Genomic DNA, 114,597 nt, shown 5'->3' on the forward strand with positions numbered 1-114,597 from the left:
CGTGTTGCCTTGTTGGTCATCCGACGCACTCGTGACAGCTTGTCCCGACTTGCCTTGCTGATCCGGCCCGCATAGCCGTCGAGACCACCGGCGACGTCGATGAAGGGTGCTTCCAAATACCCGTCGACCCACGGCGCGAATTCACCGCGTGGTTCTGAGAAATGGTCGAAGGTCAGCGCGTGCAAGCCTGTGGTGCGTACCAATTCGGGAAGATCCACCGGAACGTCCGGCGCTGCCACCGGCCCTTGAAAGTCGGCTCCTGGCCAGCCGACCGGCCGTGCGCGCCGCTTGTGCACCTGCATCGGGAACCAGATATGACCGTCGTGCACCGCCACCAGCACGTCGCCGAACATCTCGTGCACCGCGCCTGCGAACGCCGGATGAAAGTACGGGCTATCGAGCGCCGGATTACTATCGCGGACGTCAGACCACGCCTTTCGCTGATTCGCGTCAAGCGCAGCGAAATCCGTCAGTGTCCACCCCACAGAGGTCAACCTACATGGGAGGGCAGCGACCGTACTGCGCTTCGCCCCATCTGTGCGGTCGTCGGATGATTTACGTTCGTGCGCAATCTACTTCACCGACTCGGCATCGGTGGATTGACAGGATCTGACGATGCGCGCCATCGCTGGATCTCCACACGAGTATCGGTACTGGCGTTGCCGTAGAACTGCTCGACCGTCACGTACGGAGCAGCCACATCCTTGATCTGAGGATGCGCGAACGGACCGTAGACGGCGCCGGTCGGTCCCAATACCCACGCGTGGCCCGCTGTCTTGTCGACATAGACGGCAACGTGCTGAGTCTCGGTGGTGAAGCGGCGCCCGTATGGCACATTTGCGATGACCGTCAGAACATGGTTCTGCCACACGCCGTACTCGAAGTGATCATCGAGAAACACGACATGCGCTGGACTGTCAGGTGTGAGTGTGTCGCCCAGGTAGCCAGACGGGATGGCGGTTGCGTACAAGCCCAGAGCCAGCGCGCCACTGGCGGTTCCACCCGAGCCGAAATTCCAGTCAGCGTCGATATAGGAGGCGGTGGCGCCCAACCGTGCGGTGGCATACCCGGCTCCGCGGCCTGGGCCGTTGTAGTCGATGATCGACCTTCCCCCATGAATGGTGGGGCGGGCCGAGTCGTTGGGCGTGTAGGTGAGAATCGCGGTCTGCCCGGAGTCGAACACCGCAGGATGGTCACCGTCCGCCGCCGTGCTGTAGTCCTGGTAGAGGTCAGAGTGCGCGGTCGGGGATGCGCACGTGCACAACAGGAAACACAGAAGCGTTCCGCACGCGATACGAACCGTCACCGCGGTGAGCGTGTCCCGGTGATTCACCGACGAGGCGAGTGGTGTCGTCATCAACGCCCTTCTGTCGGGTGCCAACATGACCGTCACTGGATGGTCGCAGACACCTGGGTGGTACCGCGAGACTTTCCGCCAGCACGGCGTGAGAATGGCGGTCCGGCAGAAGGCGCTGAAGTCGTCGGCACCGTTCGTCTGTTTCAGCAATGAAGACAGTGAAGCAGCTGAGTGTTCTCGTTCGACAATCAATCTGCCAGATCCACGCTGGTGCAAGCGTCGAGATTCATGCTTCTCGGCTAGGAACTAGTTCCTTCCTAGGCGCCGACGTACCTGAGCCGTATAGCGATCTAGATCTACGAGTAGATCTCTTAGGCACGAAGATTCGTGATAGACCGACATGCTCGAACCTGCCTGCGGAGCGACGCCAACCCCGACCACCCGCCTGGTCTCCGTAATTGAATTGTTGGACGGGGTGTCGTCTGTCTGACTTCTTATCCGGTCTGACCCGACGCGTTATTGACACCCTGTCTGGCAAAGTTTTACGCTAGCTGCACAGCGATCCTGTCTGCGGGATGCCCTGAGCTACCACATCACTGTTCCACTATCCGATAAGACTCCGGACACTCCGCTAATGCGGTTTGGCCTACCGACCCAACATCGAGGAGGGTGGCCTGTGAGCGAGACGCCGCATGTTCGCAAATCGGCTCCGTGGGTGGCTATTCGAAAGATCGTCGACCATCCGGAACTCGTCGGCGATCACATGTCCGCAGGAGCTCGACGTGGCTTCCTGCTGTTCCTCGTCTCGGGCATCGCGATCCAGACGTGGGCCCTCATCCCGTCGACGGTGCCGTCCGGGATCTACGTCCCACTTCCTGACATGGCGAGAGTTGCAGCAGCTGAGGAAGATTCACCGAAGCGAGGTGTCGAGACCGCCGGACCGATCGATGTCCGCAGTGCGGTGAGCGCCGAGTCGGTGGAGTTCAAGACGTTCGCGGGCGCGAGGGTGGGGATGGCGCCGGGTCCGCAAATAGCAGCCAACCCACAACTTTTCGGCGCTCTTGGTGAAGCGCCGGTCAAAGCCAAGCTGCAGGCGTTGCTCATCCTCTTGACGTCTAGGTTCGGCGACAGAGACGTCTCGGCACTGGTGGACAAACTTCGCGCGTTACTGGCGCTGCCCGATTCCGCACTGGCTGCTGTGCTCGGTCTTCCGGAAATGAGGGTCTTGGGTCGGCTGCTCGACGCCGCTTCCCTGGGAACCGTTGACCTCCCCAGAATCACAACGGAGATGGGCAAGATCGCACTGACGTCTGCTCCCGCGACGCCCTACCAGGTGCAGATCGCGGTCAACGGTAGGCCGACCGTCAGCGTGGACATGCGCTACGTCCGCAGCGACTCCTCCGTGCCAATGGCTGCGGCCGCGCCTGCGACGGTACCTGCGGCAACGCCTGTCGGATTCGTCAACGTCGAGCCCGGAGTCTCGATAGTCGCTGATGCCATCACAGCCAGCGTCATGCGTGCGATTGATCCTGTAGCTGCTACGCCGATGCTGACGACCGTTGCGGCGCCTCAGGTGATCGAAGCGACATTGGAGGCGGTTCCGACAACAGAGCCGGCTCCGACAACATCGCCGGCGCCGGTGACGATTGCGCCTGAGACGTTCGCGCCGACGACTGCGGTGACCGCTCCTGAAACGTTCTCCGCGCCCACGATGTCGGCTGGGCCAGAAACTGTTGCACCATCGGAGATATCGACGCCTGAGCCGACTGACTCGACTCAAGACGCCGTCGTAGACGACGTGTCGGGGACGATGCCGGACCCCGGTGAGGTGAACGCGGGCGACAACATCGAGTCCCACGGCAACGAACCGCAGGGTGGACAAGACAGTTCACCGTCGAACAGTGCCTCCGAATCGACGGGAACTGGTGAAGGCACTGCAGGGGGTGGTGGCGACGGCCCAACCGGAGGACGAGAAGCGGACGGCAGCAATGATTCTGCGAGTCGCAGCGATGGGGCCGACGGGGGTTCGCGCAGCTCATAACTCGAGGTTGACGCCGCATGAGTTCGTGCGCGACAGCCTGATGCAATCGAGGTCCAGCACGCACTAGCCTGGGCAGCATGAGTCCTCACGAGCCGGATCCCGATGACGAGGACACCGGGCCGCTGCCCGCGCGCAGCCCGCGGTCGTCATCGGAGGCTCTGGCGGATCGTCGATTCGATGCGCCGCTGTCGGTGAATCCCCGGCCGGTCCGCCGTGACAACCGGCCGATTCTTCTGATCGCGGTCGCTACCGTCGCGGTGCTCGCCCTTGGCGTTCTCGCATGGCTGTTCTGGCCTTCGTCGTCCGACGGGGCCTCCTCGGGCGGCGACTCCGCACCCACCTCGACGACGGAGAGCCCGGAGCAGGCTCAGGCGCGGTTGTTGGGCATGCTGCCACCGGGCTATGCCCCTGACTCCTGCGAGACCGTGGTTCCCGCACAAGGCGCGCTGGCGCAGGTCAGCTGCGGGCAGAACGCCGATCCGGGCGGCCCGCTGAGCGCCACGTACACGCTTGCCGCCGACAAGGCAGCCGCGAAAGACCTGTTCGACAACATCGTCAGCACGTCGTCGGTCGTCGATTGCCCGGGCAACATCCAGTCGCCCGGGGCGTGGCGTCGCAACGCCACGCCGCAGCAAACCGCGGGAACACTGGTGTGCGGGTTCCAGCAGAGCAAACCGACGGTCGGCTGGAGTACCGACGCCGACCTGTTGGTCAGCCAGGTTCAGTCCGGACCGACAGGCCCGAACATGGTGCAGCTGTACACCTGGTGGGCATCCCACTCCTAACGGAACGACCCACCAGGCATTACAACCGTTACGCCGGGGGCGGCACCACGACGGTGGTCGTGGCCGGGCTCTGCACTGCGGCGGGAGTGCCACTGCTACCCGCCGGAAGCGGGGTGCCGGAACTGCCTTGCGGAGCCGGGCTGACCGCGGCCGGCGCCGGGGCCGGGGCCGGGCTGACCGCCGCGGGCACCGGGGCGGGGCTCGCCGGCGCCGCATCGGCCGGAACCGGAGTGCCTGCGCTGCCGGCCGGCAGCGGCGTTCCCGAGCTCCCCTGCGGCAGCGGCGTGCCCGCGCTGCCCGCCGGAACCGGAGTCGGGGTTTCGGTGGCCGAGGCAGGTGCGGCGCCCGGGGTCGGAGTCGTCGACGTCGGGGCGGTCTCCGGGGCCTCGTTCTCGGCGGCGCCCGAGGACGCGGAGCCAGACGATGAGGAGCCAGACGATGCGGGGCCGCGGTAGCCGCCCGTCGAGGGCGCAGGCGGCGGCGGTGGTTCCACCCACAGCAACAGCTGGTCAGGGCCGCCATCGGAATAGAAGACGCTGTCGGGCTTCTCGCCCGTCACGTCGAAGTAGATTTTCCCGCTGGTCTTCTCGCCTTGCGCCAACGTCGACGGATTCACGCCCTGCGGAGTGGCCACGGTGAACAGCACCCGGTAGGTCTCGCCGTTGCGGGCGCGCGCATTGAGATTGGACACGACCGGTGTCACCGACCCGGCGATCGCCTCATCGGTGGCGGTGGCCTCCCACAGCGTGCCTGCGGGCTGATACGGGATCGCGTCGCTGCTGGGCTTGAGACCGGTGATCGTCCAGTGCTGCACGACGCTGCCGTTGACGAGTTCACCGGGCTGCCCGAGGTACTGGACCTCGGCGTCGGCGGACGCGATCGGTGCACCGAACACGCCGAGCGCAGTCGCTGCGGCGGCAGCGATCACTGCGGGCTTGATTTTCACTGGAATGTCCTCCCGACGTTCATTGGCGAGCAGCAAGTTTTACCCCTGAGCAACCTAACAGTTCCCCGTACCACCCCAGTGCACCAATTTGTTCGACGAGATGGCTTCGGCCTTTGCGGACAGCGGAACTGGGCTGCTGTCAGCCTGCGTGTCCGACATGCCGACACGACCACCGGCAGCAAATTGCGGGTTTCCGTCTCACTGACAGCCAGAAGGACTAGTGTCCCCGGCTGACGGGGATATCGATCACGAACAAGGGGACCTTCTTTCATGGGCAAGCATTCCAAGAGCGGCGCACGCTCGATGTCTGTGCGCACCTATCTGGCGGCCGGGGTCACGGCAGGCGTCACCAGTGCCGCGATGGCCGGCATCGGCACGCTGATGCTGGACTACGACGCCGCGCCGGCGCCGGTGACGCATCAGGTGCAGCTGGTCAACGACGAGGACGTGCTGTGGTGGCAGCAGCTCGGCGGGAACAACCACAAGAAGGTCGACGCTGCCGACGTCCCCGCCGCTGCGAAGCCCGCGCTGCGTCCGATGATCGGTGCCGGCGGTTGGCTCTACGGCGACGGCGCAGACGCTGCCGCGGACTGCACCGGCGATGCCTGCAACGGCGGCAACGCGGGCCTGCTCGGCGGTAACGGCGGTGACGGGGCCAACGGCGGCTCCGGAGGTGATGCGGGCAGGCTGTTCGGCAACGGCGGTAACGGTGGTAACGGCAAGGCCGGCGTGAACGGCGGCGCCGGGGGTGCCGGCGGTACCGGCGGCCGGTTCATGGGCAACGGCGGCAACGGCGGAAACGGCGTCAGCGTCGTGAACAATTCGGCCAACGTCGACGACAACCCGGCCACCACCACTGTGGACGAGTCGGCCGTCAACAACGCAGTCGGCGGCAACGGCGGAGCCGGTGGCGCCGGCGGCCGCTTCGGCGGCAAGGGCGGAAACGGTGGAAACGGCGGCGACGGCACGTCGTTGAACGGCTCCGCGCAGGGCGGTAGGGGCGGTGCAGGCGGCGCAAGCGGTGCGGTCGGCAATGCGACCGCGGGCAACGGCGGCAACGGCGGCAACGCCACGAGCTCCGGCAAGGACACCACTGCCGGTAACGGCGAGATCGCCGTCGGCGGCGCCGGCGGTTCGGGCGGTCGCTCCGAGCTGGGCACGGGCGGCACCGGCGGAAAGGGCGGCGACGCGACGGGCACCACCGGCAGCGACGCCGACAGCTTCGGCGGCACCGGCGGTGCCGGCGGCGACACCAAGAGCGGTCAGGCCGGCGGTGGCGGCGCCGGTGGCAACGCCACGTCCGACAAGGGCGACGCGACCGGCGGCAAGGGCGGGTCCGGCGGCGACGCCACGACCAGCGACAGCGACTCCGCTGTCCGTAGCGCCCTGGGCGACGGCGGCGACGGCGGCAAGGGCGGCAACGGCACGTCCGCCAGCGGGAAGGGCACCGGCGGCAACGGCGGCACGGGCGGCCAGGGCGGCTACTTCGGAAAGTCGGGTGACGACGGCGCCAAGGGCACCGGCAGCACTCCGCCTGCACCCAGCAACGGCTAGTACCAGCACGCAGACACGGGCGTCGACGCACAGTCGGCGCCCGTGTCGCAGTGTGCGGATCTTGAAAGTGTCTGCGAATCAAGACGATTCGCATGGGCTATCATCGCTGCCATGTCTGACACCAAACCGACGTGGCTGGCTCCGGCCGCGCTCGTCGTCGCCGTGATCGCCCTAGCTCTCGCCGCGTGGGGCCTGTTGCGTCCGTCGCCGACAGACAGTGCGAACGCCGCAGGCGCCTCGTCGAGCGGTGACTCGAAGACCGAGATCTGCCAGGCGTTCACCACGGTGCGCAACGCGGTGTCGCTCCAGACGAACGCGGATCTGGGCACCGACAAAGTGGCCAGGCAGGCAGTGGCCGCGAATGCTCGGCTCGCCACGCTCGGCGGCGGCGAGTTCCTCTTGTCTCGACTCAATCCTGCGGTGCCCGGCGACTTGGCAGACGCGGTGCGGTCGTTCGCCAACGACCTGACCTACATCGGCATGGGTCAACTCGCCGGCGCCCCAGGTGACGACCCCACCCAGACTCAGCGTCAACAGAGCGCGCAGGACAGTGCAACCAAGATCGACGAGTTGTGCCGCTAGCGATCAGGCGGGCACGAACTCCACGCCGGCAAGCGTCACGGCGCCATCGCGCTCTGGTGCGGTGACGGTGGCGCGGTAGATTCCGGCGTCCTTCCACACGTTGACTTTCAACGTCTCGCCGGGAAACACGACACCCGCCATCCGCGCACCGTAGGACTTCAGCGCGGCGACGTCGCCGTCGAGGAGGTTGTCGACCAGCGCCTTGCACGTCATGCCGTAGGTACACAGTCCGTGCAGAATGGGCCGCGGAAAGCCTGCTGCTGCAGCGAATTCCGGGTCCGAATGCAGTGGATTGCGGTCGCCGCACATCCGGTAGAGCAGCGCCTGCTGCGGCGATGTGGGCAGTGTCAATTCGACATCGGGTGCGCCATCGGGTGCCTCCGACGATCCCGACGGGCCACGATCGCCGCCGAAGCCACCTTCGCCGCGGGCGAAGATCGACCGCTTCTGCGTCCACAGCAGCGTTCCGTCGCCGTCTTTGACCTCGGTCTCCGACCAGATCACCGCGGCCTTGCCCTTGTCCCAGATATCGGTGAAGCGGGTGACGGCGGTGGCCGTTCCCGACGCAGGGATGGGTCCGGGCACGGTCACTGCCTCGCTGGCGTGCAGCACCCTCGACAGTTCGATGTCGATGCCGGGGAACTTCACCGCGGGCGGTTCGGTCATGTGGAAGCTCTGCGCGACGTTGCCGAAAGTCGGCAGGACCTGTGGCGTGCCGTCGGTCAGGTAGCGCAGCTCGCGGGAATCCATGGGGTCGGCACCCGCGCCGAGACCGAGGTGGTACAGCTGCACATCGCTACTGGTCCAGGAGAATTCGACCCGGGGGAGTTCGGCGCCGATCGCCTCGTCGAGATTGATGGGCATGATGGGCTACTCCTTGCCGGCCAGGTGGCGCGCCGCGAGGTATCCGAACGTCATCGCGGGGCCGATCGTGCCGCCGGGGCCGGGGTAGGTGTGGCCCATCACCGGGGCGCTGACGTTGCCCGCCGCGTAGAGACCGTCGATGATCGAGCCGTCATCGCGCAGGGCTCGCCCATAGATGTCGGTGACGATGCCGCCCTTGGTGCCCAGATCGCCGGGGACCATCTTGGCGGCGTAGAACGGGGCGTGGCTGATCTCGCCGAGGTTGGGATTCGGCTTGTTGGTGGGATCGCCGTAGTAGCGGTCGTACGCGCTTTCGCCGCGCTTGAAATCCTCGTCCACGCCCGTGCGGGCGAATCCGTTGAAACGCTGGACGGTCGCGGTCAGGGCATCGACCGGAAGGCCGGTCTTGGCGGCCAACTCGTCGAGCGTGTCCGCCTTCACGATCACCCCGGACTCCATCCACTTCTTCGGAATCCGTTGTCCCGGTTGTAGACCGGCGAAGATGTAACGGTCGCGGTACTGCTGGTCGAAGACGAGCCAGGCCGGGATGTTCTCGCCGGGGCCCTGGCCCTGACCGTACTGCCCGCCGTACATGTGGTGGCACGCTTCGACGTACGGCATCGACTCGTTCATGAACCGCTTGCCGTTCATGTTGACGATGATCGAGCCGGGGGAGTTGCGCTCGGACAGCGCGAACCACGGGGCGCCCTGCAGTGGAACAGTGGGACCCCACCAGGCGTCTTCCATGACATCCAGTGCAGCGCCCAGTTTTTCGGCGGCGAGAATGCCGTCGCCGGTGTTGGCCACCGCGCCCACGGTCCATTCGGTGGTGATGGGTGCCCGCTGGTACTTCACCCGCATCTGCTCGTTGTGCTCGAATCCGCCGCTGCCCAGGATCACCCCGCGTCGGGCCCGGATCAGCGTCGGCTCGGCACTCTCGGGTGCGGCGGTGTCACGGACATAGATTCCGCGAACCACGCCGCCTTCGACGTGCAGGTCGGTCATCGCGGTGTTGAGCTGCACCGGCACCCCGGCCTTCTGCAGACCGATGCGCAGCGGCGCGATCAATGCGCGGCCCATCCCGACCAGGTTCTTGCCGGTGGCCTGCGCCCACATGGTGCGCGCGCCGATCTTCACGCTGCGCAGCACCCCGCGGGGATGGCGCTTGAGCTGGTTGAGTCGGACGTAGTCCTGCTGCATCACCACCACGTTCAGCGGCACCTTGCCGTACGGCGGTTCCAGGCCCGACATGTCTGGACCCAGCTTCTTCGCGTCGAACGGTTTGGGCTCGACCGAGCGGCCGGTCGACTTTCCGCCCGGCGCCTCGGGGTTAGTAGTCGGAGTAGTTCGGCACCCAGCACAGCTTCAGCGGCGAGTGCTGGATCACGAAGGACAGCATCTCGGGACCGCGGTCGAGGTAGGTGTCGATCTTCTCCGCCGGCACCACGTCACCGATGATCGAGTGCAGGTAGGTGCGTGCCGCGTCGCGGGTGTCGCTGACCCCGTCGCGCTCGAGGACTTCGTTGTTCGGAATCCACACTCCACCGCCCGAGCGTGCGGTCGAACCGCCATAGTGCGGGGCCTTCTCGACGACTATCGTCGAGAGGCCCTGATGAGCGGCCGTGAGGGCGGCGACCATACCCGCGGCGCCGCTGCCCACCACGACGACGTCATACTCGTGCTCGGTCATGTAGAACACGTTATAGAATTGCCCGGCCGACTAACAACTGTGCCGGTGGACGAAACGAGGGGAATTCACATGTTGCCCGCGCAGGTGCGCGAAAAGCTCGCCGCCGACCTGGCCGAAGCCGAGCGCACGCGTCAGCCCATCTCGCCGCTCACCGACGCCCATGCCGACATCGACGTCGTCGACGCCTACGAGATCCAGCTGATCAACATCCGGTCGAAGGTCGCCGACGGCGCGCGAGTGATCGGGCACAAGGTGGGGCTCTCTTCGGAGGCCATGCAGAAGATGATGAACGTCGACGAGCCGGACTACGGGCATCTGCTCGACGGCATGGAGGTCTTCGAGGACCGGCCCGTCGAGTCGGCCCGCTTCCTGTACCCGCGCGTCGAGGTCGAGGTGGGCTTCATCCTCTCCGACGACCTGCCCGGCGCCGGCTGCACCGAGGACGACGTGCTGGCCGCGACCGCCGCATTCGCGCCCGCGATCGAGTTGATCGACACGCGGATCACCAACTGGCAGATCAAGTTGTGCGACACGATCGCCGACAACGCGTCGTCGGCGGGGTGGGTGCTGGGCGAGGCCCGGGTCTCGCCCAAGGATGTGGACATCAGGGCCATCGACGCGGTGCTGACCAACAACGGCGAGGTGGTCGCCGAAGGGCGTAGCGATGCGGTGCTGGGCAACCCCGTCACCGCAGTCGCATGGCTGGCTCGCAAGGTGGAGAGCTTCGGCGTCCGCCTGAAGGCCGGCGACATCGTGCTGCCCGGTTCGTGCACCCGCGCGATCGACGCGCCCCCGGGCAGCCACTTCGTCGCAGATTTTTCCGGATTGGGTTCGGTACGACTGGATTTCGAATAGGAGCCCTGATGGCTGGCAACAAGGCAACCGTGGCGATCGTCGGGTCGGGCAACATCAGCACCGATCTGTTGTACAAGCTTCTGCGGTCGGAGTGGCTCGAGCCGCGGTGGATGATCGGCATCGACCCGGACAGCGAGGGTCTGGCGCGGGCCCGCAAGCTCGGGTTGGAAACCTCCCACGAGGGGGTGGACTGGTTGCTCGCGCGAGATGAGATGCCCGACATGGTGTTCGAGGCGACCAGCGCCTATGTGCATCGGGATGCGGCGCCGCGGTATGCCGAAGCGGGTATCCGTGCGATCGATCTGACTCCGGCGGCGGTCGGGCCGGGGGTGATCCCGCCGGCGAACCTGCGCGAGCACCTCGACGCTCCGAACGTGAACATGGTGACCTGCGGCGGCCAGGCGACCATCCCGATCGTCTACGCCGTGAGCCGGGTGGTCGGCGTTCCGTACGCGGAGATCGTCGCGTCGGTGTCCTCGGCGTCGGCGGGACCCGGCACCCGGGCCAACATCGACGAGTTCACCAAGACCACCAGCGCCGGCGTGGCGAACATCGGCGGTGCGCAGCGCGGTAAGGCGATCATCATCCTCAATCCCGCCGATCCGCCGATGATCATGCGCGACACCATCTTCTGTGCCATTCCCGACGACGCCGACCACGCCGCGATCACGCAGTCGATCAAGGACGTGGTGGCCGAAGTGCAGACCTATGTGCCCGGCTACCGGCTGCTCAACGAGCCGCAGTTCGACGAGCCGTCGGTGGTCAACGGCGGCACCCACGTCGTCACCACGTTCATCGAGGTCGAGGGTGCGGGGGACTACCTCCCCCCGTATGCGGGAAATCTGGACATCATGACCGCCGCGGCGACGAAAGTCGGCGAAGAGATCGCCAAAGAGGTTCTGGCCGCGACGACAGGAGGTCACGCATGAGCGGCATCTACTTCGACCCGATGTGGGACGTGCGGATGACCGACACGTCGCTGCGGGACGGGTCGCATCACAAGCGGCATCAGTTCACGAAAGACGAAGTGGGTGCGATCGTCGCGGCACTGGACACGGCCGGGGTGCCGGTCATCGAGGTCACCCATGGTGACGGGCTGGGCGGGTCGAGCTTCAACTACGGGTTCTCGAAAACGCCTGAGCAGGAGTTGATCAAGCTGGCCGCAGAGACGGCCAAGGAATCCAAGATCGCGTTCCTGATGCTGCCCGGCGTCGGCACCAAGGAAGACATCAAAGAGGCGCAGAACAACGGTGGGTCGATCTGCCGGATCGCCACGCACTGCACCGAGGCTGATGTGTCGATCCAGCATTTCGGGCTCGCGCGTGAGCTCGGTCTGGAGACGGTCGGGTTCCTGATGATGAGCCACACCATCTCTCCGGACAAGCTGGCCAAGCAGGCCCGCATCATGGCTGATGCGGGCTGCCAGTGCGTCTACGTCGTAGACTCGGCCGGCGCTCTGGTGCTCGAAGGCGTGGCAGAGCGGGTGGCGGCGTTGGTCGCCGAACTCGGCGATGACGCGCAGGTGGGTTTCCACGGACACGAGAACCTCGGCCTGGGCGTGGCGAATTCGATCGAGGCGGTCCGTGCCGGGGCCAAGCAGATCGACGGTTCGTGCCGACGCTTCGGCGCCGGGGCCGGCAACGCGCCGGTGGAGGCGTTGATCGGGGTGTTCGACAAGATCGGCGTCAAGACCGGTATCGATTTCTTCGACATCGCCGACGCGGCTGAAGAGGTCGTCGCCCCGGCGATGCCGGCCGAGTGTTTGCTGGACCGCAATGCGTTGATCATGGGCTACTCGGGCGTCTATTCGAGCTTCCTCAAGCACGCGATCCGCCAGTCCGAGCGCTACGGCGTGCCGGCGCACAAGCTGTTGCACCGGGCCGGGCAGCGCAAGCTGATCGGCGGCCAGGAGGACCAGCTGATCGACATCGCGCTGGAGATCAAACGCGAGATGGACGCGGCGGCACAGTAGCCGCGCCGAATGCACGGTTTCTGACGCAGAACGCGAGTCCGACCGTCAGAAAGCGTGCACTCGAGGATTTTTTTTGGCGTGCCGCGACGCGGGTCTGACCTGTGCCGACGGCGCTCTGTGTGAGCTGGACCACGATGCGGCGTGTTTGGCATCGCGAGGGACCGGCTAGCAATTGGGGTGCGACCGTTTGATCGCAGAGCTTGACCAATTGCAAGGAGTGATTACCAGTGACTACCGCTAACACCGTTCGCCGTGGACTGTTCGGCATGTTCGCCGGCGGCCTGCTCGCCTTCGGCTCGGCGGCGATCATCGCCCCAGTGGCCAACGCGCAGCCTGCGCCCGGGCCGGGACAAGACTGCACGGCGAGCACCGTGGCTGGCACGGTCAGCACCGCGGCCGCATCCGAGGGTGCGTACCTGACGGCTAACCCCCAGGCCAACGAGGCCCTGACGAAGATAGCGGCGGAGCCGCAGCCGCAGGCCACCCAGGCCTACATGGCGTACTTCGCCGAGAATCCCCAGGTCGAGGACCAGCTCAAGGCGATCCACGAGCCCGTGAGCGCGCTGTCTGATCGCTGCGGTGTGAAGCTGGCGCCGACGCCGGTGGCTCAGGCGGTGTGGAGCGCATCTGAGCAGGCTCCCGAGGTTCCGGTGACCCCGGCGCCCGAGGGTGAGGCACCGATGCCTGCAACCCCGGAGATGCCGACCACCTGATCGGCCCACTGATCCCGACACTCACCGTGCCTGCATCCGCAGGCACGGTGAGTGCTTTTCGGGGTTGTCGCACACGTTCGGCACGATGGGGACCATGGCGACCCGAGAACAGGCCCAGGCGATCCTCGAGCAGTTGGCCGGGCGGGGCGCTGCGCTGCGTGATGACCAGTGGACCGCAATCGAAGCGCTGGTCGTAGACCGCCGCCGGGCGTTGGTGGTGCAACGCACGGGCTGGGGCAAGTCGGCCGTCTATTTCATCGCGGCCACCCTGCTGCGGCGCAGCGGTCTCGGCGCCACGGTGATCGTCTCGCCGCTGCTGGCGCTGATGCGCAACCAGGTCGGGTCCGCCGAGAAGGCGGGAGTGCGCGCCGCGACCATCAACTCCAGCAACATGACCGACTGGGACGGCATTCATGCCAGGGTTCGCGAGGGCGACCTCGACGTCCTGCTCGTCAGTCCAGAGCGGCTGAACAACCCCGACTTCCGCGATGCGGTTCTGCCGGAGCTCGCGCGCGACGCAGGCCTCGTCGTCGTCGACGAGGCGCACTGCGTCTCCGACTGGGGCCACGACTTCCGGCCCGACTACCGGCGTATCCGGACACTTCTCGCCGACCTCGGCAGCGATGTCCCCGTGCTCGCGACGACAGCCACCGCCAACGACCGGGTGGTGGCCGACGTCGCCGCTCAGCTGGGTGTCGGGGGCCGCGACACGCTCGTCCTGCGCGGCGGACTGGACCGGGAGTCGCTACGCCTGTCTGTCGTCGCTGCCGGCAACCCCGCGCAGCGTGCGGCGTGGCTCACCGCCCACCTCGGTGAGCTCCCCGGCTCCGGCATCGTCTACACGCTGACCGTGGCCCAGGCGCACGACGTCGCCGCACTGTTGCGAGAGCGCGGGTATCAGGTCGCGGCGTACACGGGCTCTACCGAGGCGGCCGAGCGGGAGCAGCTCGAGGCGGATCTGCTGGCCAACCGGGTGAAGGCGCTGATCGCCACGTCGGCGCTGGGCATGGGATTCGACAAGCCCGATCTGGGGTTCGTGGTGCACCTCGGTGCGCCATCGTCGCCGATCGCGTACTACCAGCAGGTCGGCCGCGCCGGCCGCGCCACCGAGCGTGCCGAGGTGATCCTGCTGCCCGGCCACGAGGACGCCGACATCTGGCGGTACTTCGGGTCCCTGGCCTTCCCGCCGGAGCAGTTGGTGCGCAAGGTGATTCGTGAGCTGGACGGGGAACGACCACTGTCGACGGCGGCGCTGGAGCCGCTCGTCGACTTGAACCGCTCCCGGCTGGAGATGGTGCTCAAGGTGCTCGACGTCGACGGTGCGGTTCGCAGGGTCAAAGGCGGCTGGATCGGAACCGGGGAGCCCTGGGAGTACGACGAACAGCGCTACCGGACGCTCGACGAGGCGCGCCGCCGAGAACAGCAGGCCATGCTCGACTACCAGGTGACCGAGCGCTGCCGAATGGCGTTTCTGCGCGGCCAACTCGACGATCCGACGCTGAACCCCGACGAACGCTGCGGACGCTGCGACAACTGCACCGGTGAGCGCGTCAGCGGCGACGTCGCAGCCTCAGACGCCGAGCAGACCCGCGCCGCGCTGATGCGTCCCGGGGTCGAGCTGGCGCCGCGCAAGCAGTGGCCGACGGGCCTCGCCAAGCTGGGTATCGACCTCTCGGGTCGGATCACCGACGGACCGTCGCCCGGCCGCGTGGTCGGACGGCTCACCGATCTGGGCTGGGGCGCACGGCTTCGTGCGCTAATCGACGGACCCGACGCCGAGGTGCCCGACGACGTGGTGGGCGCAGCGGTCAAGGTGCTCGCGTCGTGGGACTGGGCGGCGCGGCCGACCGCGGTGATGGCGCTCGACTCGACCACCCACCCGCTGCTCATCTCCTCGCTGCGCGCCCGGCTGGCCGAACTGGGGCGGCTCGCCGATCTCGGCACCCTGCGCTACGCCCCCGATCATCGAGCCGTCAGCGCTGCCAACTCCGCGTACCGCGTCGCCGCACTGACCGGCGCATGGACGCCACCCGACGCACTCCCCGAGGGGCCGGTGCTGCTCGTCGACGACCGCACCGACACCGGGTGGACGATGACGATGGCGGCTCGCGTCGTGCGGGCCGCGGGGGCGTCCGACGTGCTGCCGTTCGCGCTTGCCGCAACGTCCTAGGGGCGGAGGCGGACGCCGCCGAGCTGGCCGGTCACCGCATCCGCGGCGGCGACCACCGCCCGCGCCCGTTCGCCGATCTCCCGCTCGCTCAGCGCCGTGCCGATGTGCATCGATGCCACCATCGCCTGACGCTGATGCTGATCGAACACGGGCGCGGAGATCACGCTGATGTCGTGACGGGTGCCCGTTCGCCTGTCCTCGCGCAGTGACACCCGCTCGCCGATGTCGGAGACCAATTCGCCGAGCAGGGCCCGCAATTCGCCGGGCAGCGTGGCCGACATGCCGGCCATCAGCGCGTAGAGGCGCCGACCGGCGGGGGTCTGCCGCTCGACCAGGTAGCCGTCCGCGCGGCACGCGGTGATCACCCGATGCAACCGCTGGGTGTCGGTGCGCAGCGGGATCGTCGGCTCCTTGGCGAGCCAGGCCTGCGCGGCGAGGTCGTCCCACAGCACGAACATCAGTCCGACCGGCGGCGCGAACGGATAGCTCTGTCCCACCTCGACACCCGGGTGCGCGCCGGGCGGACTGACCAGGTCGAGCACCGTGATGCGATCATCGACCACCGCCGAGAGCGCGGCCGTGACGCCGAACCGCGTCGACATGCGGCGCAGTTCGTCGCGTGCGGCCGGGCTGACCCGCATCGCCTCCTGCGCGCGGTGACCGAGCGTGATCAACGCCGGTCCCAACCGGTAGGTCTTGTCGGTGTCGTCGCGTACCAGGTAGCCGGCCTCGGTGAGCGAGGTGGCGATGCCCAGGCAGGTGGGCTTGCTCAGGCCGAGGCGACGCGCCAGTTCCGAGACACCGAAGCGTTCAGTCGGTCGTGACCCCAGGAATTCGAGGATCGCGACGACCCGATCGGTCGGCGGAGATACGCGGCGGGCGGTCGGCGGCACCCCCAGCACGGTACATATATGGAACGCTGCGGTCGATATATTGACTCTAGGTAGAACGCGTTCTAGTTTCGGGGACGTGCACGCGCAGCCGTTGATCGACGCCATCGCCGAGGCCGAGGCGCTCGTCGTCGCCGCCCCGTTCATCGAATCCGAAGCCGACCTCCTCGAAGGTCTGCAGTACTTCGCCGGGTGTGTGGCGGCATGTACTCACGTGGCTTTCGACTACGACCGGGACCACCCGTTCCTGCACAGTGGGACCGGCCCGTTCACCAAGATGGGACTCGACAACCCGGACACGCTGTACTTCGGCACCCGCGTCGTGCCGGGGCAGGAGTACGTCGTCACCGGACGCCGCGGCACGACGACCGACCTCAGCTTCCAGATGCTCGGCGGCGAGTACACCGACGACAACGTGCCCGACAGCGAGACCGCGTTCGACGACCGTGAGCTCGACATCTCGCCTGATGGCACCTTCGAGTGGCGTGTGGTCCCGAAGTCGCCCGCGCAGTTGGTGATTCGCGAGGTCTACAACGACTGGTCCGCGCAGCGCGGCACAGTGGCGATCGCGCGCACCGACACCGCGGGCACGGCACCGCCGGCGCTGACCCCCGAGCTGATCGAGAAGCGGTTCGCAGTCGCGGGCAAGCAGCTCGTGCAGCGGGTCAAGACCTGGCTGCAGTTCCCGCAGTGGTTCTACGACACGCTGCCGGTGAACACGATGGTCCCGCCGCGGCTCACCCCCGGCGGGCTGGCCACCCAGTACTCGTCGGTGGGGCACTTCGATCTGGCCCCCGATCAAGCCATGGTGATCACCGTGCCGGCCTCGGATGCGCCCTACATGGGCTTCCAGCTGGGCAGCCTCTGGTACATCTCACTGGACTACATCAACCACCAGACCTCGCTGAACGGCACACAGGCGCAGCAAGATCCGGACGGCTTCATCCGCATCGTGGTGTCCGATGCGAACCCCGGGGTGACGAACTGGGTCGAAACGCTCGGCCACCGCAAGGGTTACCTGCAGTTCCGGTGGCAGCGGGTGTCGCGGCAGATGACCGAGGCCGACGGTCCGACGGTGGCCGTGATGGGCGTCGAGGACGTCGCCGACGCACTGCCGTACCACAGGGACAACGTGATTTCTTCCGATGACTGGCGGGCGCGAATCGCGCTGCGTCAGAAGCTGATCGGCTACAGGATGGTGGGATAGCGATGGGCATGCTCGAGAACAAGGTCGTTCTCATCAGCGGCGTCGGGCCGGCGTTGGGGACGACGCTGGCGCGCCGATGTGCGCAGCAGGGCGCTGACCTGGTGCTGGCCGCGCGGACCGTCGAGCGGCTCGAGGGTGTCGCAAGTGAGGTCGAGGGCCTCGGTCGGCGGGCGGTGTCGGTGGGCACCGACATCACCGACGAGGCGCAGGTGACCAACCTCGTCGAAAAATCACTGGACGCGTACGGACGGGTGGACGTGTTGATCAACAACGCGTTCAAGGTGCCGTCGATGAAGCCGTTGGGCAAGACCAGTTTCGACCACATCCGGGAGACGTTCGAGCTCACGGTCCTCGGCGCGCTGCGGCTGATCCAGGGACTGACACCGGCCCTGACAGAGGCCAACGGGTCGGTGGTGAACGTGAACTCGATGGTGGTGCGGCACTCCGATCCCAAGCAGGGCGCGTACAAGATGGCCAAGTCGGCGCTGCTGGCCATGTCGCAGTCGCTGGCGAGTGAACTGGGTGAGCAAGGAATTCGGGTGAACTCCGTGCTGCCCGGCTATATCTGGGGCGGCACGTTGCAGGGCTACTTCGAGCACCAGGCCGGCAAGTACGGCACGACCGTCGACGAGATCTACAAGGCCGCCGCGGTCAATTCGGATCTCAAGCGGCTGCCCACCGAAGACGAGGTGGCCTCGGCCATCCTGTTCATGGCGAGCGATCTGTCCAGTGGCATCACCGGGCAGGCGTTGGATGTCAATTGCGGGGAGTACAAGGCGTGATGTCCTCCTCTCGGACGAATGTCGGCACCGTCGACGACCTGCATGCATCGGCCGTGAAGGCCTGCGGCCTCGACGATTTCGGCAGCGACGACGACAACTACCGCGAGGCACTTGCCGTTCTGTTGGAGTCCTATCAACGGGACGCCGACCTGACCGAGTTCGGCAGCAAGATGCAGCGGTTCTTCGTGCGCAACGCGCTGGTGGCTCGGCTGGTGTCGGAGGCGGCTTTCACGCAGTACCCCCAGCACGCCGACGTGCCGATCGCGCGGCCGATCTTCGTCACGGGATTGCCGCGCACCGGCACGACGGTCGTGCACCGACTGCTGGCCGCCGATCCTCGACACCAGGGTCTGGAGCTGTGGCTCGCCGAGTTCCCGCAGCCCCGGCCGCCGCGCGAGACCTGGTCGCAGAACCCGGTTTTCCAACAGCTGGATGCTCAGTTCACCAAGGCGCACGCGGAGAACCCGGACTACACCGGCCTGCACTACATGACCGCCGACGAGGTGGAGGAGTGCTGGCAGCTGCTGCGCCAGTCCCTGCATTCGGTGAGTTACGAGACGCTGGCCCATCTGCCCACCTACTCGCAGTGGCTGGCGCGACAGGATTGGACGAAGTCGTACCAGCGGCATCGCAAGAACCTGCAGCTGATCGGGCTCAACGACGCCGGTAAGCGATGGGTGCTCAAGAATCCCAGCCATCTGTTCGCGTTGGACGCATTGTTTGCGACCTATCCCGACGCGCTGGTGATCCAGTGCCACAGGCCGGCCGAGACGATCATGGCCTCGATGTGCTCGCTGGCCCAGCACACCACCGAGGGCTGGTCGAACAGCTTCCACGGCAAAGTCATTGGCGACGACTCACTGGAGACGTGGTCCCGCGGCCTGCGCCTGTTCAGTGCCGAGCGGGCCAAGCACGATCCCGCGCAGTTCTACGATCTGGATTACTTCGCCCTGATCAAGGACCCGGTCGCCGTCGTGGAGGACATCTACCGGGCGTTCGGAATCGAGTTCACCGATGATGCACGCCACGCTGTCGCGCAGACCCATGAGAAGAGCCAGCAGGGGCCGCGCGCCCCGAAGCACACCTACTCGCTGGCTGACTACGGGCTGACCGAAGAGCAGGTCAAAGAACACTTCGCCGGTCTCTGACTACGCCCAAACGTCGGTTTGGGCGAGAAGGGAACCGGGTCAGCCGTCGCCGGGGGAGGGGGCGCTCGAGTACTCCTCGAGGCACCCCTCGGCCACGGCGTGGCGGATGCTGTCGGCCAGTCGCGGGCACGACCGCTCGCGCGCGGGATCGCCACCACACGAACGGATCTCAGCGAAATGGGCGCACCGCTGCGTCGCCTCGGCCGTCCACTGCACCGATGTGTGCGCGGGCCCGAGCTTCTTCACGCGCACCGCGACATGGCAGAAACGGCAGTCGACCGAAGCCAATCCTGCGGTCAGGTAACGCTCGCGATCGGCCTGACTGCTGGCCCGCACCGCAGCTGCGCGGTCTGGATCTGACGCGAAATCCGGTGCCTTTCCCCAGCTCTTCGCGCCGGAACCTGGAGTGTGGCCGTGCTCGTGTTCCTCGTCGTCGTGCCCGTGCAGCAGCAGCATCGACTTGGCGAGACGGTCCACATCCGGCGTTTCGCTCATGCGCGATCCCGCTCCGCTTCTCGCTTGCCGGTCATGTCGACTGCTTCTCGGCGTCCCTTGCCTTCAGGTTCTCCTCGACCTCGACATTCCACTTCTGCACTGCAGCGGTGGTGTCGACTTCCATCTCGAAACGGTCGGTCATCTCCGGCGCCACATCAGCGACGTCGACGTAGAACTGCTGATACCACCGGCGCATCTGGTACACCGCGCCGTCTTCCTCGACCAGCAGCGGGTTGTCGATGCGGGTCTTGTGCTTCCAGATCTCCACGTCCTGCAGGAAGCCCTTGCTGACCCCGTCGGTGAACGCGTCGGCCAGCTTCTCGGTTGTCTTGTCGTCCAGACCTTTCGGCTTCTCGACGATGACGCCCCACTGCAGCATGAACGAGTCCTGGGTCACCGGGTAGTGGCAGTTGATCAGGATCGACTCGGCCTTGAAGTCGCCGTAGGTGTTGTGCAGCCAGTTGATCATGAACGACGGACCGAAATAGCTTGCCTCGGAATCGAGTTTGGCCTCGCCGTATGCCGTGCCCATGTCGTTGATGTCGGGCCGGCCCACGTTGTGCAGATACTGCGATGCGATGTGGCCCTCGAAAACGTTCTTGAAGTAGGTCGGCAGGCCGAAGTGGATGTAGAAGAAGTGCGCCATGTCGGTGACGTTGTCGATGATCTCGCGGCAGTTGCTGCCCTCGATGAGCATCGAATTCCACTTCCAGTCGGTCCACTCGCCGCTGGCCCACTCGGGGATCTCGGGGATCCGCACCTCTTCCTGAGGTGGGTTGCCCTCGTGGTCGTGCCACACGAACAGCAGGCCGCCGCGGACGTCGGTGTGCCAGGCGCGGGTGCGCGCCAGGCGCGGGGTGCGCTTGGCGTAGGGCACGAGCTTGCACTTGCCGTCGCCGCCCCAGCGCCAGTCGTGGAACGGGCAGGCCACGGTGTCACCCTTGACCGTTCCCTGTGACAGATTCCCGCCCATGTGGCGGCAGTAGCCGTCGAGGATCTTCACCTCGCCCGCCGAGTCGGCGAAGACCACCAGCATGGTGCCGAAGATCTCGATGCCGTGCGGCTTCCCGTCGAGGTAGTCCTTGACCGGTCCCAGGCAGTGCCAGCCGCGCGCGAAGCGGTCGGGCAGCGTGCCGGTGTCGATCTCGCGAATGCTCGCGGTTCCCGCCGTGTCGGTGCTCACCTGGGGCCTCCCCAATCTTGCTCGAATTAGAACACGTTACAGTTTTTCGCCGCTGCCGCGCAATCGGCCGACCCTCACCAGCGCAAAACGTTGCGCATCTCACCCCGAACCGCGCGTCACCCCGGGGTACCCGGCTGGCCGGAACCACACCGCCGCGCATATAGTGCACATCGTGTCCACTATTTCGAAGGTCCCGCCCGTCGCTGTCGGTACCCGGCGCTGGCTGGCCGTCGCCGCCGCGACCTTCGCGATCGCGTGGGGCGGCAACGAGTTCACCCCGCTGCTGGTCATGTACCGCTCGGGGGAGGGCTTTTCCGGCCTGACCGTCGACCTTCTGCTCTTCGCCTACGTGCTCGGCATCGTCCCCGCCCTGCTGATCGGCGGGCCGCTGTCCGACCGCTTCGGCCGCCGGCCGCTGATGATCCCCGCGCCCTTACTCGCCGCGGCGGGCTCGCTGATCCTGGCTGCCGGCGCCGACTCCGCTGCCGTGCTGGCGCTCGGCCGCGTGTTCAGCGGGCTCGCGCTCGGGCTGGCGATGGCCGTCGGCGGCAGCTGGCTCAAGGAACTGTCCGCGCCGCCGTACGGCGACGGCACCGCGGGGGCGCGACGCGCGGCGATGAGCTTGACGGCGGGCTTCGGGCTGGGCGCGGCAGCGGCGGGCGTGCTCGCCCAGTGGGGGCCCGCGCCGACGGTGCTCTCCTACGCCTGTAACGCAGCCCTGGCTCTGGCTGCGGCCGCTGTGCTGACCGTCGCGCCCGAGACCCGCCGACGACGCGACGCGGCGGGCCCATGGTGGGCAGACCTGGCGATCCCGGTCGAGGCTCGACGGCGCTTCCTCTGTGTCGTGGTACCGGTCGCGCCCTGGGTCTTCGGAGCGGCGGGTTCGGCCTACGCGGTGCTACCTGCACTGCTGACCGACCGCGTCGCTCACGCGCCGATCGCGTTCTCCGCACTGCTGTGCGTGGTCGCGCTCGGCGTCGGCTTCGGCGTGCAGCAGGCCAGCCGGGCACTGGGGTCTGACGGTCCGCGTGGTGTGGTGACCGCGCTGCTGCTGTTGGTGGGGGGGATGGTGTGCGCGGCCTGGGCCGCCGCGGTGCTGACGGTGACGGCGGCGCTGATCGCGGCCGCGGTGCTGGGGGCGGGATACGGCATGGCGCTGCTGGCCGGGCTGCAGCAGATCCAACGGCTCGCCGGGCCCGATGATCTCGCGGGCCTGACGGCGGTGTTCTACAGCCTGAGCTATCTGGGCTTCGGCGTGCCCGCGGTGCTGTCACTGCTCAACGGGGTCGGCGTGTCATACCCCGCGATGTTCGGCGCGGGTGCGGTGCTAGCCGCCGGCTGCCTCGTACCGGTGCTGAAGGGTATCCGGCGGCCCTAGGGTTGACCCATGGCCAACCGCCGCGGGCGTCCACGCAGTGAGGCGGCGCGCGGCGCCATCCTCACCGCGGCAGCCGAACTGGCGGCCGAGGGTGGCCCGGGCGCGGCGACCATCGATGCCATTGCCCGTCGTGCGGAGGTCAGTCGCACCACGATCTACAAGTGGTGGCCGTCCGCCTCGGCGGTCGTTCTCGAGGGCCTGCTGGAATCCGTGCGGGAGTCGATCGTGCGGCCACCCGGCAGCAGCACCGTCGAGGCCCTCGTCCACCACGTCAGCGCGCTCAACGACATCCTGGCCGACCCCGGCGTGGGCGCTCTACTGCGCAATGTGATCGCGGCGGCGGCCGCCGATCCGGCGATCCAAGCGGCCCTGCTGGACCAGTGGATCGAACCGCGGCGCGGGGGCCGTGGTGAGTGCGTTGACCGATGCCGTGGCGGCCGCGGAGATTCCTGCAGACACCGATATCGAGGTGGTGGTCGACGCGCTGGTGTCGCCGCCCTACTACCGGTTGGTGTTCGGGATGCCGCCGCTGTCCGAGCGGAGGGTGCGCGCGCTGGTCGACGCGGTGTGGGCCGGTTGCTCCTAGCTGTCCTGCCATCCGGAGTGGATGTAGGTGTCGGCGAAGCGCTTCAGCGAGTCCTTCTTCTGGTCGATGGGCGCATCGAAACTCAATCCGTCGAACACCCAGGGGATCACGATGTTGTCGGTGACGCCGGCCTCGGCGAGTTCCCGGTGCCCGTCGACACCGAACTTGTCGATGCAGACGGCCTGGTACTCGAAAGGTCCTTCCGCGCGGCCGTATTCGGCCCGCAGCGCCTCGATCTTGCCGATGGTCTCGGCCAACTGCTCGCCGGTCATCATCGCGCTGGTCCAGCCGTCCCCGACGCGTGCCGCGCGTTTGAGTGCGACGTCGGTGTGGCCACCGACGTAGAACGGAACCGGCTCGCTCGGTGCGGGACTCATCTGCAGCCGGTCGAAGTCGTAGAAGTCGCCGTGGAATTCGACCATGCCGCCGCCCAGAACCAGCTTGATCACGTCGATCATCTCGTCGACACGCTTGCCGCGCTTGGCGTAGGGCACTCCGCACCATTCGAATTCCTCCGGCGCCCAGCCGATTCCGACGCCGAAGCCGAATCGGTTGCCGGTGAGGTTCGCCACCGAGCCGACCTGACGGGCCAGCAGCAGCGGGTTGCGTGAGCCCAACTTCATCACGTTGGTGTAGAAGCGCAGCGTGGAGGTAACAGCTCCCATCGCGCCCGCGGCGATCAGCGGGTCCACCCACGGGGTGTTCTCATCCCACATCCGTGAACCGTCGGGTGTGTACGGATAGTCCGCGGCCTGCTTCTCCATGTAGAACAGCGAATCGGGCAGCGCGATCGCGTCGAAGCCGACCTCTTCGGCGGTGCGGGCGATCTCGATCAGCTGGTCGATGGGCCCCATCGCCACACTGCAGGTGTACTTCATCATGCGCCCGGCTTGTCGGATGCGACCACCCACATCGAGTAATACTGCGCTCCACCGCCATACGCGTGCCCGAGGGCCTTGCGGGCACCGGGAACCTGGTGGTCTTCACCCTTGCCCATCACCTGGATGGCGGATTCGGCGAACCGGATCATGCCGGAGGCGCCGATCGGGTTGGACGAGAGCACCCCGCCCGACGGATTGAACGGGATGCGCCCGCCGATGGCGGTCTCGCCTGCCTCGGTCAGCTTCCAGCCCTCGCCCTCGGCGGCGAAGCCGAGGCTCTCCAGCCACATCGGCTCGTACCAGGAGAACGGCACGTACACCTCGGCCACGTCGATCTCGTCGATCGGGCTGGTGATCCCGGCAGCCTTCCACAGCGCCGCCGCTGCGTCGCGGCTCGCCTGCGGGTTGACCTGATCGCGACCGGCGTAGGCCAGCGGTTCGGTACGCAACGCGGTGGCGTGTATCCATGCCACCGGATGGCCTTCGGAGACACGCGCATCCGCGCTCGCCTCGTCACCGATCACCATCGCGGCCGCCCCGTCCGACGATGGGCATGTCTCGTCGTAGCGGATCGGATCCCACAGCATCGGCGAGGACATCACCTTTTCCAGCGTGATGTCGGGCTGGTGCAGGTGGGCCAAGGGATTCTTGACCGCGTTCAGTCGGTCCTTGACCGCGACCATCGCGCCGATGTGCGTCGGCGCACCCGAGCGGCGGATGTAGGCGCGCACGTGCGGGGCGAAGTATCCGCCCGCCCCAGCGCCGACGGGCTTGGTGAACGGCACCGGAATGCTCAACGCCCACATGGCATTGGACTCCGACTGCTTCTCCCACGCCATCGTCAGCACCCGCCGGTACTTGCCCGACTGGACCAGGCTCGCGGCCACGATCGCGGTGGAACCGCCGACCGAACCCGCCGTGTGCACGCGGATCAGCGGCTTGTTCGTCGCACCCGTGGCGTCGACCATGAACAGCTCGGGCATCATGACGCCCTCGAAGAAATCGGGCGCCTTACCCACCACGACAGCGTCGATGTCGGCGAATGTCACGCCCGCATCGGCCAGTGCGCGGTCGATGGCCTCGCGCACCAGGCCGTTCATCGACACATCGGTGCGCTTGGCGACGTACTTGGTCTGGCCTGTACCCAAGACCGCGGCGATATGCTTCTTTTCGGCAGCCATGGCTACTTCCCCTCCAGGACGGCGACCAGATTCTGTTGCAGCGCAGGCCCGCTCGTCGCGTGTGCCAGCACCCGGGAGGCGTCACCGGCGAAGACGTGGCGGGCGGCCTCGCCGATCCGTTCCAGCCCGGCGGAGAACATCGGGTTGGCGGCCAGCGTGCCGCCGGTCGGATTGATCCGCGTCGAATCTCCCAGGCCGATGGCCTCTTTGAGGATCAGATGCTGGTGGCTGAACGGGGCGTAGATCTCGGCGATCTCGATCGATGAGGTGTCCCCACCAGTGGCCGCCTGCGCCGACGCCGCGGTGGACGGCGAGGTGGTCAGAGCGCGGGCGCCCAGCACCGGGGTCTCGATGCGATGCTCGATGCCGGTGATCCAGGCCGGCCGCTCACGCAGCTCACGAGCCCGGTCGCCGGCGGCGAGCACGATCGCCGATGCGCCGTCGGTGATCGGGGCGATGTCGTGGCGGCGCAACGGTTCTGCGAAGTACGGCTGGGACAGCAGCTCCTCGACGCTGCTACCGGACTGCAGCCGGTCCACCCGACCCGCCGCTTGGGCGACGAGTGCGACCTCGGCCATCTGCTCGGCGGTCCACGCGCCCGATTCCAGTCCGAGGCGGGCCTGCAGGCCGGCGATGCTGACCGAGTCCGGCCAGAGCGGAGCGACCGTGTACGGGTCGGTCTGCAGGGCGAGGACCCGGCGCAGCGTGCCTGCGCTCGATTTGCCGAAGCCGTACACCAACGCTGTCTCCACCTGTCCGGTGAGGATCTTGATGTAGGCCTCGTACAGTGCCCAGGCCGCGTCCATCTCGACGTGCGACTCGTTGATGGGCGGTACCGCGCCGATCGAATCGATCGCAGAGATGAAAGAGAAGGCGCGACCGGCAAGGTAATCCGACGATCCGGAGCACCAGAAGCCGATGTCGGACTTCGTGATGCCGAGCTCGTCGTAGATCTCGGCGAAGCACGGCATCAACATCTCGACGCCGTTGGTGGTTCCGTCGGTGCGGCGCACGTGCGGTGCGTGCGCGAACCCGACCACTGCTACCCCATTGTCTGAAGTCATGTGTGCCTCCTCAGAGGTGATGCTTGTAGGAGTCGTAATCGGCGTCGGGTTCGCCGGTCGGCCGGAAGTATTCGATGTTGTCGATACCCAGGCCCCACTGATCGCGCGGCTTCCACACCGCTTCGACGCGCATGCCCATCCGCACCTTGTCGGCCTCGATGTCCGACACCAGGTGCAGCACCGGGATGTCGGCGCCGTCGAGGAGCACGTAGGCGGCCACGTACGGGGGTTTGATGCGCTGCCCCGCGAACGGGATGTTGATGATCGCGAACGTCGTGACGGTGCCCTTGTCGGACACCTCGATGAACTGGTCGAGCGGCCGGCCGGTCGACGGATTGGCCTCCTTGGGTGGGAAGTAGACCTTGCCGTCGTCGCCTGACCGCGCTCCCAGCAGCGTTCCTTGCTCGAGTGCGCGCAGGAACGTGCTCTCGGGAAGTGATGCGGTGTGCTGGATCTCGATCGACGACGGCGATATCACCATCGTCACCGGGTCGAGCCCGTCGGCCGGGGCGGGGGTCTCTTCGGCCTCCTCGCCGAGCTCGAAGTACGCGATATCGGTGATCGCGCCGGCGGTTTCGTCGGCCCAGTGCACGTGTACGCGGGCGCCGGTGGTGACAGCGTCGGGACCGTCAGCGGCGACGGCGTGCAGCAGAGCGGTGTCGGCGCCGTCGAGACGAATCAGCGCCCAGGCGAACGGCCGGTCCAGCGGCTGGCCCTCCAAGGGGTGGCTCTGCCACGTCCACGACAGGACCGTGCCGACGCTCGACACCGGGACGACCTCGGTCAGGGCCTCGGAGGTGACGGGGTCATACTCAGCGGGCGGAACGTGGACTCGACCGTCGGAGCCACGCACCCCGACAACGCGTCGCTCGCGCAGAGCGGTGAAGAACTCGCCGAGGAGTGGTCCCACTGAACGGGTGTAGTCGAATGAGAGCCTCAGCGGCGCCGAGAGCGGCGGCTCATGGGGATCGATCTGCACCGGACTGCTTTGGCTGGTGGTCACGGCATCGAGTAGAACAGGTTCTAAGAATGGTTTCAAGAAGGGGTGTGGAGGCGACCGCATGAAGTTGGGATTGCAGCTCGGATACTGGGGCGCGCAGCCCCCGGAGAACCATGCCGAACTCGTGGCGACCGCCGAGGAGGCCGGCTTCGACACGGTGTTCACCGCCGAGGCGTGGGGCTCCGACGCGTACACGCCACTGGCGTGGTGGGGCCGCGAGACCAGCCGGATGCGGCTGGGCACGTCGGTCATTCAGCTCTCGGCCCGCACGCCGACCGCGTGTGCGATGGCAGCGCTGACGCTCGACCACCTCTCGGGCGGTAGGCACATCCTGGGGCTGGGAGTGTCCGGCCCGCAGGTCGTCGAGGGCTGGTACGGCGCGAAGTTCCCCAAGCCGCTGGCCCGCACCCGCGAGTACGTCGACATCCTGCGGCAGGTGTGGGCGCGCGAGGCCCCGGTGCACAGCGACGGCCCGCACTATCCGCTGCCGCTCACCGGCGAGGGAACCACCGGCCTGGGGAAGAACCTCAAGCCCATCACCCATCCGCTGCGCGCCGACATTCCCGTCATGCTGGGCGCCGAGGGGCCCAAGAACGTCGCGCTGGCCGCCGAGATCTGCGACGGGTGGCTGCCGATCTTCTATTCGCCGCGCATCGCCTCGATGTACAACGAATGGCTCGACGAGGGATTCGCACGGCCCGGTGCGCGCCGCACCCGGGAGACCTTCGAGATCTGCGCGACCGCGCAGGTCGTCGTCACCGACGACCGGCCCGCGATCATGGAGTTGATGAAGCCGCACCTGGCGCTCTACATGGGCGGCATGGGTGCCGAGGACACCAACTTTCACGCCGACGTGTACCGCCGAATGGGCTATGCCGAAGTCGTCGACGACGTCACGAAGCTGTTCCGCAACGGACAAAAGGACGGCAAAGAGCAAGCGGCGAAGATCATCCCGGACGAGCTGGTCGACGACTCCGCGATCGTCGGCGATCTCGCCTACGTGCAGGAGCAGATCAAGGCCTGGGAGGCGGCCGGGGTGACGATGATGGTCGTCGGCGCCCGGTCGACCGAGCAGATCCGTGATCTCGCCGCGCTGGTGTAGACAGATCTTGCTGACTGTCTAGAACACGTTCTAGATTGGCGGTGTGAGCCAACACACCATTGCCGGGACCGTGCTGACGATGCCGGTGCGAGTGCGCACCGCCCATCAGCACACCGCCATGTTCGTCGTCGACGCCGACGCTGCGCAGCGGATGATCGACTACAGCGGGCTGCGGGTGTGCCGCTTCCTCGGCAACCGCGCGATGGTCGTGCTGATGCTGATGCGCTACGAGGACACCGATCTCGGGCAGTACTGGGAGTACGGAACCAACGTGATGGTGAATCCGCCGGGGTCCAACGCCGTGGGTCTGTCTGCGCTGCAGTCGGCGGGCGCGTTCGTGCACCACCTTCCCGTCGACCAGCCGTTCACGCTGGAGGCGGGTCGCACGATCTGGGGTTACCCGAAGGTGATGGCCGACTTCACCATTCGTGACGGCCGGCGCTACGGGTTCGACGTCACCATCGACGGGGCCGAGGTCATCTCGATGGACTTCGCGCCCGGCCTGCCGGTGCCGGATCGGTTCACCTCCCGCCCGCAGGTGCATTCGACGTACTCCTACGCCGACGGCGTGATCCGGGAGACGCCGGGGGAGATGACGATGACCGGGGTTCGGTACCGACCAGGCGGCGTCACCGTCCGCTTGGGCACGCACCCGTATGCCGCCGAACTCGCGGCACTGGGATTGCCGAAACGAGCACTGGTGTCCAGTTCGGCTGCGAACGTGGACATGACCTTCGCCGACGCCAAGGAGATCGTGTGACCGCCATGCCGACGAACATCGCCCCCGCCAAACCCGACGTCGACCTCGCCGACGGCAACTTCTACGCTGACGGACGTGCCGCGCGCGAGGCGTACGCGTGGATGCGGGCCAACCAGCCGGTGTTCCGCGATCGCAACGGGCTTGCCGCGGCGACGACATACCAGGCGGTGCTCGACGCCGAGCGCAACCCCGAATTGTTCTCCAGCACAGGCGGAATCCGGCCCGACCAGCCGGGCATGCCGTACATGATCGACATGGACGACCCGGCGCACATCCTGCGGCGCAAACTCGTCAACTCCGGCTTCACCCGTAAGCGCGTGATGGACAAAGTGCCCTCGATCGAGCGGCTCTGCGACGCCCTGATCGACGCGGTGTGCGAGCGCGGGGAGGCCGACTTCGTCCGCGACATCGCCGCACCGCTGCCGATGGCCGTCATCGGCGACATGCTCGGAGTGCTGCCGCAAGAGCGCGACAAGCTGCTCGAGTGGTCCGACGATCTGGTGTGCGGGCTCTCCTCGACGGTCGACGAGCAGACGATCCAGAAGCTGATGGACACCTTCGCTGCCTACACCGCGTTCACGATGGAGACGATCGCCGACCGCCGCGCGAACCCGACCGACGATCTGTTCTCGGTGTTGGTCAACGCCGAGGTCGAGGGTCAGAAGATGAGTGACGACGAGATCGTCTTCGAGACGCTGCTGATCCTCATCGGCGGTGACGAGACCACGCGGCACACGTTGTCCGGTGGGACCGAACAGCTGCTGCGGCACCAGGATCAGTGGCAGCGGCTCACATCGGACCTGGAACTGCTGCCGGGCGCGATCGAGGAGACGCTGCGCTGGACGTCGCCGGTGAAGAACATGTGCCGGACGCTCACGGCTGACACCGAGTTCCATGGCACGGCGCTCGGCGCCGGCGAGAAGATCATGCTGATGTTCGAATCGGCCAACTTCGACGAAACCGTGTTCGAGGATGCGCACGACTTCCGCATCGACCGAAACCCGAACAGCCACCTGGCTTTCGGCTTCGGCACGCATTTCTGCCTGGGTAATCAGCTGGCGCGCCTGGAGCTGAAGATCATGATGACCAAGGTGCTCACCCGGCTGCCGGATCTGCGGCTGGCCGACGAGCGCATGCTGCCGCTGCGCCCGGCGAACTTCGTCAGTGGGCTGGAGTCGATGCCCGTCGTGTTCACGCCGACGGCGAAGGTGCTGGGCTAGGGGCCTGCGCTCGCCGAGTGTGCATCCTCATCCGCCCACCGCGGCGTGTTGCGGATGACACGGCACACTCGCGACGGGCTACTTCATCTGGAAGTTCGGCGCCCGCTTCTCCTTGAACGCCCGCGGGCCTTCCTTGGCGTCCTCGGAGAGGAACACGGGGATGCCGTTGGCGGTGTCGGGCTTGAAGGCCTCTTCCTCGTGCATGCCCTCGGTCTCGCGAATGGTCTTGAGGATCGCCTGCACTGCGAGCGGACCGTTGTTGTTGATCACCTCGGCGATCTCGAGCGCCTTGTCCAGCGCCCCGCCGTCAGGCACGACGTAGCCGATCAAGCCGTACGAGAGGGCCTCGGCCGCGGTGATGTGGCGGCCGGTCAGCAGCAGATCGCACGCGATCGTGTAGGGGATCTGGCGCACGAGGCGCACCGCGGAACCACCCATCGGGTAGAGGCTCCACTTCGCCTCGGAAACGCCGAACTTCGCGCTCTCGCCGGCGATACGGATGTCGGTGCCCTGCAGGATCTCGGTGCCGCCGGCGATCGCGGGACCCTCGACTGCAGCGATCAGCGGCTTCGTCAGCCGCCGGCCCTTGAGCAGGCCGTCGATGCGCGACGGGTCGTAGCTGCCGTCCTTGAACGAGTCACCCGGCGGCTTCTTCGACGCCGCCTTGAGGTCCATGCCCGCGCAGAAGTAACCGCCGGCGCCGGTCAGGATGCACGTGCGGATCTCCGGATCGGAGTCCACCCGATCCCAGGCCTCGACCATGATCGCGAGCATCTCGCCGGAGAGCGCGTTGCGCGCCTGCGGCCGGTTCATGGTGACGATCAGCGTGTGTCCGCGCTGCTCAACCAGGCAGTCGGGCTGCTCTTGCGAATTCTGCGCGTCACTCACGGATCAGGCCGCCTTCCAGCGTCGTTGCCACAGACTTGTCTGAAAATGTAACACGTTCTAGTTTAGAACCGTGGCCCTGAACATCGCCGATCTCGCCGAGCACGCCATCGACGCCGTGCCTGACCGCGTCGCCCTGATCTCGGGTGACCAGACGCTGACCTACGCCGAGCTCGAAGAGAAAGCGAACCGGCTCGCGCACTACCTGCTCGACCAGGGCGTCACGAAGGACGACAAGGTCGGCCTGTACTGCCGCAACCGCATCGAGATCGTGATCGCGATGCTCGGCATCGTCAAGGCCGGCGCGATTCTGGTCAACGTGAACTTCCGCTACGTCGAAGGCGAGCTCAAGTACCTGTTCGACAACTCGGACATGGTCGCGCTGGTGCACGAGCGCCGCTACGCCGACCGGGTGGCCAACGTGCTGCCGGAGACGCCGAACGTGAAGACCATTCTCGTCGTCGAAGACGGCACCGACGATGACTTCCAGAGGTACGGCGGGGTCGAGTTCTACTCCGCGCTGGAGCAGGGCTCGCCGGAGCGGGACTTCGGTCCCCGCAGCGAGGACGACATCTACCTGCTCTACACCGGCGGCACCACGGGTTTCCCGAAGGGTGTGATGTGGCGCCACGAGGACATCTACCGGGTTCTGTTCGGCGGCACGGACTTCGCCACCGGTGAGCCGATCGCCGACGAATACGGCCTGGCCCAGCAGGCGGCGGCGAACCCTCCGATGATCCGGCTGCCCATTCCGCCGATGATCCACGGCGCGACCCAGTCGGCGACGTGGATGTCATTGTTCTCCGGTCAAACCGTGGTGCTGGCACCAGAGTTCGACGCCGACGCGGTCTGGCGGATGATCCACGAGCACAAGGTCAACCTGCTGTTCTTCACCGGTGATGCGATGGCCCGCCCGCTGTTGGACGCGCTGCTCGCCCATCAGGACGCCGGGAACGAGTACGACCTGTCGAGCCTGTTCCTGCTCGCCAGCACCGCTGCGCTGTTCTCGACCAGCCTGAAGGAGAAGTTCCTCGAGCTGCTGCCCAACCGCATCATCACCGACTCGATCGGCTCGTCGGAGACGGGCTTCGGCGGTACGAGCGTGGTGGCCAAGGGGCAGTCGCACACCGGCGGCCCGCGCGTGACGATCGACAAGAACACGAAGGTGCTCGACGAGGACGGCAACGAGATCGAACCGGGGTCGGGCAAGCGCGGCATCATCGCCAAATGCGGTCACATCCCGGTCGGCTACTTCAAGGACGAGAAGAAGACGGCCGAGACGTTCCGCACGTATCACGGCGTGCGGTATGCGATTCCGGGTGACTACGCCGAGGTCGAGGCCGACGGCACGGTCACAATGCTGGGCCGCGGTTCGGTGTCGATCAACAGTGGCGGTGAGAAGATCTACCCCGAAGAGGTGGAAGCCGCGCTCAAGGGCCATCCCGACGTGTTCGACGCGCTCGTCGTCGGTGTGCCGGACCCCCGGTTCGGGCAGCACGTCGCGGCCGTTGTACATCCCCGCGATGGAACCAGGCCGACGCTCGCCGATCTCGATGCATTCGTGCGCAGCGGGATCGCCGGATACAAGGTGCCGCGCAGCCTGTGGCTCGTCGACGAGGTGAAGCGTTCTCCGGCAGGCAAACCCGACTACCGATGGGCCAAGGACGTGACCGAGGCGCGGCCGGCCGACGAGGTCCACGAAAAGCATGCGGTGGTGAAATAGACATGAGAACTGAACTCTGCGATCGCTTCGGCATCGAGTACCCGATCTTCGTCTTCACCCCGTCGGAGAAGGTCGCCGCCGCGGTCACCAAGGCCGGCGGGCTCGGTGTGTTGGGCTGCGTGCGGTTCAACGACGCCGACGACCTGGAGAACGTCCTGCAGTGGATGGACGCCAACACCGACGGCAAGCCCTATGGCGTCGACATCGTCATGCCCGCCAAGGTTCCCACCGAGGGAACGTCGGTCGACATCAACAAGCTCATCCCCGCCCAGCATCGCGAGTTCGTCGACAAGACGCTCGCCGATCTCGGCGTGCCGTCGCTGCCCGCCGACGAGGAACGCTCCGAAGGTGTTCTGGGATGGCTGCATTCGGTGGCCCGCAGCCATGTCGAGGTCGCCCTCAAGCATCCGATCAAGCTGATCGCCAACGCGCTGGGGTCCCCGCCCAAGGACGTGATCGACCAGGTACACGAGGCCGGCGTGCCAATCGCGGCGCTCGCAGGGTCTGCCAAACACGCTCTGCGGCACGCGGAGAACGGCGTCGACATCGTCGTCGCCCAGGGGCATGAGGCCGGTGGGCACACCGGTGAGATCGGCTCGATGGTGCTGTGGCCGGAGATCGTCGATGCCCTCGACGGCAAGACTCCGGTGCTGGCGGCCGGTGGCATCGGGACGGGCCGGCAGGTCGCCGCCGCGTTGGCCCTCGGCGCGCAGGGAGTCTGGATGGGCTCGGCGTTCCTCACCTCCGCCGAGTACGACCTCGGGGTGCGCCTGGACTCGGGCCGTTCGGTCATCCAGGAAGCGATGTTGAGCGCGACATCGGCCGACACCGTGCGCCGGCGCATCTACACCGGCAAGCCGGCGCGGCTGCTCAAGAGCCGCTGGACCGATGCGTGGGATGCCGACGGCGCGCCTGAGCCGCTGCCGATGCCACTGCAGAACATCCTCGTCAGCGAAGCGCATCAGCGGATGAGCGAATCATCTGATCCCTCCGCGGTGGCGATGCCCGTCGGCCAGATCGTCGGCCGCATGAACGAGATCCGGCCGGTCGCCGACATCATCGCCGAACTGGTCAGCGGCTTCGACGACGCGACGAAGCGACTGGACGGCATCCGCGGAGCCTGAGCGCGTATAAAGCAGGGGTGAACGGCGCGCACTCTCTGCTCACCACGCTCGTCGACGCCGGCGTGGACGTCTGCTTCGCCAACCCGGGTACATCGGAGATGCACTTCGTCGCCGCGCTCGACACGGTCGACGGTATGCGGGCGGTACTGACGCTGTTCGAGGGTGTCGCAACCGGGGCCGCCGACGGTTACGCGCGGATCAGCGGAACGCCCGCCGCGGTGCTCCTGCATCTCGGGCCGGGGCTGGGTAACGGACTGGCCAACCTGCACAATGCGCGCCGGGCGCACACTCCGATGGTCGTGGTGGTCGGCGACCACGCCACTTACCACAAGAAGTACGACGCCCCTTTGGAATCCGACATCGACGCGGTCGCCGGGAGTGTCTCGGGCTGGGTGCACCGGACGATGCGTTCCGACGACGTCGCCGCCGACACCGCAGCCGCTCTCGACGCTGCCCGGCAGGGCGCGGTGTCGACGCTGATCCTGCCCGCCGACGTGTCCTGGAGCGACGGGGTTTCCGGCGCGAGGACCGCGACGACATCCGCCGAACCGGCCGTCGACGACGCGGCTGTGGGCGCGGCAGCGGCGGCGCTGCGGTCCGGGGAACGCACCGTGCTCCTCATCGGCGGCGACGCCACCCACGGGCCGGGACTCACGGCCGCCGTGCGCATCGGTGAGGCCACCGGCGCGACCGTGCTGTGCGAGACGTTCCCCGCCCGGCTCCGGCGGGGTGCAGGCGTGCCGGCCGTCGAGCGGCTCGCCTACTTCGCCGAGGCCGCCGCCGAACAGCTGGCCGGCGCGCGGCACATAATCTTGGCCGGGGCGCCGTCGCCGGTGTCATTCTTCGCATACCCGGACAAGGCAAGCGACCTGGTGCCCGACGGCTGCGCGGTGCACGTGCTGGCGTCGCACCACGGCGCCGCACAGGCCCTCGAGCGTCTCGCCGACACGGTGGCGCCGGGCACCACGGCGTCACTCGCACCCGCAGCGCGCCCCGAGATGCCCAGCGGGGAGCTGACCGCGTTCTCGGCTGCGGCCGTGGTCGGCGCTCTGCTGCCCGACGACGCCATCGTGGTCGACGAGTCGAACACCGCGGGCGTGGGCATCGCCGCGGCGACAGCCGGCGCGCCGGCCCACGACGTCCTGACGCTGACCGGGGGCGCCATCGGCTACGGCCTGCCCGCCGCCATCGGCGCGGCGATCGCCGCACCGCACCGCCCGGTACTGGCGCTGCAGGCCGACGGTTCGGCGATGTACACGATCTCGGCGCTGTGGACGCACGCGCGCGAGAACCTCGACGTGACGACGGTGATCTTCGACAACGGTGCCTACGACATCCTGCGCATCGAGCTGCAGAGGGTCGGGGCGACAAGCGGCACCGAGCCCGGGCCGAAAGCCCGCGAGCTGCTCGACTTGGGTTCGCCCGCCATCGATTTCGTCCAGATCGCCGAGGGTCTCGGGGTGCCGGGCCGGCGGGTGCGTACCGCGGAGGAACTCGCCGCTGCGCTGGCCGACGCCTTTGCTGAGCCGGGCCCCCACCTGATCGACGCGCTGGTGCCGTCCCTGCTCGGTTAGCCCGCTGCGCCAGCCCGCAGGTTCTGCTGGACCTCCTGCTGCCACAGATCGTTGGCGTGGGTGGTGTCGACCTCCTGCTCGAAGCGGTCGGTCATGTCGGGCGTGACGTCGGCGGCGTCGACGTAGAACTGCTCGTACCAACGCCGGTGCTGATACACCGGCCCGTCTTCCTCGGTCAGCAGCGGATTGTCGATGCGGGACTTGTTCTTCCAGATCTCCACGTCTTCGAGAAAGCCCTCCCCGAAACTGCGGTTCATCGCCCCGGCCAGCTTCGCGGCCTTGTCTGCGGGCAGGCCGGGCATAGCCGCCACCGCCACGCCCCACTGCAGCATGAAGGAGTCGTGGGTCACCGGATAGTGGCAGTTGATCAGCGCCACCTCGACGGTGAAGCCGGGTGCGAGATCGTTGTGCAGCCAGTTGATCATGTACGCGGGCCCGAAGTAGGTGGCCTCCGATCGCAGATAGGTTCCCTCCCACAGCTTCTCCGGGTCGGCGACGTAGTCGGGCCGGGGCTTGGACTCCATGTACTGGCTGGCGGTGTGGCCCTCGATGACGTTCTTGAAGTACGTCGGGTAGGCGTGGTGGATGTAGAAGAAATGCGCCATGTCGACGTTGTTGTCGACGATCTCGCGGCAGTGCGATCCTTCGATCAGCACCGAACTCCACTGCCACGGCGACCAGCGTCCCTCGTCGTACCCCTCGATCGTCGGCGGGGTCAGGGCTGGATCGGGGGTGGAGCCCTCCGGGTCGTGCCACACCAGCAGCTGGCCGTTGACCTCGGTGGTGAGCCAGGCGCGGGTGCGCGCCATCCGGGGCGTCCGTTTGGCGTAGGGCACCAGCGAGCATCGACCGTCTCCGCGCCAGCGCCAGTCGTGAAACGGGCACGCGATGTCGTCGCCCTTGACGGTGCCTTGCGCGAGATTGCCGCCCATGTGCCTGCAGTAGCCGTCGAGGACTTTCAGCTCGCCGGCGGAATCGGCGAACACCACGAGCAGCGAGCCGAACACGTTGATGCCGTGCGGCTTTCCGTCCCGGAAGTCCTCGGCGAGGCCGAGGCAGTGCCAGCCCCGGGCGAAGCGCTTCGGCGCCGTGCCGGTGTCGATTTCGCGGATGGGCTGGTTCATGTCCTGTCTCCTGTCATGTCCAGCACGGCCAGGTGGCTGAACACCATGGACGTGCCGATGGGGTTGCCGCCACCGGGATACGCGGTTCCGCTGGGGGCGGCCATCGTGTTGCCCGCCGCGTACAGGCCGGGGATCACCGCGCCCGCGGTGTCGAGCACCCGGGCCGACGCGTCGGTCCGCAGGCCGCCTTTGGTGCCCAGGTCGGAGACGCCGAATGCGGCGGCATGAAACGGTGGCGTTTCGATGGCGTGCAGCGGGGACGCGCCGCCGGAGAACGCCCGGTCGTAGGGTTCGTCACCCCGCCCGAAATCCTCGTCCACACCGCGGGCGAACTCGTTGAACCGCCGCACCGTGTCGACGAGGGTGTCGGAGGGGACACCGATGGCATCCGCCAGTTCCTCGAGAGTGTCGGCGCTGCGCCACAATCCGGCATCGACGTAGCGGTCCGTCTCCACCATCGACACATTGGGCGCCTTGACCGGCGGCACGGTTCCCTCGCGATCGTCGTAGACCATCCAGTAGGGCAGCGTGACCGACCCGTCGGCCATCGCGGCGAGCACGGCGCGGCCGAGCCTGTCGTAGGCGGCGGACTCGTTGACGAACCGCCTGCCCTGATCGTCGACGAAGATGCCGCCGGTGAACCACAGCGCGAATGCCGCTGTGCCGTCGGGATGCATCAGGCCCGGCGACCACCATGCCTGGTCCATCAGGTCGGTGTCGGCGCCGGCGGCGATCCCGGCGAGGTGGGCGAGGCCGCGGTTCGACGGCGGTCCCATCGTGTCGCGGGATCGGCCCGGCACACCGTAGCGCTGCCGCATCTGGTCGTTGTGTTCGAATCCGCCCGCAGCCAGGAGCACTCCCCGTCGCGCGCGGATCGTGCGGCTGCCGTCGGCGTCGGTCACGACCGCGCCGACCACGGCGCCGTCCTCGACCACGAGATCGGTGAGCGCGGTGCCCAGCCGGGTCTGCGCGTGCGGGTAGCGGCGCAGCGCGATCAGGAACCGGGCGACCAACGCTCGTCCACCCACGAAGTAGTCGTCGGGCTGCGGGTGTCCGAGCCGGTCTGTGTCCAGAGGTCCTCGGATGCGTTCGCGAAGATCAGGTGCCGCAGCCACTTTCAGTGGTTTGGCGGCGATGTGCCGCATGCCGTCGGCGCGTGCTTTCGGTGCGCGACCGAAGTAGTCCGGCCAGGGCAGCAGCGAGAACTTCAGCTGATCGTCGGCTTCCAGGTAGGCGATCAGCGGGGCGCCGCTGCGGACGTAGGTCTCGCGCAGGGCGGCCGGGGTGCGCTCACCGACGACGGCGTTGTAGTACTCGAGCGCATCGTCGATCGTGTCAACCGGTGCGTCACCGTAGCCGGCGCGCTGCAGAACGGGGTTGCACGGGAACCACATTCCGCCGCCGCCCGAGTACGCCGTGGTGCCGCCGAACCTGTCGGACGCCTCCACGAGCAGCACGTCGAGACCTTCGCGGGCCGCAGTGTAGGCACCTGTGACGCCGCCGGCGCCCGACCCGGCGACGACGACGTCGGTCTCCGCATCCCAGTGCCTGTCGGTCTTCGCGCGAGCGCTCATCCGATCAGACATGGCGTTCCCTTCCGTGCGCGCCGAATTCGGCGTCGAGCGCGTCCCGATCGACGACGGTCATCACCCGATAGGCCGGCACACCCCGTCCGACCCAGCGGTAAACCAGTTCATCGGTGTGCCAGCGCTGCGCCTGCAGGTCCCGCTTGAGCACCTTGTTCGATCCTGTCGCCGGGAGGTCGGCCGACACCCGCAGCAATCGAGGCGCACCTTTGTCCCCCAAATCCTCTTGCGCACAGAGGAATCGCGCGAACTCATCGACGTCGAACTTCCGCGGCTCGGCCACCTCCACCGCGGCCATCACCTGATCTCCGGAGCGTGGATCGGGCACGCCGTACACCGCCGCGGCGATGACGTCGCGGTGCCGGCGGAGCACCCGTTCGATGGTCAGTGCCGAGATGTTCTCGCCGTCGACGCGAATCCAGTCGCCGCGCCGACCCGCGAAGTACAGGAACCCGCCGGTGTCGACATAGCCGAGGTCGCCCGACCAGTACCAGCCGTTGCGGGTGCGTTCGGCCTCGGCGGCATCGTTGCGGTAGTAGCCCTCGAAGTCTCGGGCGCCGCGGCGGTCGACGATTTCACCAATCGCGTCGTCAGCATTGCGAACACGGCCTGCGTCGTCGAGTGTCGCTGCCGGACAGGGCCGTAGCGTGTCGGGATCGACGACGACCACGTCCGGGTGCGCGGGTCGCCCCAGTGCACCGGGCGGCGCATCCGGATCAGGTGTGGCCACCGCGCCGCCCTCACTGGATCCGTAGCCTTCGAACAGGTCCGCGCCGAAACGGCGACGGAAATCTTTCTGATCCTCCGGCGAGGCCTCGGTGCCGAAGCCGCGCTGCAGCGTGGTGTCGGAGTCGTCGGGGAGCTCGGGTGTGGCCAGCAGATAGGCGAGCGCCTTGCCGACGTAGGTGAAGAACGTGACGCCGAAGAAGCGCACGTCGGGCAGGAAGCCCGACGCCGAGAACGATGGCGTGAGGCAGACCGTGGCACCGTTGGCCAGGGCCGGTGCCCACAGCGCCATCAATGCGTTGCCGTGGAACAACGGCATACAGCAGTAGTCGACGTCGCCACGGTGGTGGCCGAACTTCTCGGTGGCCGCGTACGCGATGCGGGCCAGCCGACCCTGCGTGCACCGAACCGCCTTCGACGTGCCGGTCGTGCCGGAGGTGAACAGCAACAGCAGCAACGTGGCGGCATCGACACCGGGTGCGACGACCGCAGCAGCGCCGCGGTGATCGCCGACGAGGCGCTGGTACTGCTCGTCGTCGATGCGCCAGATCCGTGCGGCGTCGACGCCGTGATCGAGGGTGCGCAGCCGGTCGGCGCCCGCGGAGTCGGTGACGATCATCGCGCAGTCGGCGTGCCGGATGTCGGCCGCCAGATCCTGCGCGCCGCGGGTGGGATTGAGGCCGACGACGGTGGCGCCGGCCAGGGCCGCGCCACCGAGCCAGAACACGAACTCAGGCACGTTGGCCAGCAGCACCCCGATGTGAAACGGTGTGCCGACAGGCATTCGAGACCGCTCCGCACTCGCCATCGCCGCGCGCGCTGCCGAACACGACACCACGTCGTCCCATGTCCAGAGCTGCTCGCGCGTGCGTAACCCGGGATGTGGATCACCGGAGCGCGCCAGCAGCATCGACGCGATATCGGCGTGCCCGGTCACGGTCGGACGATCTCGAACACGGCATCGGCGCAGTCGGTGCCTTCGGCCGACAGCTGCCTCTTGATCACCTTGAACGTCTCGGTGCGCGGCAGTGCGGTGGCCACGCGGACGTACGCCGGCCACTGCTTGGACCCCAGATCATCCTGTGCACAGAGGAATTCGATGAAGTCCTGCGGCCGGAACGCCGCAGGATCGGGCAGCACCAGTGCTGCCATCACCCGGTCGCCGACGGAGTCGTCGGGAATGGCGTACACGGCGGCCTCGGTCACACCCGGACAGCGCATCAGGATGCGTTCGATCGGGGCAGTGCCGAGGTTCTCGCCGTCGACACGCAACCAATCACCCAGTCGGCCTGCGAAATACGCGAACCCTCGGTCGTCCCGGTAGGCGAGGTCGCCGCTGTGGTAGACGCCACCACGCAACCTGTCGGAGTCGGCCTCGGGATCGTTGTAATAGCCGCGGAACTGGCCGGGTCCCGCGGTGTTGACCAGCTCGCCGATCACCCCGGGCGGGCATTCGTCTCCGGTCTCGACATCGACGATGCTCACCCCGCCAACGAGCGGCCCCAGCGCGCCCTGCGGGGTGTCGGGAGTGCGCGCGATCGAGACGCCGCCCTCGCTCGACCCGAATCCGTCGACGACCTCGACGTCGAAGCGCTGCGCGAACCGGCTCAGATCCCTGGGCGCGCCTTCGTTGCCGTAGGCCACCCGCAATGGGTTGTCGGCGTCATCGCTGCGCTCAGGTGTGGCAAGGATGTAGGACAGAGGCTTACCGACGTAATTGGCGTAGGTGGCGTTGACCCTGCGGACGTCGGGAAAGAACTGCGACGCGGAGAATTTGCGCCGCAACGCAATCGAGGCCCGGCCGGCGACCGCCGGAGCCCAGCCGGCCATGATCGCGTTGGAGTGGAACAGCGGCATCGACAGGTAGCAGGTGTCGGACGGGCCGAGACCGAACCGCTGGGCGAGCATCAGACCGGGGACGGCGACCTTCTCGTGCGTGCAGCGGACCGCCTTCGGATCGCCACTGGTACCCGAGGTGAAGATCAACATGAACAGGTCGTCGGGGGCGGCGTCGTGGAATTCCACGTCGGCCCCGGCGTGGCTGTTCAGTTCGGCTGTGAACGAACAGGATTCGACGTCGATCGCCGCGATTCCCGGCACGGCACTGTCGCGGTCGGCCAGTACCAGCTGGCAGTCGGCGTGGTCGACGTCGCGCTGCAGCGCCGCTCCGCGGCGTGTCGGGTTGAGCCCGACCGGGACGATGCCCGACATCGCCGCGGCGGCAAGCATCCGCGAGAAGAACGGTGTGTTCCCCGCGAGCACGCCGACGTGCGGTGGTCGATCCGGGTCCAAGCGTGCGCGCAGCGCAGCGGCCAGCGCCGCAGCATCGATGAGGTGATCGCGCCAGGAGACGAACGAGACCTGCCCGGAACCGTCGATGCCGTGCACGCCGCCGTCCTGGACATCGGCCAACGGCGCGAGCAGGGCGGCGACGGTGGATGCGACGGGGGCGCCCACCGCGTCTCAGGCCGGCGTGTCGGCCAGTTCGCGGCCGATACGCAGTAACTGTCCGGTGGCGCCGCCGAGCGCGAACTCGGTCTGCTTGGCGGCCAGGAAGTAGCGGTGGATCGGGTGGTCGGTGTCGATCCCCACGCCGCCGTGCACGTGAACGGCGGTGTGGGCCACTCGATGTCCCGCTTCGGCAGCCCAGAACGCGGCACTGGCCACGTCGATGTCGGCGGCCAGGTCTTCCGACACCCGCCATGCTGCCTGGGTCACGGAGAGCCGCAGCCCCTTGATGTCGATGTAGCCGTCGGCCAGCCGGGCCGAGACCGCCTGGAAGCTGCCGATGGGTCTGTCGAACTGTTCACGTTCCCGGGCGTAGAGGGCGGTCATCTCCAGGGCACGCTCCACGACACCGAGCTGATAGCTGCTGCGGCCGAGCCCGCCCCGGGTGATGAGCCAGTCCACAACCTCCGGCCCGCCGACGCGACGATCCGCGGGCACCGTGACCTCGTGCAGATCGAGCGCTCCGACGCTGCCGAGTCCCGTGGTGTCCAGTGCGGCGACGGTCAGCCCGGGCTCGCTCGCGGCGACCAGGAAAACACCGACGCCGGAATCGGTTTCGGCCGGCACCAGGAAGGCGTCGGCCTTCGGGGCGAAGGGTACGAGCGTCCTGGAGCCGGACAACGTCACGGTGGATCCATCGGTGCGCGCCCGGACCGGGCCCTCGCCCATCTCACCGTCGAGTGCGACCGTGAGGATCTTCTCTCCCCGCACGGCCGGTGCGGCCCACTCCTGCGCGAGGGCATCGGAGCCGAATCTGGTCAGGGCGCCCGCGCCCAGCACCACGGACTCCAGGTACGGCACGGCCGCGAGCTGGCGTCCGAGCGCCACGAGCACCGCCACCTCCTCCAGCACGCCGAAACCGCCGCCGCCCACCGCTTCCGGTGCGGTGGTCGACAGGATGTCGGCGTCGATCAGCTTGCGCCACAGGGCATCATCGAACCGACCGCCCTGCTGCGGCCCCAGCCCGTCGAGTTCCCGCTGATGCTCTGGCGTGCACACCGACTCGGTGATGGTGCGAACCAGGCCGCCGAGATCATCACTGGCCTCTGTCGTCGAGAAATCCATGTCGAAGCTCCCTTTACCGGTTCACTCGGGGCAGCCCGAGCGCCACCATGCCGATGATGTCTCGCTGAATCTCGTTGGTGCCGCCGCCGAACGTGAGGATCAGGCAGGACCGGTGCATCCGCTCGATCCGGCCGCGCAGCAGCGCGCCCGGGGAGTCGGCACGCAGCGTCGCCGCGGTCCCCATCACCTCCATCAGCAGCCGGTAGGCCTCGGTCGCGAGCTCGGTGCCGTACACCTTGGCTGCCGACGCGTCGGCGGGGGAGGGCGCCGCGTCCTCAGTGGACGCGAGCTCCCAGTTGATCAGTTTGAGCACCTCGGCCTTGGCATGCACCCGCGCAAGGTTGAGCTGCACCCACTGCGCGTCGACGAGCCGGTTGCCGTGCACGTCCTTCGTGTTCTGCGCCCATTCGCGCACCGCGCCGAGGGCGACGAAGATCGGCTGCGCCGACACCAGGGCGACCCGTTCGTGGTTGAGCTGGTTGGTCACCAACTTCCAGCCGGCGTTCTCCTCGCCGACGAGGCTGCTCACCGGGACGCGGACGTCCTGGTAGTACGTCGCGCTGGTGTCCACGCCCGCGACGGTGTGCACCGGTGTCCAGGAGAAACCCTCGGCCGTCGTCGGCACGATCAGCATCGAGATGCCGCGGTGCTTCTTGGCGTCGGGGTTGGTGCGCGCGGCCAGCCACACGTAGTCGGCGTACGCGATCAGCGACGTCCACATCTTCTGCCCGTTGATCACGTACTCGTCGCCGTCACGCACCGCGGTGGTGCGCAGGGAGGCCAGGTCGGTGCCCGCGCCGGGTTCGGAGTAACCGATCGAGAAGTGCAGCTCGCCGGCGGCGATCTTGGGCAGGAAGAAGTTCTTCTGCTCGTCGCTGCCGAAATGCATGATCGTCGGCGCCACGCTGTTGATCGTCAGGAACGGCACCGGCACGTTGGCGATGGCGGCCTCGTCGTTGAAGATCAGGCCGTCCATCGGCGGTCGCGCCTGGCCGCCGTACTCCTTCGGCCACGACAGCGTCAGCCAACCGTCCTTGCCCATCTGGGCGACGGTCTCGCGGTAGACGTTCCCGCGTCCCATCTCGCCGTCGTTGCTCGCCAGCGCCTCGGCACGCTCGGGGGTCATCAGCTTCGAGAAATACGCGCGCAGCTCGCGCCGCAGCTCCTCTTGCTCGGGGGTGTAGCCGATCCGCATCGCGATCCTCACTAGTCTGCGAGCCTGTACCCGGTGCCGTCCCGGACGCCCGCGTGGATACCTCAGGTCTTCCCCGGTTGTAACACGTTCTAGTCTTGGGGTCCAGGCTGGTGCCACACTGGGTGCTCTGCGAACCGGCCCACAGCCGTAAACCGTCAGGAGGAAGTCATGCGAGTGGAAGTGGATCGCGACCGTTGCGAGGGCAACGCCGTGTGCGTCGGAATAGCGCCCGACCTGTTCGACCTCGATGACGAGGACTACGCGGTGGTCAAGGCCGACCCCGTGCCCGACGGGGAGGAGGCGGTGGCCGACCAGGCCATCGTCGAGTGCCCCCGAGCCGCCCTGATCCGGCACGACTAGAGGTATTCGTAAGTGACATCTTCTGCAGCCGATATCGATCTGTCCGGACGCGTCGCGGTGGTCACCGGGGCGGCCGCGGGGCTCGGCCGGGCGGAGGCCGTCGGGCTCGCCCGGGCGGGAGCCACCGTGGTGGTCAACGACATCGCCCCCGCACTGGACCGTTCGGACGTTCTCGACGAGATCGCCCAGGTCGGTGCCAAGGGAGTCGCCGTGGCCGGCGACATCAGCGAGCGCTCCACCGCCGACGAACTCGTCGAGACCGCCGATGGTCTGGGCGGTCTGGGCATCGTGGTCAACAACGCCGGCATCACCCGCGACCGCATCCTGTTCAACATGACCGACGAGGAGTGGGACGCGGTCATCAACGTGCATCTGCGGGGGCACTTCCTGTTGACGCGCAATGCCGCGACCTACTGGCGGTCTAAGGCCAAGGCCGGAGACGGAACCGTGTATGGCCGGATCATCAACACCTCGTCGGAGGCAGGTCTCTCCGGCCCTGTCGGTCAGCCCAACTACGGCGCGGCGAAGGCGGGCATCACTGCGCTGACGCTGTCGGCGGCTCGCGCTCTCGGGCGCTTCGGCGTCCGGGCGAATGCGATCGCTCCGCGGGCCAGGACGGCGATGACGGCCGGCGTGTTCGGCGACGCACCGGAGTTGCCGGACGGCTCGGTGGACCCGCTGTCACCCGAGCACGTCGTGAACCTCGTGCGGTTCCTCGCATCTCCTGCCGCCGAAGCCGTCAACGGGCAGCTGTTCATCGTCTATGGTCCGACGGTGACGCTCCTCGCGGCGCCGACGGCCGAGAAACAGTTCAGTGCCGACGGAGACGAGTGGGACCCGTCCGCGTTGTCAGCGTCCTTGCAGGAATACTTTGCTGATCGTGATCCGGAGAAGAGCTTCTCCGCGGCCATGGGGCTCGGCGACCGAGACTGACAGTCTCTGTTGTCACAGCTACTGCGCAGGTAGAACGTGTTCTAGAATGACCTACGTCACACCTGCCTTGAACAGCGCGAATATATCAATATGCAGCCGATTTGCGATCTTTGACAGTGCGAACGTGTTCTAGTTAGTATGATCCGGCTCACGGGAGGCAGCGCTGAGCGCAGGGGTGGGAACCCCACGCAGGCAGCTTCTCGGTAAGAGTTCGCCAGGCGTACGTTTCGACACCTTCGGACCGAGATCGGAGCACAGGTTGATCGAACAGCTTGCGGCGCCCGCGCGGGCCGTGGGCGGGTTCGTCGAGATGTCCTTGGACACTTTCGTCAAGTCCTTCCGCCGACCGTTCCAGTTCCGCGAATTCCTCGATCAGACGTGGATGATCGCCCGCGTGTCTCTGGTCCCCACCCTGCTGGTGGCGATCCCGTTCACCGTTCTGGTGGCGTTCACCCTGAACATCTTGCTGCGCGAAATCGGTGCGGCGGATCTCTCGGGCGCCGGCACCGCGTTCGGCACGATCACGCAGCTGGGGCCGGTGGTGACGGTGCTCGTCGTCGCCGGAGCCGGCGCGACCGCCATCTGTGCCGACCTGGGGGCCCGCACGATCCGCGAAGAGATCGACGCCATGCGCGTGCTGGGTATCGACCCCATCCAGCGGCTGGTGGTGCCCCGCGTGCTGGCCTCGACGTTCGTGGCGCTGCTCCTCAACGGCCTGGTCTGCCTGATCGGTCTGGCCGGCGGCTACGTGTTCTCGGTCTTCCTGCAGGGCGTCAACCCCGGCGCGTTCATCAACGGGCTGACGGTGCTGACCGGGCTCGGGGAGCTGGTGCTGGCCGAGATCAAAGCGCTGCTGTTCGGTGTCGTCGCCGGGCTGGTGGGTTGCTACCGCGGTCTGACCGTCAAGGGCGGCCCCAAAGGCGTCGGCAACGCGGTCAACGAGACCGTGGTCTACGCGTTCATCTGCCTGTTCGTGATCAACGTGATCATGACGGCGGTCGGGGTGAGAGTGCTGGCCCGCTGATGAGCGCTTGCGCGAAGAGCAGAAGGCTCCGATGAGCTACGACCTCACCCTCCGCTTCCGGCGCGCGTTCCGCGGTGTGCCGCGCGCCGTCGACACCGTGGGCGAGCAGGCGCTGTTCTATGGCGAGTCGGTCAAGTACATCCCCAACGCGGTCACGAGATATCGCAAGGAAACGATCCGGCTGATCGCCGAGATGACCATGGGCACCGGCGCTCTGGTGATGATCGGCGGAACGGTCGGCGTCGCGGCGTTCATGACCCTGGCCTCCGGCGGCGTGATCGCGGTGCAGGGCTACTCGTCGCTGGGCAACATCGGCATCGAGGCGCTCACCGGATTCCTGTCGGCCTTCCTCAATGTGCGCATCGTGGCGCCGGTGATCGCGGGCATCGCACTTGCGGCGACCATCGGCGCTGGTGCCACGGCCCAGCTCGGCGCGATGCGCGTCGCCGAGGAAATCGATGCCGTGGAATCGATGGCCGTGCACGCGGTGTCGTATCTGGTGTCGACCCGATTGATCGCCGGGCTGATCGCCATCGTTCCGCTCTACGCGCTGTCGGTGCTCGCGGCGTTCTTCGCCGCCCGCTTCACCACCGTCTACATCAACGGCCAGTCCGCGGGCCTCTACGACCACTACTTCAACACCTTCCTGGTGCCCAGCGATCTGCTGTGGTCGTTCCTGCAGGCCATCGTCATGTCGGTGGCGGTGATGCTGGTGCACACCTACTACGGTTTCAACGCCTCCGGCGGCCCGGTCGGCGTGGGCATCGCGGTGGGCCAAGCCGTGCGGACCTCGCTGATCGTCGTGGTGACGATCGTTCTGTTCATCTCCCTGGCGGTCTACGGCGCCTCGGGCAACTTCAACCTCTCCGGATAGGACGACAGCTTCATGGCCAACGGTGACGCCAAGCGCAGCCACGTGAGGATCGCTGCGGCGATTCTCGCCGTGGTGGTGCTCGCCGCCGTGGTGTTCACCTACCTGTCGTACACCGCGGCCTTCACCTCCACCGACAAGGTGACGGTGCTCTCGCCGCGTGCCGGCCTGGTGATGGAGACCAAGGCGAAGGTGAAGTACCGCGGCATTCAGGTCGGCGAGGTCGAATCGATCGACTACGCAGGTCAGGACGCCAAGTTGACGCTGGCGATCCGCAGCGACGACATGCGCTACATCCCGAGCAATGCGCCGGTCCGCATCGCCGGCAACACGATCTTCGGTGCCAAGTCGGTGGAGTTCCTGACCCCCGAGAATCCGGATTCGACGTCGCTGCGGCCAGGCACCCAGGTGCAGACCAAAGACGTTCAGCTCGAGGTCAACACGCTGTTCCAGACGCTGACCGACGTGCTCGGCAAGATCGATCCGGTCAATCTGAACGCGACTCTGTCGGCGCTGGCCGAGGGTCTGCGCGGGCACGGAGACGACCTCGGTGCCGGGTTGTCGGGACTCAATTACTATCTGCAGCAGCTCAATCCGAAGCTGCCGACCCTGCAGGACGACTTCCGCAAGGCGGCGATCGTCACCAACATCTACGGTGATGCCGCACCGGATCTGGCGACGATCCTCGACAACGCGCCGACGGTCAGCAAGACGGTGGTCGACGAGCAGGACAACTTGAACGCGACGCTGCTGGCGGCCACCGGGCTGGGCAACAACGCCGCCGACACCCTCGAACCGGCGGCAGACAATTTCATCGCCGCCATCCAGCGGTTGCGTGCGCCGCTGAAGGTTCTCGGTGACTACTCGCCGGAGTTCGGCTGCCTGCTCAAGGGCATCTCGATCGGTATCGACCGGTTCGCGCCGATCATCGGTGGTATCCGGCCCGGCCTGTTCGTGGCGTCGAACTTCATCCCGGGCTCGCCGGCCTACACCTATCCGGAGAGCCTGCCCCTTGTGAACGCCTCGGGCGGTCCGAACTGCCGCGGCTTGCCCGATGCTCCGAGCAAGCAGTTCGGCGGATCGTGGTACCACAGTCCGTTCCTCGTGACCGACAACGCCTACGTGCCCTACCAGCCGAACACCGAGCTGCAGTTCGACGCACCCTCGACGCTGCAGTTCCTGTTCAACGGGGCCTTCGCCGAACGGGATGACTTCTAGTGGCGCGCAGACTCGGTGCGCAGGACCGCACCATGATCAACGTCGGTGTCTTCACCGTCGTGATGCTGCTCGTCGCCGGCATGCTGGTCGTGGTGTTCGGCGAGTTCCGCTTCGGTTCGGACAAGGACTATCACGCGACCTTCACCGATGCCTCGCGGCTCAAGGCCGGTCAGGACGTGCGCATCGCCGGTGTGCCCGTCGGGGCGGTCAAGGACATCAAGCTCAACGACGACAACACCGTCGACGTCGCCTTCAGCCTCAACGAGCGCTATCAGCTCTACACCTCGAGCAAGGCGCTGGTCCGCTACGAAAACCTGGTGGGCGACCGGTACCTCGAGATCGCCTCGGGCCCAGGTGATCTGGTGAAACTCCCACCTGGTGGCACCATCACCAACACCGCCCCGGCTCTCGATCTGGATGCGTTGCTCGGCGGACTGAAGCCGGTCTTCAAGGGCCTGGACGGCCGGAAGATCAACGAGGTCAGCAGCGCGATCATCGAGTTGCTGCAGGGTCAGGGCGGCGCGCTGTCTCAGATGCTGTCCTCCACCAGCGCGTTCACCCAGGATCTGGCTGCGCGTGATCAGCTGATCGGAGACCTGATCACCCATCTGAACACGGTGCTCGGCACAGTCGACGAGAAGGGCGCCGAGTTCGACGCCACCGTCGACAAACTGCAGAAGGTGCTGACCGGGCTGGCGCAGGGCCGTGATCCGATCGCCGGCGCCATCGGCCCGCTGGCCTCGGCCACCAACGATCTGACCGAGACGCTGGAGAAGAGCCGCCGACCGCTGCAGGGTGTGCTGGAGAACGTGCGGCCTCTGGCGCAGCGGATGGACGAGCGCAAGGGCGACATCAACAAGGTCATCGAGCCGCTCGCGGAGAACTACCTGCGGCTCAACGCACTCGGCGCCTACGGCTCGTTCTTCAACATCTACTACTGCTCGATCCGCATGAAGATCAACGGGCCCGCCGGCAGCGACATCCTGATCCCGTTCGGTGGCCCACCGGACCCGTCGAAGGGGAGGTGCTCTGAGAATGGCTAGACCTGACGGTGGAAACCCCTTGCGCACCGGCATCTTCGGCATCGTGCTGGTGACCTGCCTGGTCCTGGTGTCTTTCGGCTACAGCAACCTCCCGTTCATGCCGCAGGGCAAGCCGTACGAGGCGTTCTTCACCGACGCCGGTGGCATCTCCCCGGGTAACGACGTCAACGTCTCCGGGATCAACGTCGGCAAGGTCAAGAGTGTGGCGCTGGCCGGCGACACCGCGAAGGTGACGTTCACCGTCGACCGCAAGATCCGGGTCGGGGACCAGTCGTTGGTGGCGATCAAGACCGACACCGTGCTCGGCGAGAAGTCGTTGGCTGTGACGCCCAAGGGCGGCGGTTCGGTGACGTCGATCCCGGTGGGCCGCACCACGACTCCGTACACGCTCAACACGGCGCTGCAGGATCTTGGGCAGAACGCCAGCGAGCTGGACAAGCCGCGGTTCGAACAGGCGCTGCAGACGCTGACCGACTCGCTGCGCGATGCCAAGCCGCAGCTGCGTGGTGCCCTCGACGGCGTCACGAACCTGTCGCGAAGCCTGAACAAGCGCGACGAGGCCCTCGAGCAGCTGCTCACCCACGCCAAGCGGGTCACCGACACGCTGGCGCAGCGGTCCGGCCAGGTCAACCAGCTCATCATCGACGGGAACATGCTGTTCGCTGCTCTCGACGAGCGCCGCCAGGCGCTCAGCAATCTCATCGGCGGGATCGACGATGTCTCCCAACAGCTCTCGGGTTTCGTCGCCGACAACAAGCGGGAGTTCGGCCCGGTATTGAAGCAGCTGAATCTGGTGATGGACAACCTGTTGGAACGGCGCGAGCACATCGGTGAGGCGCTCAAGCGGCTGCCGCCGTATGCGACCGCGCTCGGCGAAGTGGTCGGCTCGGGCCCCGGATTCCAGATCAACCTCTACGGTCTGCCGCCCGCCACGCTGTCCGAAGTCCTGCTCGACACCTACTTCCAGCCGGGCAAACTGCCTGACAGCCTTGCCGACTACCTGCGCGGATTCATCTCCGAGCGGCTGATCATCAGGCCGAAGTCGCCATGACGCAATCAGATTCGTCCTCCTCGAAGGGTCGCGTGCTGCGTATCGCACTGGCGGCCGTGCTCGTCGTCGCCTTGGTGTCGGCGGTGTACCTGGTGTGGCCGTCGCGGGGCGGCAACAAGGTGGTCGCTTACTTCCCGTCGGCGGTCGGCCTGTACTCCGGCGACGAGGTGCGTGTGATCGGTGTCCCGGTGGGGCGCATCGACTCGATCGAACCGCGTGCCAAGGACGTCAAGATCACGATGTCCATCGACGACGGGGTCAAGATCCCGGGCAACGCGCAGGCGCTGATCATCTCGCCGAACCTGGTCGCGGCCCGGTTCGTGCAGTTGGCGCCGGCCTACACCGGAGGCCCGGTGATGGCCGACGGTGCCGAGATCGGTCTCGACCGCACCGCCGTCCCGGTGGAGTGGGACGAGGTCAAAGAGCAACTCACGCAACTGAGCAGTCAGCTCGGCCCGCAACAGAACTCGGTGCAGGGACCGCTGAAGGCGTTCGTCGACCAGGCGGCCGACACCCTCGACGGCAACGGGGATTCGTTCCGGTCGGCGATCCGCGAGTTGTCCCAGACCGCCGGGCGCCTCGGCGACTCCCGAACCGACCTGTTCGGCACCATCCGCAACCTGCAGGTGCTCGTCAACGCGCTGTCCAACAGCAACCAGCAGATCGTGCAGTTCACCGACCACGTCGCGTCGGTGTCGCAGGTACTCGCCGACAGTTCCGCCGATCTGGACAACACGCTGGGCACGTTGAACCAGGCGCTCTCCGACGTCAAAGGCCTTCTGGGAGAGAACAACAAGGCGCTGATCGACCAGGTGTCCAAGCTGACGGACTTCACCAACCTGCTCACCGAACACAGCGACGACATCGAGCAGATCCTGCACATCACGCCCAACGGCCTGGCCAACTTCTACAACATCTACAACCCCGCGCAGGGCACCGTCGGCGGTCTGCTGACGCTGCCGAACTTCGCCAATCCGGTGCAGTTCATCTGCGGTGGCACCTTCGACATCGGCGCCAACCCGGACAACTACAAGCGCGCGGAGATCTGCCGCCAGCGGATGGGGCCGGTGTTCAAGCGCATCGCGATGAACTTCCCGCCGCTGCTGTTCCACCCGATCAACAGCATCACCGCCTACAAGGGGCAGATCCAGTACGACACCCCGGAGACGGAAGCCAAGGCCCAGACGCCGGTGCCGTATCTGCAGTGGCAGAACGCCCCGGGGACGACGCCGCCGCAGATCGCCCCCGGTGGAGCGGATCTGGCTGCGCTGTTCGCGCCGACCGCACCGACTCAGGGTTCAGGCCCGGCACCCGGTCCCGCGCCTGCGCAGGGTGCCGGCCCCGCTCCGGGTCCCGCGCCAGGACCCGCACCCGCTCCGACGGGGGGCAACTGATGATCCGCAAGGTCATTCGTCCCGCGCTCGCGCTGGGCACCCTGACGGTGTTGGTGTCCGGCTGCGAGTTCGGTGGGCTGAACTCCCTCGACATGCCGGGCACCTCAGGTCACGGCGCGGGTTCCTACACCGTCACCGTCGAGTTGCCGGATGTGGCTACGCTGCCCCAGAACTCGCCGGTGATGGTCAACGACGTGACCGTGGGGAGTGTGTCGGGCATCGACGCCGTCCAGCGCCCCGACGGGACGTTCTACGCGGCGGTGAAGCTGTCGCTGGACAAGGACGTCAACCTGCCCGCCAACGCGATCGCGAAGGTCGCGCAGACCTCGCTGCTGGGCTCCCAGCACGTCGAGTTGGCAGATCCCCCCGAGAAGCCCATCGGCCGGTTGGAGAACGGCTCGAACATCCCGCTGGACCGCACCGGTCGCTATCCGACCACCGAAGAGGTGCTGTCGTCGCTCGGTGTCGTGGTCAACAAGGGCAATCTCGGTGCGCTGCAGGACATCACCGAGGAGTTCTACAACGCAGTCGTCGGTCGGCAGGGCACCTTCACCGATCTGATCCCGCGGCTGGCGGAGCTGACGTCCTCGCTGGACCGGCAGACCGACGACATCATCTCTGCCGCCGAGGGACTCGACCGCTTCGCCGGCATCCTCTCGCGCAGCAAGGACAGTCTGGGCCGCACCCTGGACACCCTGCCCGCGGCCCTCGATGTGCTGGACCGCAATCGGGCCAACATCGTCGACACCTTCACCGCGCTGCGCCGACTGGCCGTGGTGGGGTCGAAGGTCCTCGCCGAGACCAAGGTCGACCTGGCCGCCGATCTGAAAGATCTGTTCCCGGTGGTCAAGTCACTCAACGACAACGCCGACGACCTCATCAAGAGCCTGGAGCTCCTTCCCACGTTCCCGTTCCACTACCAGTACCTGCGCAAGGCTGTCCGCGGCGACTACCTCAACGTCTTCGTCACGTTCGACCTGACCCTGCGTCGTCTGGGCGAGACGGTGTTCACCACCTCGCTCGGACTCGACCCGAACATGAAGCGGCTCAACGAGGTCATCAACCCCCCGGACTTCCTGACCGGCGAGCTGGCGAACCTCTCGGGTCAGGCGGCGGACCCCTTCAAGATCGCGCCGGGAACGGCCACCCAGCACGAGGGGACACCGTAGATGCTGGACAGGCTCTCCAAGATCCAACTGTCGATCTTCGCGGTCGTGACCGTGTTGACCGTCGGCGCCATCTCGATCTTCTATCTACGGGTGCCCGAGGCGATCGGGTTGAACTCCTATCAGGTGACGGCCAACTTCACCGCGGGCGGCGGGCTCTACCAGAACGCCAACGTCACCTACCGCGGTGTCACGGTGGGTCAGGTGGAGTCGGTCGGCCTGTCCGACAACGGCGTCGTCGCGCACATGAGGCTCGACAGCGGAACGCCGGTGCCGGCCAACGTGACCGCGACCGTCAAGAGCGTCTCGGCCGTCGGCGAACAGTACGTCGATCTGGTGCCACCCGATGATCCCGCCGGTGACGAGCTGCGCAACGGCGCGGACATCCCGGTGAGCCGCACCGCGATCGGGCAGGACATCGCCGGATTGCTGCAGCAGGCGGACTCCCTGGTCAACAGCGTCGGCAACAGCCGGATCAAGGACCTGCTGCGGGAAACGTTCAAGGCATTCAACGGGTCCGGGCCGGAGCTCGCCCGACTGATCCAGTCCGCGCGCCTTCTCGTCGACGAGGCCAACGCCAACTACGGGCAGACCACCCAATTGATCGACCAGGCCGGCCCGTTCCTGGACGCGCAGATCGCCAGCGGTGACAACATCCGGTCTCTGGCCGACGGGCTGGCCCGGTTCACCGGCGAGGTCGCCAACGCTGACCCACAGCTGCGTACGCTGCTGCAGACCGCCCCCGGCGCCGCAGGCGTCGCGAACGAGACCTTCGAGGGCATCCGCCCCAATTTCCCCATGCTCGCGGCGAATCTGGCCAACCTGGGCCGGATCGGGGCGATCTACCACAAGTCGATCGAGCAGGCCCTCGTGATCTTCCCGGCCCTGATGGCCGGCCTGAACACCGTGGCCGGCGGCGTGCCCGCCGACGAGGGCGGCAAGCTCGATTTCAAGATCCATCTCAACGATCCGCCCACCTGCTCGGTCGGGTTCCTGCCGCCGACGACCATCCGCTCGCCGGCGGACACGACGCTGCGCGAGTTGCCGACCGATCTGTACTGCAAGACACCGCAGAACGATCCCTCGGTGGTGCGCGGTGCGCGCAACTACCCGTGCCAGGAGTTCCCGGGCAAGCGCGCCCCGACGATCCAGCTGTGTCGCGACCCCAAGGGCTACGTGCCGATCGGCACGAACCCGTGGCGCGGGCCGCCGGTCCCGCTGGGCACGCCGATCGAGGATGGACGGAACATCCTGCCGCCCAACAAGTTCCCCTTCATCCCGCCGCAGGTGGACCCGGATCCCGGCCCGCCGGTGGTGCAGCTGCCCCCGGGCGCGGTGCCCGGGCCCGGCCCTGCCCCGCACGCACCGTTCCCGCTTCCGGTGCCGCCGAACGAGCCGGGGACACCTCCTCCGCCGTGGCCGTACTTCGCGCCGCCGGATCAGGTGGTGCCGCCGTACGGCCGTACCCCACCCGCGCCGCCGGCTGCTCCCGCACCGGCAGCACCGCCCGCAGAGGCACCCGCTCCCGGGGCTCCCGCGGCTCCCTCGGGCCCGCTGCTGCCCGCCGAGGCGGTGCCGCAGCCGGGTGCACCGGTGCCGCAGGCCGCGGGACCCGCGATGGCGACCTACGACCAGAACGGCAAGTTCGTCGACCCTGCCGGCGGAACTGGCACGTTCGCTGGTGGAACTGACAAACTGGCGCCTGCAGAGAACTGGGTCGATCTGATGTTGGCCCCGAAGCAGCTATAGGCAGGACGAGTTGGTAGAAGCTAGCCCGCGTGAAGCGAGCCGGCCCCCGCGGCGTCGCGCCTCCCGCGCCGCCGGGCCGGCGTCCGGTACCGAACCGGAATCCCTCGCCGTGGTCCTCGACACCCCAGGGACCACCACGGCCCGCCGTTCCGTCTCGGCGTCGGCGGCGCCACCGCCGCGCCGGCGGGCCAACCGTGGCCTCGTCGCGTTGGTGTCGCTGCTGACCCTGCTCGTGCTGCTCGGCGCGCTGGGTGGCGGGGTGGCGTGGATGCTGCACCAGCAGCGGGCCCAGGAGGCTGAGCTGGCGCGCGACCAACGGTTCGTCGACACGGCCTCGCAGTTGGTGGTCAACATGTTCAGCTACACGCAGAACGACATCGACGACAGCGTGAACCGCTTCGTCAACGGCACGACCGGACCGCTGCGCGACATGCTCAGCCAGGGCAACAACGTCGACAATCTCAAGGCGATCTTCCGCGACACCAACGCCAGCTCCGAAGCGGTGATCAACGGCGCCGCACTCGAGAAGGTGGACCAGGTCAGCGGCAACGCCGCGGTGCTGGTGTCCGCGCGCGTGACGGTGACCGACGTCGACGGCACCAACAAGCCGTCGCAGCCCTACCGCATGCGGGTGATCGTGCACGAGGACGACAACGGGCACATGACGGGCTACGACCTCAAATACCCCGACGGCGGCAACTGATGGGAAAGTGGGCCGCGCGGCTGCTGGCCGCCGTCGCCGTGCTGCTGTCGCTGGGCGTGGTGGCGCTCGGTGGCATCGGCGGCTGGCTCTACTGGGACAGGGTGCAGCTGCAGGGTGAACAGGCGGCTCGCGATGAGCTGGCTCCGCTTGCCCAACAACAGATTCCCCAGGTCTTCGGCTACGACTACCAGACGGTCGAGGGCAGCCTGGGCAAGGTGTACCCGCTGCTGACGCCGAGCTACCGCCGCGAGTTCGAAGACCGTGCCACCAAGGACATCATCCCGCAGGCGCGCGACCGTCAACTGGTCAGCCAAGCGAACGTGGTGGGCGTGGGAGTGCTGGAGGCGCAACGCGATTCGGCGTCGGTGATGGTCTACATGAACCGCACCGTGACCGACAAATCCCGCCAGCCCATCTACGACGGCAGCCGCCTGCGTATCGATTATCAGAAGATCGACGGCAAGTGGCTGATCAACTACATCACGCCGATCTAGAGTCGGCCAGCGCGTCGAGGAAGGCGCGCGCCCAGCGGTCCACGTCGTGGGCCAGCACCTGCCGACGCAATGCCCGCATCCTGCGCCGACCCTCCTCCGGGGTCTGCGTCAGCGCCGCCTCGATCGTGTCCTTGACGCCCTCGAGGTGGTGCGGGTTGGTCAGGTAGGCCTGCCGCAACTCGGCTGCCGCACCGGTGAATTCGCTCAGCACCAGGGCTCCGCCAAGATCACTGCGGCACGCCACGTACTCCTTGGCCACCAGGTTCATGCCGTCGCGCAGCGGGGTCACCAGCATGACGTCGGCGGCGACGTAGAACGCGATCAGATCTTCCCGGGGCACTGGGCGGTGCAGATAGTGCAGCACCGGGTGCCCGACCTGTCCGTACTCGCCGTTGACGTGGCCGACTTGGCGCTCGATGTCCTCCCGCATCGCGATGTAGCTCTCCACCCGCTCGCGGCTCGGCGTCGCCAGCTGCACCAGGACGGTGTCCTCCGGGTCGATACGGCCCTCGTCGAGCAGTTCCGAGAACGCCCGAAGCCTCACGTCGATGCCCTTGGTGTAGTCCAGGCGGTCGACACCCAGCAACACCTTGCGCGGGTTCCCGAGGTCAGCGCGAATCTCCCTGGCGCGCTGCCGGATTCGGCGGGTGCGTGCCTGCTGGTCGAGGTCGCCGGAGTCGATCGAGATCGGGAACGCGCCGACCTTGACGGTGCGGAAGCCGACGAACACCTCGCCGAAGCGGGATCGGACACCGACATTGCCGCGAGAGGTGTTGGCACCCACCAGTCTGCGGGACAGGATGAGGAAGTTCTGCGCGCCGCCGGGCAGGTGGAATCCGACCAGGTCGGCACCGAGAAGGCCTTCGACGATCTCGGTGCGCCAGGGCATCTGCATGAACAGTTCGACCGGCGGGAAGGGGATGTGCAGGAAGAAGCCGATGGTCAGGTCCGGCCGCAGCATTCGCAGCATCTTCGGGACCAGCTGCAGCTGGTAGTCCTGCACCCACACCGTTGCGCCCTCGGCGGCGATCCGTGCCGTCGCTTCGGCGAAGCGGCGGTTGACCTCGACATAGCGGTCCCACCACTGCCGGTGATAGATCGGTTTGACGATCACGTCGTGATACAGCGGCCACAGGGTCGCGTTCGAGAAACCCTCGTAGTACTCGGCGACGTCGTCGGCGGACAGCCGCACCGGCACCAACGTCATGCCGTCCTGCTCGATGGGTTCGTCGAAGCTGTTTGGGTCGTCGGCCTCTTCGGGAACGCCGGGCCACCCGATCCAGGCGCCGCTGCGCTTGCGCAGGAGCGGTTCGAGGGCGGTCACCAGTCCACCCGGGCTGCGCTTGTACTCCGTGGAACCGTCGGGCCGGCGGACGATGTCGATGGGGAGGCGATTCGCGACGACGACGAAGTCGGCCGACGCGGTTGGGCCCGAGCGGTCGTCTGGGCCGCTCGGATCAGGCATTATGCGTCGAGCTTCGCCGGTCCGATGCCGAGCATCGACAAGAAGACCCGGCATTCGTCGGGGTCGGTGGAGTAGGCGGCGACCACGCGTCGCGCCTGGCGCTCGGTGCTGTCGGCGATGGGCTCGACGTCGCCGATCTCGGCGGGGTCAGGTTTGGCAGGCATGGGGACAACTCTAGCCAATGTGGGCCCGGGAGCCGAAGCCCGTTCGCGGCGGCAGCCGGTGCCGTATAACTAGAACACGTTCTCGTTTTGATGTGGTGGAAGGTGGGTGGATGCAGCTCTCTGATGCGATGCTGTCCGGGCGAACGGTGCTGGTCACCGGCGGCGGGAGTGGAATCGGCAAAGGGGTCGCCGCCGCGGCCGTCGCGGCAGGTGGGAACGCGATGCTGATGGGCCGCAACGCGGACAAGCTGGCTGCGGCCGTCGAGGAAATCGGTGGCTCGGTGCGCTACGAGCCCGGCGATGTCACCAACGAGGACGAGGTGGCCCGCACGGTCGACGCGGCGACGGCGTGGACGGGTCGGCTGGACGGCGTCGTCCACTGCGCCGGCGGCAGCGACACGATCGGCCCGATCACCCAATTGGACTCCGAGGCTTGGCGGCGGCTGGTCGACCTCAATGTCAACGGCACGTTCTACGTGCTCAAGCACTCGGCACGGGCGATGGTGCGCGGCGGCGGGGGATCGTTCGTCGGCATCTCCTCGATCGCGGCGAGCAACACCCACCGCTGGTTCGGTGCCTACGGTGTGTCGAAGGCTGGCGTGGACCACCTGATGCAGCTGGCCGCCGACGAACTCGGCCCCTCGCTGGTGCGCGTGAACTGCATCCGCCCCGGCCTGATCCGCACGGATCTGGTGGCGGCGATCTTCATGTCGCCCGAGGTGAGCGGTGACTACGCGGCGGCCACCCCGCTGCCCCGTCCCGGTGAAGCCGAGGACGTCGCCAACGCCGCGATGTTCCTGCTCAGCGATGCGTCCAGTTACATCACCGGGCAGCTGATCAACGTCGACGGCGGCATGATGCTGCGCCGCGGACCCGACTTCTCGGCGCTGCTTGAACCGGTCTTCGGGGCCGACGGTCTGCGCGGCGTCGTCGCGGACTAGTCGCTCTGGTCGTGGTGGATGCGGCCGCGCGTCGCTCTCAACGGCCTGCCCTCACCGCCCCACCGGTGGGCGATGATCTCCGCGGCGATCGACACCGCTGTCTCCTCGGGGGTGCGGGCACCGAGATCGAGCCCGATCGGGCTGGACAGCCGGCTCATGTCGTCGTCGGTCAGGCCGGTGTCCCGCAGGCGGCGCATCCGATCCTCGTGGGTGCGCCGCGATCCCATCACGCCGACGTAACCGATCTCGGGCAACCGCAACGCCACCTCGAGCACCGGCACGTCGAACTTCGCCTCGTGGGTGAGCACACAGATCGCGGTCCGCGCGTCGAGGGCGCCGCGCTGGGCCTCCCCGGCCAGGTAGCGGTGCGGCCAGTCGACCACCACGTCGTCGGCCGCGGGAAACCTCGCCGCGGTGGCGAATACAGGCCGGGCGTCGCAGACCGTGACCCGGTAGCCCAGCAGGGCTGCCTGGGCGGCCAGCGCAGTGGCGAAGTCGATGGCCCCGATGATGATCATCCGTGGCCGCGGGGCATGACTGGCGACGAACACCTCCATCCCGGCCTCCTGCCGTTGTCCGTCCGGGCCGTAGCTCAGAACGCAGGAGCGACCCGCCGCCAGCAGGCCCCTGGCGTCGTCGACGATCGCGTCGTCCGCGCGCTCGGATCCCACTGAGCCGTCGGCGAAGTCGGGCCCGACGACGATCCGACGACCGTGTCGCAGCGGGTCGGGATGGTCGATGACGGTGGCCACCGCCACCGCGCGATGCGCGGCGATGTCGTCGGCGACGGCCTGCAACTGTGGAAACGTCTGGCGCGACACCGGTTCGGTGAAGACATCGATGATGCCGCCGCAGGTCAACCCCACGGCGAACGCCTCGTCGTCGCTGACGCCGTACCGCTGCAACTGCGGGCGACCGCTCGCCACGACGTCGCCCGCCACCTCGTAGACCGCGGATTCGACGCAGCCGCCCGAGACGGAGCCGGCAACGGCACCGTCGGGGGTCACCACCATGGCCGCGCCGGGCGGGCGTGGTGCGGAGCGCATCGTGCGGACCACAGTCGACAGGCCCGCGGTGCCGCCGGCCCGCCAGACGGTCAGCAGCTCGTCGAGCACGTCGCGCACGTGCGCAGTCTAAGCCCGGTGAAGACCCATTACACCTTGGTCAGATCGGTGTGCATCAGCATCACGTTGTAGCTCGACCACAGCGAGAGGTTGAAGTACAGATCCGACCCGGTGCCCAGTGTGGACGGAGACCACGGGTGCAGCATCGGTGCGTAGATGCCGCCGGACTGCTGAGTCATCAGGACGGTGGCATCCGACCAGGCGCCCTCGGGGGTGTCGGCGGTCCGCATCACGATGCTGTTGTTCTGATCGCCGTACAGGATGATGTATTTGCCCAGGTATTCGTTGTACTGCACCGACATTTCGCTGACCGTGTAGCCGGGTTTGGTGAAACCCAGGAAACCGCCGGACTTTCCGATGATCGCCGTCGCCGCCGACGGATTCCCCTTCACCCAGCTGGCGGGCGTGGTGCCCAGCCAGCTCTTCGAAGCAGCCTTGTAGTACTCGTATTTCGAGGGATCGAGGATGTTCTCGGGCGTCACGCGCGATAGGTAGGCCGCACCTTGGCGACCGTTCGGTGTGCCGTACGCGTAGATGTAGCCGTCATCGCCCTTGACGAAGGCCGACTGCTGGAAGTTCTTGTTGCCGCTGAGGAATGAGTTGTAGCGAATGCTCTTCGGGTCGATGGTGAAGTTCTCGCCGTTGTCCGTCGAGTAGCCCATAGCCGAGTAGTTGGTGGTCCACTTACCCGCCGAACCCCACTTGCTGACCGACATGTAGCTGACGTACTGGATGGTGCCGTACGGCGTGTCCTTGGTGACCGGCACGTTGACCGAGACACCCGCGGTCGGAATCATCGTCACCGAACTCGGCAACCACTTCTCGGGGTTGATGATCGGGCGCGCGTTCACCGGACCGTCCAGCGGTGCACCGCCGAAGTAGTTACCGGTGAACCACTCTCCGTTGGGGATCGTGATGCCGTCGCTCAGGTTGGTGTCAGAGCTGCGGAACAGCGTGTTGAAGATGTGCCGGCCCGTCATGTTGGGCCCGCTGAACGTGTCGCCGACGGCGATCAGCACCTGGTGTTCGTTGTAGGGGGTGGTCGGGTCGTCGACCATGCCGTTGTCCCACATGGTGCCGACGTCGGTGCCCCACACGCTGAACCGGTCGACCGTGTTGGCCTTCAACGGGTCGCCGTAGGAGTAGCCGCCGGTCACCCAGCTGACGAAGTTGGTCGATGGGCTGACCTGAGGGTTCAGCCACGGCGAGTACGGCGTGACCGCGGCGGCAGCCAGCGCAGCGGCCTGCGGAGTGTCGGTGGTCAGGCTCGCGGTGGCGACGCGCGTGGTGCGCGCGGCCGACAGCGTCTCGAGCTCGCGCCGTGCCACCGACAGCAGCGCGAACAGGAACGGCGGCGGTGCCGTCTGGCCCTGCCCCGCGTCGGCTTTCTGGTGCGCCCAGTCGACCATGCTGCGGGCGACCTCGACGACGGCCTTGACGACCGGTCTGTCGATGGGTCTGTCGATCTGACGTTCGGGCGCGGCGGTCTCCGGTGCGGCGCGCAGCAGCGTCGAGCGCAACGAGACGCGGGGCGGCTCGGCCGGGTCGGGGGAGACCACCTGAGTGCGTCGCGCCGACCGCGACGGCGCCGGCGTCGAGTCGGGGGCCGCGTCGGTGGCTTCCGACGTCGTGTTCGCGCTGTCGGGCCTGGTGTCAGGTCGGGTGTCAGGCTTCTTCCATGACGGCCGCTTCGAGGGCTTTTCGGCCGGCTTCGCGGAGGTATCGGCTGTATCGGCGGTGTCAGGTGTGTCCGTCTTGTCGGCCTTGCCGAACCGCCGTGGCTTCTCGGCGCGGTCGGATCTCGGCGTGGTGCGTGCCTTCGGGCCCGCGGCGCTCGAGGGCTTCTCTGCCGACGACGTCGACGACGTGGCCGACGACGAGGCCGACGACGATGATGCCGAGGGCGAGGCGGTGTCATCGGCCCATGCCTGACCCGCGAACACCGCCGACCCGATGCCCAGGGCGACGGCCAGGGCGCCGACGCGCCCGATGTGCGCTGCGGAACTCAACAGAAAACCCCTTTTGAAACCGGTTTCGTCCCCCGACGTACACGTCATTCAATCGCATCTCACAGGAGTCGGCCAGCAAAAGGGCGTAAAGGCCCCGATTTCGTTTCGGGACTGTGATCGTTGGTATTTCCCTTCGTCGCGGCGGGGCCTGCAAACCTGCTTGCCGCGACTGCGGGCGTCAGACCGCCCGTCGTGGAGCCCCCTGTCAGGATTGAACTGACGACCTACGCTTTACAAGAGCGTTGCTCTACCGCTGAGCTAAGGAGGCGTGAAAGGTCAGCTTAACGGCTGGGCAGTCACTCTTCGACATCGATCACCCGCTGCGGTGTCGACGGTCGCGCGATGAATCGGGCGCGCGGACGCCGCCCCGGCAGCGGGATGCGGTCGGCGATGTTGCTCAGCGGGTTCACCACCTGACTCAGCACGATCACGGCCTCACGTAACGCCTCGATCGTCGGCTCGAGTGCCTCCAGACCCGGGGTCAACCGGTTCAAGGTGTCCGCGACCGTCGCGAGCTGTTCCAGGGGGCCGTTGCGGGCGGTGAGAGTGTCCACCACGCCGCCTTCGGCGAACAGACGGTCGGCCACCCCGTCCTCGGCGAGCAACCTGTCCACCAGCCCGTCCTCGGCGAGCAGCTGATCGACCAGGCCGCCGGGCTCGATGGCACGCATCAGCCCGCTGTTGTCTTCGGTCAGCCGCTCGAGCGCTCCGCCGGGGGCCGTCAGCCTGTCGACCACACCGCCGGGCCGCAGCAGGCGGTCCAGGGCGCCGTCGGGCGCCAGCGCACGGCCCAGCGGCTGGTCCTCGTCCATCAGGCGAGCCAGCCGGTTGGCCCGCTCCACGGCATCCTGGACGCCGATCATCGCGGCGAAGGAGGTGGGTGGCTGGCGGACTCCGCTCCCGGGTTCACCGAGCGCCTTGCGCGCGATGCCCAGCCCTCCGCCGGCCATCCCGAGCCCGGCATCGGCCACGGCCAGACCCACCCGTACCGGCGTCAATGCGAGATCGCTGAGGGATCTGGCGAGGTTCATGCGCTCAGTCTAGGAACAGCGCAAGAATGAACTCACAGGAACCACACAGCGAGCGTGCAGCAGTTTTCCAATTCAGGGGTTGAAACTGAGGACCATGGCCATGCCAGTGCAGGAAAGCATCCCCGAAGCTCGGATCCTCGTGGTCGACGATGAGACCAACATCGTCGAGCTGCTGTCCGTGAGCTTGAAGTTCCAGGGTTTCGAGGTGCACACGGCATCCAACGGTCCGGCCGCACTCGACCTCGCGCGCGAGATGCGCCCCGACGCCATCATCCTCGACGTGATGATGCCCGGCATGGACGGCTTCGGGCTGCTGCGCAGGCTGCGTGCCGACGGGATCGAAGCCCCGGCGCTGTTCCTGACCGCACGCGACTCCCTGCAGGACAAGATAGCCGGGCTGACCCTCGGCGGCGACGACTACGTGACCAAGCCGTTCAGCCTCGAAGAGGTGGTGGCCAGGCTGCGGGTGATCCTGCGCCGAGCGGGCGGCGGGGTGCAGGAGCCGCGCACCTCGCGGCTCAAGTTCGCCGATATCGAGCTCGACGAGGACACCCACGAGGTGTGGAAGGCCGGCGATCCCGTGTCGCTCTCGCCCACGGAATTCACCCTGCTGCGGTACTTCATCATCAACGCAGGCACCGTGTTGTCGAAGCCGAAGATCCTCGACCACGTCTGGCGCTACGACTTCGGCGGCGACGTCAACGTCGTCGAGTCCTACGTGTCCTATCTCCGCCGCAAGATCGACACCGGGGACAAGCGTCTGCTGCACACCCTGAGGGGTGTGGGGTATGTACTTCGCGAACCCCGGTGACAATGGGGATGTGCCCCACATCAGACGCGGGATCCCGCTTCGAGTAGGACTGGTCGCAGCGACGTTGCTGCTGGTCGGCTGCGGGCTGCTGGCCTCGGGCATCGCAGTCACGACGATCATGCATCACACGCTGATCAACCGCGTCGACGACACCTTGCGTGACGCGTCGCGGGGCTGGGCCCAGGTGCCCAGGCAGTCACCCGCCGACCCGGAGGACCAGGGCCCGAACACGGGCAGGCCGCCCTCGGACTACTACGTGCGGGTCATCGAACCCGGCGGCAGCGCATGGGTCGCGGTCAACGACAGTGATGCCGAACCCGCGTTGCCCGCCGACAACGACGTCGGCCCTGACCCGGTCACGGTCGGAAGCAAGGGCGACTCCCCGGTGGAATGGCGAGCGATGACGGTGCCGGGAGCCGACGGGGAGCTCACGACGGTCGCGATCGATCTCTCTGATGTGAAGTCGACGACCCGGGCGCTGGTCGCCGCGCAGATGGGCATCGGCGTCGCGGTGCTGCTCGTGCTCGGCATCGTCGGATACGCGGTCGTGCATCGCAGCCTGCGCCCGCTCGCCGAGGTCGAACAGACCGCCGCCGCCATCGCCGCGGGACAGCTGGATCGACGCGTTCCCGAACGGGATCCCCGCACCGAGGTCGGACGGCTCTCCCTGGCGCTGAACGGCATGCTCGCCCAGATCCAGCGTGCTCTGGCGTCCTCCGAGTCGTCGGCTGACCAGGCGCGCGAATCCGAGGACCGGATGCGCCGGTTCATCACCGACGCCAGCCACGAGCTGCGGACCCCACTGACCACGATCCGAGGCTTCGCCGAGCTGTACCGCCAGGGTGCGGCCCGCGACGTCGAGATGCTGATGGGCCGCATCGAAAGCGAATCCCGGCGGATGGGTCTGCTGGTCGAAGACCTGCTGCTGCTGGCCCGGCTCGACGCGCAGCGGCCGCTGGAGCAGCGCCGCGTGGATCTTCTCGCCCTGGCCAGCGACGCCGTACACGACGCGCAGTCGATCGCACCGCGCCGGCCGATCCGTATGGAGGTGTTCGACGGCCCGGGGACCCCCGAGGTCCTCGGCGACGAGGCGCGACTGCGTCAGGTGCTGTCCAACCTCGTCGCCAACGCCCTGCAGCACACTCCCGAGACGGCGGCGGTCACCGTGCGGGTCGGCACCGAGGGAGACTCCGCGGTCCTCGAGGTGCGCGACCAGGGGCCGGGGATGAGTGTCGAGGACGCCCAGCGGGTGTTCGAGCGCTTCTATCGCGCCGACTCGTCGCGGGCCCGCGCCAGCGGCGGCACGGGTCTGGGGTTGTCCATTGTCGACTCGCTGGTCTACGCCCACGGCGGCACGGTGGGGGTGACCACCGCGCCGGGACAGGGGTGCGCGTTCCGGGTGAGCCTGCCGCGCATCGCCGAGGCTGCTGAGGCCACCGAGGGCCGAGCGCCCGCCTCGGTCGACGTCCCGGTCAGCTGAGCTCGGCCAGCGCCGCCTTGATGCGGCGCTGCGCCTCGTCGAGCGATTCCGGCGACGGGTCGTTGTCCACGTTCGCGAAGCCGAAGTCGGCCAGGTCGCGTGCGGGGAAGACGTGCACGTGCAGGTGCGGCACCTCGAGACCGGCGATGATGACGCCGGACCGCTCGGTGTCGAAAGCCTTGCACACCGCCTTGCCGACCAGCTGGCAGACCTCCATGACGCGGGCGAAGTCGGGGGCGTCGATGTCCTGCCAATTGTCGATCTCCGCGCGTGGCACCACCAGCGTGTGACCCTGCGTCATCGGCTGAATCGTCAGGAACGCCACCACCTCGTCGTCTTCGTAGACGAATCGGCCCGGCAGCTCGCCGTTGATGATCTTGGTGAAGACGGTCGCCATGGCACCGAGCATTCCATAGCCTGGCGCCATGCTGGGTTTGATGCAGGACCGACCATTACTGATCTCGTCGCTGATCGACTACGCCGCCGCGTTCCACGGGGACGCGGAGATCGTGTCGCATGTGACCGAGGGCCCCAGGGGCACGGTGCGCCGCTCCTCGTGGCGCGAGGTCGGCGACGTGTCCAAACAGGTGGCCAACGCGCTGACCGAATGGGGTGTGGAAGCCGGGGACCGCGTCGCCACGCTCGCCTGGAACAGCGACCGCCATCTCGCGCTGTACTTCGGCGTCTCGGGCTCGGGCGCGGTGATGCACACTGTGAACCCGCGGTTGTTCCGCGAGCAGATCGTCTACATCATCAACCATGCCGAGGATCGAATCCTGTTCTTCGACACCACGTTCGCGCCGCTGGTCGCCGACATCGCGGCCGAGCTGACCACCGTGACCACCTACGTCGCGATGGCTGACCGCGCCCACATGCCCGAGGTGCCCGGATTACCCGACGGTGCGCTGCTGTGCTGGGAGGACGTCATCGGGCGCCAGTCCACGCACTACGACTGGCCGGAGTTCGACGAGCGCAGCGCGTCGTCGCTGTGCTACACCTCCGGCACCACCGGCAATCCCAAAGGTGTTCTGTACTCACATCGTTCGACGATGCTGCACACCCTGATGGCCGCGGCGCGCGACGCCAACGACGTGCACAGCGGATCGGTGATCCTGCTCGTGGTGCCGATGTTCCACGCCAACGCGTGGGGCACTCCGTACACCGCGGCGATGGTGGGCGCCAAGCTGGTGCTGCCCGGCCCTCACCTCGACGGCGAATCGGTGTACCAGTTGATGAAAGCCGAAGGGGTGAACCAATCCCAGGGCGTGCCGACGGTGTGGATGATGCTGTTCTCCTATCTCGACGCCCACCCTGAGATCGACCCGCACGAACTCGGCCTGCGGATCGCGGGCACGGGTGGCGCGGCGCTGCCGCTGTCGATGATCGAACGGTTCGACCGGGACTTCGGTGCGCAGGCCATGCAGGGGTGGGGCATGACCGAGACCTCCCCGCTGTGCGTCATCGGCCGGCTGCTGCCCAAGCACGACGGGCTGCCGCTGGCCGAGAAGAACCAGATCATGCTGAAGCAGGGGCGCGGGATCTGCGGTGTCGAGTTGAAGATCGTCGACGACGACGGCAACCGATTGCCCTGGGATGGCGAGGCTTTCGGTGAGGTGTGGTTGCGCGGGCCGTGGATCGCGAGCGGCTATTACCGCGGGGAGGGCGGGGAGAAGCTCGACGCGGAGGGGTTCTTCCCGACCGGCGACGTGGCGACCATCGACCCCGACGGGTATCTGCAGCTGGTCGACCGCGCGAAGGACGTGATCAAGTCGGGCGGCGAGTGGGTCAGCTCGATCGACCTGGAGAACGCCGCGCTGGGACACCCGGCGGTCGCCGAGGCCGCGGTCATCGGGGTTCCGCACCCGAAGTGGCAGGAGCGTCCGCTGCTGGTCGCCGTGCTGCGCGAGGGTCACAGCGCAACTCGGGAGGACGTCCTCGACTACCTGTCCGGCGAAGTCGCCAAGTGGTGGCTGCCCGATGACGTGGTGTTCGTCGACGAGCTGCCGCACACCGCGACGGGCAAGATCCTCAAGCTCGAGCTGCGCAAGCAGTATCGCGACCACGAACTTCCCGGCGTCAGCTCCTGACCTGCTCCGAGACTTTCTGGGAGATCTCCGCGATCGCCCACGGCGGTGCGTCGTGGTGGTCGCGGTACGCCACGATCTGCGGCGTGGGCCGGCCGAAGCGTCCGACGAAACCGCCTGCGGCGATGAAGATCTGGCCGGTGATGTCGGCGGCGAGGTCACTCGCCAGATAGGCGTAGGTGGGGGCTGCGTACTCCGGCGGCGCGGCGTCGAGCGCTCCCGCCATGCTGACGTCGTCGAGCAGACCACGACGGTTCAGCTCGGTGATGTGCGCCTCGTAGTCCGGGCCGCTGGACAGCCGCGTCTTCGCTCCCGGGCACACCACGTTGGCGCGCACTCCGTGCTCGGCGAGTTCAGCGGCGACGGCCAACGTCAGGCCGTTCACGGCGCCCTTACCGGCCGGATAGCCGGTGCCCCCGTAGTCACCGAGGAACGCGAACGATCCGGTGTTGACGATCGCGCCGGACCGCTGCCTGGCCATCAACGGCGCAGCGGCCCTGCAGGTCTGGAACACGGTGCCGAGATGAGCGTCGACGAGCTCCTGGAACTGCGTGGCGGTGGCGGTGAGGATCGACGAGCCGGCCGGTTCGGCCGTACCGGCGCAGTTGACCAGGATGTCGATGCGGCCGAACTCCCGCACGCACTCGCCGATCAACGCATCGGCGACCGCGGGATCAGCCGGTGAACCCGCCACCCCGACGGCGCCGGGGATGCTGCCTACGGCGTCGTCGACGGCGCCGGAATCCCGGCCGTTGACGACGACACCGGCACCGAGGTCGGCCAGCAGAGAAGCGACGGCCCGCCCGATTCCGCGTGTGCCACCGACGACGACCGCGGCGCGGCCGGCCAGCTCGTTAATGCGTGGTTCCCGCTTCGGCGGACGTCGCCTCGGTGAACGTCATCGCGTCCATGTTCCAGTACCCGCGCAGATTCGTGATCAGCCCGGCGTCGTCGACCCGGTAGGTGAACGCGCCACGCACCGTCGCGACGAAGCCGTTCGGGAACGTGGTCTCCAGCACCAAGATGTAGGCGATCTCGTGAGGACTGCTGGACGGGAACGTCTCCTCGCACATGACGCGGAGCTGGTTGGGTCCGATGTTCGTGTCGAAGAAGGCGGACACCGCCTCCTTGCCACGCACCCCGGTGCCGTCGGGGTTGGTGATGGCCTCCCCGATCGGGTCCTCGATCACGATGTCATCGGACATCAGGGCCAACCAACCGTCGCGGTCACCGCTCTGCACGCAGCGCCACGACGCCTGCGACGCCGCGACCACCGGTGCCAACGTTGCCTCGGTCATCGCGGCCTACCGATCGGCGTCGGTGTAGCGGATCACGCCGCGGATGTTCCTGCCCTCCAGCATGTCCCGGTACCCGTCGTTGATCTGCTCCAGCTTGTACTGGCGCGTCACCATGTCGTCGAGATTCAACCGGCCCGACTTGTACATCGACAGCAGCTGCGGGATGTCGAAGTGTGGGTTGCCGCCGCCGAAGATGGTGCCCTGCAGGTTCTTCTGGAGCAGGGTGAGCATCGACAGGTTCAGCGTGACGTCGGAGTTGGCCATGTTGGCGACCGCGGTGACCACGCAGGTGCCGCCCTTGGCGGTGATGTTGAGGTAGTTGTCGATCTCTTCGCCCTTGAGCTCACCGGTGGTGATGATCGTCTTCGACGCCATCCGTCCCTGCGTGGTCTCAGCGACACCCATCATCGCGGCGCCGATGTCGGGGTAGGCGTGCGTGGCGCCGAATTTGAGCGCCTGGTCGCGCTTCCATTCGACCGGGTCGATCGCGAAGATGTTGCGGGCGCCCGCGGTCAGCGCACCCTGCAGGGCGCCCATGCCGACGCCGCCGATGCCGGCGATCACGACGTCGTCACCGGGGCGCACATTCGCGCTGCGCACGGCCGAGCCGTACCCGGTGGTGACGCCGCAGCCCACGAGGCAGGCCACCTCGAACGGGATCGACGGATCGATCTTCACCACCGAGCTCTTGTGGACGACCATGTACGGGCTGAACGTGCCGAGCAGCGTCATGGGGATGACGGGCGTGCCGTCCTTGACGGCATGGATGCGGTGCGTGTTGTCCGAGACTGCGGTGCCCTGCAGCAGCATCGCGCCCAGATCGCAGAGGTTGCGCATGCCCGCCTGACAGGAGGGGCAGGTGCCGCAGGAGGGGATGAAGGACAGCACCACGTGGTCGCCCGGCTCGAGGCCCTCGACGCCCGGCCCGACCTCGGTGACGATGCCGGCGCCCTCGTGTCCGCCTAGCACCGGGAAGCCCGCCATCGGAATGTCGCCGGTGACCAGGTGATGGTCCGAGTGGCACATGCCCGAGGCTTCCATCTGGATCTTGACCTCGTCCTTGACGGGGTCGCCGATCTCGATCTCCTCGATCGACCAGGGCTGGTTGAACTCCCAGATCAGGGCGCCTTTGGTCTTCATATCTCCTGCTTTCGACGAGTGCTCGTGCAATCCAGACTAGAGGCTCTAGTTAGCCACATCACACCGCCCCAAGCAACTGCTTGGTGGCTCACCAGATCGAGACGGGCGCCTCGCCGATCGGGTAGTAGCCGGGCAGTTTCTCGCCGGCCAGCGAGCGCTCGATGCGCTTCTGCATCGTGGGCGTGAGGTCACCGGACTCGATGAGCTTCATGAAGGCCTTCTGCACGTGCCCGAAGTCGAAGAAGTCCCGCTGCCATTCGATCAGCAGCTGGTCGTTCAGCCGGAACCAGCTGCCGCCGATGCCGTAGATCTCGTCGCTCGAGCCGTCGCTCTTGTTGGCGATCTGCTTCCAGAAGCCGACGATCTCGTTCTGCTTGTCGTCGATGAGCACCTTCTGGTACTCGTACACCCAGTTCTCCAGGCCTTCCATCTCCAGACCCAGTGCGACATCACGGATCTCGTCCTTGTTGACGCACATGACGTCTTCCTTGGGGCCGATGTTCCAGCCGTAGGTCGCATCCTCGGTGTAGAAGTCTGCCAACGGTTTCCAGTCACCGGCGGCCTCGGCGGCTCGGTTGGCGTCCAGCCAGCGCTGTACCCAGTCTTCCAGTTGTTCGCGGGACGCCATCGTCACTCCTCTGTGTTGTCGACGGAAATGTCGGTGATGGAAAGGGCTCGGGTAGGGCACATCTCGACGGCCAGCTCCACCGCGTCGCGGAGCTCGTCGGGAGGTCGGGCGTCGAGGATCTCGACCGCGCCGCGTTTGGGAACACGGAACACGTCCGGTGCCTCCAGCTCACACATGGCGTGCCCCTGGCACAGGTCCTCGTCGAGTTCGATCCGGTAGCACCCCACGGTCAGGCCTTCTCGATCCGCCTGCGGTAGCGCACCGTCGCCGGTCGGGCCAGCTGCACCACCATCTTCGAATGGTCGTTACGGTAACTCTCGGGTGGCTGCGCCATCTCGAACTCGTACTCGCGCAACAGGACCGAGAAGATCGCCTTGATCTGCATCTGGGCGAAGGCGGCGCCGACGCAGCGATGTTTTCCGGCCCCGAACGGGATCCAGGTCCACCGATTGATCAGGTCTTCTTGGCGTGGCTTGTCGTATCGGTCGGGATCGAAGTCGTCGGGGTCCGGAAAGTCTTCGGCGATGCGGTTGGAGATCGCGGGGGAGGCGGCGACCATCTGTCCCTTGTGGATGGGATGGCCGGCCACCTCGAACTCGTCCTGAGCCACCCGCATCAGGATGATCAGCGGGGGATGCAGTCGCAGGGTCTCCTTGAGGGCGTTGTCGATCTTCGGAATCTGGCGCAGCGCATGGAAACTCACCTCCTGACCGTCGGCGTAGAGATCGTCGAGTTCCTGCTGCACCTGCGCGTAGTACTCGGGGTGACGCAGCAGCTCGATCAGGGTCCAGCTCGAGGTGCCCGAGCTGGTGTGGTGGCCGGCGAACATCAGCGAGATGAACATGCCGGTGACCTCGTTTGCCGAGAACCGGGGGTTGCCCTCCTCGTCCTTGATCGAGACGAGCACGTCGAGCAGGTCGCGATCGCTCTTGTCGGTCGGCGGGTTCGCGATGCGCCCGGTCATCACCTCCTGCACCAACTCGACCAGACTGGCTCGCGCCTCGTCACGGATGCGGAAGCTGTCGATCGGGAGATACGGGTCGACGTAGCAGAGCGGATCGGTGCCGCGCTCGAGAAGGTGGTAGTAGTTCGCGAACCGGGAATCGAGCTGATTGCGGAACTTCAGACCGATCAGGCATGCCGTCGAGGTGTAGATCGTCAGCTCGGCGAAGAAGTCGAGCAGGTCGATCTCACCGTCGTCGCCCCAGTTCTCGATCATCCGGCGGACTTCGTTCTCGATCGTCGCGGCGTGGCCCTTCATCTGCTCACCGCGTAAAGCGGTGTTGTGCAACATCTCCGCCCTGCGCTCGGGGTCGGCGTCGAACACCACGCCCTCACCGAAGATCGGGGTCATGAAGGGGTAGGCCTCGGCCTGGTTGAGCTCGCTGTCGGTGGAGCGGAAGAAGAACTCGTTGGCCTCCGCGCCGGAGAGCATGACGACCTGCTTGCCGGCGAGCTGGAACCAGCCGACGTCACCGCACTCGTCGCGCAACCGCTGCATCAGACCGATCGGGTCGGTGCGGAACTCCTCGAGGTGGCCGTGCTCCTCCTCACCCCCGGAGACCCGGGGGACCGCCGTCGTCGTGGTCATGCGAGATTCTCCTCGTCGAGCGTGAGCCGCTGGCGATCTTTCGTCTGTGTCAGTGGCGCTTCCGGCTGCAACTCCATGTTCGCGATGAAGCCGCCGCGGGGTGTCTCGGCGACGAACGTGATGGCCCGTGCCAGATCTGCTGCGCGCAGGAAGTAGTCGTGGCGAGCCTGTCCCCACTTGGCCCAGTCCTCCAGGGCGGGCCCGATCAACTCGGCCGGCAGGCTCCATCCCATCGACGTCTTCGTGGGCCCCGGGTGCACGATGGACGCGCGCACGCCCGTGCCCTCGAGCTCCATCTGGTAGTTGTTCACCATCGCGACCAGCGCTGCCTTTGCCGCGCCGTAGGCCCCCATATGTGGCCGTTGCCGCAGCGCCACATCGGAACCCACGAAGATGAGGTCGCCGCGTTGCCGCTCCAGCATGCCCGGCAGCACGGCGGTGGCCACCCGGTTGGCGCCGATGAGGTGGATCTGCACCTGCGATTCGAAACTCTCGGTGCTGATCGAGTCGAGCTTGCCGAAGTAGGTGTCACCCGCCCCGGCGACCAGCACCTCGATGTCACCGAGCTCGGAGGTCGTCTGCTCGACACAGGCCTTCACCGAATCGGGATCGGTCACATCGAGATGGACGGCGATCGCCTCACCCCCGTCGGCGCGGATCTGGCCGACGAGCTCCTCGAGCTTCTCGACCCGGCGGGCGCCGAGCGCAACGGGGAAGCCGCGGGAGGCCAGGTCGACGGCAGTTGCGGCGCCGATACCGGAGGATGCGCCGGCGACGAGCGCCGGTCTGCGGTCGGGCAGGGGTTCGAAACGGGGCATCAGCGCACTTTCACGTCGATGGGCAGGTGGGCGAACCCGCGCACGTTGCTCGAGTGCACGCGGACGGCGTTGTCCTCGTCCACCTCGTAGCCGCGGATCCTGGCGAACAGTTCGGACAATGCGACACGGGCCTCCATGCGGGCCAGGTGGGCGCCCAGGCAGAAATGCGCACCGCTGCCGAAACTCATGAGCTTGGAGCCGATCTCGCGACCGATGACGAAGTCGTCGGGGCTGTCGAACACGCGCTCGTCGCGGTGCGCCGAGCCGGGCAGGAGCAGCACGATGTCACCGTCGGGGATCACGGTGTCGTAGAGCGTGAGCTCGCCGTCGACGGTGCGGGCCAGGATCTGACTGGACGTGTCGAATCGCAGCGTCTCCTCGACCCACGGCGCCACCCGGCTCAGGTCGGCGTACACGGGCTCCAGCTGATCAGGATTGCGGTGACCCCAGAACGCCGCGTTGGCGAGAAGTTTGGTGGTGGTCTCGTTGCCGGCGATGACCATCAGGAACATGAATCCGAGGATCTCGTCGTCGGTGAGGCGATCACCGTCGATCTCGGCCTCTAGGAGCGCTGAGGTGAGGTCGTCGGTGAGCTGCCGGCGCCGCTGCGCGACCATGTCCTGGTAGTAGACGATCAGGTTCAGCGACGCCTCGATCGCCGCGGGCGGCACATCCGTGACGCCCTCATCGCGGTGCATCACCCCGTCGGCCCACGCCCGCACCTGCGCGCGGTCGGCTTCGGGGACACCCATCAGTTCGGAGATCACGTCCATCGGCAGCTTGCCGGCGAACTCGTCGACGTAGTCGACGGTCTCACCGGCGGCGGCCTTCTCGAGCATCGTGTCCAGGTGGCGTACGGCGATCTCGGTGACGCGAGGTTCGAGTTCGCGAATGCGGCGCGGCGTGAACCCCTTCGAGACCAGAGTGCGCAGCCGCAGGTGGGCGGGATCGTCCATGGCGAGAAACGACATGGTCTTCGAGGCATGCGGGCCGCGTGACGCCGGATCCAGGGACACGCCGAACTTGTTGGACAGCGAGGTGCTGTTGCGGAATCCGGTCAGCACGTCCTGGTGTCGCGAGAGCGCCCAGAACCCCAACTCGTCGTTGCGGTACAGCGGTGCCTCGTCCCGCAGGCGACGGTAGTAGGGATACGGGTCCTCGTGAAAGGCGTAATCGTAGGGGTCGAGCAGGATTTCGCTGGTCGTCATGACTCGTCTCCGACGATGAGGCCCACCACGTAACTGAGGCGATCGGCGATCTGGTGATAGGTGAAGGCGCCGCTACCGGCGTTGACCAGCGCGCCGAAGAACGTCATCTCCAGCGCCGCCAGTGTGCGTGGGTCGGCATCGGGGCCGACGGCGGAGCGGATTCGGCGATGGATCTCCGCGCCGATGCGGTCCCGGACCGCGCGGACCGCAGGATCGCCACCCGAGAGCAGGGCCGTGGTGCAGGCCGCCGCCACCTCGGGTTCGTCGGCCAGGGTCAACGCCATGGCGCGCAACGTCTTCTCGACCCGGCCCGCTGTGGTGTCGTTGACGTCGGTGAAGTACTCGACCTGGCGGACCAGGTCCAGGTAGATCTCCGCGATCAGGTGGTTCTTCGACGAGAAGTAGGTGTAGGCGGTCGCGGGCGCCACCTTGGCGCGTGCGGCGACTGCCCGCACGGTCAGCTCTGCGTACGACGACTCCCGCAGCATCGCCATGCCCGCGTCGAGCACCTTGCGGAAGGTTTCCTCCTGCCGCCGGTTGCGGCGGGAAGCCTGATCCGCGCCGGAGATCGCGGTGACGGCATCACTGGACACATGTCCAACGTATCGGAATCCTGTACCGACAGGCAAGTGATCGATGAAAAGAGCTGTACGAAGCCAGAATCAACGAAGGTGAGGCGGTCGTCCTTGCCTGCTGTCGACCGCACCGCTATGGTGCGTCGGAGGGCTTTGTCAGACAGCTGTCCAGAATTCAGACAGGGAGTGCGGATGGGTATCTCGGCCGACCGTGAGAGCAAATTGCTCATCGACGGCGCACTCGTCGCCGGCGGTGCCGGCGTGTTCCCGACGGTGAACCCCGCCACCGAAGAGGTGCTGGGTGTGGCGGCCGACGCCGACGCCGACGACATGGGCGCCGCGATCGCCGCCGCCCGGCGGGCCTTCGACGAGACCGGCTGGTCCACCGACACCGACCTGCGGGTGCGGTGCCTGCGTCAACTGCAACAGGCCATGCGCGACCACATCGACGAGCTGCGCGAATTGACCATCGCCGAGGTCGGCGCACCGCGCATGCTCACCTCGGCGGCCCAGCTCGAGGGTCCCGTCGAGGACCTCAGCTTCTGCGCCGACACCGCAGAGTCCTACTCCTGGACAACAGATCTCGGTATCGCGGCCCCCATGGGCATCAAGACACGGCGTACCGTCGCGCGCGAGGCCGTCGGCGTCGTCGGCGCCGTCACGCCGTGGAACTTTCCGCACCAGATCAACCTCGCCAAGGTGGGTCCGGCGCTGGCCGCGGGAAACACGTTGGTGCTCAAGCCCGCGCCCGACACCCCGTGGGCCGCAGCGATCCTCGGCGAACTGATCACCGAGCACACCGACTTCCCGGCGGGAGTGATCAACATCGTCACCTCCAGCGATCACGGCGTCGGCGCGCTGCTCTCCCGTGATCCCCACGTGGACATGGTGTCGTTCACCGGCTCCACCGCCACCGGGCGCGCGGTGATGTCCGACAGTGCCGCGACGCTGAAGAAGGTGTTCCTCGAACTCGGCGGCAAGTCCGCGTTCCTGGTCCTCGACGACGCCGACCTGGCCGGAGCGTGCTCGATGGCGGCGTTCACCGCGTCGATGCACGCCGGCCAGGGCTGCGCGATCACCACCCGGCTCGTGGTCCCTCGCGATCGGTACGACGCGGCGGTCGAGGCTGCGGCCGCCACCATGGGTGGGCTCAAGCCCGGCGACCCGAACAAGTCCAGCACCATCTGTGGTCCGGTGATCTCCGAACGTCAACGCGACCGGGTGCAGGGCTATCTCGACGCCGCCATCGCCGAGGGTGGCCGATTCGCCTGCGGCGGTGGCCGTCCCGCCGACCGCGACGTCGGCTACTTCATCGAGCCGACGGTGATCGCGGGCTTGGACAACACCGCGAAGGTGGCGCGCGAGGAGATCTTCGGCCCGGTGCTGACGGTCATCGCCCATGACGGTGACGACGACGCCGTGCGCATCGCCAACGACTCGCCCTACGGGCTCTCGGGCACGGTCTTCTCCGGAGACGAGGACCGTGCCGCCGCGGTCGCCGCGCGGATGCGGGTGGGCACCGTCAATGTCAACGGCGGGGTCTGGTACTCGGCCGACATGCCCTTCGGCGGCTACAAGCAATCCGGTATCGGCAGGGAGATGGGGCTCGCGGGTTTCGAGGAGTACCTGGAGATCAAGGCGATCGCCACCGCGGTCTGAGCAGAAAATCGAAGGAGACAGCAGTGGGTCTGTACGGAGATCAGTTCCAGGACAAGGTCGCCATCGTCACCGGTGCCGGTGGCGGCATCGGGCAGGCATACGCCGAGGCGCTGGCCCGCGAGGGTGCGGCCGTCGTGGTCGCCGACATCAACACCGACGGCGCACAGAAGGTCGCCGACGGCATCACCGGTGAGGGTGGCAACGCGCTGGCGGTGCGTGTCGACGTGTCCGATCCGGAATCGGCGAAAGAGATGGCAGCGCAGACGCTGTCGCATTTCGGCGGCATCGACTACCTGGTCAACAACGCCGCCATCTTCGGCGGCATGAAGCTGGACTTCCTGGTCACCGTCGACCCGGAGTACTACCGCAAGTTCATGAGCGTGAACCTCGACGGCGCGCTGTGGTGCACCCGCGCGGTGTACCGCAAAATGGCCAAGCGCGGTGGTGGCGCGATCGTCAACCAGTCGTCCACTGCCGCATGGCTGTACGCGAACTTCTACGGGCTGGCCAAGGTCGGCATCAACGGGTTGACCCAGCAGCTGTCTCGCGAGCTGGGTGGGCAGAACATCCGCATCAACGCGATCGCGCCCGGCCCGATCGACACCGAGGCCAACCGCACCACCACACCGCAGGAGATGGTCGCCGACATCGTCAAGAACATTCCGCTGTCGCGGATGGGTCAACCCGACGATCTCGTCGGCATGTGCCTGTTCCTGCTGTCGGATCAGGCGAAGTGGATCACCGGCCAGATCTTCAACGTCGACGGTGGACAGGTCATCAGGTCGTGACGGAGCCGACGCTGGGCTACATCGGGCTCGGCAACCAGGGTGCCCCGATGGCGAAGCGGCTGGTCGACTGGCCCGGCGGACTCATCGTGTTCGACATGCGAGCCGAGGCGATGACACCGCTGGCCGAAGCCGGCGCCACGCTGGCCGACAGCGTGACCGATGTCGCCGCAGCCGACGTCATCAGCGTGACGGTCCTGACCGACGCTCAGGTCCGTGCCGTGGTCGCCGAACTCGCCGACCATGTGCGGCCAGGGACCGTCATCGCGATCCACTCGACGATCGAGCCCGACACCGCCCCGGAGTTGGCGGACAAGCTGCGCGACAAGGGAATCCGCATCGTCGACGCACCGGTCAGCGGCGGTGCCGCCGCGGCGGCCAACGGCGAACTCGCGGTGATGGTGGGCGCCGACGACGCCTCCTACGAGATCGTCAAGCCCGTCTTCAAGCGGTGGGCTTCGATGGTGGTCCGCGCGGGCGAGCCCGGTGCGGGTACGCGGATGAAGGTGGCGCGCAACATGCTGACGTTCGTCGGCTTCGCGGCCGCGTTCGAGGCGCAGAGGCTCGCCGACGCGGCCGGTATCGATCTGCAGAAGCTGGGCCGGGTCGTCCGGCACAGTGACGCGCAGAGCGGCGGACCCGGCGCGATCATGGTGCGCGACGACCTCGGACCGCTGCCCTCCGACCATTGGCTCTTCGACATGTTCACCCACACCCGGGGGCTCGCCGACAAGGACCTGCGGCTGGCATTGACGATGGGCGACGCCGTCGGCGTGGAGCTTCCGATGGCGCAGATCGCCCTGCGTGACATGGCGGCCGGTCTGGGCCTGCCGCAAATGAATTCGACAGCACAGGAGTGAGTGACATGGACGAGCTGCGCCGCAGGGGTCTGGACAAGATGAACGAGGTCTACGGCTGGGAGATGCCCGACATGCCGGGCGACTACTTCGCCCTGACAGCGGACCACCTGTTCGGCACGATCTGGTCGCGGCCGGGCCTGTCGATGCGCGACAAGCGCATCATGACGCTCACCGTGGTGACCGCGCTGGGGATCACCGATCTCGCCGAGATCCAGACCAACGCGGCGCTGGCTAACGAGGAGCTCACCGAAGACGAGCTCAAGGAGATGGCGATCTTCCTGACGCACTATCTCGGCTTTCCGCTCGGCTCCAAGTTCGACGGCGTGGTGACCAAGGTGGCCAAGCAACGCCGCAAGGCCGCCCGGGCCGGTCAGGCCGACGACAAGAAGGCGAACATGGAGGCGGCGGTGGAGATGCACTCCGGGGGCACTCCGCATGAGTAGTCGATACGCCGACCTGTCCCGCGAGCAGCTCGCGGTTCTGGTGCCCGAGCTGCTGCTGATCGGGCAGATGATCGATCGTTCCGGGATGGCATGGTGCATCAGTAATTTCGGACGCGAAGCGATGCTCGAGATCGCCATCGAGGAATGGATGGGCGCGAGTCCCATCTACACCCGCCGGATGCAGAAGGCGCTGCGCTACGAGGGCATCGACGTCGTGACGATCTTCAAGGGTCTGCAGCTCGACATCGGTGCACCGCCGCAGTTCATGGACTTCCGCTACACGGTGCACGATCGCTGGCACGGAGAGTTCCACCTCGACCACTGCGGGGCGCTTCTCGATGTGGAGCCGATGGGGGAGGACTACGTGCGCGGCATGTGCCACGACATCGAGGACCCCACCTTCGACGCGACCGCGGTGGCCACCAACCGCAGGGCGCAGATCCGTCCCATCCACCGGCCGCCGCGGACGCCGGCCGACCGTCATCCACACTGCGCCTGGACCGTGAGCATCGACGACTCCCACCCCGAGGTCGCCGACCATCCGGTGCTCGAGGTCATCGCACGCACCCGGGCGGCTCGCACCGAACTCGATCCGATCGATCCCGCCGACGAGGGTAGCGGCGACTACTCCGGAGATCTGCTGTCGGACTTCGACTTCGGCGCGTTCTCCCACTCGGCGCTGGTGCGAATCGCCGACGAGGTGTGCCTGCAGATGCATCTGCTGAACCTGTCGTTCGTGATCGCGGTCGGAGCCCGGGCGGGCGCCGATCAGGAGCTGGCGACCGAGATCTGCACCAAACAGCTCACCGGTGTCGCGGGCCTGGCCGCCGAGCGCATCCACCGTGCGCTGGCCCTGCCCGAGGGCATAGACGGCGCCGTCGCGACGCTGCGGCTGCATCCCCTGTTCAATCCGGCCGCCTACGTCGACGCCGACTTCGGTCCGGATGCGGTGCACGTGCAGCGGTCAGCGGCGCACGAGGACGGAGCCTGGGTGGCGCTGGTCCATCCCGACGAGCGTCGTCCTCTGCAGGCCGCGGTCGCCGCCATCGACCCACACCTCGATGTCGAGATGTCCGGCACCGCGACCGAGTGGACCGCGCAGGTGGTGCGCCGCGACAGTCCCGCCCGTGAGCTCGGCGAGGTGGCGGTGGTCAAGATCAGCGGGGGAGCTTCTTTCGAGTTCCAGCCGAGGCGGTCGCTGCCGCTGACGGTGGTGTAGCGCTCAGCGCACCGCCCACCCACCGCCGCAGGTAGGCGCGCAGGTCCGCGCCGCGCCGCGGGGGGCGGCCCGGGTCGATCACGAACGACTGGATCACCCGCAGCAGGTGCTCGGCGAGCTCGTCGAGATCGCGGTCGGTGCCATCGTCGGTGCCGTAACCGCTTGCCGCCCAGTCGACGTCGAGCCGGCCGATCATGTCGCGGCCGAACTGCAGCGCCACGTCGGAGGTGACCGACTCGGCGTGCGTCGTGCCGCCCGGCACCAGCAGAAGCCCGATGTACTTCTCGTCGGGCAACCACTCCAGAGCGGTGGCAACCGCCTCGGTGACGGCGTCGGCAGGATCGGTGATGCCGGCGACGTGCACGGCCAACCGGTGCAGGAATTCGTCGACGGCGCGCACCGCCGCAGCGACCAGCAGCGCCTCGGTGCTGGGGAAGTACCGATACACCGTCTGCCGGGTCACCCCGACGGAGCGGGCGACGTCGGAGATGGAGAAATCGGCGCCGTGGTCCTCGATGGCCTTGCTCGCCGCGGCCAGGATGCGACGCATGGCCTCCTCATCGGAGGCCGGTTTGGCTCCTGACCAACCGTGGGTGCGCACGATGGCACCTTAACCACCGTCAGCGATACGCGACCCGCATCTCCTTGACCCCGTTGATCCACCCCGACCGCAGGCGTTGCGGTTCGGCCAGTTTGGAGATGTCGGGTATCTGCTCGGCGATCTGGTCGAAGATCAACTTGATCTCCATGCGGGCCAGGTTCGCGCCGATGCAGTAGTGCGCGCCGTTCCCACCGAACGCCAGGTGCGGATTGGGGTTGCGCAGGATGTCGAATTCGAACGGCCGGGTGAAGACCTCCTCGTCGAAATTCGCCGAGCTGTAGAACAGTCCCACCCGTTGTCCCTCGCGGATCAGCGTGCCGCCGAGCTCGACGTCGGAGGTCGCGGTGCGCTGGAAACAGTGCACGGGGGTGGCCCAGCGGATGATCTCGTCGACCGCGGTCTGCGGGCGCTCACGGACGAACAGGTCCCACTGGTCCGGATTCTCCAGGAACGCGTTCATGCCGTGCGTCATCGCGTTGCGGGTGGTCTCGTTGCCGGCCACTGCCAGGAGGATGACGAAGAACGCGAACTCGACGTCGGACATGGCTTCTCCGGCGTCACCCGTCACGTCGGCCTGGACGAGGCGGGTGACGATGTCGTCGGCGGGGCAGCGGCGCCGCTCCTCGGCCATCGTGTACGCGTAGCCCATCAGTTCGGCGTTGGCGGCGACGTGGTCGGTCTCGAAATCCGGGTCGTCGGTGTTCATGATCGCGTTGGTCCAGTCGAACAGCTTCTCGCGGTCGGCTTCCGGTACCCCGATGAGGTCGGCGATCGCCTGCAGCGGTAGCGACATGGCGATGTCGTGAACGAAGTCGCCGCTGCCCTTCTCGGCGGCGGCCGCGACGATCTCGCGTGCGGATTCGGCGAGCTTCGCCTCGAGCGTCGCGATGGCCCGCGGGGTGAACAGCCGCGAGACGATCTTGCGCAGCCGGGTGTGCTCGGGGGCGTCGTGGTTGATCAGCAGGGCCTTGGTCAGCTCCAGCTGATCACCGGTCACCCCGTCGGGCAGCCGCATGACCGCGCCCTTGCGGTTGGTCGACCACAGCTCACCGTCCCGCGAGATCGCCTTGATGTCGGCGTGCCGCGTGATCACCCAGTAGCCGCCATCGTCGAACACCGACTCCTGCTGGGCGTTCCACCACACCGGCGCGGTCGCGCGCAGCTCGGCGAACTCCCGCACCGGCAGGCCGCGGACCAGCACGTCCGGGTCGGTGAAGTCGTAGCCGGTCGGCAGAAATGGGCAGCTCGTCATGGCAGACCTCCGGGTGTGACGTACGGCACTTTCGGTCGACCATACACCTAAGCATCAAACTGTATGATCGGTCGTGTGTCGGCGCTTCGCCGGTGCGATTAGGGTGGTCACCTGTGCACGTCCTGGTGATCGGTTCCGGAGCCCGTGAACACGCGCTGCTGCTCGCACTGCGCCGAGACACCGAGGTGGAGACGCTGTCGGTCGCGCCCGGCAACGCCGGCACCGCCGCGGTCGCCGACCAGTACGACGTCGACGTCACCTCGGCCGAGGAGGTCGTCGCGCTCGCCCGCCGGGTGGGGGCGGACCTGGTGGTCATCGGTCCGGAGGTCCCGCTGGTCCTCGGGGTGGCCGACGCCGTGCGCGCCGCCGGTATCGCCTGCTTCGGGCCCACCAGGGACGCAGCGCGCATTGAGGGCTCCAAAGCGTTCGCCAAGGACGTGATGACCGTGGCCGGGGTGCGCACGGCGACGAGCGAGATCGTCGACAACCCCGGCCATCTCGACGCCGCGCTGGACCGCTTCGGCCCGCCCGCCGGCGAGCACGCCTGGGTGGTCAAGGACGACGGACTCGCGGCAGGCAAGGGCGTGGTCGTGACCGACGATCGCGACACGGCCCGCGCGCACGCGGCCAGCCTGCTCGAGGCGGGCCACCCGGTACTGCTCGAATCCTTCCTCGACGGTCCCGAGGTGTCGCTGTTCTGCCTCGTCGACGGCGACACGGTGGTGCCGCTGCTGCCGGCTCAGGACTCCAAGCGCGTCGGCGACGGGGACACCGGTCCCAATACGGGAGGGATGGGCGCCTACACCCCGTTGCCCTGGCTGCCCGCCGACATGACCCGCCGCATCGTCGACGAGGTCGTCACACCTGTTGCCGCAGAACTGGTTCGGCGCGACAGTGCGTTCTCCGGACTGCTGTACGCCGGTCTGGCCATCACGTCGCAGGGCCCCGCCGTCGTCGAATTCAACTGCCGTTTCGGCGATCCCGAGACGCAGGCCGTACTCGCCCTGCTCGACTCCCCGCTCGGCGCGCTGCTGATGGCCGTGGCCACGGGCCGGCTGGCCGGCGAGCCGGAGCCGCGTTGGCGCGACGGCGCCGCGGTCACCGTCGTCGTCGCCGCCGAGAACTACCCCGGCCGGCCCCGGGTCGGTGACGTCATCTCCGGTGCCGACGCGGACGGCGTGCTGCACGCCGGCACCGCACGCCGCGACGACGGCGCACTGGTGTCGTCCGGCGGACGGGTGCTCTCCGTGGTGGGCACCGGAGCCGACCTGTCAGCCGCACGTGCGTCGGCCTACGCGATCATCGACTCGATTCGCTTGCCGGGCAGCCACTTCCGCAGCGACATCGGGCTGGCTGCAGCCCAGGGCGAGATCGGCCTCTAGGCCGTCAGCAGCGGTGCCATCCAGGTCAGCTCGGAGCTGAGCTGCGACGACCAGAAGGCGGCGTTGTGTCCACCGGGGGAGAACTCGCCGGCGGGCGGAGTGGACAACTGGCCGATGAACTGCCGAGTCGCCGAGGCGAACGGATCGTCGTCGCCGATGTCGATGCGCAACGGGATGCCGGTGAGCCCAGGTAGCCCCCACACGCTGTTGGCCTCGAAGTCGGCAGCCCCGTCGAACGCGCCAGGAGCCGCTGCCCCGGCAGATGTCCACAGCGCCGGGCTGACCGCGCAGATCGCCGCGGTGCGCGGCGCGCCCAGGCGAGCGCCCAGCAGCAGAGCACCGTAACCGCCCATCGACCACCCGAGGAAGCCGACGCGGGAGGTGTCGAGTCCCTGTCCGGCGAGCAGCGGCAGGAACTCGTCGAGAACCATCGCGCCCGGGTCGTCACCGGAGGCGCGGCGATGCCAGTACCCGTTGCCGCCGTCGACGGCAGCCAGCGCGAACGGAGGCACACCCGCGGCGACCGCGTCGGCGAGGAACTGTTCGGCGCCCATCGACATGACCGTCGCGGCGCTGCTGTCTTTTCCGTGCAGCAGTATCACCGTGCGCAGCGGAACGCTCTGGCCGGGCGGCCGGGCGATGATCCAGTTGGTCGGCGCGCCGCCCCGGGCGGCGGAGGCGAACGTGCCGGAGGCGTAGGTGGGAGCCGCGGCGGGTGGCGCGGCCGACACCACCGCCCGGGTGAACGCGGACACTGCGGTGGCTCCTGCTGCGGTCACGAGTCCGGCTCGGCATCCGAGCCCGAGCATCGCCCGCCGGCTGATCGTCGGCATGCGCGACATCATGCCATCGGTGCCTGAGTGAATTGCCGAAAGCCCGATGCCGTACCCCCGTGACTGGCACGATGCTAGGCGTGACGGCAGCAGTCACTCCCAAGGGAGAACGTCGGCGGTATGCGCTGGTCAGCGCCGCTGCCGACCTGCTGTGCGAGGGCGGCTTCGACGCGGTGCGGCATCGCGCGGTCGCGCGTCGAGCCGGCCTGCCGCTGGCCTCGACGACCTACTACTTTTCTTCGCTGGATGACTTGATCGCCCATGCCGTCGACTACGTCGGCGCGCTCGAGACCCGGGACCTCGAGGACCGGGTGGCGGACCTGTCGCGGCGCCGGCGGGGCCCCGAATCAACGGCCGACATCCTGGTCGATCTCCTCGTCGGTGACAGCCGGGAACAGGTGAGCGAGCAGCTGATCTCCCGCTACGAGCGGCTGATCGCGTGCGCGCGCCAGCCCAACCTGCGCGACATCCAGCGCCGGATCCTCAAGCACCGCACCGATGCGGTGATCGCCGTCGTCGAACGGTGTGGCCGCTCGGTGCACCCGGAGTTGCTGACGGCGCTGGTGTGCGCGGTCGACGGGGCGGTGGTGGCCGCTCTCGTCGCGGACGGCGACGGGCCCCGAGCCACGGCCCGAGCCACGTTGATCGACGTGATCGACGTGCTGGCTCCCTACGCGTAGCCACTGCGCCGCGGGGCGCCGTGACCGAAGATGGGTGGATCGAGCGAGAGGCAGGGGAGGCGCATGGCGGAGGCCACGACCGGTCAGGAGACGCAGCAGCCTGAGCTGAAGCGGGTGATGGGGCCGGGCCTGCTGCTGTTGTTCGTGGTCGGGGACATCCTCGGCACCGGCGTGTATGCGCTCGTCGGTGACGTCGCCGCCGAAGTCGGTGGTGCCGCGTGGCTTCCGTTCCTCGTCGCGTTCGGCGTCGCGACCATCACCGCGTTCAGCTACCTGGAACTGGTGACGAAGTATCCGCAGGCCGCAGGCGCAGCGCTCTATGCGCACAAGGCGTTCGGCATCCACTTCGTGACCTTCCTGGTCGCCTTCGTCGTCATGTGTTCCGGAATCACCTCGGCCTCAACGGCTTCGAGGGCATTTGCCGCGAACTTCTTCACCGGGATCGACGTCGATCCATCCAAACTCGCGGTGGCGCTGCTGGCTCTCGGTTTCATGGCGGCCCTGGCGGCCATCAACTTTCGCGGCGTGGGGGAGAGCGTCAAGCTCAACGTCGTCCTGACGATCGTCGAGATCACCGGCCTGGCGGTGGTGATCCTCGTCGGCCTGTGGGCGTTCACCAGCAGCGCCGACGTGGACTTCTCCCGCATCGTCGCGTTCGAGACCGCCGAGGACAAGAACACGTTCCTCGCCGTGACCGCCGCGACGTCACTGGCCTTCTTCGCGATGGTCGGTTTCGAGGATTCGGTCAACATGGCCGAGGAGACCAAGGAGCCGGTCAAGACGTTCCCCAAGATCCTGCTGTCGGGGCTCTCGATCGCCGGAGTCGTCTACATCCTCGTGTCGATCGTCGCGGTGGCACTGGTGCCGATCGGTGAACTCGAGGCCAGCGACACCCCGCTGGTCGAGGTCGTCAAGGCCGGTGCACCCGGGCTGCCGATCGACTCGATCCTGCCGTTCATGACGATGTTCGCGGTGTCCAACACCGCGCTGATCAACATGCTGATGGCGAGCCGGCTGATCTACGGCATGGCCCGGCAGCACGTGCTTCCTCCGGTCCTGGGCACCGTGCATCCCACGCGTCGTTCGCCGTGGGTGGCGATCGTGTTCACGACGCTGATCGCGTTCGGCCTGATCCTCTACGTGAGCGCCTTCGCCAGCAGCAACGCGATCTCGGTGCTCGGCGGCACCACGAGCCTGCTCCTGCTCGCGGTGTTCGCCGTCGTCAACGTGGCGGTGCTGGTGCTGCGGCGCGATGTGCGCGAGGCGGGCGGGCATTTCAGGACCCCGACGATCCTGCCGGTCATCGGCTTCCTTGTCTCGCTGTATCTGGTGACGCCGCTGTCCGGGCGCCCCGCTCAGCAGTACATCGTGGCCGGGGTGCTGGTGGCGCTCGGCGTGGTCCTCTTCTTCATCACCCAGTTGATCAACCGGCAGCTCGGCATCCGAGACGCCCACATCAGCGATCCGACGCATCTGGGCGCCGGTCCGGACGACTGAGTCAGACCGCGGCGCGGTGGGACCCGCGCGCGGCGGCGCGGTCCAGCAGGTCTTGATCGGCGGGTGCCAGCGGCAGATGGGCCGTGCGGTACACGTCGACGACGGCGGCGAACCGCCGCATCACCGCGCCGGGGGTGATGCCGAACCGGCTGCGGCAGCCTGCCTCGGGCAGCGGCCGATCGGCCGGCGCAGCCGTGACGTAGGTGAGGATCTCGCGGTCGTACCAATCCAGGTGCATCTGTTCCACCTCAGCACTCGATGTAGTTGACGGGCACGTTGACGGCCAGGCCTCCGGTGGAGGTCTCCTTGTATTTGGCGAGCATGTCGGCACCGGTGGTGCGCATCGTCTCGATGACCTGATCGAGTGTGACGTGATGGGAGCCGTCGCCGCGCAGCGCCATCCTCGCGGCGTTGATCGCCTTGCCCGCCGAAATCGCGTTTCGCTCGATGCACGGAATCTGCACCAAGCCCCCGATGGGATCACAGGTCAGGCCCAGGCTGTGCTCCATCGCGATCTCCGCTGCGTTCTCCACCTGTTCCGGTGTGCCACCGAGGATCTCGGCGAGTCCGGCGGCCGCCATCGACGCTGCCGAGCCGACCTCACCCTGGCAGCCGACCTCGGCTCCGGAGATCGAGGCGCGTTCCTTGTACAGCGAGCCGATGGCTCCGGCTGCCAGCAGGAAGCGCACCGCGGTGCCGTCGGGGTCCTGCGTGCCGCGCTCGGTGTAGTGCACCGCGTAGTGCAGCACGGCGGGCACGATGCCTGCGGCGCCGTTGGTGGGTGCGGTGACGATCCGTCCCCCGGAGGCATTCTCTTCGTTGACGGCCAGCGCCACGAGATTGACCCAGTCCTGGGCGAATTCGGGCTGTCGATCGGGATCCTCGGCGATGAGACGGTCGTACCAGTCCTTGGCGCGCCGGCGGACGCGCAGGGTCCCGGGCAGGTAGCCGGCACGGCTGACACCGCGCTTCTCGCACTCGACCATGACGTCGCGGATGTGCAGCAATCTGCGGCGGATCTCGTCCTGCGGGCGCGTATCGGTCTCGACGGCCAGCATGAGATCACTGATGCTGCAGGCGTGTCGGCGGCAGAGTTCGAGGAGTTGCTTCGCCGATCCGAACGCCAGCGATCGCGGGTCGGCGGTCCGAGGCGTCGCGTCGAGCGTCTCTTCTTCGGTGACGACAAAGCCGCCGCCGACGGAGAAGTAGGTCTGGCGATGCAGTTCCCGGCCGTCGGCGTCGAGCGCGGTGAGCGTCATGCCGTTGGGATGGAACGGGAGGATCGTCAGCGGGCGCAGCGTGAGGTCCTGCTCCGTCAGCCGGATGGAGTGGGAGCCGGCCAGGCAGATCGTGCCCGTCGCGCGCATGTGCTCGACGCGACGTTCCATCTCGTCGGCACGGATTTCGTCCGGCCGGTGGCCCTCGAGACCGAGGAGGACCGCGGTGAAGGTGCCGTGCCCGGCGCCGGTGGCCGCGAGCGACCCGTACAGATCGCCGCGCACGTCGGCGACCGCGTCGATGGCCCCCATGGTCTGCAGATCGTCGATGAACAGGGCGGCGGCCCGCATCGGGCCGACCGTATGTGAACTCGAGGGGCCGATGCCGACCGAGAAGAGGTCGAACACGCTGATCGTCATGCTCGGCCTCCATCCATCTGATCGCGTACTGATATATGAGTTCTGTCGTCAACCGTAGGTCAGCCTGGTCAGCGCGTCAAGAGTAGGTGCAGGCTGGGCATTTGCTCTTGACCTGAAGTCTGCGGTGGCATACCTTGCTGAGAAGCTGAGGTGTTAGATAAATCCTCTGAAATGTCAGAAAGCTGGTACGCGATGACGCAGCTCATCGATCCCCTCCTGCAGCCCTACCGGCTGAAGAACATGACCCTGCGCAATCGCGTCGTGAGCACATCGCACGAGCCGTCCTACACCGAGGAGGGCATGCCGAAGCGCCGCTACCGCCTCTACCACGAGGAGAAGGCCAAGGGCGGGATTGGCCTGACGATGATGGGCGGCTCGGCCGTCGTGGCCCCCGACAGCCCGGCTGCCTTCGGCAACCTACATCTCTACAAGGACGAGATCGTGCCGTGGCTGAGCGAGCTGGCCTACGGCGTGCACGAGAACGGCGCCGCCGTCATGTGTCAGATCACTCATCTCGGCCGTCGCACCAGCAACTACGACGGCGACTGGCTGCCCGTCATCGCCCCCTCGGCGATCCGCGAACCCGCGCACCGTGCCTTCCCGAAGGTCGCCGAGGAGTGGGACCTGGACCGCATCGTCAAGGCCTACGCCGACGCGACAGCGCGGTGCCGCGAAGCCGGCCTCGACGGCATCGAGATCGAGGCCTACACACACCTTTTCGACTCCTTCTGGTCCCCGCTGACGAATCGCCGTGACGACGAGTACGGGATGGGCAGCATCGAGAACCGGCTTCGATTCCCGCTCAAAGTGATTCGCGCCGTCCGGGAGGCCGCGGGTCCCGACTTCGCGGTCGGCATCCGGATGTCGCTCGACGAGGACATCGACGGCGGTCTGCAGTACAGCGAGGGCCTCGAGATCGCCGAACTCCTGGTGGCCGAGGGTATCGACTTCATCAGCGTGATCAAGGGCTACATGGCCAGCGACGAGGCACTGTCCCGGGTCATCCCGCCGATGGGCACCCCGGTGGCGCCCCACCTCGAATTCGCCGGCCAGGTGAAGGCCGCTCTGCAGATCCCGGTCATGCACGCCGCCCGCATCAACGACGTCGCGACGGCGCGCCACGCGATCCGCGACGGACTGATCGACCTCGTCGGCATGACCCGCGCCCACATCGCCGATCCGCACATCGTCGCGAAAATCCATGCCGGAGAGGAAGATCGCATCCGACCCTGTGTGGGGGCGAGCTACTGCCTCGATGAGATCTACCAGGCACGCGACGCCAAATGCGTCCACAACGCCTCCACCGGGCGCGAGGACCGGATGCCCCACCACGTGCCCGCGGCCACCGGCACACCACGCAAGGCTGTCGTCATCGGCGGCGGCCCGGCCGGTCTGGAGGCGGCCCGCGTGCTCGGCGAGCGGGGCCACAAGGTCGTCGTGTTCGAGGCCGCCGACGCCCCGGGCGGACAGATCCGGCTCGCCGCCTCGGCGCCCCGCCGGCGTGACCTGATCAGCATCGTCGACTGGCGGCTCGCCGAATGCAAGCTCCTCGACGTCGACATCCGGACCAACGCCTACGCCGAGGCCGACGACGTGCTGGCCGAGGAGCCCGACATCGTGGTGGTGGCCACCGGTGGCCTGCCCAACAGCGAATTCCTCTCCGAAGGTGCGTCTCTGGTGACCGACGCCTGGGACGTCCTGTGCGGGGCCGTGCGACCGCGCGGGAGCGTGCTGTTCTACGACGACAACGGTGGTCACCCCGGGATGGATGCTGCCGAAATGGTCGCGCGCAGCGGGGTGGAGGTCGAATTCGTCACGCCGGAGCGGACATTGGCCCCCGACGTGGGTGGTGTGAACTACCCCGCGTACTTCAAGGCATTCGCCGAACACGACGTACGGGTGACACTCAACGAACGTCTGACCGGGGTCCGGCGCAAGGACGGCCGCCTCGAAGTGGACCTCTACAACGAGTACGCCCACGCCACTCGGCAGCGGGTCGTGGACCAGGTCGTGGTCGAGCACGGCACGCTTCCACAGGACGACCTGTATTTTGAGCTGATCCCCGGTTCGACCAACGCCGGTGAAGTAGACCAGCAGGCACTGCTCGACCTGCGCCCGCAGCACGTCATCCGCAACCAGCACGGCCGCTATCAGCTGTTCCGCATCGGCGACGCAGTGGCCAGCCGCAACATCCACGCCGCGGTCTACGACGCCTTCCGGCTCTGCATCGCTCTGTAAACCCACAGACCCGCCACTTCAGAGGAGTTCCCCTATGCCGCAACAGGTCCGAGGAGTCATCGCCCGCGCCCAAGGCGCTCCGGTCGAGGTCACCGACATCATGATCCCCGATCCCGGCCCCGGTGAGGTGATCGTGCGGGTGCAGGCCTGCGGGGTCTGCCACACCGACCTGACCTACCGCGAAGGCGGCATCAACGACGAGTTCCCGTTCCTGCTCGGCCATGAGGCGGCAGGCATCGTCGACGAGATCGGGCCGGGCGTCGACTCGGTGGCCGTCGGCGACTTCGTCGTCCTCAACTGGCGCGCCGTGTGCGGCCAGTGCCGCGCATGCAAGCGCGGCCGTCCGCAGTACTGCTTCGACACCTTCAACGCTACCCAGAAGATGACCCTGGTCGACGGCACCGAGCTGACCCCCGCCTTGGGTATCGGCGCGTTCGCCGACAAGACACTCGTCCACGCCGGACAGTGCACCAAGGTCGACGCCGACGCCGATCCCGCCGTCGTCGGCCTGCTCGGGTGCGGCGTGATGGCCGGCCTCGGCGCCGCGGTCAACACCGGCAACGTGTCCCGCGGCGACGCGGTGGCGGTCATCGGCTGCGGTGGCGTGGGCGACGCGGCGATCATGGGGGCGCGGCTCGCCGGCGCGGGCACGATCATCGCGATCGACCGCGACGCCCGCAAGCTCGAGTGGGCGCGCGAGCTCGGCGCCACGCACACCGTCGACGCCACCGCGGTCGACACGGTGACCGCGGTGCAGGACCTGACCGGCGGCTTCGGCGCCGACGTCGTCATCGACGCCGTCGGCCGGCCCGAGACCTGGAAGCAGGCGTTCTACGCCCGCGACCTCGCAGGCACCGTCGTGCTGGTCGGGGTTCCCACCCCCGACATGACGCTGGACATGCCGCTCATCGACTTCTTCTCCCGCGGTGGATCGCTGAAGTCGTCGTGGTACGGCGACTGCCTGCCCGAGCGCGACTTCCCCACGCTGGTCGACCTCTATCAGCAGGGCCGGCTGCCCTTGGACCGCTTCGTCTCCGAGCGCATCAAACTCGACGAGGTCGAAGACGCGTTCCACACCATGCACCAGGGTGAGGTGCTGCGCTCGGTGGTGGTGCTGTGAGCGGCGAACTGCGCATCGACCGCGTCGTCACCTCCGGGACGTTCAGCCTCGACGGAGGCACCTGGGATGTCGACAACAACGTGTGGGTCGTCGGTGACGACGACGAGGTCATCGTCGTCGACGCCGCCCACACCGCACCTCAGATCATCGACGCGGTCGACGGCCGCCGCGTCGTCGCCGTCGTCGTCACCCACGGCCACGACGACCACGTGACCGTCGCACCCACGCTGGGCGCCGAGCTCGACGCCCCGGTGCTGCTGCACCCCGGCGACGACGTGCTGTGGAAGATGTCGCATCCCGAGGTGACCTACACCTCGATTGCCGCTGCGCAGCGGATTCGGTTGGCGGGCAGTGATGTCCAGGTCATCCACACCCCCGGGCACTCGCCCGGCTCGGTGTGCCTGTACCTCCCGGAAGCCGGTGCCCTGTTCTCCGGGGACACCCTGTTCCAGGGTGGCCCAGGCGCCACCGGGCGGTCCTACAGCGACTTCGGGACCATCATCGACTCGATCAGGGGCTCGTTGCTGACCCTGCCCGAGGACACCCGCGTGCACACCGGTCACGGCGACCACACCACGATCGGTGTGGAGGCACCCCACCTCGCCGACTGGATCGCGCGGGGTCACTGAGTACGGTGAAAGACATGGCCGACGACATCGACCAGGACATCGACGAGAACGATGTCGTCGTCACGGGTGAGAAGACCTACGCCGCGGGAGTTCCCGCCGTCCTGGTCTCACTGCGGCGCGGTATCGAGCAGATGGGCGCCGTCCGGACCGTACGCACCCTGGCCGCACTGAACCAGCGGACCGGCTTCGACTGCCCCGGATGCGCGTGGCCGGAGACCCCGGGACACCGCAAGCACGCCGAGTTCTGCGAGAACGGCGCCAAAGCCGTCGCCGAGGAAGCCACCAAACGGCGGGTCGGCCCAGACTTCTTCGCCGCGCACTCCGTCGCGGAGCTGTCGGAACACACCGACTACTGGCTGGGCCAGCAGGGCCGCCTGACGCACCCGATGGTGCTGCGAGCCGGCGCCACCCACTACGAGCCGATCGACTGGGACGCCGCCTTCACCCTGATCGCCGACGAACTGCGCGCCCTCGATTCTCCCGACCGGGCGGCGTTCTACACCTCGGGCCGCACCTCGAACGAAGCGGCGTTCGTCTACCAGCTGATGATCCGCAGCTTCGGCACCAACAACATGCCGGACTGCTCGAACATGTGCCACGAATCGTCGGGCACCGCGCTGCAGGAGAGCATCGGCATCGGCAAGGGATCGGTGTCGGTGCCCGACCTCGAGAACGCCGATCTGATCCTGATCGCCGGTCAGAATCCCGGTACCAACCACCCGCGCATGCTCTCGGTACTGGAGAAGGCAAAAGCCAACGGCGCGAAGGTGATTGCGATCAATCCGCTGCCCGAAGCCGGACTCCTGCGGTTCAAGGACCCGCAGAAGGTGCACGGTGTGATCGGCGACGGCGTCGTGATCGCCGACGACTTCCTGCAGATCCGCATAGGCGGCGACCAGGCACTGTTCCAGGGCTTGGCGCGGCTCCTGCTCGAGGCCGAGGATCGCGCTCCCGGGACGGTGCTCGACTCCGCGTTCATCGCCGAGTACTGCGCCGGCTTCGACTCCTGGGCCGAGCACGTCCGCGGTGTCGACCTCGACACGGTGCTCGAGGCGACCGGGCTGACCCGCGCCCAACTCGACGCGACCGCCGCGGCGCTGATCGCGTCGAAGAAGACGATCATCTGTTGGGCGATGGGGCTGACCCAGCAGACCCACGGCGTGGCCACGATCCAGGACGCCACCAATCTGCTTCTGATGCAGGGCATGATGGGCAAACCCGGTGCGGGGGTATGTCCGGTGCGCGGCCACTCGAACGTGCAAGGCGACCGGACGATGGGGATCTGGGAGAGGTCGCCCGAGAGCTTCCTGGCCGCGCTGGACACCGAATTCGGCATCACCAGCCCGCGCCGGCACGGGTACGACTCCGTCGAGACAATTCGAGCGATGCGTGACGGCCGCGTATCGGTGTTCATGGCGATGGGCGGCAACTTCGTGGCGGCCACCCCCGACACCGAGGTCACCGAAGCGGCTCTGCGCCGCTGCTCGCTGACGGTGCAGGTGTCGACGAAACTGAACCGCTCACATCTGATCGGCGGGCGTACCGCGCTGATCCTGCCCTCGCTGGGCAGGACGGACAAGGACCGCACCGGCGACCGTAATCAGGTTGTCTCCGTAGAAGATTCGATGTCCGTGGTGCACCTGTCCCGCGGCGGCCTGACCCCGATCGGTGAGCACCTGCGCAGCGAGGTGGCGATCGTGTGCGGGCTCGCCACGGCGCTGTTCGGTAGCGACCACCGCGTGCCGTGGGCCGAGTTCGCCGCCGACTACGACCGGATTCGCGACGCGATTTCCCGCGTGGTGCCCGGCTTCGACGACTTCAACCGCAAGGTCCGGGAGCCCGACGGGTTCGTGCTGCCGCACCCTCCACGCGACGAACGCCGCTTCGCGACCGACACCGGCAGGGCCAACTTCGTGGCCAACGATCTGCACTGGCTCCCGGTGCCGTCGGGCCGGTTGATCCTGCAGACGATGCGCAGCCACGATCAGTACAACACCACGATCTACGGCCTCGACGACCGGTACCGGGGCGTCAAAGGCGGTCGGCGCGTGGTCTTCTGCCATCCCGACGACATCGCCGAGGCCGGCTTCGTGGCGGGGGACAGGGTGGACCTGGTGTCCGAATGGCAGCTGCCCGACGGCGGGATCGAGGAGCGGCGCGCCGACGACTTCCGGCTGGTTCCCTACCCGACACCGCGGGGCAATGCGGCTGCCTACTATCCGGAGACCAATCCGCTGGTGCCGCTGGATCACGTGGCGAGAAGGTCGAATACCCCTGTGTCCAAGGCGATCACGGTTCGGCTGCAGCGACGGACCTGAGCGATCAGAACATCGCGCGGATACCGTCTTCGAATTCGCGCACATGCGCTTCGGCGAGCTTGCGGGCGCGTGTGGCGTTGCGGTCGAGGATCGCGGCGAGCACCTCGGTCTGACCGTGCACGTGATGATCGAGGTCGGGCAGCCGCTCTTTGGCCAGGTTCCACATGCGTAGCGACAGGTCGAGGCTCTGGGTGAGAGTGTCGAGCAGGTAGGGGTTGTGGGCCATCCGGTGGATCGCGCGGTGGGTGAGCACGTCGAGCTCGAGCAACTTCTCGTGATCGGTGCAGGCGTTGATGTCGTCGAGCAGCGCCTGCAATTCCTGGCGCTCCTCATAGCGGGCCTCGCTGGCGGCACGTTCGGCGGCCAGCCCTTCGAGGCGCTCGCGGATATCGCAGATCGCCTCGAGATCCGCGAGATCGAGGTCGGCGGCGTAGCTGCCGCTGCGGGGATAGATGACGACCAGTTTGCGGTAGGCCAGTCGCTTGATCGCCTCGCGGACGGGGGTGCGGCCGACCCCGAGCTCGGCGGCCAGCTGCTCTTCTTCGATCGGCGCGCCCGGGGCGATCTGCAGCGAGACGATCTTGTCGCGGATGGCGTCGTAGGCCTGGTCGGACAGGAGGGGGCTCGGCATGCGGACTCCTCGTACACGACGCGCGTCGTCTGAGATTTCAGATCCCGCCGAGAATACCTCACGCTGCCGCGCCGAGATCGACGTAATGGCGTGGCCTACTCGCTCTTTCCCGCCCAAACGTCGGTTTGGGCGGGGTTAGCCTGCGAACTCTTCGGCGGCGTCGATCAGCCAGTCGGCCAGATAGCGGGCGAACGACGAGCGCACGATGACGCGATAGTCAACGCCCTCGTCGCTCGTCGGCATCAGCACCACTCCGGCGTGCCCCAGCATCGTCTGCGCGGCGCTACCCGGCCCGAACACGCGAGGGTGCAGATCGAGCGAGCAGCCCTTGGCCAGCACTGCCCTTGCGTGGGCGCCGCGCAACCGCAGTGAAGTCCGCTGAGCCGAAACATCCACCGCCGCACCACCGAGTTCGCCGACGGCGTCGCGCAGCGCGGCCTCCAGGTCCTCACCGTCGCGGGTCGCCGAGACCGCCAGCCACTCCTGCGGACCGAGCCAGATCACCGACACATCAGGTCCGTCGACGACGGTCGACGGTGCCGTCGGCAACGCGTCGACGCCGAGGACGCCCGCAGCGGCGGCGCCCCCTGGTCCGTCCGGATCGACCCACAGGTCCACCATCGCGAAGAACGGCTCCTCGGTCACCGACGCCGAGGCCGGCAACGCGGCCAGGCGTGACTCGTGGGAGTGCAGCGGACTGCGGCGGGTCAGAGTGTCAGCCATCGCGGCGAGCTCCTTCGGGATCGACGAGGACCGAACCGGTCACCTCGACGGGCACCAGCGTGCCGTCGACCGGGACGTGCAGGGTTTCTCCGATGCGGTCGCGACCGCCTCTGACCAGAGCCAAGGCGAACGGGCGCCCGAGTTCGGCGCTGCGATAGCTCGACGTGACGTGACCGAGCATCGGCACCGGCGGTGCGGGCAGCACGCCGTCCTCCGCGAACTCGATGATCTGCGCGCCCTCCGGCAGGACAGTGTCGGCATCGGTGGGCAGCAGTCCGACGAACTGCTTGCGCAGCGGATTGAGGTTCTCCCGGCGGGTGAACGACCGCTTCCCGATGAAGTCCGGCTTCTTCTTCGACACCGCCCATCCCATGCCGAGATCCTGCGGGGTGATCGTGCCGTCGGTGTCCTGCCCGATGATCGGGTAGCCCTTCTCCGCGCGCAGCACGTGCATAGTCTCGGTGCCATACGGCGTGATGCCGTACCGCTCGCCGGCCTCGATCAGCCTCTCCCACAGGGCCGTTGCGTACCAGCCCATGACGTTGACCTCGTAGGCCAGCTCACCGGAGAAGCTGACCCGGGCCACACACACGTACACGCCGTCGATCGAGGTGTCCCGCCACGCCATGAACGGGAATGCCTCGTTGCTGACATCGAGGTCGCCGAACACCGCGCCGACCACATCGCGGGACCTCGGCCCGACGACCGGGAACGTGTGCCACTGCTCGGTCACCGATGTCAGCCGGACCCGCAGATGCGGCCACTCGGTCTGCAGCCAGTCCTCCATCCAGTCGAGGATGCGGGCCGCCCCACCGGTCGTGGTGAACGCCATGTAGCGGTCCTCGGCCAGGCGCATCACCGTGCCGTCGTCGATGACCATGCCGTCGACACCGCACATCACGCCGTAGCGCACCATGCCGACTTTGAGCGTGCTCATCATGTTCGTGTAGAGCAGGTCCAGGAACTCGCCTGCGTCGGGGCCCTGCACGTCGATCTTGCCCAGTGTGGAACCGTCGAGAATGCCGACTCCGGTTCGCACAGCGGCACATTCGCGGAGAACAGCGTCCTCCATGCTCTCCCCGGGGTGCGGGTAGTAGCGGGGCCGCTTCCACATGCCGACGTCTTCGAACACGGCGCCCGCGGCGACATGCCAGTCGTGCACCGCGGTCACCCGCTCCGGATCGTAGAGGCTGCCGCGGTCCCGGCCGGCCAGTGCGGCGAACGCGACCGGCGTGTAGGGCGGCCTGAACGTCGTCACGCCGAGCGTCTGCACTGGCGTGCCCAGCAGGGCCGACACGATGCCCGAGGCCACCACACCCGAGGTCTTGCCCTGGTCATGAGCGGTGCCGATGGTCGTGTAGCGCTTGATGTGTTCCATCGAGCGCATGCCCGCGCCGACGGCACGGACCAGGTCGGCGACCGTGGCATCGCGCTGGACGTCGACGAACTGCCGCGTCGCCGACGACGGATCAGGCACGTACCACAGCACTGCGGCAGGTGCCTGCGGCTCGCTGGGGTCCGCTTCTGCGGCAAAGGGATTCGTTGACGGACTCAGGCCCAGTGCGGTGACGGCAGACTCTGCAGCCTGTCGTCCGCTCCGCACACACCCGGGAAGATCGAACACCCCGTCGGCCGCGCCTGCGACGCTGATCCCGTCGAGACGCTCACCCGGGACGAAGGCGCCGAGCGTGTCGTCGTAGCGCAGCGTGCCGCGCGCCTGGCTGAACAGGTGCACCGCCGGATTCCAGCCACCGCTGACCAGCAGCACGTCGCAGGGGATCACGGTGGCCGTCTCGCCGGGGTGGCCGACGACGGCGTGGGTGACGCGGGACTTGCCGCGCGTGCCGGTGACCACGGAACCGGTGTGGATCGGAATGCCCCGTGCCGCACAGGCATCGCGCAGCGCCGCGCTCACCTCCTCGCGCGCGTCCACGATCGCGGCGACGCTCACGCCCGTGTCGTGCAGGTCGAACGCCGACTGGTACGCGCTGTCGTTGGTGGTGAACACGACCGCCTGCTCGCCGAGCTTCACCCCGAACCGGTGCAGGAACGTCCGTGCGGAGGCGGCGAGCATGATGCCCGGTCGGTCGTTGTCGGCGAACACGACCGGCCGCTCGTGCGCGCCCGCCGCGACGAGGACGTGCCGGGCGCGGATCCGCCACACCCGCTGCCTGCTGACCCCGGCCGGCGCCTCGGCGCCCAGGTGGTCGGTGCGCCGTTGCAGCGCCAATACGAACCCGTCGTCGTAGTGCCCGAACGCCGTGGTGCGCTGCAGGTGCAGCACGTCGGGGTGGGAGGCGAGTTCGGCGACGGCCTCGTCGACCCACTGAAGTGCGGGGGTGCCCGCGATCTCGTCGGCAGAACCGAGCAGCGCCCCGCCGGCCTCGCTCTGCTCGTCGATCAGCACGACCCGCGCCCCGGCCCGGGCCGCGGTCAGTGCGGCTGCGAGTCCGGCCGGTCCGGCGCCGACGACGAGGAGGTCGGTGTGTACGTGGGTGCTGTCGTACCGTGCGGTGTCGGGGATCTCGGCGAGCCGGCCCTGGCCCGGAAGTCCGCGCGCGACAAGGCCGTCGAACAGTTCTACGGTGGTCGCCAGCAGCATGGGCTCGGGGAACGGATGCTCGACCTGGACGAGACCGCCGGTGTCCTCGGCCCACGCGGCCGTGAAACCTCGGGGGCGACCGAGTTTGATGCTGCTGGCCACCTGGTGCACACCGTGGGCGAGCAGCGCCGAGGCGAGTGTGTCACCGGTGTGTCCGGTGTACTCGCGGTCGTTGAACGTGAAGGTGAGAGTGGTGTCGCGGTCGATGCGGCCGCCCCTGGCGGTGCGGAACTCGTGAGATGAAGAAGTCATTCAGATCGTCGGCTTCGGCTCGTCCAGGCGGTAGGTCCGCTGGAATCGGTAGGTGGCGGTGTCGCGCACGGCGTTGAACCAGCGGCGGCATCCGTGGCTGTGGGACCACCTCTCGGCGAACAGTCCCTTGGGGTTGTCGCGAAAGAACACGAAGTGCGCCCACTGTTCGTCGGTCAACCCGTGCGGGTCCTCGGGGTAGGCGATGTGTGCTTGCCCCCCGTAATGGAATTCTGTCTCCTCACGGGGCCCGCACCACGGGCATTCGATGAGCTGCATGGTCTCGCTTGCCTTTCGTCAGTGTGCGACGCCCGCGGCGCCGTGTTCGTCGACCAGCGCGCCGGTGACGAACCGGTCGAGGCTGAACGGTGCGATGAAGTCGTGAGGTTCGCCGGTGGCGAGAGTGTCGGCCAGGCACCACCCGATCCCGGGGGTGGCCTTGAAACCGCCTGTGCCCCAACCGGCGTTGAGGTAGAGGTTCTCATAGGGCGTGCGGCCGACGATGGGCGAGGCATCCGGGCAGACATCCACGATGCCCGCCCAGGTGCGCAGCAGGTGGGCCCGCGCGAACACCGGGAACAGCTCGACGGCGGCAGCCATCTGGCGCTCGATGACGTGGAAGGCGCCGCGCTGGCCGTATCCGTTGTAGGAGTCGATACCGGCACCCATCACGAGTTCGCCCTTGTGGGCCTGGGAGACGTAGACGTGCACCGCGTTCGACATCACGATCGTCGGGTGCACCGGCTCCAGCAGTTCGGAGACCAGGGCCTGCAGCGGGTGGCTCTGCAACGGTGTGCGGATACCGAGCATGTCGGTCAACGTCGACGTGTGCCCGGCCGCGCACAGCGCCACGCGGCCCGCGCCGATGGTGCCCTGGGTGGTACGCACCGCGGTCACGCGGTCGCCGTCGGTGTCGAAACCGATGACCTCGCAGTTCTGGATGATGTCGATCCCGGCCTGATCTGCCCGCCGGGCGAACCCCCAGGCGACGTAGTCGTGTTTGGCGATCCCGGCCCGGGGCTGGTAGGTGGCGCCGAGCACCGGATAGCGAATCTCGCTGCAGATGTTGACGATCGGGCAGAGTTTCTTGACCTCGTCAGGGTCCACCCACTGGGCGTCAATGCCGTTGAGTTTGTTGGCCTCGACGCGCCGCACGCTGTCGCGCACGTCCTGCAGGCTGTGGGCGAGGTTGAGAACGCCGCGCTGGCTGAACAGGATCGGGTAGTCCAGGTCCTCTTCGAGCGTCTCCCAGAGCTTGAGCGCGTGCTCGTAGATGCGGGCGCTCTCGTCCCACAGGTAGTTGGAGCGGATCAGCGTGGTGTTGCGCGCCATGTTGCCGCCGGCCAGCCAGCCGCGTTCGAGCACGGCGACGTTGGTGATGCCGTGATTCTTGGCCAGGTAGTGCGCCGTCGCCAGGCCGTGTCCACCGCCGCCGACGATGACGACGTCGTAGGTCTTCTTCGGTTCGGGTGTCCGCCAGAGGAATTCGGGATGGTCGGGCAGATGTGCCCCGGGAGGGGCGGAATGCGGTGTCACAGTGAAGTCTCCGTCAGCTCGGGGTACAGCGGGAAGCGGCGCGCCAGGACGTCGACGCGGGCGCGCAGTGCATCGAGGTCGGCATCGTCGGCCTCGGGGCGCAGCGCCGCGGCGATGACGTCGGCGACCTCGGTGAAGCCGTCGAGATCGAATCCTCGGGTGGCCAGCGCCGCGGTCCCGATCCGTACGCCGGAACTGATCATCGGCGGTCGTGGATCGAACGGAACGGCGTTGCGGTTCACGGTGATTCCGACGCGGTGCAGCCGGTCCTCGGCCTGCTTTCCGTCCAGTTCGGAGTCACGCAGATCCACCAGCACCAGGTGGACGTCGGTGCCCCCGGACACCACGTTGATACCGGCCGCGCGCGAATCCTCTTGCAATAGGCGCTCGGCGAGGATCGCGGCTCCCGCCAGCGTCCGCTCCTGGCGCTCGCGGAACTCTGGCTGCGCGGCGAGCAGGAACGACACGGCCTTGGCGGCGATGACGTGCTCGAGCGGGCCGCCCTGCTGGCCGGGGAAGACCGCGGAGTTGATCTTCTTGGCCAGCGCTTCGTCGTTGGTCATGATGACTCCGCCGCGGGGGCCGCCCAGCGTCTTGTGCGTGGTCGAGGTGACCACGTGGGCGTGCGGCACGGGGGAGGGGTGCAACCCGGCCGCCACCAGGCCGGCGAAGTGGGCCATGTCGACCATCAGGTACGCGCCGACATCGTCGGCGATGCGCCGAAACTCGGCGAAGTCGAGGTGCCGCGGATAGGCGGACCAGCCCGCGAGGATCAGCTTCGGCCGGCGCTCGTGTGCCAGTCGCTCCACCTCGGCCATGTCGATCCGGTGGTTGTCTTCGGACACCTGATAGGCGGCCACATCGTAGAGCTTGCCGGAGAAGTTCAGCTTCATGCCGTGGGTGAGGTGGCCGCCGTGGGCCAGCGTCAGCCCGAGGATGGTGTCCCCGGGGGTGAGCAGCGCTGCCATGACGGCGGCGTTGGCCTGCGCGCCTGAATGTGGTTGGACGTTGGCGTAGGACGCACCGAACAGGCTCGTGAGCCGGTCGATCGCGAGCTGCTCGATGACGTCGACGTGCTCGCATCCGCCGTAGTAGCGCCGGCCGGGATAGCCCTCGGCGTACTTGTTCGTCAACACCGACCCCTGGGCCTCCATGACGGCCATCGGTGCGAAATTCTCGCTGGCGATCATCTCCAGCGTGTTCTGCTGGCGTGCCAGTTCCGCCGAAATTGCCTGTTGCACTTCGTGATCGAGGGTGGCCAGAGCTTCGCCGAGGATCGGATTGGCGCTGTGGGCCGTGGCCGGGGCAGCGGTGTCGACGGTCATGGTGGCCCTTCTGTGTCGATTGATACGTGACTAATATATCAACTGTCGGATAGATTAGGATCAGTTCGTGTCCACGTCAACAGCGCGCAGAGGAGCGGTCATGACGTCATCGGTGGTGACAGCCGTCGACACCGACACCGGTGCCGAGAGCACGGCCGACCGGGTCTACGAAGCGGTGCGGGAACGACTCGTGATGCTCGACATCAGGCCTGGCGAACCCATCAACGACGACCGGCTGGGTGCCGAGCTCGGAGTTGGGCGCACCCCGGTGCGCGACGCGCTCAAACGGCTCGAGCGGGACCGGTTGGTGGTCGCGTACCCGCGGCGCGGGACGTTCGCGACCGCGGTCGACATGACCGACCTGGCCGACATCTCCGAGATCCGAAACCACTTGGAGCCGTTGGCTGCCGCGCGCGCCGCGCGGGTGGCCACGGCGGAGTCGCGCCGCAGACTGGCCGAGCTCGCCGACGGTATTCGGCAGATCGGCGACTCCGACGATCCGCGGGAGGTGTTGCGCCACGATGTGCGCGTGCACCGGGAGATCTACCGCGCGGCGCAGAATCCCCATCTGGAGGCGGTGCTGGTGAGCCTCGACGCCCACGCCACTCGGATCTGGTGCCTGTTCCTCGATCGGCTCCCCGACGTCGTCACCCACGTGCGCGAACACATCGCCCTGCTGGACGCAATCGTCGCCGGCGACAGTGAGACCGCGTCATCGTTGACGCTGTCGCACGTCACCGGTTTCGAGCAGGCCATCCGCGCGTTGCTGTGACGGTGTCGCGGTAACGTCCGCACAACACTGATATATCATCGGCGCACCAGCGAAAGGGTGTGTCGGTGACGGTTGTCGGAGTGGAGTCGCTCGGCGAGGTCGATCTCAGTGCGATGTCGCTGGCCGATCAGGCGTACCTGATCATCCAGGACAAACTCATCATGTTGGACATCCGGCCCAACGAGGCGATCGTGGAAAGCGAGCTGGCCGCGAGCCTCGGACTGGGCCGCACACCGGTGCGGGAGGCCCTCAAACGCCTCGAAGCCGACCGGCTCGTCATCTCCTTCCCGCGCCGCGGCACGTTCGCCACGGGTGTGGATGTCGCTGACCTGCGCCACATCTCGCAGATCCGGGTCAACCTCGAACCGGTTGCCGCCCGCACCGCCGCCGAGAACGCATCGGCGTCGATGCGCACGCATCTGCTCGAACTCGCCGACCAGACCGACGCGCTGGAGATCGGCACCATCGACCGCCGGGAACTGATGCGCTGGGATCTTCGGGTGCACCGCGCCATCTACAGCGCCGCAGGCAACCCGCACCTGGAAGACGTCCTGATCCGGTACGACAACCTGGCCACCCGGATCTTCTGCCTGTTCCTCGACCGGCTCACGGTGGTCGCCCACCACGTCGGCGAACACACCGCCCTGCTCCGGACCATCGCCGAGGGCGACGGCGACGCGGCAGCTGCGATCGCGCTGGCCCACGTCACCGGTTTCGAAGAAGCGGTCCGGTCCGTCGTATAAGCGTCAGCGGAACACCACGGTGCGGTGACCGTGGAGCAGTACGCGGTTCTCGCAATGCCAGCGCACGGCGCGCGAGAGTGCGAGCGCCTCGGCGTCCTGCCCGACGGTCGCGAGCCGAGCGGGGTTGTACGAGTGGTCGATTCGGATGACTTCCTGCTCGATGATCGGGCCCTCGTCCAGATCCGGGGTCACGTAGTGAGCCGTCGCACCGACCATCTTCACCCCGCGGTCGTAGGCCTGGTGATAAGGCTTGGCGCCCTTGAACCCGGGCAGGAACGAGTGGTGGATGTTGATGGCGCGCCCCCGTAGCGCGGTGCACGCCTCGTCGGAGAGCACCTGCATGTAGCGCGCCAGCACCACGACCTCGGCGTCCATGTCCTCGACCACGCGCATCAGCTGTTCTTCGGCCTCGGGCTTGGTGCTCGGCGTCACCGGGATGTGCACGAACGGCAGACCGGCGGCCTCGGCCATCGGCCGCAGCACCTCGTGATTGGACACCACCGCGACCAGCTCGCCACCGAGAGTCCCTGCGCGCCAACGGAAGATGAGGTCGTTGAGGCAGTGCCCGAGTTTCGACACCATCACCAGCACCCGCGGCGGCCGCGTCCCGTCGATCCGGAACGTCATGTCGAAGCCCGCTGCCACGGAGGCGAACTGGTCGGTCAGAGCGGCCGAATCGACCCCGTCGTCGGGGCAGCAGAACGTGGTGCGCAGGAAGAACGACTGGCTCACGTCGTCGTCGAATTGCTGGTGTTCGGCGATGTCGTAGCGGCGGGAGAACAGGAACGAACTGACGGCGTGCACGATGCCGGGCCGCTGCGGGCAGCTCAGCGTCAACGTGAATGTCTGTGTCATGAGCGGATCTTCGCCATCTCGGGATCGACGAGCGGCTCGGCCACTACGGTGGCCGCCACCCGGCGGTCGAAGTACGCGATCTCCACCGGAGTTCCGACGGTCACCGATGCGGGCAGCCAGGCATACGCGATCGGCGTGCCGACCGTGTGCCCGAACGCCGCACTGGTGATGTAGCCGGCCGGCTCACCGTCGAGCAGCACCGGCTCGGACCCGAGGACCACCGACCGGCCGTCGTCGACGGTCAGGCAGACCAGCCGACGCTCGACGGCGTCGTCGGACGCACCTGCGAGCGCCTCGTATCCGATGTAGCCGTCTTTCTGCGCACGAACGGCGAATCCGAGGCCGGCCTCGTAGGGGTTGTGTTCGGTGGTCATGTCGGTGCCCCAGGAGCGGTACCCCTTCTCCATGCGCAGGCTGTTGAACGCGGCCCGGCCCGCCGCGATCACCCCGTGGCGCTGACCCTGCGCCCACAACGCATCCCACAGGCGCAGACCGTGTTCGGCAGTGGTGTAGAGCTCCCACCCGAGTTCGCCGACGTAGGACAGGCGCATCGCGGTCACCGGCACACCGGCGATGCGAACCTGCTTGCACCGGAAGTACTTGAAGGCCTCGTTGGAGAAGTCGTCGCCGCTGAGTGCCGTCACCAGATCGCGGGCGTGGGGACCCCACACGCCGATGCAGCAGGTGCCGCCGGTGATGTCCCGCACGACCACGCTGTCGTCGGCCTGGCGGAGCACGTAGTCGAGGTCGAGGTTGCCGTTGACGCCGACCTGGAAGGTGTCGGCCGCCAGACGGGCGACTGTGACGTCGCTGCGGACACCGCCCGCGGCGTCGAGCATCAGCGTGTAGGTGACCGAGCCGACCGACTTGTCCATCTTGCCGGTGGTGAGCCGCTCCATCAGCTCCAGGGCGCCGGGTCCGGTGACCTCGAGGCGCTTCAACGGCGTCATGTCGTAGAGGGCGACAGCGGTGCGGGTGCGCCACGCCTCCGCGGCGGCGATCGGCGACCAGAACATACCTGCCCACGGATCACGCTGCGGCGGTTGCCATTCCGCGGGCAGTTCGGAGACGAGGTCGGCGTTGGCCTCGAACCAGTGCGGCCGTTCCCAGCCCGCCGCCTCCAGGAACACCGCCCCGAGTTCCTTCTGTCGTGCGTGGAACGGGCTGACGCGCAGGTCGCGGGGAGATTCTTTGGGCTGCAACGGATGCAGGATGTCGTAGACCTCGACGAAGTTTTGCTGGGAGGTCTCGCTGACGTACTCGGGGTCGAGCTGCACCTCTTCGAAACGATGCACGTCGCAGCCGTTCAGCGCGACCTCGGACCGGCCGTCGACGAGCAGCTGCGCGACGGCGCGCGCGACACCGGCCGAGTGCGTCACCCAGACCGCCTCGGCGATCCAGAATCCTGCGACATCCGGCGATTCACCGACCAGCGGTGCGCCGTCGGGGGTGAACGAGAAGATGCCGTTGAAGCCCGAATCGATGGTCGCCGTCTGCAGGCAGGGCAGCAGGAGCTTGCTCTGCTCCCATGCCGGCGCGAAGTCGTCCTCGGTGAACTCCAGCATGGATGGCATTGCGTCCGAGGTGATCTCACCGTCGGGCAGCTCGCGCAGATCCACCGGCATCGGGCGGTGGGCATAGGACCCGATGCCCAGGCGGTCGACGTGCTCGCGGAAGTACAGGTCCTGATCCTGATGGCGCAGGATCGGGAAGCCGGCCTCGGAGGCCTCGGTGTTCCGCCCGGCCAGCTCGGGGATCTGGTGGGTCTTCACGTACTGGTGAGCCAGGGGGAGCAGCGGCACATCCATGCCGACGAGCGCACCCAGTTCGGGTCCCCAGAACCCGCCGCAGGACACCACGATGTCGGCGGGCACCGTCCCTGTCGTCGTCGCGACGCCGGTGACCTTCCCGCCGCTGTGTTCGATCCCGACCACCTTCGTGGAACCGCGGAACTCGGCGCCGCGGCTCTGCGCGCGCCGGGCGAGGGCGACGACGACCCGGGACGCCTTGGCCAGCCCGTCGGTCTCCACGTACAGCCCGCCGAGGATGCGCGCGGGATCGAGAAGCGGATGCAGCTTCGCGCACTCCTGCGGATCGATCACCCGGGCGCCCACTCCCCAGGCGGTGGCCCAGCCGTGGCGGCGGTGCAGTTCGGCGAGCCGATCCTCGGTGGTCGCGACCTCCAGGCCGCCGACCTGGTTGAAACACCACGCGCCGTCGACGTCGAGCGACAGGAACTTCTCCACCGTGTACGACGCGAACGTCGTCATGGTCTTCGAGGAGTTGGTCTGGAACACCAGGCCCGGCGCGTGCGACGACGACCCGCCGGTCAACGGGACCGGCCCCTGGTCGAGGACCGTCACGCGGTCCCACCCGCGGGCGGTGAGCTCGTCGGCGAGGTTGGTGCCGACGATGCCGGCGCCGATGATTACGACGCGAGGGGATCCCATGTGCGTGGCCACTCCTTGTTAATTGATCAACAACTGATATACCAACCTAAAGTGCCGTCCACCAGTGGTCAACCTGTACGCGCACCCCGACGCGCATTCGAACGCGTAGTAAAAATTGGTCGCGAAAAATCTTGACTGCTGTCAGGTTTTGTCCGTACGTTGTCGGCAGGGCGTGAGCGACGCCACAGTCAGGAGCGACATGCACAGCACACCGCGCACGGCGATCATCGGAGCCGGCATCAGCGGCCTCACCACCGCGAAGAACCTCCAGGACGCCGGCGTCGACTTCGACTGCTTCGAAGCCTCCGACCGGGTCGGCGGGAACTGGGCATTCCGCAACCCGAACGGGCACTCGAGCGCGTACCGCTCGCTGCACATCGACACCTCACGGGACCTGCTGTGCTTCAAGGACTTCCCGATGGACCCGAGCCTGCCGGACTATCCCCACCATTCTCAGATCAAGGATTACCTCGACGACTACACCGACGCCTTCGGTCTGCGGGAGCGGATCAGCTTCGACACCGCGGTCCAGCACGCACACCGCTACCCGGGCGGCGGTTGGCGTATCGACACCAGCGACGGCCGCAGCCGCGACTATGACGCGCTGGTGGTCGCCAACGGCCACCACTGGGACCCGAGATTCCCGGACTTTCCCGGCCATTTCGACGGCGAGACCATCCACTCGCACGCCTACATCGACCCGACCGAGCCCCTGGATCTCAAGGGCAAGCGCATCATCGTCGTCGGTATCGGGAACTCCGCGGCCGACGTCGTCTCCGAACTGTCCCAGAAGTCGTGGCAGAACACGGTGTATCTGTCCACCCGCTCGGGCGCCTGGGTGGTGCCCAAATACATCTTCGGCGTGACCGCGGACAAGATCGCAAGGACGCTGCCGGTCATCCCACTGTCGTGGCAGCGCCGCGTGATGCGGCCGGTTCCCCGGTTGCTCTTCGGCAACCCCGAGCATTACGGACTGCCCACGCCCAATCACCACTTCCTGGAAGCGCATCCGACGCAGTCGGCCGAACTGCTGATGCGTCTGGGCGCGGGCGATGCCATCGCGAAGCCGAACATCGAGCGCCTCGACGGCGACACGGTGCACTTCGTCGACGGATCGTCGGTGGAGGTCGACGTCATCATCTACGCCACCGGGTACAACATCACGTTCCCGTTCTTCGATCCGGACTTCCTCAGCGCCCCGAACAACAAACTGCCGCTGTACAAGCGAATGCTCGACCCCGAACTCGACGACCTGATCTTCGTGGGCTTCGCCCAAGCGCTGCCCACCCTGTTCCCGTTCGTGGAATGCCAGGCCCGCATGGCCGCGGCCTACCTCGGCGGGACCTACCGGCCGCCGTCGACTCGCGAGATGCGCGCGACGATCGCGGCCGACGAGCGCAAGTACATCGGTCATTTCGCGGACCGGCCGCGGCACACACAGCAGGTCGACTACTTCGACTACGAGCGCGACATGCGCAAACGGGAACTGCCGGCGGGCGCCCGCCGGGCGGCGCGGCAGGGGCCCGTCACACTCACCGGCCGCATCCCGCAGACGTCGACGCTTGGTCGCTGAGCGCATGGCCGTCGATTCGGAGGCGCGGTCGTCGGGACGCGGCACGCAGCGACCTCAGCCGCGCGGGGAAGAACGCAGATCCAGGCTGCTGGCCGCGCTCGCACACCGACTCGACGGGCAGTCACTGGCAGAGGTCTCGGTGGCTGACGTCGCGGGCGAAGCCGGGCTAGCGAGGTCGGCGTTCTACTTCTACTTCAGCAGCAAGAACGAGGCCGTCACACATCTGCTGGCCGGCATCTTCGACGCTCAGATCAGCGACGCCGCAGAGGTGTTCGGAGGTGAGGGCGATCCGCGCGAGAACCTCTCGAAGGTCATGTTGCACACCGTCGAGTCCTGGCTCGCGCAGCGCAACAGCTTCCTGGCGATGCTCGACGCCCGCGACGCCGATGCCGACACGCGGGCCATCTGGGAGTCGTGGCTCACCCGCTACGAGGACTTCGTCGCGGCCTACATCGACGAGCACCGTGCGCCCGCCGCCGACGCCGGCTGCGCCTCGCGAGATCTCGCGCATTCGCTGCTCTCGCTGAACGAACGCGTGCTGGAGCGATTCCTGCGCGGCAACGGTCTCGACACCGCCGACGACGTGCATCGCTCGCTCACCCACGTGTGGACCGCCGCCATCTTCGGCGGTGCGCAGTGAGGGCGCTGCGGCTGGTCAACAGGCGCCGAGCGCACGCTTTCTGATGGATTCTGCGCGAATTTCGTCATAAAGCGTGCGTTCGGGGGGAGCCGCCGGTGGCACAGGTGGCGCAGCAGCCCCGGTAGTGTCGCTGCGATGAGCAACGGGAGCTCCGAGTCGGGCGGAGGTGTGCAGTCTGTCGACCGGGCTGTGTCCGTGCTCGAGATCCTGGCCCGCCTCGGCGAGGTCGGCGTCACCGAACTCGCCAACGAGATCGGGGTGCACAAATCTACGGTGTCGCGGCTGCTGTCGGCGCTGGAAGACCACGAGCTGGTCGAGCAGGCACACGACCGCGGTAAATACCGTCTCGGCTTCGGCCTGCTGCGCTTGTCCAATGCGGTGTCGGGTCAGCTCGACGTCACCCAGCAGGGCCGCGAGATCTGTGAACGACTGGCGCTCGAGCTGGGGGAGACCGTCAACATCGCGGTGCTCCGGTCGCACTATGTGGTGAACGTCGATCAGGCCCGCGGTCCGCGGTCGGTCGGCAGCCACAACTGGGTCGGCGAGCTGACCCCACTGCACGCCACCTCCAGCGGCAAGATCCTGCTGGCCCACATGTCGGCAGACGCTCGCCGCGACGTCCTCTCCGAGGCCCGTCTGACCCGGTACACCGACCGCACGGTCACGTCCATGGCCGAGCTCGACCGCCAACTGGCCGCGATCGCGGACGACGGCTACGTGGTGTCGACCGAGGAGCTCGAACACGGTTTGACGGCCGTGGCGGCACCGATCAGGGATCACGCCGGCATCGTCATCGCCGCGTTGAGCGTTTCGGGTCCGGTGTATCGACTCGATGACACTCGCGCCCGCGAGGTGATTCCGGCAGTTGTCGCCGCGGCGGCGTCGGTCTCCGAACGGATGGGCTACCGGGGCTGACGCCTCGGCATCGTTTCCAGCGCGTTTCCCACGGTTAATTTCGCTCGACCGGGTGGTGTATCACTGCGCCGCGTTCTAATATATCACGAGTGTGGCTCTCGTCACACGCGCTCAGGACTGGTCAGGAGTGAAAAGTTGACCGCACAACACGAACATCAGCTCGCCGCTGACGAGCTGAAAGCCAAGCTGCACCACACGTTTCCCGGTCCGGGCGCGCCGATCGCCCCGGGCCACGACGACGAGGTCCCGCTGTGTCAGCGGCCGCCCGTCACCGACAAGGTGGTCTTCGGCGTCACGGCGCTGATCGTCGTCGCGATCCTCGCCTGGGGTCTGCTGTCGCCCACGAAGTTCAGCACCACGATGTCGGCGATCCTGAGCTGGGTGGTCAGCAACATGGGCTGGGTGTTCATCGTCTCGGCCAGTTGTTTCGTGTTGTTCGCCGCCTGGCTGGCGCTGAGTCGCTACGGCCGGATTCCGCTCGGCCAAGACGGTGAGAAGCCCGAGTTCAACACGGTGAGCTGGGTCGCGATGATGTTCAGCGCCGGCATGGGGATCGGGCTGATCTTCTGGGGTGTGACCGAACCGCTGACCCACTTCGTCAACCCGCCGCCCGGGCTGGCCGACTCCAAGGCGGGCACCGCGCTCGCCACGGCACTGTTCCACTGGGGCTTTCACCCGTGGTCGATGTACGCGGTGGTGGGCCTGTCCATCGCCTACGGCAGCTATCGCATGGGGCGTCGCCAGCTGATCAGCGCATCGTTCATCCCGATCTTCGGGCGCAAACGCATCGAAGGGCCGATCGGCAAGACCATCGACATCCTCGCGATCTTCGCGACCATGTTCGGTACCGCGGCCTCCCTCGGCCTCGGTGCGCTCCAGATCGGTTCGGGCATCGAGGTTCTCGGCTGGGTCGGCAAGGCGGGCACGCTTCTGCTGGTGGCCGTGGTCGCGCTGCTCACCCTCGCCTTCGTCGCGTCCGCGGTCTCCGGGGTGTCACGCGGCATCCAGTGGCTGTCGAACATCAACATGGTGCTGGCGCTCATCCTGGCCGTCTTCGTCTTCGTCGTCGGCCCCACGGTGCTGATCCTCAATCTGCTGCCGACGGCGCTGGGGGACTATCTGGCCAACCTCGCGGCCATGTCGGCCCGCTCCGCCGAGGCCGGTGGCGACACCGAGAAGTGGCTGTCGTCGTGGACCATCTTCTACTGGGCGTGGTGGATCAGCTGGACGCCGTTCGTCGGCATGTTCCTGGCGCGGATCAGCCGGGGTCGCACCATTCGGCAGTTCGTCGTCGGCGTGATCCTGATCCCGACCACCGTCAGCCTGCTGTGGTTCGTGATCTTCGGCGGAGCCGGAATCGGGTTGCAGCGAGACGGCAAGGACATCTTCGGCAGCGGCGAGCCCGAGTCCACGCTGTTCGGAATGCTGAGCCACATGCCGCTGGCCGGGCTCTCCTCTCTTCTCGTCATGGCGCTGGTCGCGATCTTCTTCGTCTCCGGTGCCGACGCCGCGTCGATGGTGATGGGCACTCTCTCGCAGAGCGGCTCGGTGTATCCCTCGCGCTGGGTGGTCGCATTCTGGGGGTCTGAGTACCGGGGCGGTCGCGGTGCTGATGCTGTGGGCCGGCGGCAACGATGCGCTCAACGGCTTGCAGACGATGACGATCATCGTGGCCGCGCCGTTCGTGCTCGTGATGATCGGCATGTGCGTGTCGTTGTTCCTCGACGTCACGCGGGATCCGATGATGGCCGATCTGGACAGAACGGCCGTGCCCGACGAGACGCGGATCCCTGGCCCGACCCCGTAGGGCGAGCTGTTGTCGCGCTGGTCGCCGCATCGCTCGCGCGGTGCGGCGACCAGTGCTTTCGTGATCCGCGCAGGGTCAGGAAACTCACAGTGAAACTTGCCGCCGTTCCGCTTGACAACGTTTGTGACGGCCCACACACTGTTGCGTATTACGAATCGCGTTCCTTAATACGCGTCATCTAACCGAAACAGGAAGGCAACACATGATCGACGTCTGCCCGCTTTCCGACTTGCCGCCGGGCGAGTCGGTCCGCGTCGTCGCGGATCCGCCGATTGCCGTGTTCCACACCGAAACCGGCGAGGTGTTCGCCATCGACGACACGTGCTCGCATCAGGATGCCTCACTGGCCGACGGTTGGCTCGAAGGCTGCGAAGTCGAGTGTCCGCTGCACGCGTCGCGGTTCAACCTGCGCACCGGAGCCGTCGACGCGCCTCCCGCCAAACTGCCTGTGCGGACCCACGCCGTCGTCATCGACGACGGCATGATCCGCGTCGAGCTCAGCACCGAGAAGCCCAACCTCCCGCCCGACATCCGCGCGCGTCTGGGGCAGTGATGCAGCACATCGCCGTCATCGGAGCATCACTGGCCGGCCTCTCGGCCGTCAGAGCCCTGCGCGCACAAGGGTTCACGGGTCGCATCACCGTCATCGGCGACGAGACCCGGCGGCCCTACGACCGCCCCCCGCTGTCCAAGGACTTCCTCGCCGGCGTCCTGACCGAGGACGACTTGAGCCTCGAAGACACCGACGACCTGGCCGCCGAGTGGTTGCTCGGCTCCGCCGCCACCGCGCTCGACACCACCGCGAACACCGTCGAACTCGCCGATGGCCGCCGCGTGCACGCCGACGGGTTCGTGATCGCCACCGGATCGCGTGCCCGGCGCTGGCCCGGCTGCGAGACGATGACCGGAGTCCACGTCATCCGCACCATCGACGACGCGATCGCGCTGCGTGCGGAACTGCGACCCGGCGGGCAGATGGTCGTGATCGGCGCCGGCTTCATCGGAGCCGAAGTCGCCTCCACCGCAAGGAAGCTCGGCATGAACGTGACCGTCGTCGAGGCCGCGCCCACACCGCTGCAGGTGCAACTCGGCGCGCGTCTCGGCGCGGTCGTCGCGCAGTCTCACGGCGCACACGGCACCACGCTGATCTGCGGCGTCGGCGTGGCGGGCCTGACCGGGCAGAAGCGCGCGCTCCTTGACTCCGACTGTGTCGACCGGGTCACCGGGGTGGACCTGGCGGACGGCCGCCACCTGCCCGCCGACGTCGTTGTCGTCGGCATCGGCGGAATCCCGAACATCGAATGGCTCCAGGGCAGCGGCCTGGACCTCGGCAACGGCGTCATCTGCGGCCCCAGCGGCCAGACCAACATCCCCAACGTCGTCGCGGTCGGTGACTGCGCGGCCTGGCACGACGCGTCGACCGGCGGCACGCGCCGGGTCGAGCACTGGACGGGCGCCCTCGAGCGGCCCGCGATCGCCGTCGCCGCGCTCCTGTCGGGCGGGCTCGACTGCGGCACCGCCGCCAAGGCGCCGTACTTCTGGTCCGATCAGTACGGCACGCGAATCCAGTTCGCGGGCACCGCGCTTCCCGACGACGAGGTCACCATCGAAGCGGGCAGCTGCGAGAGCGGCAGTTTCCTCGCCACCTACCGGCGCGCAGGGCGATTGGTCGCCGTGCTCGGCGTCGACCAACCCAAGCTGTTCACCCGGTGGCGCCGCCAACTCGCGGCAGCTCCGGTTGTCGTCTGATACTTGCACTCTCGCCCCATTTTCAGGAGTCTCATGACCACGTTCGAAGCGGCCCCACAACTGCCCGAGAGCCTCATCTCCACGCTGGCCGGCCACTACTACACCGACCCCGAGGTCTTCGCGCTCGAGCAGCAGAAGATCTTCGAGGCCATGTGGTTCTGCGCGGTGCGTTCGTCCGATCTGGGCAAGCCCGGCGACTTCAAGACAGTCCAGGTGGGCCGCGAGAGCGTCCTGGTGACCAGATCGCGCACGGGAGCGGTCAACGCGTTCTTCAACATCTGCCGCCACCGGGGCGCCCAGCTGTGCACCGAGGACAGTGGCGAGGTGCGGCGTGCCTTCCAATGTCCTTATCACGCATGGACATACGACCTCGATGGCAAGCTCATCGCCGCCCCGAACCTGACGAAGATGCCCGACATCGACAGGGTCGAGTACGGGTTGCGCAAGATCGCCGTGCGCGAATGGCTGGGATACGTGTGGGTGTGTCTGGCCGACGAGCCACCGTCCTTCGAGGACACGGTGATGCAGGAGATCGTCGATCGGCTCGGCGATCTCGAATCGATCGATCGCTACGGCACCGCCGAGCTGAGTGTGGGGCGCCGCATCGTCTACGACGTCAAGGCCAACTGGAAGTTGATCGTCGAGAACTTCATGGAGTGCTATCACTGCGCCACCATCCACCCCGAGCTGACCGAGGTACTTCCCGAGTTCGCCGATGGTTACGCAGCCCAGTACTACGTCGGGCACGGCGCCGAATTCGGCCAGGACGTCCAAGGTTTCACGATCGACGGCTCCGAAGGTCTGGATCACATCCCCGGCGTCGCGCCCGAGCAGGACCGGCGCTACTACGCGATCACGGTGCGCCCGCAGGTGTTCGTGAACCTGGTGCCCGACCACGTGATCGTGCACCGGATGTTCCCGCTGGCCGCCGACCGCACCGTGGTCGAGTGCGACTGGCTCTACCTGCCGGACGTCGTCGAGTCCGGCCGCGACGTCAGCCATTCGGTGGAACTGTTCCATCGCGTCAACAGCCAGGACTTCGAAGCAGCCGAGCGATGCCAGCCGGCGATGAATTCTCGGGTGTACCGCAACGGCGGCGTCCTGGTACCCAGCGAGCACCACATCGGAGCGTTCCACGACTGGCTGCGCGGCATGCTCGCGGTGTGAGTCGTCAGTCGAGACGTTCGGACCTGTTCTCCAGCAACTGGATTCGGTGGGCATTGCCGGGAAGGTCGATGTAGCGCCTGCCGTAGACCGCCAACAGTGCGTCGTCGAGGCGCCGCACCGCACCCGGGGGGAAGCGGTAGTCCATCGCGGCGTTGACAGCGTCGGTGTCGACTTCGGCCAGTGCGGCGTCGACCTCGTCGATCGAGTCGATGCCCAGATCGAGGAGCAGGCCGGCCATCCACCCGTAGTGGTCGGTGCGTGACCAGCCGGCGTCGGGGAAACGGTTCGCCAGATACGTGGCCAGCACCGGCGTCGAGATACCCGCCTCACCGGCGCTCTGCGGCCGCTCGGCCGGCGTGGTCGAGCGCAGCCGCTCCCGGATCGCCGAGAACTCGCGGTCGGCGAGCTCGAGCAGACCCGCGGCGAGGGTGAATCGCCGATCCAGGTCGGGGGCGTCCTCCTCCGGTATCGAGCCCTTGTAGCGGACGTCGTGCTCGAACTCCGCCCACGCGTGCTGCAGGATCGTGCGCACCTGCACCGATGCCGGCTGCTGCTCACCCTCGGTGGCCAGCAGCAGATGCCGGCTGGCGTACCCCCACCGGCCCTCGCTGGCGGTCTCCACCCCCATGTCGCGATCGTCGAGCAGCTGCATCTCCTGGCCCAGCAGGCGAGCGACCGCCGCGACGTCGTCGCGCAGATAGGTGATCACCCGCAGACCGATCTGATCGGTGATCTCCGAGAGCGGATCGGCGTACAGCCGGCGCCCGTCGACGTGGCGGTCGGCCTTGGCGGCGAACGACGCCACCGACTTGGTGCGGGCCGTCACGCTCAGATAGTCGATGCCCGCGTCGTCCAGCAGCGCCGTCACCATCCCCAGGTAGCGCGCGGTGGACGCCTTCAACTGCGGGCGCCGCTGCGTGTAGGTCGCGATGGCGTCGTGCACCACCCCGGGAGTCGGCTCGGGTGGGGCCGGGGTCAGGTCCGACGGCAGAGCCGGCGTCACGATGCACCCGGTCTCGGCGTCGCCGTAGAAGGTCAACCCCTCGGGGCGGCGGGCGGCGTACAGGGCGACGTATGCGCAGACGACGGCGTCGACCGGATCTTCCACACGGCGCAATTCGCTCTTGCGTTCGGCACGTTCGGCGGTCTCCCGCAACCGCGCCCAGTCGGGGGAATCCGTCACCCGCAGCGAGGGCTCCGCGGTAGCAAGCCCCTCGACGAGATCCATCAGCCGCAGCAGCTCGGCCTGCAGCTGTGCCACCGAACGGCCCTGCTTGGCCTTGTATTTCAATGTGCGGCCGAGCCGGAACAACGCGACCGTGGCCGCATGCGGATACACCTCGAGCGCGCGCCGCGGTCCCCGGGAGTGCGGATCGATGTCCAGGCCGAGTGCCTCGGCCAGCCGGCCGGCCCTGGTCCCGTCCGCGAACTCCGGCTTACCGGTGTTCGACGGATGCGCGCCGGCCTGGAATTTCGCG

Annotated in this window: 103 protein-coding genes, 1 tRNA gene and 4 pseudogenes (1 of these 108 only partly in view); 59 read left to right on the forward strand and 49 right to left on the reverse strand. The window is 67.4% G+C overall.

What is annotated here, in order from left to right; all coding sequences use genetic code 11:
- Positions 1-485, reverse strand: a pseudogene (locus tag PGN37_RS18730) (hypothetical protein); the annotation flags it as partial.
- A 92-nt stretch (positions 486-577) separates the two neighbouring features.
- On the reverse strand, positions 578-1,549 hold the full coding sequence (locus tag PGN37_RS18735) for a hypothetical protein (RefSeq protein ID WP_335332507.1): 972 nt from the start codon (positions 1,547-1,549) through the stop codon (positions 578-580).
- A 424-nt stretch (positions 1,550-1,973) separates the two neighbouring features.
- Between PGN37_RS18735 and PGN37_RS18740 the strand changes: the two genes are divergently transcribed.
- Together PGN37_RS18740 and PGN37_RS18745 are read left to right on the forward strand one after the other, a co-directional pair.
- Entirely contained in the window at positions 1,974-3,338 is a 1,365-nt protein-coding gene (locus PGN37_RS18740) for a hypothetical protein (RefSeq protein ID WP_335332508.1), read from the forward strand.
- A gap of 77 nt (positions 3,339-3,415) precedes the next feature.
- Positions 3,416-4,123, forward strand: coding sequence for a hypothetical protein (locus PGN37_RS18745; RefSeq protein ID WP_335332509.1), 708 nt, complete (start codon positions 3,416-3,418; stop codon positions 4,121-4,123).
- 28 nt (positions 4,124-4,151) lie between these two features.
- Here the strand turns inward: PGN37_RS18745 and PGN37_RS18750 are convergent, their stop codons facing one another.
- On the reverse strand, positions 4,152-5,069 hold the full coding sequence (locus PGN37_RS18750; protein ID WP_335332510.1) for an MPT63 family protein: 918 nt from the start codon (positions 5,067-5,069) through the stop codon (positions 4,152-4,154).
- A 270-nt stretch (positions 5,070-5,339) separates the two neighbouring features.
- Between PGN37_RS18750 and PGN37_RS18755 the strand changes: the two genes are divergently transcribed.
- Together PGN37_RS18755 and PGN37_RS18760 are read left to right on the forward strand one after the other, a co-directional pair.
- Positions 5,340-6,623: a hypothetical protein gene (locus PGN37_RS18755; protein WP_335332511.1), complete on the forward strand. Its 1,284-nt coding sequence runs from the start codon at positions 5,340-5,342 to the stop codon at positions 6,621-6,623.
- A 111-nt stretch (positions 6,624-6,734) separates the two neighbouring features.
- A complete protein-coding gene (locus PGN37_RS18760) occupies positions 6,735-7,205 on the forward strand; it encodes a hypothetical protein (protein ID WP_335332512.1) in 471 nt (156 codons plus the stop codon).
- A gap of 3 nt (positions 7,206-7,208) precedes the next feature.
- Here PGN37_RS18760 and PGN37_RS18765 read toward each other — a convergent pair whose 3' ends face one another.
- Both PGN37_RS18765 and kstD read right to left on the reverse strand, forming a co-directional pair.
- Complete coding sequence (locus PGN37_RS18765; RefSeq protein WP_335332513.1) at positions 7,209-8,069, reverse strand: MaoC/PaaZ C-terminal domain-containing protein; 861 nt, start codon at positions 8,067-8,069, stop codon at positions 7,209-7,211.
- Between the two features lie 6 nt (positions 8,070-8,075).
- Positions 8,076-9,759 (reverse strand): annotated as a pseudogene (gene kstD, locus PGN37_RS18770) (3-oxosteroid 1-dehydrogenase).
- Between the two features lie 69 nt (positions 9,760-9,828).
- On the opposite strand from kstD, the gene PGN37_RS18775 reads away from it, so the two are divergent.
- The 5 genes from PGN37_RS18775 (at position 9,829) to PGN37_RS18795 (ending at position 15,469) form a co-directional block, all read left to right on the forward strand.
- Positions 9,829-10,614, forward strand: coding sequence for a 2-keto-4-pentenoate hydratase (locus PGN37_RS18775; RefSeq protein WP_335332514.1), 786 nt, complete (start codon positions 9,829-9,831; stop codon positions 10,612-10,614).
- A gap of 8 nt (positions 10,615-10,622) precedes the next feature.
- Positions 10,623-11,543, forward strand: coding sequence for an acetaldehyde dehydrogenase (acetylating) (locus tag PGN37_RS18780; RefSeq protein WP_335332515.1), 921 nt, complete (start codon positions 10,623-10,625; stop codon positions 11,541-11,543).
- Positions 11,540-12,586 (forward strand): 4-hydroxy-2-oxovalerate aldolase, encoded by a 1,047-nt coding sequence (dmpG, locus tag PGN37_RS18785; protein ID WP_335332516.1) that lies wholly within the window; start codon positions 11,540-11,542, stop codon positions 12,584-12,586. The genes PGN37_RS18780 and dmpG overlap by 4 nt, the downstream gene beginning before the upstream one ends.
- Positions 12,587-12,813: 227 nt before the next feature.
- Positions 12,814-13,299 carry a heme-binding protein gene (locus tag PGN37_RS18790; RefSeq protein WP_335332517.1) on the forward strand — a complete coding sequence of 162 codons (486 nt, stop codon included), beginning with the start codon at positions 12,814-12,816 and terminating at the stop codon, positions 13,297-13,299.
- A 94-nt stretch (positions 13,300-13,393) separates the two neighbouring features.
- Positions 13,394-15,469, forward strand: a complete 2,076-nt coding sequence (locus tag PGN37_RS18795) for a RecQ family ATP-dependent DNA helicase (protein ID WP_335332518.1) — start codon at positions 13,394-13,396, stop codon at positions 15,467-15,469.
- Here the strand turns inward: PGN37_RS18795 and PGN37_RS18800 are convergent.
- Entirely contained in the window at positions 15,466-16,362 is an 897-nt protein-coding gene (locus PGN37_RS18800) for an IclR family transcriptional regulator (protein ID WP_335332519.1), read from the reverse strand. The genes PGN37_RS18795 and PGN37_RS18800 overlap by 4 nt on opposite strands.
- Positions 16,363-16,438: 76 nt before the next feature.
- Here PGN37_RS18800 and PGN37_RS18805 point away from each other — a divergent pair, with 76 nt between their 5' ends.
- From PGN37_RS18805 to PGN37_RS18815, 3 genes are read left to right on the forward strand one after another with little or no spacing between them, the layout of a single operon-like run.
- Positions 16,439-17,566, forward strand: coding sequence for a hypothetical protein (locus tag PGN37_RS18805; RefSeq protein WP_335332520.1), 1,128 nt, complete (start codon positions 16,439-16,441; stop codon positions 17,564-17,566).
- Positions 17,567-17,574: 8 nt separating this feature from the next.
- A complete protein-coding gene (locus PGN37_RS18810; RefSeq protein WP_335332628.1) occupies positions 17,575-18,348 on the forward strand; it encodes an SDR family oxidoreductase in 774 nt (257 codons plus the stop codon).
- A complete protein-coding gene (locus PGN37_RS18815) occupies positions 18,348-19,496 on the forward strand; it encodes a sulfotransferase family protein (RefSeq protein WP_335332521.1) in 1,149 nt (382 codons plus the stop codon). The genes PGN37_RS18810 and PGN37_RS18815 overlap by 1 nt, the downstream gene beginning before the upstream one ends.
- Positions 19,497-19,535: 39 nt before the next feature.
- Here the strand turns inward: PGN37_RS18815 and PGN37_RS18820 are convergent, their stop codons facing one another.
- Complete coding sequence (locus PGN37_RS18820; protein WP_335332522.1) at positions 19,536-19,991, reverse strand: hypothetical protein; 456 nt, start codon at positions 19,989-19,991, stop codon at positions 19,536-19,538.
- 31 nt (positions 19,992-20,022) lie between these two features.
- Positions 20,023-21,174 (reverse strand): Rieske 2Fe-2S domain-containing protein, encoded by a 1,152-nt coding sequence (locus PGN37_RS18825; RefSeq protein WP_335332523.1) that lies wholly within the window; start codon positions 21,172-21,174, stop codon positions 20,023-20,025.
- A gap of 172 nt (positions 21,175-21,346) precedes the next feature.
- Between PGN37_RS18825 and PGN37_RS18830 the strand changes: the two genes are divergently transcribed.
- The 3 genes and pseudogenes from PGN37_RS18830 to PGN37_RS18840 all read left to right on the forward strand — a co-directional run bounded on the left by PGN37_RS18830 (position 21,347) and on the right by PGN37_RS18840 (position 23,138).
- Complete coding sequence (locus tag PGN37_RS18830; protein WP_335332524.1) at positions 21,347-22,552, forward strand: MFS transporter; 1,206 nt, start codon at positions 21,347-21,349, stop codon at positions 22,550-22,552.
- Positions 22,553-22,561: 9 nt separating this feature from the next.
- Positions 22,562-22,891 (forward strand): annotated as a pseudogene (locus PGN37_RS18835) (TetR family transcriptional regulator); the annotation flags it as partial.
- 79 nt (positions 22,892-22,970) lie between these two features.
- Positions 22,971-23,138 (forward strand): TetR-like C-terminal domain-containing protein, encoded by a 168-nt coding sequence (locus PGN37_RS18840; protein WP_335332525.1) that lies wholly within the window; start codon positions 22,971-22,973, stop codon positions 23,136-23,138.
- Here PGN37_RS18840 and PGN37_RS18845 read toward each other — a convergent pair.
- From PGN37_RS18845 to PGN37_RS18860, 4 genes are read right to left on the reverse strand one after another with little or no spacing between them, the layout of a single operon-like run.
- Positions 23,135-24,016, reverse strand: coding sequence for a TIGR03619 family F420-dependent LLM class oxidoreductase (locus PGN37_RS18845; protein ID WP_335332629.1), 882 nt, complete (start codon positions 24,014-24,016; stop codon positions 23,135-23,137). The genes PGN37_RS18840 and PGN37_RS18845 overlap by 4 nt on opposite strands.
- Entirely contained in the window at positions 24,016-25,200 is a 1,185-nt protein-coding gene (locus PGN37_RS18850) for a thiolase domain-containing protein (RefSeq protein ID WP_335332526.1), read from the reverse strand. Before PGN37_RS18850 ends, PGN37_RS18845 begins: the two co-directional genes overlap by 1 nt.
- Positions 25,201-25,202: 2 nt before the next feature.
- Complete coding sequence (locus PGN37_RS18855) at positions 25,203-26,264, reverse strand: thiolase domain-containing protein (RefSeq protein ID WP_335332527.1); 1,062 nt, start codon at positions 26,262-26,264, stop codon at positions 25,203-25,205.
- A gap of 10 nt (positions 26,265-26,274) precedes the next feature.
- Complete coding sequence (locus PGN37_RS18860; protein WP_335332528.1) at positions 26,275-27,267, reverse strand: Zn-ribbon domain-containing OB-fold protein; 993 nt, start codon at positions 27,265-27,267, stop codon at positions 26,275-26,277.
- Between the two features lie 58 nt (positions 27,268-27,325).
- On the opposite strand from PGN37_RS18860, the gene PGN37_RS18865 reads away from it, so the two are divergent.
- From PGN37_RS18865 to PGN37_RS18875, 3 genes are read left to right on the forward strand one after another with little or no spacing between them, the layout of a single operon-like run.
- Positions 27,326-28,366 carry an LLM class F420-dependent oxidoreductase gene (locus PGN37_RS18865; protein ID WP_335332529.1) on the forward strand — a complete coding sequence of 347 codons (1,041 nt, stop codon included), beginning with the start codon at positions 27,326-27,328 and terminating at the stop codon, positions 28,364-28,366.
- 43 nt (positions 28,367-28,409) lie between these two features.
- Entirely contained in the window at positions 28,410-29,126 is a 717-nt protein-coding gene (locus PGN37_RS18870; protein ID WP_335332530.1) for an acetoacetate decarboxylase family protein, read from the forward strand.
- A 5-nt stretch (positions 29,127-29,131) separates the two neighbouring features.
- The gene (locus PGN37_RS18875) at positions 29,132-30,346 is read left to right on the forward strand and encodes a cytochrome P450 (protein WP_335332630.1); all 1,215 of its coding nucleotides are present in this window, start codon (positions 29,132-29,134) and stop codon (positions 30,344-30,346) included.
- Positions 30,347-30,424: 78 nt separating this feature from the next.
- On the opposite strand, the gene PGN37_RS18880 is transcribed toward PGN37_RS18875, so the two are convergent.
- The gene (locus tag PGN37_RS18880) at positions 30,425-31,234 is read right to left on the reverse strand and encodes a crotonase/enoyl-CoA hydratase family protein (RefSeq protein ID WP_335332531.1); all 810 of its coding nucleotides are present in this window, start codon (positions 31,232-31,234) and stop codon (positions 30,425-30,427) included.
- 70 nt (positions 31,235-31,304) lie between these two features.
- Here PGN37_RS18880 and PGN37_RS18885 point away from each other — a divergent pair, with 70 nt between their 5' ends.
- From PGN37_RS18885 to PGN37_RS18895, 3 genes are read left to right on the forward strand one after another with little or no spacing between them, the layout of a single operon-like run.
- On the forward strand, positions 31,305-32,954 hold the full coding sequence (locus PGN37_RS18885) for an acyl-CoA synthetase (RefSeq protein ID WP_335332532.1): 1,650 nt from the start codon (positions 31,305-31,307) through the stop codon (positions 32,952-32,954).
- A 2-nt stretch (positions 32,955-32,956) separates the two neighbouring features.
- Entirely contained in the window at positions 32,957-34,078 is a 1,122-nt protein-coding gene (locus PGN37_RS18890) for an NAD(P)H-dependent flavin oxidoreductase (RefSeq protein WP_335332533.1), read from the forward strand.
- Between the two features lie 17 nt (positions 34,079-34,095).
- Positions 34,096-35,652: an acetolactate synthase large subunit gene (locus PGN37_RS18895; protein ID WP_335332534.1), complete on the forward strand. Its 1,557-nt coding sequence runs from the start codon at positions 34,096-34,098 to the stop codon at positions 35,650-35,652.
- Here PGN37_RS18895 and PGN37_RS18900 read toward each other — a convergent pair.
- The 6 genes from PGN37_RS18900 to PGN37_RS18925 are packed head-to-tail and all read right to left on the reverse strand — an operon-like array spanning position 35,649 to position 43,856.
- The gene (locus PGN37_RS18900) at positions 35,649-36,776 is read right to left on the reverse strand and encodes a Rieske 2Fe-2S domain-containing protein (protein ID WP_335332535.1); all 1,128 of its coding nucleotides are present in this window, start codon (positions 36,774-36,776) and stop codon (positions 35,649-35,651) included. The genes PGN37_RS18895 and PGN37_RS18900 overlap by 4 nt on opposite strands.
- Entirely contained in the window at positions 36,773-38,350 is a 1,578-nt protein-coding gene (locus tag PGN37_RS18905) for an FAD-binding protein (RefSeq protein WP_335332536.1), read from the reverse strand. Before PGN37_RS18905 ends, PGN37_RS18900 begins: the two co-directional genes overlap by 4 nt.
- Before the next feature lie 4 nt (positions 38,351-38,354).
- The gene (locus PGN37_RS18910) at positions 38,355-39,998 is read right to left on the reverse strand and encodes an AMP-binding protein (protein WP_335332631.1); all 1,644 of its coding nucleotides are present in this window, start codon (positions 39,996-39,998) and stop codon (positions 38,355-38,357) included.
- Between the two features lie 23 nt (positions 39,999-40,021).
- Positions 40,022-41,545 carry a long-chain-fatty-acid--CoA ligase FadD17 gene (fadD17, locus tag PGN37_RS18915; protein WP_335332537.1) on the reverse strand — a complete coding sequence of 508 codons (1,524 nt, stop codon included), beginning with the start codon at positions 41,543-41,545 and terminating at the stop codon, positions 40,022-40,024.
- Positions 41,546-41,551: 6 nt separating this feature from the next.
- Positions 41,552-42,661: an acyl-CoA dehydrogenase family protein gene (locus PGN37_RS18920; RefSeq protein ID WP_335332538.1), complete on the reverse strand. Its 1,110-nt coding sequence runs from the start codon at positions 42,659-42,661 to the stop codon at positions 41,552-41,554.
- A 13-nt stretch (positions 42,662-42,674) separates the two neighbouring features.
- On the reverse strand, positions 42,675-43,856 hold the full coding sequence (locus PGN37_RS18925) for an acyl-CoA dehydrogenase family protein (protein WP_335332539.1): 1,182 nt from the start codon (positions 43,854-43,856) through the stop codon (positions 42,675-42,677).
- A gap of 168 nt (positions 43,857-44,024) precedes the next feature.
- On the opposite strand from PGN37_RS18925, the gene PGN37_RS18930 reads away from it, so the two are divergent.
- From PGN37_RS18930 to PGN37_RS18985, 12 genes are all read left to right on the forward strand, one after another.
- The gene (locus tag PGN37_RS18930) at positions 44,025-44,216 is read left to right on the forward strand and encodes a ferredoxin (protein ID WP_335332540.1); all 192 of its coding nucleotides are present in this window, start codon (positions 44,025-44,027) and stop codon (positions 44,214-44,216) included.
- 12 nt (positions 44,217-44,228) lie between these two features.
- Complete coding sequence (locus PGN37_RS18935; protein ID WP_335332541.1) at positions 44,229-45,149, forward strand: 3-oxoacyl-ACP reductase; 921 nt, start codon at positions 44,229-44,231, stop codon at positions 45,147-45,149.
- A gap of 259 nt (positions 45,150-45,408) precedes the next feature.
- A complete protein-coding gene (locus PGN37_RS18940; protein ID WP_335332542.1) occupies positions 45,409-46,173 on the forward strand; it encodes an MlaE family ABC transporter permease in 765 nt (254 codons plus the stop codon).
- 31 nt (positions 46,174-46,204) lie between these two features.
- On the forward strand, positions 46,205-47,047 hold the full coding sequence (locus tag PGN37_RS18945; protein ID WP_335332543.1) for an MlaE family ABC transporter permease: 843 nt from the start codon (positions 46,205-46,207) through the stop codon (positions 47,045-47,047).
- Positions 47,048-47,059: 12 nt separating this feature from the next.
- Positions 47,060-48,262 (forward strand): MCE family protein, encoded by a 1,203-nt coding sequence (locus tag PGN37_RS18950; RefSeq protein ID WP_335332544.1) that lies wholly within the window; start codon positions 47,060-47,062, stop codon positions 48,260-48,262.
- A 32-nt stretch (positions 48,263-48,294) separates the two neighbouring features.
- Positions 48,295-49,305, forward strand: a complete 1,011-nt coding sequence (locus tag PGN37_RS18955) for an MCE family protein (protein ID WP_335332632.1) — start codon at positions 48,295-48,297, stop codon at positions 49,303-49,305.
- The gene (locus PGN37_RS18960; protein ID WP_335332545.1) at positions 49,298-50,356 is read left to right on the forward strand and encodes an MCE family protein; all 1,059 of its coding nucleotides are present in this window, start codon (positions 49,298-49,300) and stop codon (positions 50,354-50,356) included. The genes PGN37_RS18955 and PGN37_RS18960 overlap by 8 nt, the downstream gene beginning before the upstream one ends.
- The gene (locus PGN37_RS18965; RefSeq protein WP_335332546.1) at positions 50,353-51,750 is read left to right on the forward strand and encodes an MCE family protein; all 1,398 of its coding nucleotides are present in this window, start codon (positions 50,353-50,355) and stop codon (positions 51,748-51,750) included. The genes PGN37_RS18960 and PGN37_RS18965 overlap by 4 nt, the downstream gene beginning before the upstream one ends.
- A complete protein-coding gene (locus PGN37_RS18970; RefSeq protein WP_335332547.1) occupies positions 51,750-52,919 on the forward strand; it encodes an MCE family protein in 1,170 nt (389 codons plus the stop codon). Before PGN37_RS18965 ends, PGN37_RS18970 begins: the two co-directional genes overlap by 1 nt.
- Complete coding sequence (locus PGN37_RS18975; protein ID WP_335332548.1) at positions 52,920-54,665, forward strand: virulence factor Mce family protein; 1,746 nt, start codon at positions 52,920-52,922, stop codon at positions 54,663-54,665. It begins immediately after the preceding gene.
- A gap of 10 nt (positions 54,666-54,675) precedes the next feature.
- A complete protein-coding gene (locus tag PGN37_RS18980; RefSeq protein ID WP_335332549.1) occupies positions 54,676-55,368 on the forward strand; it encodes a mammalian cell entry protein in 693 nt (230 codons plus the stop codon).
- On the forward strand, positions 55,368-55,862 hold the full coding sequence (locus PGN37_RS18985) for a mammalian cell entry protein (protein ID WP_335332550.1): 495 nt from the start codon (positions 55,368-55,370) through the stop codon (positions 55,860-55,862). Before PGN37_RS18980 ends, PGN37_RS18985 begins: the two co-directional genes overlap by 1 nt.
- Here PGN37_RS18985 and PGN37_RS18990 read toward each other — a convergent pair.
- The gene (locus PGN37_RS18990; RefSeq protein WP_335332551.1) at positions 55,849-57,327 is read right to left on the reverse strand and encodes an alpha,alpha-trehalose-phosphate synthase (UDP-forming); all 1,479 of its coding nucleotides are present in this window, start codon (positions 57,325-57,327) and stop codon (positions 55,849-55,851) included. The genes PGN37_RS18985 and PGN37_RS18990 overlap by 14 nt on opposite strands.
- Entirely contained in the window at positions 57,327-57,491 is a 165-nt protein-coding gene (locus tag PGN37_RS18995; protein WP_162938363.1) for a hypothetical protein, read from the reverse strand. Before PGN37_RS18995 ends, PGN37_RS18990 begins: the two co-directional genes overlap by 1 nt.
- Positions 57,492-57,601: 110 nt before the next feature.
- Here PGN37_RS18995 and PGN37_RS19000 point away from each other — a divergent pair, with 110 nt between their 5' ends.
- Positions 57,602-58,432, forward strand: a complete 831-nt coding sequence (locus tag PGN37_RS19000; RefSeq protein ID WP_335332552.1) for an SDR family oxidoreductase — start codon at positions 57,602-57,604, stop codon at positions 58,430-58,432.
- On the opposite strand, the gene PGN37_RS19005 is transcribed toward PGN37_RS19000, so the two are convergent.
- Positions 58,429-59,556 carry an XdhC family protein gene (locus PGN37_RS19005; RefSeq protein WP_335332553.1) on the reverse strand — a complete coding sequence of 376 codons (1,128 nt, stop codon included), beginning with the start codon at positions 59,554-59,556 and terminating at the stop codon, positions 58,429-58,431. The two genes, PGN37_RS19000 and PGN37_RS19005, sit on opposite strands and share 4 nt — an antisense overlap.
- Positions 59,557-59,585: 29 nt before the next feature.
- Entirely contained in the window at positions 59,586-61,115 is a 1,530-nt protein-coding gene (locus tag PGN37_RS19010) for a DUF4185 domain-containing protein (RefSeq protein WP_335332554.1), read from the reverse strand.
- Between the two features lie 4 nt (positions 61,116-61,119).
- Here PGN37_RS19010 and PGN37_RS19015 point away from each other — a divergent pair, with 4 nt between their 5' ends.
- Entirely contained in the window at positions 61,120-61,488 is a 369-nt protein-coding gene (locus tag PGN37_RS19015) for a hypothetical protein (protein WP_335332555.1), read from the forward strand.
- 270 nt (positions 61,489-61,758) lie between these two features.
- Here the strand turns inward: PGN37_RS19015 and PGN37_RS19020 are convergent.
- Together PGN37_RS19020 and PGN37_RS19025 are read right to left on the reverse strand one after the other, a co-directional pair.
- Positions 61,759-61,833: transfer RNA gene (locus PGN37_RS19020), tRNA-Thr, on the reverse strand.
- 28 nt (positions 61,834-61,861) lie between these two features.
- Positions 61,862-62,596, reverse strand: a complete 735-nt coding sequence (locus PGN37_RS19025) for a hypothetical protein (protein WP_335332556.1) — start codon at positions 62,594-62,596, stop codon at positions 61,862-61,864.
- Positions 62,597-62,690: 94 nt separating this feature from the next.
- On the opposite strand from PGN37_RS19025, the gene PGN37_RS19030 reads away from it, so the two are divergent.
- Together PGN37_RS19030 and PGN37_RS19035 are read left to right on the forward strand one after the other, a co-directional pair.
- A complete protein-coding gene (locus PGN37_RS19030; RefSeq protein ID WP_335332557.1) occupies positions 62,691-63,407 on the forward strand; it encodes a response regulator transcription factor in 717 nt (238 codons plus the stop codon).
- Positions 63,385-64,887 carry a sensor histidine kinase gene (locus PGN37_RS19035; protein ID WP_335332558.1) on the forward strand — a complete coding sequence of 501 codons (1,503 nt, stop codon included), beginning with the start codon at positions 63,385-63,387 and terminating at the stop codon, positions 64,885-64,887. Before PGN37_RS19030 ends, PGN37_RS19035 begins: the two co-directional genes overlap by 23 nt.
- Here the strand turns inward: PGN37_RS19035 and PGN37_RS19040 are convergent.
- On the reverse strand, positions 64,880-65,284 hold the full coding sequence (locus tag PGN37_RS19040; RefSeq protein ID WP_335332559.1) for an HIT family protein: 405 nt from the start codon (positions 65,282-65,284) through the stop codon (positions 64,880-64,882). The genes PGN37_RS19035 and PGN37_RS19040 overlap by 8 nt on opposite strands.
- A 28-nt stretch (positions 65,285-65,312) precedes the next feature.
- Here PGN37_RS19040 and PGN37_RS19045 point away from each other — a divergent pair, with 28 nt between their 5' ends.
- Complete coding sequence (locus PGN37_RS19045; RefSeq protein ID WP_335332560.1) at positions 65,313-66,974, forward strand: long-chain-fatty-acid--CoA ligase; 1,662 nt, start codon at positions 65,313-65,315, stop codon at positions 66,972-66,974.
- Here PGN37_RS19045 and PGN37_RS19050 read toward each other — a convergent pair.
- From PGN37_RS19050 to PGN37_RS19090, 9 genes are all read right to left on the reverse strand, one after another.
- Positions 66,964-67,830: an SDR family NAD(P)-dependent oxidoreductase gene (locus PGN37_RS19050; RefSeq protein WP_335332633.1), complete on the reverse strand. Its 867-nt coding sequence runs from the start codon at positions 67,828-67,830 to the stop codon at positions 66,964-66,966. The two genes, PGN37_RS19045 and PGN37_RS19050, sit on opposite strands and share 11 nt — an antisense overlap.
- Entirely contained in the window at positions 67,826-68,269 is a 444-nt protein-coding gene (locus tag PGN37_RS19055; RefSeq protein WP_335332561.1) for a nuclear transport factor 2 family protein, read from the reverse strand. Before PGN37_RS19055 ends, PGN37_RS19050 begins: the two co-directional genes overlap by 5 nt.
- 6 nt (positions 68,270-68,275) lie before the next feature.
- Positions 68,276-69,409: an NDMA-dependent alcohol dehydrogenase gene (locus tag PGN37_RS19060; protein ID WP_335332562.1), complete on the reverse strand. Its 1,134-nt coding sequence runs from the start codon at positions 69,407-69,409 to the stop codon at positions 68,276-68,278.
- 88 nt (positions 69,410-69,497) lie between these two features.
- Positions 69,498-70,037 carry a nuclear transport factor 2 family protein gene (locus PGN37_RS19065; RefSeq protein ID WP_335332563.1) on the reverse strand — a complete coding sequence of 180 codons (540 nt, stop codon included), beginning with the start codon at positions 70,035-70,037 and terminating at the stop codon, positions 69,498-69,500.
- A gap of 2 nt (positions 70,038-70,039) precedes the next feature.
- Positions 70,040-70,264 carry a ferredoxin gene (locus tag PGN37_RS19070; RefSeq protein ID WP_335332564.1) on the reverse strand — a complete coding sequence of 75 codons (225 nt, stop codon included), beginning with the start codon at positions 70,262-70,264 and terminating at the stop codon, positions 70,040-70,042.
- Between the two features lie 2 nt (positions 70,265-70,266).
- Positions 70,267-71,628, reverse strand: a complete 1,362-nt coding sequence (locus tag PGN37_RS19075; RefSeq protein ID WP_335332565.1) for a cytochrome P450 — start codon at positions 71,626-71,628, stop codon at positions 70,267-70,269.
- Positions 71,625-72,446 carry an SDR family oxidoreductase gene (locus tag PGN37_RS19080; RefSeq protein ID WP_335332566.1) on the reverse strand — a complete coding sequence of 274 codons (822 nt, stop codon included), beginning with the start codon at positions 72,444-72,446 and terminating at the stop codon, positions 71,625-71,627. The genes PGN37_RS19075 and PGN37_RS19080 overlap by 4 nt, the downstream gene beginning before the upstream one ends.
- On the reverse strand, positions 72,446-73,654 hold the full coding sequence (locus tag PGN37_RS19085) for a cytochrome P450 (protein WP_335332567.1): 1,209 nt from the start codon (positions 73,652-73,654) through the stop codon (positions 72,446-72,448). Before PGN37_RS19085 ends, PGN37_RS19080 begins: the two co-directional genes overlap by 1 nt.
- A complete protein-coding gene (locus PGN37_RS19090; RefSeq protein ID WP_335332568.1) occupies positions 73,651-74,247 on the reverse strand; it encodes a TetR/AcrR family transcriptional regulator in 597 nt (198 codons plus the stop codon). The genes PGN37_RS19085 and PGN37_RS19090 overlap by 4 nt, the downstream gene beginning before the upstream one ends.
- 174 nt (positions 74,248-74,421) lie before the next feature.
- On the opposite strand from PGN37_RS19090, the gene PGN37_RS19095 reads away from it, so the two are divergent.
- From PGN37_RS19095 to PGN37_RS19115, 5 genes are read left to right on the forward strand one after another with little or no spacing between them, the layout of a single operon-like run.
- A complete protein-coding gene (locus PGN37_RS19095) occupies positions 74,422-75,888 on the forward strand; it encodes an aldehyde dehydrogenase (protein WP_335332569.1) in 1,467 nt (488 codons plus the stop codon).
- A gap of 23 nt (positions 75,889-75,911) precedes the next feature.
- Entirely contained in the window at positions 75,912-76,676 is a 765-nt protein-coding gene (locus PGN37_RS19100) for an SDR family oxidoreductase (protein ID WP_335332570.1), read from the forward strand.
- A complete protein-coding gene (locus tag PGN37_RS19105; protein ID WP_335332571.1) occupies positions 76,673-77,533 on the forward strand; it encodes an NAD(P)-dependent oxidoreductase in 861 nt (286 codons plus the stop codon). Before PGN37_RS19100 ends, PGN37_RS19105 begins: the two co-directional genes overlap by 4 nt.
- A gap of 5 nt (positions 77,534-77,538) precedes the next feature.
- Positions 77,539-77,976 (forward strand): carboxymuconolactone decarboxylase family protein, encoded by a 438-nt coding sequence (locus PGN37_RS19110; protein WP_335332572.1) that lies wholly within the window; start codon positions 77,539-77,541, stop codon positions 77,974-77,976.
- A complete protein-coding gene (locus tag PGN37_RS19115) occupies positions 77,969-79,195 on the forward strand; it encodes a hypothetical protein (protein ID WP_335332573.1) in 1,227 nt (408 codons plus the stop codon). The genes PGN37_RS19110 and PGN37_RS19115 overlap by 8 nt, the downstream gene beginning before the upstream one ends.
- On the opposite strand, the gene PGN37_RS19120 is transcribed toward PGN37_RS19115, so the two are convergent.
- Complete coding sequence (locus PGN37_RS19120; protein ID WP_335332574.1) at positions 79,134-79,796, reverse strand: TetR/AcrR family transcriptional regulator; 663 nt, start codon at positions 79,794-79,796, stop codon at positions 79,134-79,136. The genes PGN37_RS19115 and PGN37_RS19120 overlap by 62 nt on opposite strands.
- Positions 79,797-79,815: 19 nt before the next feature.
- The gene (locus PGN37_RS19125; RefSeq protein WP_335332575.1) at positions 79,816-81,048 is read right to left on the reverse strand and encodes a cytochrome P450; all 1,233 of its coding nucleotides are present in this window, start codon (positions 81,046-81,048) and stop codon (positions 79,816-79,818) included.
- A gap of 113 nt (positions 81,049-81,161) precedes the next feature.
- On the opposite strand from PGN37_RS19125, the gene purD reads away from it, so the two are divergent.
- Positions 81,162-82,430: a phosphoribosylamine--glycine ligase gene (gene purD, locus PGN37_RS19130; protein ID WP_335332576.1), complete on the forward strand. Its 1,269-nt coding sequence runs from the start codon at positions 81,162-81,164 to the stop codon at positions 82,428-82,430.
- Here the strand turns inward: purD and PGN37_RS19135 are convergent.
- Entirely contained in the window at positions 82,427-83,275 is an 849-nt protein-coding gene (locus PGN37_RS19135; protein WP_335332577.1) for an alpha/beta hydrolase, read from the reverse strand. The two genes, purD and PGN37_RS19135, sit on opposite strands and share 4 nt — an antisense overlap.
- Before the next feature lie 59 nt (positions 83,276-83,334).
- On the opposite strand from PGN37_RS19135, the gene PGN37_RS19140 reads away from it, so the two are divergent.
- Together PGN37_RS19140 and PGN37_RS19145 are read left to right on the forward strand one after the other, a co-directional pair.
- The gene (locus tag PGN37_RS19140; RefSeq protein WP_335332634.1) at positions 83,335-83,943 is read left to right on the forward strand and encodes a TetR/AcrR family transcriptional regulator; all 609 of its coding nucleotides are present in this window, start codon (positions 83,335-83,337) and stop codon (positions 83,941-83,943) included.
- Positions 83,944-84,006: 63 nt separating this feature from the next.
- Complete coding sequence (locus PGN37_RS19145; RefSeq protein WP_335332578.1) at positions 84,007-85,440, forward strand: APC family permease; 1,434 nt, start codon at positions 84,007-84,009, stop codon at positions 85,438-85,440.
- A 1-nt stretch (position 85,441) separates the two neighbouring features.
- Here PGN37_RS19145 and PGN37_RS19150 read toward each other — a convergent pair whose 3' ends face one another.
- The gene (locus tag PGN37_RS19150; RefSeq protein ID WP_335332579.1) at positions 85,442-85,678 is read right to left on the reverse strand and encodes a hypothetical protein; all 237 of its coding nucleotides are present in this window, start codon (positions 85,676-85,678) and stop codon (positions 85,442-85,444) included.
- A 10-nt stretch (positions 85,679-85,688) separates the two neighbouring features.
- Complete coding sequence (locus PGN37_RS19155) at positions 85,689-87,077, reverse strand: L-serine ammonia-lyase (protein WP_335332580.1); 1,389 nt, start codon at positions 87,075-87,077, stop codon at positions 85,689-85,691.
- A gap of 192 nt (positions 87,078-87,269) precedes the next feature.
- Here PGN37_RS19155 and PGN37_RS19160 point away from each other — a divergent pair, with 192 nt between their 5' ends.
- Genes PGN37_RS19160 through PGN37_RS19175 form a run of 4 tightly spaced genes read left to right on the forward strand, consistent with a single transcriptional unit; the run spans position 87,270 to position 93,382 of the window.
- On the forward strand, positions 87,270-89,315 hold the full coding sequence (locus tag PGN37_RS19160) for an NADH:flavin oxidoreductase (RefSeq protein WP_335332581.1): 2,046 nt from the start codon (positions 87,270-87,272) through the stop codon (positions 89,313-89,315).
- 34 nt (positions 89,316-89,349) lie between these two features.
- Positions 89,350-90,435, forward strand: coding sequence for an S-(hydroxymethyl)mycothiol dehydrogenase (locus PGN37_RS19165; RefSeq protein ID WP_335332582.1), 1,086 nt, complete (start codon positions 89,350-89,352; stop codon positions 90,433-90,435).
- Positions 90,432-91,064, forward strand: coding sequence for an MBL fold metallo-hydrolase (locus PGN37_RS19170; protein WP_335332583.1), 633 nt, complete (start codon positions 90,432-90,434; stop codon positions 91,062-91,064). The genes PGN37_RS19165 and PGN37_RS19170 overlap by 4 nt, the downstream gene beginning before the upstream one ends.
- Before the next feature lie 14 nt (positions 91,065-91,078).
- Complete coding sequence (locus tag PGN37_RS19175; RefSeq protein WP_335332584.1) at positions 91,079-93,382, forward strand: FdhF/YdeP family oxidoreductase; 2,304 nt, start codon at positions 91,079-91,081, stop codon at positions 93,380-93,382.
- 4 nt (positions 93,383-93,386) lie between these two features.
- On the opposite strand, the gene PGN37_RS19180 is transcribed toward PGN37_RS19175, so the two are convergent.
- The 6 genes from PGN37_RS19180 to glyA all read right to left on the reverse strand — a co-directional run bounded on the left by PGN37_RS19180 (position 93,387) and on the right by glyA (position 100,448).
- Positions 93,387-94,013 (reverse strand): GntR family transcriptional regulator, encoded by a 627-nt coding sequence (locus PGN37_RS19180; protein WP_335332585.1) that lies wholly within the window; start codon positions 94,011-94,013, stop codon positions 93,387-93,389.
- Between the two features lie 135 nt (positions 94,014-94,148).
- Positions 94,149-94,736 (reverse strand): sarcosine oxidase subunit gamma, encoded by a 588-nt coding sequence (locus PGN37_RS19185; RefSeq protein WP_335332586.1) that lies wholly within the window; start codon positions 94,734-94,736, stop codon positions 94,149-94,151.
- Entirely contained in the window at positions 94,729-97,590 is a 2,862-nt protein-coding gene (locus PGN37_RS19190; protein ID WP_335332587.1) for a 2Fe-2S iron-sulfur cluster-binding protein, read from the reverse strand. The genes PGN37_RS19185 and PGN37_RS19190 overlap by 8 nt, the downstream gene beginning before the upstream one ends.
- Positions 97,591-97,866: a sarcosine oxidase subunit delta gene (locus tag PGN37_RS19195; protein ID WP_335332588.1), complete on the reverse strand. Its 276-nt coding sequence runs from the start codon at positions 97,864-97,866 to the stop codon at positions 97,591-97,593. It abuts the gene before it with no gap.
- 18 nt (positions 97,867-97,884) lie between these two features.
- Positions 97,885-99,123 (reverse strand): sarcosine oxidase subunit beta family protein, encoded by a 1,239-nt coding sequence (locus PGN37_RS19200; protein WP_335332589.1) that lies wholly within the window; start codon positions 99,121-99,123, stop codon positions 97,885-97,887.
- Positions 99,120-100,448 (reverse strand): serine hydroxymethyltransferase, encoded by a 1,329-nt coding sequence (glyA, locus tag PGN37_RS19205; protein ID WP_335332590.1) that lies wholly within the window; start codon positions 100,446-100,448, stop codon positions 99,120-99,122. The genes PGN37_RS19200 and glyA overlap by 4 nt, the downstream gene beginning before the upstream one ends.
- A 100-nt stretch (positions 100,449-100,548) precedes the next feature.
- On the opposite strand from glyA, the gene PGN37_RS19210 reads away from it, so the two are divergent.
- Together PGN37_RS19210 and PGN37_RS19215 are read left to right on the forward strand one after the other, a co-directional pair.
- Positions 100,549-101,220: a GntR family transcriptional regulator gene (locus PGN37_RS19210; protein WP_335332591.1), complete on the forward strand. Its 672-nt coding sequence runs from the start codon at positions 100,549-100,551 to the stop codon at positions 101,218-101,220.
- Positions 101,221-101,333: 113 nt separating this feature from the next.
- On the forward strand, positions 101,334-101,963 hold the full coding sequence (locus tag PGN37_RS19215; protein ID WP_442932965.1) for a GntR family transcriptional regulator: 630 nt from the start codon (positions 101,334-101,336) through the stop codon (positions 101,961-101,963).
- A gap of 3 nt (positions 101,964-101,966) precedes the next feature.
- Here PGN37_RS19215 and purU read toward each other — a convergent pair whose 3' ends face one another.
- A complete protein-coding gene (purU, locus tag PGN37_RS19220; protein WP_335332593.1) occupies positions 101,967-102,818 on the reverse strand; it encodes a formyltetrahydrofolate deformylase in 852 nt (283 codons plus the stop codon).
- On the reverse strand, positions 102,815-105,268 hold the full coding sequence (locus PGN37_RS19225) for a GcvT family protein (RefSeq protein ID WP_335332594.1): 2,454 nt from the start codon (positions 105,266-105,268) through the stop codon (positions 102,815-102,817). The genes purU and PGN37_RS19225 overlap by 4 nt, the downstream gene beginning before the upstream one ends.
- A gap of 199 nt (positions 105,269-105,467) precedes the next feature.
- Between PGN37_RS19225 and PGN37_RS19230 the strand changes: the two genes are divergently transcribed.
- The 7 genes and pseudogenes from PGN37_RS19230 (at position 105,468) to PGN37_RS19260 (ending at position 113,119) form a co-directional block, all read left to right on the forward strand.
- Positions 105,468-106,841, forward strand: a complete 1,374-nt coding sequence (locus PGN37_RS19230; protein ID WP_335332595.1) for a flavin-containing monooxygenase — start codon at positions 105,468-105,470, stop codon at positions 106,839-106,841.
- A gap of 4 nt (positions 106,842-106,845) precedes the next feature.
- Positions 106,846-107,481 carry a TetR/AcrR family transcriptional regulator gene (locus PGN37_RS19235; protein WP_335332596.1) on the forward strand — a complete coding sequence of 212 codons (636 nt, stop codon included), beginning with the start codon at positions 106,846-106,848 and terminating at the stop codon, positions 107,479-107,481.
- A gap of 135 nt (positions 107,482-107,616) precedes the next feature.
- The gene (locus tag PGN37_RS19240; protein WP_335332597.1) at positions 107,617-108,396 is read left to right on the forward strand and encodes an IclR family transcriptional regulator; all 780 of its coding nucleotides are present in this window, start codon (positions 107,617-107,619) and stop codon (positions 108,394-108,396) included.
- Positions 108,397-108,645: 249 nt separating this feature from the next.
- Positions 108,646-110,267, forward strand: a pseudogene (locus tag PGN37_RS19245) (BCCT family transporter).
- A 138-nt stretch (positions 110,268-110,405) separates the two neighbouring features.
- On the forward strand, positions 110,406-110,756 hold the full coding sequence (locus PGN37_RS19250; RefSeq protein WP_335332598.1) for a bifunctional 3-phenylpropionate/cinnamic acid dioxygenase ferredoxin subunit: 351 nt from the start codon (positions 110,406-110,408) through the stop codon (positions 110,754-110,756).
- Positions 110,756-111,952, forward strand: coding sequence for an NAD(P)/FAD-dependent oxidoreductase (locus PGN37_RS19255; RefSeq protein ID WP_335332599.1), 1,197 nt, complete (start codon positions 110,756-110,758; stop codon positions 111,950-111,952). The genes PGN37_RS19250 and PGN37_RS19255 overlap by 1 nt, the downstream gene beginning before the upstream one ends.
- Before the next feature lie 33 nt (positions 111,953-111,985).
- The gene (locus PGN37_RS19260) at positions 111,986-113,119 is read left to right on the forward strand and encodes an aromatic ring-hydroxylating oxygenase subunit alpha (protein WP_335332600.1); all 1,134 of its coding nucleotides are present in this window, start codon (positions 111,986-111,988) and stop codon (positions 113,117-113,119) included.
- Between the two features lie 4 nt (positions 113,120-113,123).
- Here the strand turns inward: PGN37_RS19260 and relZ are convergent, their stop codons facing one another.
- Positions 113,124-114,597, reverse strand: the 3' portion of a protein-coding gene (relZ, locus tag PGN37_RS19265) for a bifunctional ribonuclease/(p)ppGpp synthase (RefSeq protein ID WP_335332601.1). It continues 233 nt past the right edge of the window; only the last 1,474 of its 1,707 coding nucleotides appear in the window; its start codon lies off the right edge, out of view — the gene reads right to left on this strand; it ends in the stop codon at positions 113,124-113,126.

The sequence above is a fragment of the Mycobacterium kyogaense genome, from assembly GCF_036946525.1.
In the GTDB taxonomy this organism is placed as follows: Bacteria; Actinomycetota; Actinomycetes; order Mycobacteriales; family Mycobacteriaceae; genus Mycobacterium; species Mycobacterium kyogaense_A.

Excerpts from the sequence above, each read along its gene's own strand:
- PGN37_RS18995 (WP_162938363.1), bottom strand. The coding sequence starts at position 57,491 with ATGCCTGCCAAACCTGACCCCGCCGAGATCGGCGACGTCGAGCCCATC.
- PGN37_RS19160 (WP_335332581.1), top strand. The coding sequence starts at position 87,270 with ATGACGCAGCTCATCGATCCCCTCCTGCAGCCCTACCGGCTGAAGAAC.
- PGN37_RS18950 (WP_335332544.1), top strand. The coding sequence starts at position 47,060 with ATGGCCAACGGTGACGCCAAGCGCAGCCACGTGAGGATCGCTGCGGCG.
- PGN37_RS18990 (WP_335332551.1), bottom strand. The coding sequence starts at position 57,327 with ATGCCTGATCCGAGCGGCCCAGACGACCGCTCGGGCCCAACCGCGTCG.
- PGN37_RS18745 (WP_335332509.1), top strand. The coding sequence starts at position 3,416 with ATGAGTCCTCACGAGCCGGATCCCGATGACGAGGACACCGGGCCGCTG.
- PGN37_RS18875 (WP_335332630.1), top strand. The coding sequence starts at position 29,132 with ATGCCGACGAACATCGCCCCCGCCAAACCCGACGTCGACCTCGCCGAC.
- PGN37_RS19115 (WP_335332573.1), top strand. The coding sequence starts at position 77,969 with ATGAGTAGTCGATACGCCGACCTGTCCCGCGAGCAGCTCGCGGTTCTG.
- PGN37_RS19255 (WP_335332599.1), top strand. The coding sequence starts at position 110,756 with ATGCAGCACATCGCCGTCATCGGAGCATCACTGGCCGGCCTCTCGGCC.
- PGN37_RS19095 (WP_335332569.1), top strand. The coding sequence starts at position 74,422 with ATGGGTATCTCGGCCGACCGTGAGAGCAAATTGCTCATCGACGGCGCA.
- PGN37_RS18820 (WP_335332522.1), bottom strand. The coding sequence starts at position 19,991 with ATGAGCGAAACGCCGGATGTGGACCGTCTCGCCAAGTCGATGCTGCTG.
- PGN37_RS19175 (WP_335332584.1), top strand. The coding sequence starts at position 91,079 with ATGGCCGACGACATCGACCAGGACATCGACGAGAACGATGTCGTCGTC.
- PGN37_RS19065 (WP_335332563.1), bottom strand. The coding sequence starts at position 70,037 with ATGGCGTCCCGCGAACAACTGGAAGACTGGGTACAGCGCTGGCTGGAC.
- PGN37_RS18855 (WP_335332527.1), bottom strand. The coding sequence starts at position 26,264 with ATGACTTCAGACAATGGGGTAGCAGTGGTCGGGTTCGCGCACGCACCG.
- PGN37_RS18900 (WP_335332535.1), bottom strand. The coding sequence starts at position 36,776 with ATGAACCAGCCCATCCGCGAAATCGACACCGGCACGGCGCCGAAGCGC.
- PGN37_RS19110 (WP_335332572.1), top strand. The coding sequence starts at position 77,539 with ATGGACGAGCTGCGCCGCAGGGGTCTGGACAAGATGAACGAGGTCTAC.
- PGN37_RS19195 (WP_335332588.1), bottom strand. The coding sequence starts at position 97,866 with ATGCAGCTCATCGAATGCCCGTGGTGCGGGCCCCGTGAGGAGACAGAA.
- PGN37_RS19140 (WP_335332634.1), top strand. The coding sequence starts at position 83,335 with ATGCTAGGCGTGACGGCAGCAGTCACTCCCAAGGGAGAACGTCGGCGG.
- PGN37_RS18755 (WP_335332511.1), top strand. The coding sequence starts at position 5,340 with ATGGGCAAGCATTCCAAGAGCGGCGCACGCTCGATGTCTGTGCGCACC.
- purU (WP_335332593.1), bottom strand. The coding sequence starts at position 102,818 with ATGACACAGACATTCACGTTGACGCTGAGCTGCCCGCAGCGGCCCGGC.
- PGN37_RS19080 (WP_335332566.1), bottom strand. The coding sequence starts at position 72,446 with ATGCCCCGTTTCGAACCCCTGCCCGACCGCAGACCGGCGCTCGTCGCC.
- PGN37_RS18910 (WP_335332631.1), bottom strand. The coding sequence starts at position 39,998 with ATGCTGCTGGCGCGCTCCGGTGATCCACATCCCGGGTTACGCACGCGC.
- PGN37_RS19155 (WP_335332580.1), bottom strand. The coding sequence starts at position 87,077 with ATGACGATCAGCGTGTTCGACCTCTTCTCGGTCGGCATCGGCCCCTCG.
- PGN37_RS18795 (WP_335332518.1), top strand. The coding sequence starts at position 13,394 with ATGGCGACCCGAGAACAGGCCCAGGCGATCCTCGAGCAGTTGGCCGGG.
- PGN37_RS19185 (WP_335332586.1), bottom strand. The coding sequence starts at position 94,736 with ATGGCTGACACTCTGACCCGCCGCAGTCCGCTGCACTCCCACGAGTCA.
- PGN37_RS18925 (WP_335332539.1), bottom strand. The coding sequence starts at position 43,856 with ATGCGGATCGGCTACACCCCCGAGCAAGAGGAGCTGCGGCGCGAGCTG.
- PGN37_RS18850 (WP_335332526.1), bottom strand. The coding sequence starts at position 25,200 with ATGGCTGCCGAAAAGAAGCATATCGCCGCGGTCTTGGGTACAGGCCAG.
- PGN37_RS19125 (WP_335332575.1), bottom strand. The coding sequence starts at position 81,048 with ATGACGAGCTGCCCATTTCTGCCGACCGGCTACGACTTCACCGACCCG.
- PGN37_RS18890 (WP_335332533.1), top strand. The coding sequence starts at position 32,957 with ATGAGAACTGAACTCTGCGATCGCTTCGGCATCGAGTACCCGATCTTC.
- PGN37_RS19055 (WP_335332561.1), bottom strand. The coding sequence starts at position 68,269 with ATGACCGAGGCAACGTTGGCACCGGTGGTCGCGGCGTCGCAGGCGTCG.
- PGN37_RS19030 (WP_335332557.1), top strand. The coding sequence starts at position 62,691 with ATGGCCATGCCAGTGCAGGAAAGCATCCCCGAAGCTCGGATCCTCGTG.
- PGN37_RS19135 (WP_335332577.1), bottom strand. The coding sequence starts at position 83,275 with ATGATGTCGCGCATGCCGACGATCAGCCGGCGGGCGATGCTCGGGCTC.
- PGN37_RS19025 (WP_335332556.1), bottom strand. The coding sequence starts at position 62,596 with ATGAACCTCGCCAGATCCCTCAGCGATCTCGCATTGACGCCGGTACGG.
- PGN37_RS18765 (WP_335332513.1), bottom strand. The coding sequence starts at position 8,069 with ATGCCCATCAATCTCGACGAGGCGATCGGCGCCGAACTCCCCCGGGTC.
- PGN37_RS19190 (WP_335332587.1), bottom strand. The coding sequence starts at position 97,590 with ATGACTTCTTCATCTCACGAGTTCCGCACCGCCAGGGGCGGCCGCATC.
- PGN37_RS19000 (WP_335332552.1), top strand. The coding sequence starts at position 57,602 with ATGCAGCTCTCTGATGCGATGCTGTCCGGGCGAACGGTGCTGGTCACC.
- dmpG (WP_335332516.1), top strand. The coding sequence starts at position 11,540 with ATGAGCGGCATCTACTTCGACCCGATGTGGGACGTGCGGATGACCGAC.
- PGN37_RS19060 (WP_335332562.1), bottom strand. The coding sequence starts at position 69,409 with ATGAAGACCAAAGGCGCCCTGATCTGGGAGTTCAACCAGCCCTGGTCG.
- PGN37_RS19145 (WP_335332578.1), top strand. The coding sequence starts at position 84,007 with ATGGCGGAGGCCACGACCGGTCAGGAGACGCAGCAGCCTGAGCTGAAG.
- PGN37_RS19250 (WP_335332598.1), top strand. The coding sequence starts at position 110,406 with ATGATCGACGTCTGCCCGCTTTCCGACTTGCCGCCGGGCGAGTCGGTC.
- PGN37_RS19045 (WP_335332560.1), top strand. The coding sequence starts at position 65,313 with ATGCTGGGTTTGATGCAGGACCGACCATTACTGATCTCGTCGCTGATC.
- PGN37_RS18845 (WP_335332629.1), bottom strand. The coding sequence starts at position 24,016 with ATGAAGTACACCTGCAGTGTGGCGATGGGGCCCATCGACCAGCTGATC.
- PGN37_RS18955 (WP_335332632.1), top strand. The coding sequence starts at position 48,295 with ATGATCAACGTCGGTGTCTTCACCGTCGTGATGCTGCTCGTCGCCGGC.
- PGN37_RS19230 (WP_335332595.1), top strand. The coding sequence starts at position 105,468 with ATGCACAGCACACCGCGCACGGCGATCATCGGAGCCGGCATCAGCGGC.
- PGN37_RS18810 (WP_335332628.1), top strand. The coding sequence starts at position 17,575 with ATGCTCGAGAACAAGGTCGTTCTCATCAGCGGCGTCGGGCCGGCGTTG.
- PGN37_RS19210 (WP_335332591.1), top strand. The coding sequence starts at position 100,549 with ATGACGTCATCGGTGGTGACAGCCGTCGACACCGACACCGGTGCCGAG.
- PGN37_RS18930 (WP_335332540.1), top strand. The coding sequence starts at position 44,025 with ATGCGAGTGGAAGTGGATCGCGACCGTTGCGAGGGCAACGCCGTGTGC.
- PGN37_RS19235 (WP_335332596.1), top strand. The coding sequence starts at position 106,846 with ATGGCCGTCGATTCGGAGGCGCGGTCGTCGGGACGCGGCACGCAGCGA.
- PGN37_RS18970 (WP_335332547.1), top strand. The coding sequence starts at position 51,750 with ATGATCCGCAAGGTCATTCGTCCCGCGCTCGCGCTGGGCACCCTGACG.
- PGN37_RS19180 (WP_335332585.1), bottom strand. The coding sequence starts at position 94,013 with ATGCCGAGCCCCCTCCTGTCCGACCAGGCCTACGACGCCATCCGCGAC.
- PGN37_RS18815 (WP_335332521.1), top strand. The coding sequence starts at position 18,348 with ATGTCCTCCTCTCGGACGAATGTCGGCACCGTCGACGACCTGCATGCA.
- PGN37_RS19260 (WP_335332600.1), top strand. The coding sequence starts at position 111,986 with ATGACCACGTTCGAAGCGGCCCCACAACTGCCCGAGAGCCTCATCTCC.
- PGN37_RS19150 (WP_335332579.1), bottom strand. The coding sequence starts at position 85,678 with ATGCACCTGGATTGGTACGACCGCGAGATCCTCACCTACGTCACGGCT.
- PGN37_RS18960 (WP_335332545.1), top strand. The coding sequence starts at position 49,298 with ATGGCTAGACCTGACGGTGGAAACCCCTTGCGCACCGGCATCTTCGGC.
- PGN37_RS18985 (WP_335332550.1), top strand. The coding sequence starts at position 55,368 with ATGGGAAAGTGGGCCGCGCGGCTGCTGGCCGCCGTCGCCGTGCTGCTG.
- PGN37_RS18920 (WP_335332538.1), bottom strand. The coding sequence starts at position 42,661 with ATGGATTTCTCGACGACAGAGGCCAGTGATGATCTCGGCGGCCTGGTT.
- PGN37_RS19075 (WP_335332565.1), bottom strand. The coding sequence starts at position 71,628 with ATGACCACGACGACGGCGGTCCCCCGGGTCTCCGGGGGTGAGGAGGAG.
- PGN37_RS18760 (WP_335332512.1), top strand. The coding sequence starts at position 6,735 with ATGTCTGACACCAAACCGACGTGGCTGGCTCCGGCCGCGCTCGTCGTC.
- glyA (WP_335332590.1), bottom strand. The coding sequence starts at position 100,448 with ATGACCGTCGACACCGCTGCCCCGGCCACGGCCCACAGCGCCAATCCG.
- PGN37_RS18965 (WP_335332546.1), top strand. The coding sequence starts at position 50,353 with ATGACGCAATCAGATTCGTCCTCCTCGAAGGGTCGCGTGCTGCGTATC.
- PGN37_RS18865 (WP_335332529.1), top strand. The coding sequence starts at position 27,326 with ATGAAGTTGGGATTGCAGCTCGGATACTGGGGCGCGCAGCCCCCGGAG.
- PGN37_RS19040 (WP_335332559.1), bottom strand. The coding sequence starts at position 65,284 with ATGGCGACCGTCTTCACCAAGATCATCAACGGCGAGCTGCCGGGCCGA.
- PGN37_RS19035 (WP_335332558.1), top strand. The coding sequence starts at position 63,385 with ATGTACTTCGCGAACCCCGGTGACAATGGGGATGTGCCCCACATCAGA.
- PGN37_RS19240 (WP_335332597.1), top strand. The coding sequence starts at position 107,617 with ATGAGCAACGGGAGCTCCGAGTCGGGCGGAGGTGTGCAGTCTGTCGAC.
- PGN37_RS18780 (WP_335332515.1), top strand. The coding sequence starts at position 10,623 with ATGGCTGGCAACAAGGCAACCGTGGCGATCGTCGGGTCGGGCAACATC.
- PGN37_RS19215 (WP_442932965.1), top strand. The coding sequence starts at position 101,334 with ATGTCGCTGGCCGATCAGGCGTACCTGATCATCCAGGACAAACTCATC.
- PGN37_RS18975 (WP_335332548.1), top strand. The coding sequence starts at position 52,920 with ATGCTGGACAGGCTCTCCAAGATCCAACTGTCGATCTTCGCGGTCGTG.
- PGN37_RS18775 (WP_335332514.1), top strand. The coding sequence starts at position 9,829 with ATGTTGCCCGCGCAGGTGCGCGAAAAGCTCGCCGCCGACCTGGCCGAA.
- PGN37_RS18905 (WP_335332536.1), bottom strand. The coding sequence starts at position 38,350 with ATGAGCGCTCGCGCGAAGACCGACAGGCACTGGGATGCGGAGACCGAC.
- PGN37_RS19225 (WP_335332594.1), bottom strand. The coding sequence starts at position 105,268 with ATGGGATCCCCTCGCGTCGTAATCATCGGCGCCGGCATCGTCGGCACC.
- PGN37_RS19085 (WP_335332567.1), bottom strand. The coding sequence starts at position 73,654 with ATGACGACCAGCGAAATCCTGCTCGACCCCTACGATTACGCCTTTCAC.
- PGN37_RS19165 (WP_335332582.1), top strand. The coding sequence starts at position 89,350 with ATGCCGCAACAGGTCCGAGGAGTCATCGCCCGCGCCCAAGGCGCTCCG.
- PGN37_RS18945 (WP_335332543.1), top strand. The coding sequence starts at position 46,205 with ATGAGCTACGACCTCACCCTCCGCTTCCGGCGCGCGTTCCGCGGTGTG.